Here is a 115,343-nt window from a genome sequence, read left to right on the forward strand (position 1 = left end):
TTGTCTGGAGACGGACTGGGAGGATAGGAAATTGCCGGTTTCATGGCGGCTTTGGTGAAGCGGTTAACACACTGGATTGTGGCTCCAGCATGCGTGGGTTCGATCCCCACAAGTCGCCCCATTTTTATATTAGGGGTATAGCTCAATTGGTAGAGCAACGGTCTCCAAAACCGTAGGTTGTGAGTTCAAGTCTTACTGCCCCTGCCATTTATGGAGTGGTACTCAAGAGGCTGAAGAGGACGGTTTGCTAAATCGTTAGGCTGGGTAACTGGTGCGGAGGTTCGAATCCTCTCCACTCCGCCACTTCAAAAAGATGCTCTGACATTTGTCAGAGCTTTTTTGTTGTCCTGTTATTCCTGTTCGTCCGGAGTGGATTGACAGTATCTTGTTTTTCTGATATCCTTAGTGCGTTATTTCTTGTATAAGCCCATGGATAAGGTGTGGGCGTTTCTACAGGCAACCGTAAATTGTCACAGGCTACAGGAATGAGGCGTGGAGTCTCCCTTTTGCTGTGCCCTGTCTTTTGCGGTGCTGTCAAAAGAGGAGGCTTTATTTTTATGCAAGCGCAAATGGGCAAGGGATCCTTCTTGGAACGGTTCTTCGGACTGCGTGAGAAGAATACGACCGTGCGGACAGAAATCCTGGCTGGCTTTACGACGTTCATCGCGTTGGCCTATATCATTTTTGTCAATCCGAATATCCTGTCTGAGGCGGGTATCCCGAAAGAAGCGGCCATTGCTTCGACCATCTGGATTGCGGCACTTTCAACCATGGTCATGGGTGTGGTGGCGAATTATCCGGTGGCCCTGGCTCCGGGTATGGGACTCAATGCCTTTTTTGCTTACTACGTTTGTGGTACGCTGGGGCTCCATTGGACCGTCGCTCTCGGTGCCGTCTTCTTCTCGGGTATCCTTTTTCTTCTGCTGACAATCAGCCATGTGCGTCAGGCCATCATCAACGCGGTGCCGCAGAATCTGCGCGTGGCCATTGGTGTTGGCATCGGACTCTTCATCGCGTTCGTCGGCCTCAAGGGAACAGGACTCATCATCCCCGACAAGGCGACCTTTATCGGGCTGGGTCATGTGACGCAGCCGACGACGCTGCTGTCGCTCTTCGGTCTTGTCCTCACGGGTGCACTAATGGCCCGCAAGGTGCAGGGGGCAATCCTCATCGGCATCATCAGTACGACGCTGCTCTCCATGATCCTTGGGTATTCTCCGGTCCCGCACGGTATTTCTGACATCATCAGCACGAGCCTGCCGCACATGGGCGAGACATTTGGCAAGCTTGACATCGTCGGTGCCTGGAATTACGGCATCGTCTCGATTATCTTCACCTTTACGGTCGTCGAGCTCTTCGATAACATGGGTACGCTGATCGGCCTGACCTCCAAGGCGAAGCTCGTCAAGCCGAATGGGGAGATTGAGAACCTTGACCGCGCGCTGACGACGGATGCCGTTGGCACAATCTGCTCGTCCATCTTCGGTACGTCCACGGTCACGAGCTATATCGAGAGTGCGGCAGGTATTGCAGCCGGCGGCAAGACGGGTCTCACGGCTGTCACGGTTTCCATCTGCTTCTTCATCGCACTGCTCTTCGCACCGCTCGTCGGACTTGTTCCGGGATTTGCCACGGCTCCGCCGCTCATCCTGGTCGGCGCGCTGATGATGAGCGAGGTCGGCAAGATCAACTTCCAGGATTTCTCGGATGGACTGCCGGCTTTTCTGACCATCATCATGATGCCGCTGACGGGCTCCATCGCCAATGGTTTTGCCTTCGGCTTTGTCAGCTATGCGTTCATGAAGACGGCCGTGGGCAAGTATAAGGAAGTCAGCTGGATCATGTGGCTGGTTTCCCTGGCCTTTGTCGTCAATCTCGTCATGCGTTCGTAATAATCTTTTTTCTTGACATCAGGTTGACGCTATGCTATGATTTTTAACTGTAGACGCTGAAAGTGCGTCTTTCCCCAACCGCACAGTGAGGTTCGTCAAAACGAGCAATCGTACCGTAACTGGCGAGTAATCTTTTAGGGAGGTGTTTTCATGTACGCAATTATCAAAACGGGCGGCAAGCAGTACAAGGTTGCTGAGGGCGATGTCATCACGATCGAGAAGCTGGCCGCCAATGAGGGCGAGGCTGTCGTATTCGACCAGGTCCTGACGGTTGTCAACGATGCAGACGTCAAGGTCGGCAAGCCCCTCGTTGAAGGTGCCAAGGTAACGGGCAAAGTCGAGGCTCAGGGCAAAGATAAGAAGATCCTTGTTTTCAAGTACAAGGCAAAATCCAATTATCGCAAACGTCAGGGTCATCGTCAGCCGTTCACGAAGGTTGTCATCGAGAAGATCGAAGCCTAATTTTTCATGATTAAGGTCAAGATCTTTTATCAGGACGATGGGAAAATCACCGGTTTCGATGTCGCTGGTCACAGCGGCACGGCAGTGGCAGGCGAGGATATTGTCTGCGCCGGTGTCTCATCGCTTACGGATTCGGCATTCCTTGGCATAACAGAGTATCTGCATCGAACAGTCAGCTACGAAGACTCGAGTGGAAAGCTCAAAATGCAGCTCAAGGATCGTCCTGATGACAGGACGGAAGCAATCCTGAACACAATGCTTTTGGGGCTTACGGCAATCGCCGAAGCGTATCCCAAGGCTGTACGGATTCTGAAATAGTGGAGGTGAATTCCATGTTTAAGTTTGAACTTCAGCGTTTCGCACATAAAAAGGGCGTCAGCTCCACGCGTAACGGCCGCGACAGTGAGTCCAAGCGCCTCGGCGTCAAGGAACATGCTGGCACGATCGTAACGGCTGGCAGCATCCTTGTTCGTCAGCGCGGCACGCATTTCCATCCGGGCCACAATGTTGGTATCGGCAAGGATGACACGTTGTTCGCAAAGGTTGCCGGCAAGGTCGCCATTGAGCGCAAAGGCCGCTACAACCGTCAGATCAGCGTATACACGGCTGAAGAAGCTATGTAATCAAAGGATACCTGCGCTTCTCCTTCGGGGAGCGCAGGTATTGTTATATGGAATATAAACGGCGTTAGGTTGCGTTGTGATGGATAAAAAGCCGGTATTGGGTATCACAATGCCGGCTTTTTATGCATTACAACTACGAATGCAGCGCAGAGACACGTTCTGGATATAACGTTGTGATGAATAACAGACTGACTATATTTTTTAAAGGAGGCTATCATGCAGTTTATTGACAGGACCCGCGTTATTGTCAAGGCGGGTGACGGCGGCCATGGCAAGTCCGCGTTCCGCCGTGAGAAATTCGTGCCGAATGGCGGCCCCTCAGGCGGTGACGGCGGCCGTGGCGGCGATATCATTTTCGTCGTCGATCAGAATATGAATACACTGCTGGACTTCCGCTATCACCGCAAATTCAAGGCGGAGAACGGTGAAAACGGCGATATCAAGAACCAGTACGGCCACAACGCACCGCCCTGCTACGTCAAGGTGCCGGCCGGTACGATCGTCAAGGACGAGGACACGGGTGCCGTGCTCGCAGACCTCACGGAAATCGGCCAGGAAGCCGTTATCTGCAAGGGCGGACGCGGTGGACGCGGCAATGCCAAATTTGCCAATGCTGCCAACCGTGCCCCGACGTTTGCCGAATTCGGCGAGCCGGGCGAGAGCCGCAATCTTATTCTCGAACTCAAACTGCTCGCGGATGTCGGCCTCGTCGGTTATCCGTCGGTCGGCAAATCGAGCCTGGTGGCCAGCGTCAGCGCCGCGCGGCCGGAGATTGCAGAGTACCATTTCACGACCATCACGCCTGTCCTCGGTGTCGTCAAGACGGACTATGAGAAGAGCTTTGTCATGGCGGATATCCCGGGGCTCATTGAAGGCGCAGCGGATGGTGTCGGACTGGGGCATGATTTCCTGCGTCATGTGGAACGCACGAAACTGATTCTGCACATCGTCGATGCTTCGGGGCTTGAGGGACGCGATCCGGTCGAGGATTATTACAAAATTAATGCAGAACTCAAGAAGTACAGCGAAAAGATTGCCCGCCGCACACAGATCCTCGTGGCCAACAAGATCGATCTGCCGAGCGCGCAGGAGAATCTGCCGCGTCTGCAGGCGCTGGCTGAAAAGGAGGGGCATAAGTTCTTCGCAATCTCGGCCGTCACGCGTCAGGGACTCAAGGAACTCATTTCCTATGTGGGCGAGTGGCTCGACAACTATGTCGAGGAACCCGAGAAAGAGGATGAGGTCAAGGTCTACGATGAGACGGCGGAGGATCCTGAGAAGGTGACAATCAGCCGCAACGATGCCGGTGATTTCATTGTCCACGGCAAGGCCATCGAGAAACTCGTCATCATGACGAATTTCAACAATGATGAAGCAGTGCGCCGTTTCCAGTACATCTGGCGCATCAAGGGCATCGATGAGAAGCTCCGGGAGCGCGGCATCAAGGACGGCCAGACCGTACGCATCGGCGAGATGGAATTTGAATACCGCGACTGAGTGGTTCGCGGCTACAGCATGGATTTTTTTAGGAGGAATACCGTTGATCCGTAATTCACTTACAGGCAAGCAGAAGAGCGTCCTGCGCTCCATGGGCATGAAGCTCGAGCCCGTCGTACAGATCGGCAAGGAGGGCGTGACGCCTGCTGTCGTACAGGCGGCCCGAGAGGCCATCAAGAAGCGTGAGCTCATCAAGGTGCGCGTGCTGCAGAACTGCATGGAGCTGCCGGCCGATGCCATCACGATGCTGGCAGAACGTGCCGATGCCAACCTCGTACAGCTCATCGGCCGCAACGGCCTGCTCTTCAAGCGCAATTTCGAGAAACCGAAAATCGAACTGCCATAACTCATCTGCATCTTTGGAGGGATTCCTATGTTAGCACGGGAACGTTTGCGGGAAGCGAAGCGCATCGTTGTCAAGGTCGGGACGAGCACGCTGGCTCACGACACGGGCAAGCTGGATCTGTATCGGATCGACCATCTGATCCGGGAACTGGCGGACCTCATGAATCAGGGAAGAGAGATCGTCCTGGTTTCTTCCGGCGCCATTGCCGCTGGCCTCAGCAAGCTGGGGCTGCCGGAGCGGCCCGCGTCCATTCCGGAAAAGCAGGCCGTGGCGGCCATCGGTCAGGGCGTGCTCATGCATATCTATGAGAAGTTCTTTGCGGAATACGGCAAGACCATCGGCCAGGTGCTGCTGACGAAGGAGAATGCCGTGCGCCATAACCAGTACCGCCATTCCCGTGATGCTCTGCTGGCCTTGCTGGATATGGGGGTCATTCCCGTCATCAATGAGAACGATGCCGTGGCCGTCGATGAAATCAAGATCGGCGACAACGACAATCTCTCGGCCATGGTGGCGACGCTGGTCGATGCCGATGCCCTGGTCATCCTTTCCGATATCGAGGGGCTTTATACGGCGAACCCGGCGACGCATCCCGATGCGCAGCTCATCCATGAGATTCCCGAGATTACGCCGGCTGTCATCGAGATGGCCGGCGGGGCCGGCTCGAAGCTCGGTACGGGCGGCATGGCCACGAAGCTCCAGGCCGCTCAGATCGCGATGAGCGCGGGGGTGACCATGGTCATCGCCGCGGGGCAGCAGGAGGGCATCCTGCGCCGCATCCTGTCAGGTGAGACCGTCGGTACCGTATTCCCGGCTCGCGAGTCCCATCTGAAGGTGCGCAAGAGCTGGCTGGCCTTCGGCAAGCGCCTGCAGGGAGAACTCACGGTCGACGCCGGCTGTGTCGAGGCCTTGGAGCATGGTTCCAGCCTGCTGGCGGCCGGCATCGTCGATGCCGATGGGGATTTTACTGCCGGCAGCACGGTGCGCGTGCTCGCAGAGGACAATCGCGAGATTGCCCGCGGCATTGTCAATTACAATGCGCAAGATCTTCGTCAGATCCTTGGTCATCGTACGGAGGATTTTGCAGACCTCGTTCATGGTCCCATCCATGAGGAGGTCATTCATCGGGATAATATGGTCCTGATGGTCTGAGTGTGAGGGAGGAATCCTGGATGGATATTCAAGCAGAAATGAAACAGAAGGCCGAAGCGGCGTGCGCTGCTTCCCGCAAGCTCGCGGTGCTGTCTACAGGGGTCAAGAATGCCGCGCTGATGGCCATGGCTGACGCGCTCGAGAAGCGCAGTGAGCTCATCCTGAAGGCCAACGAACTCGACCTCGAGGAAGCGCGTCAGAAGAAGGTCAGACGTTCTTATCTGGACCGTCTGATGCTCGATGAAGGGCGCATTGCTTCGATGGCGGAAGGCTTGCGCCAGACGGCTTTGCTGCAGGATCCCGTCGGTCAGGGGGATTATTCGACCGTGCGTCCGAACGGCCTTGAGATCCGCCGCGTGCGCGTGCCGCTCGGCGTCATCGGCATTATTTACGAGGCGCGCCCCAATGTGACGGCTGACGCAGCCGGCCTCTGCCTCAAATCGGGCAACGCCGTGATCCTGCGCGGCGGCTCGGAGGCCATCCGCTCGAATACGGCTATCAGCTCTCTTTTGGCCAAGGCGGCCTATGGTGCCGGCATCCCGGAAGGAGCACTGCAGTTCGTGGACTTTACGGACCGTGAGGCTGTGGATGTCATGATGCATTTGCGCGGCTCCATTGATGTCATCATCCCGCGCGGCGGCGCCGGGCTCATCCGTCATGTCACGGAAAACAGCAGTGTGCCGGTCATCGAGACTGGAACGGGCGTCTGCCATACCTACGTCGATGCTTCGGCGGACTTTGACATGGCCACGGAGATTGCCGTGAATGCCAAGGTCAGCCGTTGCTCGGTCTGCAATGCGATGGAGACGCTGCTTGTCGATGCAGCCATTGCGGAGGAGTTCCTGCCGCAGCTCGCGGCAGCCATGCGGGAGAAACACGTGGAGCTGCGTGGCTGCGAACGCGCCCGGGCCATTTGCCCGGATATGGTGCCGGCGACGGAAGAGGACTGGAGCACGGAATACGGCGATCTGATCTTGTCGGTCCGCGTCGTCGATGGCATTGATGCGGCCATTGCACATATCAACCGCTATAACACGGGCCATTCTGAGACGATCGTGACGAATGACCTCGCGCATGCGCACCGGTTCCAGCGTGAGGTGGACGCGGCAGCCGTTTACGTCAATGCGTCGACGCGCTTTACGGATGGCTTTGAATTCGGCTTCGGGGCTGAGATCGGCATCAGCACGCAGAAGCTCCATGCCCGCGGTCCCATGGGCCTCCATGCGCTCACGAGCATGAAGTATCTGATTTACGGCGAAGGGCAGATCCGGAAATGATCGGTTATCTGCGGACCCTGCGTCAGTATCTGAAGACACCGAAGGGGGCCTTCGATGCCAGGGATTATCTGCAGGCCGTGCTGCTCATGCTGCTTTCGATGGCAGCGGCTGCCTGCCTCATGAACTGGATTCTGGAGGGGTGATTTCTTGATGGAGCATCGGATCGGCATCATGGGCGGCACGTTTGATCCCATTCATCACGGCCATCTGCTGACGGCCGAGTATGTGCGGGATGCCTGCGGCCTCACGAAGATCCTGTTCATTCCGGCTGCCAACTCGCCGTTCAAGTTGGAAAAGAAGGTGGCACCGGCGTCCGACCGGCTGGCCATGACACGCCTGGCCATCGCAGACAATCCGTATTTTGAAGCTTCGGATATCGAGATGTGCCGTCAGGGCGTTTCCTATACATCGGATACGATTGACGAATTGCATTGTCTGCTCGGGCAGCAGGCGGAATTCTTCTTCATCACGGGTGCGGATGCCATCAATGATCTGCCATCGTGGCATGAAGCAGAGCATTTGCTCGCATCCTGTCACTTCATTGCCGCCACGCGTCAGGGCACGAAGCTCGACATGGTGCATCTGCGGAAGGCATTCGGTGCTCTTTGTGAGTGCCATATCCACCAGCTCACAACGCCGGAGCTTGAGATTTCTTCGACGGAAATCCGTGAGCGCATCCACTCGGGACGTTCCGTCCGCTATATGCTGCCGGCCGCTGTGGCAGATTATATCAAAAAAGAAGGGCTGTATCGATGAGTTTTGCAATGGATTATGAAACGATGAAACAGGCGCTCAAGGACCGCCTCAAAGCGACCCGGTTCCGCCATTCTCTCGGTGTGTCTGAGACAGCGGTCCGCCTGGCCAGGCGTTTCGGGGTTGATGAACAGCAGGCACGTGTCGCCGGGCTCCTGCACGACTGTGCCCGTGAGTTCCCCAATGAAGCGATGATTGCCGAGGCGGAGAAACGCCATCTCCCCATCGGGACGGTGGAGCGCTCCATGCCGCTCCTGCTGCATGGCCCCATCGGTTCGAGGCGCGTGCGGGAAATCTACGGTGTCGACGATCCGGCCGTGGAGCAGGCCATCGCCCGTCATACGGTGGGCGGAGAGCATATGACACCGCTCGACAAGATCATCTGGTTTGCCGACATGATCGAGCCGAACCGCGACTATCCGGGAGTTGAGAAATTGCGCAAGCTTGCGCGCGAGGCGACGCTCGACGAGATGCTGCTCGAGGGACTCAGCGATTCCATTGCCTTCGTCCTCGCCAAACGCCACCTGATCCACCCGGATACGGTCCTGGCGCGCAATGAGATCCTGTTGAAGATGAAGAAGGAAGCATGATGGGGAAACGGGAACCGGAGAATATTACCCGCCGCCATATCGAGCAGAAAAAGAAGGCGATGGCGCGGGCCAGGCGCAGGCGTTTCCTGCGCCGCATGCTGGCACTCATCATCTGTACATTCCTGCTCCTGCTGTCAGCCGGCGCCATTTACGGGCTCATGCGCGGCGCAAAGTATCTCACACAGGAGTACCATGCGCTCTACGACGGGTATACCCAGCGACAGCAGGAACGGCGCGGTACGGTGAATCCAAACTTTGACGGATATACGAATGTATTGGTCCTCGGGCTCGACGATGGTGCCGGCCCGACGAATACGGAGGGCAAAAAGGCGGATACGGTGCTCGTCCTGAGCATCGAGAATGAGACGGGCAGAATGCGCTTCATCACGATCCCGGGTGGTACATGGGTCAAGGTGCCGGAGCGCGCGCATTCGATGCGGCTGAGCTCGGTCTACACAGAGGGCGGTGCCCCCATGATGGTCCGCCAGGTCAATGCCCTGCTCGGCATATCCATCCACCAGTATGTCGTGGTCGATCTCAAGGCTTTTGCGGAGCTCATCGATGCCTTGGGCGGCATCGATCTTTACGTGGAAAACGATATGGATTATGAGGACCCGGAGTCCGGGCTCAGCATCCATCTCAAGAAGGGATATCAGCATCTGGATGGCAGCGAGTCCGAACAGTATCTGCGGTACCGCGGTACGGAGCTCGGGGACTTCGGGCGTGCCCAGCGCCAGCAGAAATTTGTCAAGGCGCTCTATCAGCAGGTCATGCGCCTTGAAACCATTCCGAAGCTGCCGTCCGTGGCGAGGATTTTCCAGCAGGATGTCGACACGAGTGCCGAATTCTTCGATTCGGCGCATCTCGCCAATGTCCTGCGCCACCTGAGCAGCGACGATCCGGCGAGCATGATTCTGCCGGGATCGCCTGCGCAGAATGACGATACAATCTGGCTGCCGGATTCCTCCGGCATCCAGAAGAAGATGGAAGAACTTTTCCCCGGGGACATGGGCGACCATACGGCACCGTGACCGGCGGGATGAGAACATAGAATGGATCTATCTACATAAAAGGAGTTATCATGACAGAAAAAGAAATCTGCACTGCCATCTGCAAGGCAGCCAGCGACAAGAAAGCCCGTGACATCGTGACGATGGATATGGAAGGCCTGATGATCTCGGCGGATTATTTCGTAATCTGCTCGGCCAATACGGCCACGCAGGTGCGGGCCATTGCCGACAATATTGAAGAGGAGCTGGCAAAGCTCGGCGTGGCGTTCAACCACAAGGAAGGCTACCGCGAGGGCGAGTGGGTGCTGCTCGACTTCGGCGATGTCGTTGCCCACGTCTTTATGCAGGAAGCCCGTGAGTACTATGCACTCGAGCAGCTCTGGGGCGATGCGAAACTGACTGCCTATGAAGATTGAAGATAGGGATGGTAGGATGATGGAGAGAACAGGAGATACGGGCAGGGAGGCAAAGAGAAAGTTCGGCCCCAGCACGGTGGCGCGCCTGCAGGTCGCACGCGTCAGTGAGATGGGCGCTTTCCTTGATGCGCAGACGGGTAATACCTCGGATGATATCCTGCTCCATAAGACCCAGCAGACCCACCCCGTGCAGGTGGGGGATTTCGTCGATGTGTTCCTGTATCTGGACCCGAAACGCCGCCTGACGGCCAGCATGCGAGTCCCAAAGATGAAGGAGGGGCAGATCGCAAGGCTGCGCGTCATCAACGTCAGTCGCGACGGCGCTTTCCTGGACGTCGGCGCAGAGCGCGGCATCTTCATGCCGTATGCCGGCATGCGTGGCCGCCCGCAGGTCGGCGAAGTGGTATGGGCCAAGCTCTACACCGATAAATCCGGACGCCTGGCCGTGACGATGGAAGTGGAGGACGAGATGCGGCGCGCCTCTGTGCCGGCCACGCATGTCAAGGTGGGCGATATGGTCACGGGCGCCATCTACAACTACACGGACAGTGGCGCCTTCCTGTTCAGCAAAGAACGTTACATCGTCTTCATCGCCAATAAGGAGATGAAGGAACGTCCGCGCGTCGGCGAGGTCGTGACGGCGCGCGTAACGTACGTGCGTCCTGATGGGCGTCTCAACGCCTCGCTGCGGGAGGCCAAGGAAAAGGCCCTGATGACGGACTCACAGCGCATCCTGGAACTCCTGGAGAGCCGCAAGGGGCGCATGCCGTACAGCGATGAGTCTTCACCGGAAGTGATCCGTGACAAGTTCCAGATCAGCAAAGCCGCCTTCAAGCGGGCGCTCGGTCATCTGCTCAAGGAGGGCAGGATCGAGGAGAAGGATGGCTGGACGTATCTGAAGTGAGTATGCCGTTTCGAGAAGGCAGCTGCCGGGAGCAGCTGCCTTTCTGCATTGGCGGCCAGTCTCGTGCACCGGTCTTGTGAAATCGTGTAAAGTCCGATATAATGAAGGGTAAACTAGTTGGTACTTTAAGATAGTGAGGTTAAGAACATGAGGCGGTATACGTCCTTACTGCTTACGGCGTTCGTCCTCTTCCTGATCGTGCTGGCCGGATCCGCGTATCTGGCTGGTGCGGATTACAGCGGCGAACATCGCAGCCGGCATGAGATCACAGTGCTCACGACACTGCCGGCAGAACATGCGGAAATCCTGTCACAGGCCTATGAGGAGACGTCTGGCGTGCACGTCAATTTCGTGACGCTTTCATCGGATGATGCGCTCAAGCGCATGCAGGACCAGGCCTCGTCATCCGGCAGCGGCGATGCCTCCCTGGTACTTGCTGACCGCCATACCCTGGAACAGGCAGCGGCCAAAGGGTATCTGGCACCGTATATCTCGGAGCGCAACGATATGGTCCCCAATTCCTTCCGCCAGCAGGATGGTTATTGGACCGGCGTCTGGTATGATCCGATTGTCTTCTGCGTCAATCGCGATTACCTGAAGACGCTGCGGGACGACATCCCCGATTCCTGGCAGACACTGGCTGGGCTGGATGCCCGCATCGGTGTGACGGATTTCATGGCGGCGGATGCTTCGGCGGATCTCCTGTACGCGATGACTGCGCAGTTTGGTGAGACGGCGACGATGGATATCTGGCGCCAGCTGCACCCGAAGGTCGTCCAGTACGCAAGGTATCTTTCCAATCCGGTGCGTCAGGCCGGCATGGGCGAGGTCGATCTCTCCATTGCCGTGGAGAGCGAGACGCTGCGCTACATCCACGATGGCTATCCACTGCAGATCATCTATCCATCGGATGGCACGACGGCGCGCGTGACGGGCACCGGCCTGCTCGTGCACGCCAGGAAGCAGGATGGCGTCATGGCGAAGGCGTTTGCCGACTGGCTGCTTTCTGATGAAGTCCAGATTGCGCTGCAGAGCCATAATTATTTCTTTATCCCGACGAATCCGGGCACGATTGCCTACAAGTCCTTTGCAGGCAAGAACCTCGTGCTGTTTACCCAGCCCGTCACGTTCACGGATGCGCAGAAGCATCATTTGCTCGACGAATGGGCCCGGGATATCCGTTTCAAATGAGCCGCGAGGATGCTGCCTGTGCAGCATCCTCTTTTCGGGAGCATTGCGACCATATGTTTAGTAGGAGGAGTTTTTCAGTGAAAGCAGGTTTCATCAGTCTTGGCTGTTCCAAGAATCTTGTCGATACAGAGGTCATGCTGGGTATCCTGAAGGAACACGGCATCGAGATCACGGCCAATCCCGCCGAAGCCGATATCCTGATTGTCAACACGTGCGCCTTCATCCAGTCGGCGAAGGAAGAGTCGATTACGACGGTGCTCAACATGGCGGAATACAAGGAAAGCGGACGCTGCCGGAGCCTGATTGTGGCCGGCTGCCTCGGCCAGCGCTATAAGCAGGAACTCCTGGACGAAATCCCGGAAGCCGATGCCATCATCGGCACGGGAGCCTGGGGACGCATCATGGAGGCGGTGGAGGAGACGCTCAAGGGGCACCGCCTCGTCATCGCCGGCAAGGATGAGGCCCTCTACGATGAGCACACGCCGCGCATCACGACGACGCCGGGGTATACGGCGTACGTCAAGATTGCAGAGGGCTGCAACAACCGCTGCGCCTTCTGCGCCATCCCGTATATCCGCGGCGATTACCGCAGCCGGCCCATCGAGGATATCTGTGATGAAGTGCGCAACCTCACGGAAAAGGGCGTGCGCGAAATCGTGCTGATCGCTCAGGATTCGACGGAATACGGCAGGGATCTCTACGGCGAGCCGAAACTTGCGGCGCTGCTCCGGGAAATCGTCAAGGTGCCGAAACTCCGGTGGGTGCGCACGCTCTACAGCTATCCGAAGTACTTCACGGATGAACTCATCGATACGATTGCGAGCGAGCCGAAGATCTGCAATTACGTTGACCTGCCGCTGCAGCACGCGCACGATGCCGTACTGCGCAGCATGCGCCGCCCGGATACGCAGGCGGATATGCGCAGGCTCATTGCGAAGCTCCGCGAACGCATTCCCGGCGTGACGATCCGCTCGACTTTCCTCGTCGGCTTCCCGGGGGAGACGGATGCCCAGTATCAGACGCTGCGCAACTTCATCGAGGAGATGCGTCTCGACAAGGTGGGGGTCTTCACGTATTCGCGCGAGGAAGGAACTCCGGCATACGACATGCCGAATCAGGTGCCGGAAGAGGTCATGCAGGAGCGTTATCACGACCTCATGAGCCTCCAGTGCAAGATTTCCGAAGAGATCAATCAGTCTCTCGAGGGCAAGGAACTCGACGTCCTCATCGAAGGACGCGACGAAGAGCAGCCGAACATTGCCGTCGGCCGCTCGTACCGTGAGGCGCCCGATGTCGATGGCCAGGTCTACGTCGAGAATGATACGGACAGCAAGCCCGGCGACATGGTGCACGTCAGGATCCTGCAGGGGTTCACGTATGATCTCGTCGGAGAACGCCTGAATGACAGGGCGGATGCGGAAGGATGAAATGAGGCGAATGCATGATGAAGATTGAGGAACAGGCCGGAAAACTGCTGCTCGCGCAGGGGATGACAATCGCTTGCGCGGAGTCCTGTACCGGCGGGCTGCTGACGAGCCGCTTGACGGATATCGCGGGCAGTTCGGCTTACGTCATGGGCTCTGTCGTTTCGTATACGAACCGCATCAAGGAGAAGCTCGTCGGTGTCCGCCATGAGACGCTGCTGGCACATGGTGCGGTATCGGAAGAAACGGCCCGTGAGATGGCGGAGGGCATCCGCCGCGCAATCGAGACGGACATGGGGGTCGGCATTACGGGCATTGCCGGCCCCGGGGGCGGAACGGCGACGAAGCCCGTCGGCCTCGTTTTCATTGCCGTTTCAGGTCCCGATGGTACGATAGTCAAAGAAAATCATTTCCGTGGTTCGCGTACGGAAGTCAAGCGTCAGAGCACCGAAACGGCACTGCAGATGCTTTGCTTCTACCTTTCCCGGCGGGATTCTTCGTCCAGCCCATTGAACGTGGATACACGGAAGATAAAGGAGTAATCACGATGAAATTTTATACCTGTCTTGCCGCTGCTGCCATGGGCGCATCCCTTTTGATGGCCCCGTCGGTGCCGGCCCTGGCTGCCGAACAGACTGCCGCCAAGGATCCTTCCGTCCATATCCAGCAGCCCATTGAAGCATCGCTGCCGTATACGTATACGAGCAAGCAGTACGGCTTCACGATAAAGTGCCCGCAGAAGCCGGTCGGCGTCATCCCTGCCAATCTGCTCTACGAGGATAAGCAGGGCGAAGTCCTCGTCTTCGACAATGAGGAATACAACATCAAATACGCCTGGGTCATCCTGACGGATGCCTTTGACGACAAGAAGGTGCCGGATCTCAACAAACTGAAGCCCGAGGAGGCCGAAAAGCTGCTCTCGGGCATCATGGGAAGCAATGGCTATGAGGGCATCATGCTCGTCAACCTCACGCCGACCAACAAGGCCATTTATGCCGTGACGGCCAAGGAGGTCGAGATCGATACGGATGGCGACGGCAAGGCCGACGAGGTGGCCAAGGCGGACACGCAGATGGCCGTGGCGTTCTTCCGCACGTCGTCCGGCAAGCGCTATGGCGTTGAGCTCATCGACAATCCGAACCTGCGCGCGTATTCGCTGGCTGCCTTCCAGAAAGGCATCGCGACCCTGACGGATTCGCAGGACAAGGCCGTGACGAACTCGTCGAGTGACAAGAAAAACAAGAAGAGCAAGAAATAAAAGCTGCCTGCTTGTCGGCAGCCTGCAGCATAAATCCCCGCAACACATGGCGTCTGCCGTGCGCTGCGGGGATTTTGTCTTATATCTGCAAACAAAAAAGCATCGCTTGCGCGATGCTCATTTTCATATGGCAGGGGTAGCTGGACTCGAACCAACGCATGCGGGATTCAGAGACCCGTGCCTTACCAACTTGGCGATACCCCTGTGTCTTTCGACATTTATATATTATATGGACGATGCAGCTATTTGTCAAGAAAAATTTTTCAGGCTGGTTGCGTTGAAGTGCCAAAAGATCAGGCTTGCATTTTTCTGCTGATTTGCTATAATCTAATTAACAAATGAACCGATGTTCATACGTTTAATGAGACAGGAGTGTGGAAGATGAACCCGAAGCAGAAAAAGAATCTGATCCGCATCGTGGCGGCGGCTCTCTTAATGATTGTGCTGGCTTTCCTGCCGCTCAGCGGCACGGCCCGCTTTGCCGCGTATCTGGTCCCGTACCTGATCGTGGGCTATGATGTCATATGGAAGGCCGGCAGGGGCCTCTGGAAGCGGCAGCCCTTTGACGAGAGCCTGCTGATGGCCGTCGCGACACTTGGTGCCATGGCACTGGCCATCTACGAGGATGGCGATTATACGGAAGCGATTGCCGTCATGCTGTTCTATCAGATCGGTGAATGGTTCCAGTCGTACGCTGTGGGACGCAGCCGCCGCAATATCAGCGACCTCATGGATATCCGTCCGGACTTTGCCAATATCGAGCAGCAGCCGGGACAGCTGACGCGCGTGGCGCCGGAAACGGTGGCCGTGGGCAGTACGGTCGTGGTCAAGCCCGGTGAGAAAGTGCCGCTCGATGGCGTGGTCACCGAAGGAAGTTCCACCCTCGATACGGTTGCTCTGACCGGTGAGAGCCTGCCGCGCCGTGTCGAACCTGGTGATGCGGTCGTCAGCGGCAGCATCAATCAGAGCGGCCTGCTCCATATCCGGACGACCAAGGTCTTTGCCGAATCCACGGCTTCTAAGATCCTGGTTCTCGTGGAGGATGCCGGTTCGCGCAAATCGAAGGCGGAGCATTTCATCGCGAAGTTTGCACGCGTCTACACGCCGATTGTCGTTTATGCCGCCGTGGCTCTGGCCCTGCTGCCGCCGCTCGTGAACATGGTGTTCCTCGGGCTGCCGCCGGTTTGGGAAACGTGGATTTACCGCGCGCTGATCTTCCTTGTCATCAGCTGCCCGTGCGCGCTCGTCATCAGCATCCCGCTGTCGTTCTTCGCCGGCATCGGCGGCATCAGCCGCCAGGGCGTGCTCGTCAAGGGTGCCAATTACCTTGAGACGCTCTCAAAGGTCGATACGGTGGTCTTCGATAAGACCGGCACGCTGACGAAGGGCGTCTTTGAGGTCACGGCCATCCATCCGGAAGTCATCAACCCGCAGGAGCTTTTGCATCTGGCCGCGCATGTGGAGCGTTTCTCCACGCATCCGATTGCCGTCTCGCTGCGCAATGCGTATCGCCAGGAAGCCGATGCCTGCACGGTGGAGGACGTGGAGGAGATTTCCGGCCATGGTGTCCGTGCCCGGGTCAATGGCTCTGTCGTCTGCGTCGGCAATGCGAAGATGATGGAAGCCATCGGCGCCAAATGGCATCCGTGTGAGCAGACCGGCACGATCGTGCATGTGGCCATCGACGGCACGTACGCCGGCCATATCGTCATCGCCGATGTCATCAAGGAGCATGCCGGCGCCGCTATCGAGGCCCTGCACAAGAACGGCGTGAAGCGCGCCATCATGCTGACGGGCGATGGCCGTGCGGCGGCGGATCACGTGGCTTCGGTCCTGGGGATCGATGCGGCCTACAGCGAGCTCTTGCCGCAGGACAAGGTCAGCAAGGTCGAATCCTTCCTGCAGGAGGAACAGGAGGGTGGCAGACTGGCATTCGTCGGTGACGGCATCAATGATGCGCCCGTGCTTTCGCGCGCCGATGTCGGCATCGCGATGGGCGCGATGGGCTCCGATGCCGCCATCGAGGCGGCGGATGTCGTGCTCATGGATGATGATCCGCTGAAGATCGCCCTGGCTCAGCGCACGGCCCGCAAGACGATGCGCATCGTCTATGAGAATATCGTGTTCTCCATCGGCGTCAAGGCTGTCGTTCTCGTGCTCGGCGCCCTGGGCCTGGCCAACATGTGGGCGGCTATCTTTGCCGATGTCGGCGTCATGATCCTGGCGGTCTGCAATGCGACGCGTGCGCTCTTCGTGCCGAAAGGGCTGCGCGGTTATGGCAGACCGCAGCGGCAGGATGAAGAGACGGTACAGCCGGGTCCTTCACAGCAGCAGTCCGTCATCAGCTCTGGCCCGCGTGCTTATAAGATCGAGGTGGACTGCCCCAACTGCGCCGGTCTCATGGAAGAGGCTGCCCGCAAAACAAAGGGCGTGCGCTCGGCAACCGTGAATTTTATGGCGCAGGAGATGAAAGTGGAGCTCGAGGACGGCGAGAATTGGGATCAGGTGATGACAGCCGTGCGCGACAACTGCAAGAAAGTAGAGGACGACTGCGAAGTTTATCTTTGAGCCTTCTCAACGCGCCCTACGGTGATGATACGAAAAAACGGCCAGCCTCCGCCAATCGTGCGGCAGGCTGGCCGTTTTTTCGCATACAGCTGTCTGACTGGCGCGGTTACGGCACCATCTCGAGCAGCGGCGTGCTCTCAAGATAGATCTCGAAGGTGCGCGGCCAGGGGTAACTCATATCGGCCTTGAGGTCTTTGATGCGGAGGTGACGAATCCCCTCGGGCGTCTGTACGGGGAAGGGGGCCTCGAGAGACGGCGTGTGCTTGTAGGCCTGGAGCTGGCGCATCATCAGGCTCTGGAGCATGCGGTTGGCCCAGCGGTAATTGTGCTCGAGGTCGAGATCTGCGGTATTGAAATAGCCGGCTTTCTTCAAGCTGCCGTTTATGAGGTCGATATCTTCCTTCAAGTAGAAGTAATCTTCGAGGATGCGGTTCTGCAGGAAGGTGACCTGGCTGGCGGCCCGTGCCAGGGCTTCCTCCGTGCTGAAGGCTTCCTTCTGGGCAGACTGGTACAGGCAGGCTTCGGCAAGTGCCGTGCCGACAGCGTTGCTCGTCGTGTTCCAGCCGGCGTAGGCGAGCAGGCAGTTCAGCGGGAAATCGCCGGCGATGAGCTGCGGCAGCACGGTTTCCGTGGCGGTGAAGTGTTTGCTGAGATCGACGAGCCCGATGGGATGACCGGATTCGAGCGAGTCTGTAAGGAACTGCACGGTTTCCTGGCGGCTGCTCATCGTATCCTTGTCGGCATCATTCGTCGAGATCAGCAAGGTGAAATCAGCCTCCTCCGGCGTCTCGGCGAGACTGCCGCCGAGGAGCTGGATCTTCTCCTCGGCACAGACACCGGTCGAAACAGCCATATAGGGCATGACGCGATCCCGCGCCTCAGGCGTGTTGTAGCGCAGGCAGATGCGGGGCTGGATGCCAGATTTCTCGTTCTGCCAGGCAGCGAGCAGCGTCAGGGCGATTTCATCGGCGCCGTGTGTCAGGAAGACCTGCCGTTTCGTAAGACCATAGTTGCCGATATAGTCCTGCAGGGCGTATTTCTCGATGTTCGGGATGCCGTATTCTTCGCCGTCATCCTGTCCGAGGACGAGGCGCGCGATGACGCCTTCACGCGTGAGATCGATGAGTTTTTCGTTGAGGACGGCATTTTCTTTGAAGTGGGACAGATAACGCGCGAGGCTGTCCGCCGGGATCCTGTCGTGCAGTTCCTGGAGCTTTGCTTCATCGATCGTGAGGCCTGCGGCCTTGCAGCCGGCCAGGCGGGAATACGCCATGATGTCACGCCGTTCCTCGTAGCCGTCAATCGTATCCTGGGGGGTCAGACGCGGCAGGATGCTGAAGGCGTAGATGGGGACGCCCGGATGCTTTTCGTGCAGGTTTCTGAGGAAGGAGAGCAGCGTTTCCATCTGGGCTTCATCGGCCTGGTGTTCGCGCGCTGCCAGCAGGCCGCCGTAGAGCAGCTGGTCAACGGACAGGATGATGGCGTCAGCCGGCTGCTCCGCCGTGACCTCTTGGAGCCAGGCCATCATGGCACGCGTATCGCCGGGCTGCGAATAATAGTCCTGGATCTCATGCGGCGGCGTCACGACCTCCGTGCCGCTGATGTGGCCCGCATCGATGACGAACTGGCGGCAGGGCGGGCGTCCGTCGAGCGGGATGAGGATGACGCGCTGGTGCATCGTCTGCTGCGGGTAGACGAGTGAGGCCTGCGGGTCCTGCGGATGGCGCAGGAACCAGACGGCCAGTGAAAGCAGCGGCAGGGCGAGCAGCACGACGAGCAGGCGTTTGTCAAGTTTTTGGAATAATGCATGCATATCCGATAAATTCTCCTGATTTTTCTATAATCTCCCCGCTATTATATCATAGGCAGGTTCACGAACGCGGGAAAATATGTTAGAATGAATTTGTTTATGATAAAATATCCGGGCACGAATGATTGAGGTGGAGTGGAAACGATGAGAATCATCACGGGATCGGCGCGCGGCTGCCGCCTGAAGACGCCAAAGGGGCAGGACACGCGTCCGACGGCTGACCGGGTCAAGGAGTCCCTGTTCAACATACTCGGCTCCCTGGTCGCAGGCCGCCATGTCCTCGACATCTTTGCCGGCACGGGCAACCTCGGGCTCGAGGCTCTGTCACGCGGCGCGTCAAAGGCCGTCTTTGTCGATCAGGCTACGGCGCCGCTCATCCGGGAGAACGCCATCCATACGAAGCTCCTGACTGCCTCAGAAATCCATGGCGGCGACGTCTTCGCGAGCCTTGCAAGGCTCGCGGCGGCGCATCGAAGCTTCGACCTCGTCTTCTGTGACCCGCCTTATCATAAAGGCCTGTGGCAGCGGGCCCTCCAGGTCTTTGATACCACGGAGCTGCTTGCACACGACGGCATCCTCGTCGTGGAGCATGGAGCCGATGAATCGGAACTGCCGCCGCTGTCGGGCCTTGTCTGCGTGGAGAACCGCCGCTACGGTCATACGACGCAGCTGAGCTTTTTTCAATGGCGTTCTTACGTAGAGGAGGATGACGCATGAGGCGTGCCGTATGCTCGGGCAGCTTTGACCCCGTGACGAATGGCCACATCGATATTTTTGAGCGGGCCAGCGCCATGTTCGATGAAGTCATCATCTGCGTATTCCACAATGTGAAAAAACAGGCGTTCTTCCCCGTAGAAGAGCGCGTGCGCTTCCTGCGGGAGGCGACAAGGCATCTTTCCAATGTGCGCGTCGCTTCGTTTTCCGGACTGATTACGGATTACATGAAGGAGGCCGATGCCCATATCATCGTGCGGGGCGTGCGCTCCGTCAAGGACCTGGAATACGAACAGAATGAAGCATACATGATCCGTCACCTGGAACCCCATATCGATACGATTTTCCTGCTGACCCGTCCGGAGTACTCCTTCGTGAGCTCTTCGGGCATCCGGGAGCTCATACGGTTTCATGGTGATGTGCATGGCTTGGTGCCGGCCTGTGTAGCGCAGGCGATAGAGAATCTGGAACAAGAAAGGAAGTAAGCGGCATGGGAGTACGCGATACCTTGGAAAAAATCGAAAGCATGGTGGCTGGTGCCAAGAATGTGCCTTTTACGGGACGCATCATGATCAACGACAATGATCTGGTGCATTACGTCGAGGAACTGCGCCGCGATCTGCCGAAGGAACTCGAAAAAGCAGAGGTCATCATGAAGCAGCGCGATGAGATCATTGCCGATGCGCAGCGCGAGGCGGAGAGGATCCGCAAGCGCGCACGCGAGTACGCCACCCAGATCACGGATGAGAATGAGATTGTCGTGCAAGCCAAGGAAAAGGCCAAGGTCATCCTGCAGCAGACGCAGCAGCGGGAGAATGAGATCATCGCGCGCACGCAGGCGAATGCCACGCAGCTGCAGGACGATGCGGATGCCTATGCCAATCAGGTATTCGATCAGCTCATCGCACATGTCAGCAGCACGTTCCAGGGCGTACAGCAGGCAGAGGGCGGTCTGCAGCAGGCGCTGTCGGTCCTGCAGCAGGCAAAGGCGCAGATGAGCCAGCAGCGGCCCAAGCAGGCGGCGCCGGCACAGCAGCCGGAGGGGCAGGCACCGGCAGAGCCGCAGGAGTAAGCCGGGCACCGGGATGATACCAAGGTCTATGATGCAGCTTGTGTCATGGGCCTTTTTTGTCTATCCTGCATCATCGTTGTAAAGGAAAGCGAGGGTCTTTTTTGACGGAACAGGAAATCGCCGCACTCCTGCGGCAGTACAAGGCAGGGCAGCTGTCGGAATCACAGGCCGTCGCCCGCGTGCGGCAGGCCGGCGTCGAGGATATGGGATTTGCCGAGGTCGATCAGGCCAGGGAGCGCCGTCAGGGTTTCCCCGAGGTCATCTATGCGGCAGGCAAGACAAAGGAGCAGGTGGCAGCCATCATGGCTTCGCTGCTGGCAGGCAGCCACAAGAGCGTCATGGCCACGCGGGCGGACCGAGAGATGTATGAATTTGTCAGGGAGAAGATCCCTGCGGCAGAGTATGAGGAAGCGGCCCGCATCATCTTTGTCAGGCGCCCGCGGCAGGATGTCGACCCCGATAAGAAGATCCTGATCCTGACGGCCGGGACCAGCGATATCCCCGTGGCCGAGGAGGCCCGCCTGACGGCGGAGCTCTGGGGCAATGTGGTCGTGACGCATTACGATTGCGGCGTGGCGGGTATCCATCGCTTGTTTGCCCACATGCGTGACATCGAGGAAGCGAGGGTCATCATCGTTGTCGCCGGCATGGAAGGGGCGCTCGCGAGCGTCGTGGGCGGGCTCACGGACAAGCCGGTCATCGCCGTGCCGACGAGCGTGGGCTACGGCGCTTCCTTCCACGGGCTGACGGCTCTTCTGGCCATGCTCAACAGCTGCGCTGCGGGCGTATCCGTCGTCAACATCGACAACGGCTTTGGCGCCGGCGTGCTGGCCAGCAAGATCAACCGGCTGAGCTGACGAATCCTTTGACCGCTGCGAGCAGACGAAGGCGGAGCGGCGGCATGTATGAGAGGAATACCATCATGAAAGCAATTTACCTGGACTGTTTTTCCGGCATCAGCGGCAACATGCTGCTCGGTGCTTTCCTGCAGGCGGGCGTGTCGCTTGCGTTCCTTGCTTCCGAGCTGCGGAAACTGCCCTGGGGCAGGGAATTTGAGATCGTGGCCGAGCCCGTGAAGAAACAGGGCATCGCCGCTTCCTATGTGCGCGTGCTGCCCGTGGAAGAGGCGCATGAACATCATGACCACCATGACGACCATGAACACGGTGCTCATCACCATGTGCACCGTACGATGGCGGATATTCGCCGTATGATTGACGCATCGTCGCTGTCATCCGCCGTGAAGGCGCGAAGCCTCTCAATCTTCGGCGTGCTGGCCGAGGCCGAGGGCAGGGTTCACGGCAAGCCGGCGGAGGAGGTGGCCTTCCATGAAGTCGGTGCCGTGGACTCCATTGTCGATATCGTGGGCACGGCCATCTGCCTCGATTATCTCGGTGTTGAGAAAGTCTTTGCGTCCCGCGTCAACACGGGCAGCGGCTTCGTGCACTGTGCGCACGGCGTCATGCCGGTGCCGGCGCCGGCTGTGGCGGAGCTCCTGCGCGCCTGGCCTTCGTATCATGCCGGCGCGGAAAAGGAGCTCACGACGCCGACGGGCGCAGCCGTCCTGCGCAGTCAGGCCGACTTTGCCGCGAGCCTGCCGGATTCGTTCACGGCTGACTGCATTGCCTACGGGGCCGGCACCTGGGATACCGAGCTCCCCAATGTCCTGCGCCTCTATCTCGGCGATTATGCAGAGCGTGAAGCCGCGCGGCCCGCTTCGGATATCCTGCTGCTCCAGACGAATATCGACGATATGGAGCCGCAGATCTTTGGATATCTCTATGAACGCCTCTTTTCAGCGGGCGCGCTAGATGTCTGGACGACGCCAATCGTCATGAAGAAGACGCGTCCGGCGCATGAGCTCTCAGTCCTTTGCCGGGCACAGGAGAAGGAGGTCTGCGCGGACATCATCCTGCGCGAGACGACGAGCATCGGCCTGCGCGTTTTCCGCGCGGAGGAACGCCTGGAGGCCGCTCGCAGGCTCGTCAAGGCACATACGCCGTATGGGGATGTGACCTGCAAGCTCTCGAGCTGGCGGGGGCAGGTCATCAGCTGCAAGCCCGAATACGAGGATTGCTGCCGCCTGGCGCGCGAGCATCATGTGCCGCTCAAACGGGTGGAGGAACTCGCGCGAAGAGGTTGTGGAAACGATTGCATATGATAGGGAAGAAAGGAAAATCGAAAAAAATGCTTTACATCACGGGAGGGTTCGTGTATAATACGTCTTGTTAAAACAGGAATATGTTGTAACGAGATCGCGTGTTACTGGTCATGCAGGCATCAGCGAAAAGCAATGGATTTCCCGTTTTCTGCAGAGAAAGCGGAAGGAGTCTGTCGTGCTTTTTGTTGATGCCTTTTTTGTGTGTCCTGTGACGCAGCAAGAGAAAGGACGGTCTTTATGAAAGACGAAATCTTCAGCGTATTGCAACGCGTCGGCCGCAGCTTCATGCTGCCGGTTGCAGTACTGCCGATCGCAGGTATCCTGCTCGGCATCGGTGCTTCGTTCACGAACCCGACGACCATCAAGACGTATGGTCTTGAGGCGATTTTCGGTGATGGCACCATCCTCGGCGGCCTGCTGACCATCATGGCCAGTGCGGGCAGCACCATCTTCGGCAACCTGCCGATCATCTTCGCTGTCGGCGTTGCCATCGGCATGGCCAAGGCGGAACGCGAGGTCGCAGCCCTCGCCGCTATGATTGCTTTCTTTGTCATGCACAGTGCCTGCAACGCCATGCTCAAGCTCAACGGGCAGATTCTGCCGGACGGCTCAATCGCACCGGGCGTGCTCGAGGGCACAATCGCGAGCTCCTGCGGCATCATGTCGTACCAGATGGGCGTTTTCGGCGGCATCATCGTCGGTATCGGCGTCGCGTATCTCCACAATAAGTTCCACAAGATTGTGCTGCCCAACGCGCTCTCTTTCTTCGGCGGTTCGCGCTTCATCCCGATCATCTCGACCGTCGTTTACCTCTTCGTCGGCATTGCGCTTTACTTCATCTGGCCGATTGCGCAGGACGGCATCTTCGCGCTCGGCAGCCTCGTCACGGGCACGGGCTACATTGGCACGCTGATCTTCGGTATCATCAAGCGCGCCCTCATTCCGTTCGGCCTGCATCACGTCTTCTACCTGCCGTTCTGGCAGACGGGTGTCGGCGGCTCGATGATGATCGACGGCCAGCTCGTACAGGGCGGCCAGAACATCTTCTTTGCGCAGCTCGCTTCGCCGAATGTCACGCACTTCAGTGCAGACGCAACGCGTTACTTCTCCGGTGAGTTCATCTTCATGATCTTCGGCCTGCCGGGCGCGGCACTCGCCATGTACCGCTGCGCGAAGCCGTCGAAGGAGACGGCGGCCAAGGGCCTGCTGCTTTCCGCAGCCCTGACCTCGATGCTCACGGGTATCACGGAGCCGATTGAGTTCTCCTTCCTCTTCGTGGCACCGGCTCTCTTCGGTGTCCAGGTCGTCCTCGCCGGTGCGGCCTACATGATCGCACATATGCTCAACATCGCCGTCGGCCTGACGTTCTCGGGCGGCCTGCTTGACCTCTTCATCTTCGGTATCCTGCAGGGTGAGGCCAAGACGAACTGGATGTACATCATCCCGGTCGGCATCATCTACTTCTTCCTCTACTACTTCATCTTTACGTGGATGATCAAGAAATTCGACTTCAAGACGCCGGGCCGTGAGGACGACGACGAGGAGACGAAGCTTTACACGAAAGCGGATTACCAGGCCAAGAAGGGCGCTGGCGCAAACGGCGGCTCGCAGCAGAGCGTCGAGGATGCCAAGAGCTCGATGATCGCGCGCGGCCTCGGCAGCAAGAAGAACATCACGTCGGTCGACTGCTGTGCGACGCGCCTGCGCTGCTCGGTGGCGGATTCCTCGCTCGTCAATGAGAAGATCCTCAAGGCCACAGGCGCAGTCGGCGTCATCGTCAAGGGCACGGGCGTCCAGGTCATCTACGGCCCGCAGGTCGCCGTCATCAAGGCCAACCTCGAGACGTATCTTGAGACGGCGCCGGAAGTCGAGCCGGAACTCGATGCCCCCGCAGCGGAGCCGGCCAAAGAGGAAACGGCTCCGGCAGCCCCTGCTGAAGCGGCTGCACCAAAAGCGGCCAGCCATGCGCTTTACGCGCCGGTAGCAGGCTCCGTCCATCCAATCACGGAAGCGCCGGATGAAGCATTCGCCGGCAAGATGATGGGCGACGGCTTCTTCGTCTACCCGTCGGAGGAAACGGTCTATGCACCGGAAGACGGCGAAGTTGTCTTCGTCTTCGATACGAAGCACGCCATCGGCATGAAGGCTGCTGACGGCACGGAATACCTGCTGCACATCGGCGTCGATACGGTTGCACTCGGCGGCAAGGGCTTTGAGGTCTTTGTCGAAGCGGGTCAAAAGGTCAAGAAGGGCGACAAGCTCATGCACTTTGATGATGCATACATCAAGGAGCATGCGAAGTCGGATGCCTGTCTCGTCATCTATACGGGTCTGCAGGAAGGCCAGTCCGTCACGATGGAAACGACGGGCGATGTCAAGGCTCTGGCTGAAGTTGCCAAGTTCTGATTACTTGTTCTCCAGGACTTGCACGGGAAATGGTCATAACCATTTGTTCCAGTAAAAAATAGTTTCTTTCACGAATAAAAAACTTCCTTGTATGGCGCATGACCTCCCAGATAGGTTATAATAGTAGCATCATATAAGGAGGTTTTTTATGTTTCGGGTCGTCAAGCCATTGAATAACAACGGCCTGCTGGCGTTGACCAGCGAAGGCCGCGAGGTCATCCTGCTCGGCAAGGGCATCGGCTTCGGCAGGAAGAACGGGGAGCGGGTCGAAAGATTTCCCGGGGCCAAGGTCTACACCCTTGTGCCCGATGGGAAGCGCAGCGCCCTGCAGGCCGTCAACGGCATCAATCCGCAGGCTGTGGAACTCGCCGCGCGCATCCTCGAAGAAGCGAAGACCGTCTTCCCGGACATCGCCGATGATATCCTTCTGCCGATGGCCGATCATATCGCCATGGCGCTCGAGCGCAAGCGCCGCGGCATTCGCCTGCCCAATCCGCTGCAGCATGACATCATGGCGATGTTCCCCGATGAATACCGCGTGGCAGAACGGGGCCTTGCGGCCATCTGCGAGGAGAGCGGTGCCGAGCTCCCGCCGGAAGAGGCCGGCTATCTTTCCCTGCACATCCATGCGGGCGTCAGCGAGCAGAATGCCGGCGACAGCCTGACGAATATCCGGCTGGCCTCTGACTGCATCGCCATGCTGGAGCGGGAGCTCGGCATCTCCTTCAGGCGCACGGAGCTCAAGTACACGCGGCTCATCAGCCATGTCTGCTACATGATCCTGCGCATCCGCGCGCATGAAGACGTGCCGATCCAGATGGATGACTACGTGCAGAATATGTACCCGGATGCCTGTGCGCTCGCGCGCAGGATCTGCCGCTTTCTTGAGGAGCGCCTGCAGCTGCCCGTTGCACCTGCCGAGATTACGCTGCTGGCCATCCATATCCAGCGCGTGCTCTGAGAGACAAGTACTTTTCCTTGACACTTGACAAAGGAATGGGCACATCGCTATAATGAATTGAGGTTGATGCTGATGAAAGTGAATATTGCTGAATCGAATGCGGATTTCACACAGGAAATCCCGTTTGCGTTCACGGTCCAGCCGTCGGATATCGGTGCCGTGGCCGATGATTACACCTTTGAGGGCCCTCTGGTCATCGAGGGAAAGGTCATCCACACGGGTTCGTGCTGGCGGGCGGAAGGCGTGATTCGCTGCGAGAAGTCCTTTGTCTGTGACCGCTGCCTGAAACCGTGCCGCGAAGCGCAGGAACATCATTTTTCCGAGGAGTTTCGCCGTACGGGTGATGAGATGGCCGATGAGGATACCAATCTTTTTGAGGGGGATCTCATCGATCTCACGGAACTCGTCCGTGATACCGTCCTGGCGGCTCAGCCGCTCAGCAAGCTCTGCAGGCCCGACTGCAAGGGACTCTGCCCCGTCTGCGGTGCAGATCTCAACGAAGGGGACTGCGGCTGCGACCGGTTTGTACCGGACCCGCGCATGGCCGCCCTGCAGGAACTATTAGCGAAAAAATAATCTGAGAAGATCCCGTTAAGGAGGTGTATCCGAACATGGCAGTACCAAAGCGCAAAACGTCCAAGGCACGTCGCGACCAGCGCCGCGCAAATTGGAAGCTCACTGCTCCTGGCTACGTAGCATGCCCGCAGTGCCACGAGCCGAAGATGCCTCATCATGTATGCCCGGAATGCGGCTATTATGATGGCAAAGAGGTTGTCAAGGCAGCTGAATAAGGAAGAAAGATCGTAAGCAGGACATCTGTCCTGCTTATTCTTTTTGGAGAAAGGTCCAAAGCAGGACACACAGGCTTGCTTTTTTGTCAGTCAGACCGTATAATAAAATGATATAAGGTTGTAATAGCAGGTACTAATTTTGGAGGGGAGATGAATGAATGGCACGAGTCAAGAAGAAGGTGCGCCAGGAGATGCTCTTGCAGCAGGTCAAGGAAAAGCCGTTTCTGACGGATGAAGAGCTGGCGCATAAATTATCGGTCAGCGTCCAGACCATCCGCCTGGACCGCCTGGAGCTCGGCATCCCCGAACTCCGCGGGCGCATCCGCAAGATGGCGGAGAGTGCTCAGAACAAGGTGAAATCCATCAAGAGCGGCGAGGTGGTCGGCGAGCTCATCGATCTTGAATTGGGCCACTCTGGCATTTCCCTCCTGCGCGTGACCGATGACATGGTCTTTGCCAAGACGAAGATCGCCAAGGGCTACTACATGTTCTCGCAGGCGAATTCCCTGGCTCTGGCCATCATCGATGCACCGATGGCCGTCACGGGCATTGCCAATGTCAAGTACAAGGTGCCCGTCCACGTCGGCGAGAAACTGATTGCAAAAGCAGAAATCGTCCGCGTCCGCGGCAATAAATACTTTGTCTGGGTCAAGACGCGCAATGATACACAAGAGGTCTTCCGTGCGAAATTCATCATGGTTTCGTGGGGAGAGGAGTGAGGGGGAAGTTAGCAATGAAGATTGCAGTTGATGCCATGGGAGGCGATTACGCGCCGCTTGAAGTTGTATTCGGAGCGGTGCGTGCTGCGCGCAAATATCACTGCGAGATCGTGCTCGTGGGGGATGAGCCGAAGATTCGCGAGATCCTGGCAAAAGAACCCGGCTGGGAGAAGCTCGGCATCACGATCCATCATACGACGCAGGTCATCGAGATGGGTGAGCATCCGGCCGATGCCGTGCGCACGAAGAAGGATTCTTCCATCGTCGTGGCGACACGTCTCGTCAAGGACGGCGAATGCGATGCCGTGCTCTCTGCCGGCAGCACGGGCGCAGCCGTCACGGCGGCACAGCTTATCCTGCGGCGCATCAAGGGTATCGGGCGTCCGACCATCGCGACGCCGATGCCGACGCCGAAGGGCGTGACGCTCCTGCTTGATTCCGGCGCGAACGTCGACAGCAAGCCGGAGCACCTCGTCCAGAGCGGCATCATGGGGTCCCTTTATGCGGAATACGTCTTCGGCGTCAAGAATCCGCGCGTCGGGCTCCTCAACATCGGTGAGGAGGAAACAAAGGGCAACGAGCAGGCAAAGGCGACGTATGCCCTGCTCAAGCAGATGCACACCATTAATTTCTGCGGCAACGCCGAAGGCCGCGATGTGCCGAAGGGCAACTTCGATGTCGTAATTTGTGATGGATTTGTAGGCAATGTTGTGCTAAAATTTGCAGAGGGACTTGCAAAGACCATTCTGAAACTGCTTAAGGAAGCGGTGCGCGAAGGCGGTATCCTCGCAAAACTCGGCGCTCTGCTGCTGATGCCGGCGATGAAGAAGCTGGGCAAACGCCTTGATGTCACGGAGTACGGCGGTGCGCCGCTCCTGGGCGTCAACGGCTGCTGCATCATCAGCCACGGGTCTTCCAACGCCAAGTCCATATGCAGCGCCATCGGTGTGGCGAACGATTATGTCCGGGGGGATGTCCTCGCTCACATCCGTGATACGCTGGCAAAGGAGGAGATACTGACGAATGACGCAGAAAAGAACTAGTGCAGGCATTCTGGGCACCGGCTGGTGCGTACCGGAAAAGACTGTAACGAATTCCGATCTTGAGAAAATGGTAGATACGAGCGATGCATGGATTGTCGAACGCACCGGCATCCATGAGCGCCATGTGGCAGCCGAGGGCCAGCCGGTATCGGACCTGGCAGAGCGCGCCGCACGCATGGCGCTTGAGGATGCCGGTGTCGCGGCCGAAGACCTCGACCTCATCATCGTGGCGACCCTGACCTCGGATCGCATCATTCCCTCTACGGCCTGCATTCTGCAGGACCGTCTCGGTGCCAAGAAGGCTGCTGCCTTTGATCTGTCCGCTGCCTGTTCCGGCTTTGCCTATGGGGCGGCCGTGGCCAGCCAGTTTATCGCGGGCGGCGTCTACCGCCACGTGCTCGTCATTGGCGCCGAAACGCTCTCGAAGGTTGTCGACTGGACAGACCGCAATACCTGCATCCTCTTCGGTGATGGAGCAGGCGCTGCTGTTTTTGGCCCGGTTGAGGACGGATATGGTCTTCTGGGGTTCGACCTCGGCAGCGACGGTTCGGGCGGCGACGTGCTGGATATCCCGGCAAGCGGCAGCCTGCATCCCGTGACGAAAGAGGCTCTTGAGGCTCATCAACAGTACATCCATATGGATGGCAAGGCCGTCTTCCGCTTCGCGGTCAAGATCATGGGGCATACCGTGGAAGAGGCCTTGAAGAAAAGCAATCATACGAAAGAAGAGCTCGATTGGCTCGTCCCGCATCAGGCGAATATCCGCATCATCGATTCGGCCGCTAAACGGCTTGAATTGCCGATGGAAAAAGTCATCATCAATATCGAGAAATACGGTAATATGTCAGCGGCGTCCATACCGGTTGCCCTGGCGGAAGCGGCACATGCACACCGCTTCAAGAAAGGCGATCTCATTGCCCTGGCTGGTTTCGGCGCCGGCCTTACGTGGGCATCCTGCATCGTGAAATGGGCTAAGGAGGACTAATCTGATGTTTGAAAACAATGCAATCTGTAAATTACTCAATATAAAGTATCCGATTTTCCAGGGAGGCATGGCCTGGATCGGCACGGCCGAGCTCGCTTCGGCCGTCTCAAATGCCGGCGGCCTCGGCATCATCGGTGCCGGCCACATGCCGCCTGAGGTTCTGCGCGCAGAGATCAAGAAGTGCAAGGGCTGGACGGACAAACCCTTTGGCGTAAACGTCATGCTCATGAGCCCGTACGTCAAGGAAGTCATGCAGGTCGTGCTCGAGGAACGCGTGCCTGTCGTGACGACAGGTGCCGGCAATCCGGGTGAATACGTGCCGGAACTCAAGGAAATCGGCACGAAGGTCATCCCGGTCGTCGCCTCGGTCGCACTGGCGAAACGCCTCGTGCGCAGCGGTGCCGATGCCGTCATCGCGGAAGGCACGGAGTCGGGCGGCCATATCGGTGAGATTACGACGATGGCACTCGTGCCGCAGGTCGTTGATGCCGTTGACGTGCCGGTCATCGGTGCGGGCGGCATTGCCGATTCCCGCGGCATGGCCGCAGCCTTTGCGCTTGGCGCACAGGCCGTGCAGATGGGCTCCCGCTTTGTCATGAGTGAGGAGTGCATCGCTCACCCGAATTACAAGAAAATGGTCCTCAAGGCCAAAGACCGCTCTACGGTGGTCACGGGCCGCACGCTCGGTCATCCGGCCCGCGTGCTCCACAACAAGCTCACGCGCAAATACGAGGAACTCGAGGCAGCCGGTGCTCCGGCCGAAGAGCTCGAGAAGCTCGGTGTGGGCTCCCTGCATCGTGCGACGCACGAAGGCGATGTGGAGAACGGTTCCGTCATGATCGGTGAGATTTCCGGCATGCTCAAGGATATCAAGCCAGTCAGGACGATCATCGAGGATATCGTGGCAGGTCTTCCGGGCGTCATCCAGACGATCCAGGACGACTGCAAATAAGATATAGATTCCAGTATCCGGGACCGGATGGTCCTGGCAGGAAACGAAACAGGAGGTAGTGCAACGTGAATAAGCTCGCATTTGTATTCCCGGGTCAGGGAGCCCAGACGGTAGGGATGGGCAAGGATTTCTTCGCCGAGTATGACGTAGCCAAGAAACTGTTCCAGGAGGCCGATGAGGCCCTTGGGTATTCCATCAAGGATATGTGCTTTGAAGGCCCGGCCGAAGACCTCAAGCTGACGGCCAATACGCAGCCGGCAATCCTGACGGTAAGCGTTATCGTCAACGAGATCCTCAAGGAGCATGGCATCCAGCCGGACATCGCCGGCGGCCACAGCCTCGGTGAGTACTCTGCACTCGTGGCAGCTGGTGTACTTTCCTTCCAGGATGCTGTCCTGCTCGTCCACAAGCGCGGCCAGTACATGCAGGAAGCCGTCCCGGTCGGCGAGGGCGGCATGGCAGCCATCATCGGCCTTGGCGACGAAGTCATCGCGGATGCCTGCGAGAAGGCAACGGCTTCTGCCGGCGAAGTGCAGCCGGTTAACTTCAACTGCCCGGGCCAGACGGTCATCGCCGGCACGACGAAAGGCGTTGAAGCAGCTGTTGAGACGCTCAAGGCTGCCGGTGCCAAGAAAGCCGTCATCCTGCCGGTTTCGGCACCGTTCCATTCTACGCTCATGAAGCCGGCTGCAGAGAAACTGGCTGCTGAGCTCGAGAAGGTCGAGATTCACGACGCAGCATTCCCGGTTGTCTCGAACTTCACGGGCAAACTGGAGACGAAGGCCGATGAGATCAAGGCCAACCTCGTCGCACAGGCCGATCATCCGGTCAAGTGGATTGCCTGCGTCAACACGATGAAGGAGTTTGGCGCCGATACGTTTGTCGAGGCCGGCCCGGGCAAGACGCTCTGCGGTTTCAACCGCCGCATCGACCGTGCGCTCAAGAGCGTGAACGTTGAAAATCTTGAAACTTTACAAAAAACGCTTGACTATTTCAAGGAGGTTCGCTAATATGCTTTTAGACGGAAAGGTTGCTCTCGTAACGGGAGCTTCGCGCGGTATCGGCCGTGCCATCGCCCTCCGCCTGGCCTCGGAAGGTGCCAAGGTTGCCATCAATTATGCGGGCAATCAGCAGGCAGCGGAAGAAGTCAAACATGAGATTGAGAGCGCCGGCGGCGAAGCCCTGCTCATCAAGGCCAATGTAGCCGATGCGCAGGCTGTTGAAGCGATGGTCGCGAGCGTCGTCGAGGCGTTTGGCACGATTGATATCCTCGTCAACAATGCCGGCATCACGCGCGACGGTCTGCTGATGCGCATGAAGGATGAGGATTTCGATGCCGTCATCGACACGAATCTCAAAGGCGTGTTCTACTGCACGAAGGCAGTGGCCAAGCTTATGATGAAGAAACGCACGGGACGCATCGTCAACATGAGCTCGGTTGTCGGGCTCATCGGCAACGCGGGCCAGACGAACTACGCTGCGGCAAAAGCCGGCGTGCTCGGCTTCTCGAAGTCAGCAGCCAAGGAGCTGGCCGCGCGCGGCATCACGGTCAACATGGTTGCGCCGGGCTTCATCGATACTGACATGACGTCAGTGCTTCCCGACAAGGTCAAGGACGCCATGGTACAGGAAATCCCGCTGAAGCGCATGGGCCGTCCGGAAGAGGTGGCAGGTGCCGTGCTCTTCCTCGTATCGGATTGTGCATCCTATATCACCGGCCAGGTCGTTCATGTAGACGGCGGCATGGTTATGTGATATAACTATATATGGATATTAATTTAAGGAGGTGAAACTTCATGTCGACTTTTGAAAAAGTAAGAGATATCGTTGTTGAGCAGCTTGGCGTTGAGCCGGACGAGGTCGCAATCGATTCTACTTTTATCGATGATCTGGGCGCTGATTCGCTGGACATCGTTGAGCTGATCATGGCTTTTGAAGAGGAATTCAACATTGAGATCCCGGACGAGGCTGCTGAGAAGATCAAGACGGTTCAGGATGTAGTTACCTACATTGACCAGCACAAATAAGATTGAGCGTCTTACCTTTTGAGAATCCCGTGAAGTTGCTTCGCGGGATTTTCTTAAGAGGTGAGATCGATTGGAGGAGTAACATTGAAACTTCCAGAGCTGAAGATTGGCAACAAGATTGCACGTGTACCGATCCAGCAGGGTGGTATGGCGATCCGCTTGTCAACGGCCCGTCTGGCGGCAGCTGTAGCGAACGAGGGCGGTATCGGCCTCATTGCCGCATCTGGTATGAGCCACGACGAACTGCGTTATGAAATCCGGCTCGCACGTTCGCTCACATCTGGTATCATCGGCATCAATATCATGGTAGCAGCCAGCGATTTTGCCGGCGTTGTCAAAACGGCAATCGATGAAGGCATCGATCTTGTCGTAGCAGGTGCAGGCTTCTCTCGTGATATGTTCGGACTCGGCAAGGAATCGGGAACGCCAATCGTTCCGATTGTTTCTTCCGTTAAATTAGCTAAAATCTCAGAGCGTCTTGGCGCCGCGGCTATCGTGCTTGAGGGCAAGGAAGCCGGCGGACACCTGGGGACGAATACGTCCGTGCGCGACCTCATTTCTTCGGTCAGCGCTGCGGTCAAGATTCCGGTCATCGCGGCCGGCGGCGTTCTCCATGGCCAGGACATCGTTGATATGATAAAGATGGGCGCTGCTGGCGTCCAGATGGGCTCGCGCTTTGCTGCTTCGGTCGAATCGAATGCGGCGCCGGCCCTCAAGGAATATTATCTGAAATCCAAACCGGAGGACATCGTCGTCATCCACAGCCCCGTGGGCCTGCCCGGCCGTGCCGTGCGCACGCCGTTCTCAGCCCGGGTCATGGAAGGCCCCGTACCTCCGAAGACTTGTGACGCATGCCTCAAGGCCTGCCGGCACAACTTCTGCATCATCCGCTCGCTCATCCGCGCACAGCAGGGTGATGTCGAGACGGGCCTTGTCTTTACCGGCGAATACATGCCGCGTATTGACAAGATCCTGTCCGTTCATGAGATTTTTGAACAGCTTTTGTCTGAGGCAGCAGCTGCGAAGTGACCGCTCTTGAAGAAAGTATCAGGAACGGATTTTGAGAGGAGTATTTGTTTTGAGTAATCGTGTAGTAATCACAGGCCTTGGCGCCATCACCCCAATCGGTACTGGTAAGGACGCATTCTGGCAGGGCCTCATGGAAGGCAAGAATGGTATCGGCAAGATCACCCGCTTCGATGCATCGGAATACCATGCTCAGATTGCCGGTGAAGTCAAGGATTTTGATCCTACCGCTTATATCGACAAAAAAGAAGCAAAGCGTATGGATCGTTATGCCCAGTTTGCTGTAGCTGCAGCAAAGCTCGCGATCGACGATGCCAAGCTCGACCTCGAGAATGAGAACCGTGATCGCATCGGCACGTACATCGGTGCCGGCATCGGCGGCATCGAGACGATGCATGCCCAGTACAAGAAGCTTTTCGACAAGGGACCGAGCCGCATCTCGCCGTTCTTCATCCCGATGATGATCGCGAATCTTGCCGCCGGCCAGGTTGCCATCACGTACAAGCTCCATGGTCCTTCCTCCTGCATCGTCACGGCCTGCGCAACGGGCACGAACTGCATCGGTGATGCCTTCCGCGTCATCCAGGAAGGCAAGGCGGACGTCATGGTCGCAGGCGGCACGGAAGCTGCCATCAGCGAGGCTGCTGTCGCCGGCTTTGCTGCCATGAAGGCACTCTGCATGGATCACAACGATGATCCGGAGCATGCATCGCGTCCGTTCGACAAGAACCGCAGCGGCTTCGTCATGGGCGAAGGTGCCGGCCTCGTCATCCTCGAGAGCCTCGAGCATGCCAAGGCACGCGGCGCGCATATCTATGCGGAGCTCGTCGGCTACGGCGCCAACTCCGATGCATACCATGTCACGAGCCCGGCTCCGGGCGGCGAGTACCAGGCAAAATGCATGCAGCTCGCACTCGATGATGCCGGCCTCAAGGCGGATGAAGTCGATTATATCAACGCACACGGCACGTCCACGCACCTCAACGATGAGGGCGAGACGATGGCCATCAAGTCGGTATGGGGCGAGGCCGCCAAGGATGTCTCCGTTTCCTCGATCAAGTCGATGACGGGTCATCTGCTTGGCGCTGCCGGTGGTGTCGAAGCTATTGCCACGGCTCTGGCCGTTGAGAACGACATGCTGCCGCCGACGATCAACTACGAGACGCCGGATGAGGGCCTCGACCTCGATTACGTCCCGAACAAGGCCAAGGCGAAGAAGGTACGCGCAGCCATCTCCAACAACTTCGGTTTTGGCGGCCACAATGCCTGCATCGTCATGAAGAAATACGCGGAGTAATTCGCCATGGGAACTGTTCGGAAGGAAAGCCGCCGCCAGGAACTCCTGACGCTCTCTGAGCGCCTCGGGGTCACGTTCCGTGACCTCGGGCTCCTGGATCAGGCACTGACGCATACCTCTTATGCGAATGAATCCAAACGGAACACCGCCCATAATGAACGCCTCGAGTTTCTCGGGGATGCTGTGCTGGAGCTTGCCTCCAGCACTTATCTTTATGAGCATTTCCCCGAGATGCCGGAAGGCGAGCTCACGCGCACGCGGGCGAGCATTGTCTGTTCGACGACGCTCGCCGGTCTGGCTGCGGGGCTGGGGCTCGGCGATTATCTGCTGCTGGGACACGGCGAGGAGATGGGGGGCGGCCGCACGCGCCAGACGAATCTCGAGGATGTCTTCGAGGCCGTCATCGGTGCGGTTTACCTTGACCAGGGCTGGGCTGCCGCCAAAGATTACGTCGTGCGCCAGCTCCGGGGGGAATTCCAGAAGGCGGAGCGGGGTGCCATCCTCAAGGACTACAAGACCATCCTGCAGGAGCGTGTCTTCCGCCGGGAAGGGCAGAGCATCGTCTACCGCCTCGTGCGCGAGACGGGCCCGGACCACGACAAGTCCTTCACCTTCGAGGTCGTCGTGACCGGCAAGGTCATGGGCGAGGGCACCGGCCGCAGCAAGAAGGAGGCCGAGCAGCATGCAGCGCGCATGGCGCTCGAGCGACTGGAAGCGAAGAAGTATACAAAATGAAATCCGGCAAGGTGCTGACAAGTGTCAGCACCTTGTTTTATAATAAAAAGAGTTAGCCAGAATGGAGGGCGATTTCATGCGAAAACTTACGATGCTCGGTACGGGCAATGCCATGGTGACGAAATGCTATAATACGTGCTTTTATCTGGAACTGGATAATGGCAGCTTGTTCCTGACGGACGCCGGCGGCGGCAACGGCATCCTGCGCCAGCTGGAACTGGCGGGCTTTGACTACCAGAAGTGTCATCACATGTTCGTGACGCATGGTCACACGGACCATGTGCTCGGCGTCATTTGGGTCATGCGCAAAGTGGCAGACCTCATGAACAAGGGCAAGTATCAGGGAGAATTCCACATCTACTGCCACGACGTCGTCATGGACATGCTGCTGACGATGACAAAGATGACGCTCAAGAAGAAGGATTTCGCGCGTGTCGGCACGAGCATCTTCCTGCATGAAGTCACGGATGGGGAGACGGTCACCTTCGAGGATGTGACGCTCACGGCCTTCGATATCCTTTCGACGAAAGCCAAGCAGTTCGGCTACGAGCTGCGCTTCAAGGACGGCATGCGCTTCACGTGCCTCGGCGACGAGCCGTATAACGAACACGACAGGCAGTATGCGGAGGGGGCAGACTGGCTGCTCGCCGAGGCATTCTGCAAGTACGGCGACCGCGACAAATTCAAGCCGTATGAGAAGAATCACAGCACGGTCAAGGAAGCCAGCGAGCTGGCAGAGGAACTCGGCGTCAAGAATCTCGTGCTCTATCATACGGAAGACAAGAGCATTGCGACGCGCAAGCAGGCTTACACGGCAGAGGCCAGGGAATACTATCACGGCAATGTCTTTGTGCCAGATGATCTCGATGTGATTCCGCTCGCCTGAGACATCAGAAAAGGGACTGCAAGGTAAAGCAGTCCCTTTTCTGATGAAAAGCCGCCACGAAGGGCGGCGCCGTCAGGAAAACATTTTTTCAACGGATTCATTGAGGATTTGCATGCTGGTATCGAGTGCGTCTACCTGCTGCGGAGACAGCCGCGCGAGACGCTGATCGAAGCGCTCGCGCACACAGTCGTCCTGTGACTCGAGCAGCTGCCGGCCGGACGTCGTGATGCTCAGCAGGCTGCGCCGGCGGTCGTCGGGGTCGCTGTGACGTTCGATATAGCCGATCGTCGTTAGCCTTTCAACGATTGTCGTCATCTGCTGCTTGGACAGATGCAGCGTGGAGCAGAGCTCGGAGATGCAGGCCGTATCGTGGCTCTGCAGCATGACGAGCACGCAGAACTGGTTGAGCGGTATGGGAATCTGTCCCTGCCGGTAAAAGTAATTGTGGATCAGGAGCACCATTTCCGTAAAACGCCTGGATAATAACGAATGGGGCTGCTTTTCTTTCTCTTCCATAGTAAATAACTCTCCCTCATGATCTGTTTCTTTTATCTCTTTTTTATCTTTATCATTTACCATAAAAAGGTCAGTGAAATACAGGATATCACTGGTCGAATATTGACTTTTGTTCAAATATAATATACTATAGATTCTATCGATAGTAAACATTTATTTACTATTCTGGAACAAGACAGATGGGAAATAACCGCAACGGAATGCAGGCGACGGGTGACCGGACCTCGTTCCAATATCAGAAAAGGAGGTCATCTGTTTGTTTTTTACGAAAAACAAAAAACTAAAGGCCCTGCTGCTGGCGGCGGCTCTCGCTACCTCGCCGGTGTTCATCGCCGGCTGCGGCAGCAGTCAGCAGGCCGCACAGTCCAAGGCCACCCAGGTCAAGGCCATGCAGGTCCTGCAGACCGATGCACCGATTTCCAGCGAGTATGCTGGCCAGGTCGTCGGCAAGGACGAGGTAAAGGTTCAGTCCAAGGTATCGGGCAAGATTGTCGAGAAGTATTTCCACGGCGGTGATCATGTCGATGCCGGACAGCCGCTCTATCGCCTCGATTCCCGCCAGTACGAGTCGGCCGTGCTCCAGGCTCAGGCCAATCTCGCGCAGTCGCAGGCAACGCTCTCGAATGCCGAGACCGATCTCTACCGCGATCAGTCCCTCCTGGCCGCTGATGCCATCTCGGAGCAGACGGTGACGACGCAGCAGGCGAACGTCAACGCCTATGCCGCAGCAGCCGCCGCCAATCAGGCACTCGTACAGAAGGCCCAGCAGGACCTCGATGATACGGTTGTCTATGCACCGATGTCCGGCCAGGTTTCCGTCGATGATGTCGCCGTCGGTACCTTTGCCACGGCCGGCAACACGAATCTCGTGACCATCGGTACGGTGGATCCCGTTTTCGTCCAGTTCAGCATTTCGGAAGCGGAGTATCTCAAATTCCGCAATATCCAGGCCATGCAGAGCGGTTCCGGCGACGCGATCAACGTCTCCGTCAAACTCTCGGATGGCACGACGTATCCGCTCGACGGACGCATCGTGCAGGCAGACCGTGCCCTCGCACAGAACACGGGTACACTGACCATCAAGGCCCTGTTCCCGAATCCGAACGGCCTGCTGCTGCCGGGAATGTTTGCCCGCGTCAAACTCACGGGCGAGACGATTCCGAATGCCATCCTCGTGCCGCAGCGCGCCGTGCAGCAGCTGCTCGACAAGACGTTTGTCATGGTCGTCGGCGAGGACGGCAAATCGGAGGCACGCAGCATCGAACTCGGCCAGCAGATCGGCAGCTATTATGTCGTCAAGAGCGGTTTGTCCGCCAGCGATAAGGTCGTGGTTGAAGGCCTCTCGAGCCTGACCGAGGGCAAGGATCTTGCCGTCACGATGGTAACGCCGGAGGAGATGGGCTTCTCCTTCGAGGAGGATACGACGCCGTACGATACGATGACGAACAGCGACAGCAGCAGTAATTAAGGAGGCGGCATCGTGTCTAAATTCTTTATTCACCGCCCGATATTCGCCATCGTCATCTCGCTGATCATCGTCATCGCCGGTTCCATTGCGGCGACGCAGCTGCCAATCGCGCAGTATCCGCAGATCTCGCCGCCGACGGTCAGCGTCAACACGACGTATACGGGCGCCAGTGCCTCGGTCGTCAACCAGACGGTCGCACAGATCGTCGAGGACCAGGTCAACGGCACGCAGGGCATGGATTACATGTCCTCGAGTTCCGATGATACGGGCCGCTACAGCCTGTCCGTGACGTTCAACGTCGGCACCGACGGCGATATGGACTCGGTCAAGGTCCAGAACAACGTGGCCACGGCCACGAGCCAGCTGCCTTCCGAGGTCCAGCAGGTTGGCCTGACGACGAAAAAATCTTCGAATGATATGGCCTACATGATGGCCTTCTATTCGCCGGACGGCATGTACGACCGTGCCTTCATGAAGAACTACGCAACGATTTATCTTCTCGATAAACTCAAGCGTATCGATGGCGTCGGTGAGGTCCAGGTCTTTGGTTCTGACTACGCGATGCGCGTCTGGCTCAACCCGGACCGTCTCGCGGAACTCGGCCTGACCGTGGCGGATGTCACGGCGGCCATCAAGGAACAGAATGTCCAGGCTCCGGCCGGTACGGTCGGAGCCATGCCGGTCAACAACGGGCAGGAAAAGCAGATGTCCGGCAAGATCGATGGCCGTCTGACGACGCCGGAGGAATTCGGCAACGTCATTATCAAATCGAATGGTGATGGCCAGTTTGTCCGCCTCAAGGATGTCTCGAGAATAGAGACCGGCTCGCAGTCAGAAGCCATTATTTCCAAATTCAAGGGCTATCCGGCTGTCGGTTTCGGCGTCAAGCTCACAAGTGATGCCAATGCCATGAAGACCATCGGCGAAGTCCGCAAGGTCTTCGAAGAAGCACAGGCTACGCTGCCGCCGGGCATGGAGATGTCGACGATCTTCGACTCCACGAGCTACATCAGCGCTTCCATCGAAGAAGTCATGATGACGTTCTTCGAGGCTCTGCTGCTCGTCGTCTTCGTTATCTTCATCTTCCTGCAGAACTGGCGCGCGACGATCATCCCGCTGCTCGCCGTCCCGGTCTCCCTGATCGGTACGCTCGGTGCGTTTATCATCCTTGACTTCACGATCAATACCCTGACACTCTTCGCCATGGTTCTCGCCATCGGCCTCGTCGTCGACGATGCCATCGTCGTCATCGAGAACGTCGAGAAGCATATGGAAGAGGGCCTGACGCCAGTCGATGCGACGGAACGCGCCATGGACGAGGTCCAGGGTCCGGTTGTCGCCATCGCCGTTGTCCTCTCGGCCGTATTCGTGCCGGTTGCGTTCCTCGGCGGCATGACGGGCGTCCTTTACAAGCAGTTTGCTTTGACCATCGCCGTGTCCGTCTGCCTTTCGGCCTTCGTGGCCTTGACGCTGACGCCGGCACTTTGTGCGATGATGCTCAAGAAGCATACGGAAAAAGACGATGAGGGCATCCTCGGACGCTTCTTCGTCAAGTTCAACAACTGGTTTGAGCGCACGAAACGCGGCTACGTTGGTGTCGTGGCCAAATTCATCCGCCACACGCGCCTGGCACTGATTTTCCTGCTCATCGTAGCGGGCTGTGCCGGCATCATTTTCCAGAAATTGCCTTCGACCTTTGTGCCAAACGAAGATCAGGGGTATTTGTTTGCTGCTGTTGAAATGCCGGATGGCACCTCGGCCAACCGTACGCAGGAGGTCATTGACCGCCTCAATACGGCGCTGATGGGCAGCGTCAAGGGTCTCGACAGCACGATGGCCATCACGGGCTTCTCGCCGCTTTCCGGCGGTTCTTCGTCGAGTGCCGGCATGATCGTCATCGGCATGAAGGACTGGTCGCAGCGCACGGATGCCGATGCTTCCGTCGATGCTGCCGTGCGCACGGCCTTTGGCATCGGCGCCAAGGTCGCGCCTGAAGCCACGGTCATCGCCATGAATCCGCCGGCTCTGCCGGGCCTCGGCATGACGGGCGGCTGGACGCTCCAGCTGCAGGATATGACGGGCCACAGCGAGACGGAACTCAACGATATCACGAAGAAAATCGTCGCTGAGGCCAACCAGCGCCCGGAGCTCGCCGGCGTGCGTTCGACGTATTCGGTTGGTTCTCCGGTTATCCAGTACGAGGTTGACCGCGAGAAGGTCAAGAACCTTGGCATCACGCTTTCCGACGTCTTCACGGCCATGCAGGTTAACTACGGCGGTTATCAGGTCAACGACTTCAACCGCTTCGGCCGCAGCTACAAGGTCATGCTGCAGGCAGACAACGATTACCGCAGCACGTCTGATGCCATGCGGTTCATCTTCGTCAAGTCGAGCTCGGGTACGATGGTCCCGCTCGATACGCTGCTGAGACCGAAACTCACGTCGGGTCCGTCGACGATTTCCCGCTTCAACGGCACGCGTTCCATCCAGATCACGGGCCAGACGGGCAATGGTTATTCCTCCGGACAGGCCATGAATGCCATCAAGGAAGTCGTCCAGCAGAATGCCGGCACGGGCTTCAACATCGAGTGGTCCGGCCAGAGCCGTGAGGAGGCCAAGGCCTCGAACTCAACGATGCAGGTTCTTGCATTGGCGCTCGTCTTCGTCTTCCTCTGCCTCGCAGCCCTCTATGAGAGCTGGAGCGTTCCGTTTGCCGTTCTGCTGACGGTGCCGACGGGTATCTTCGGTGCCCTAGTTTCGGAGTATGGTCTTTCCATTCTTGAAGCGATGTTCGGTCATCAGAACGCCGGCCTTCAGGACAGCGTTTACATGCAGATCGGTATCATCGCGATCATCGGTCTGGCTGCCAAGAACGCCATCCTGATCGTCGAGTTCGCGAAGGTCCGTGTCGACCGCGGCATGGAGCCTGTGAAGGCAGCACTTGAGGCTGCCGGACTCCGACTGCGTCCAATCCTCATGACCTCGTTCGCCTTCATCATCGGCTGTATCCCGCTGGCTGTTGCCACGGGCGCCGGTGCAGCCGCGCGTAACGGCATGGGTGTCGCCGTCGTCGGCGGCATGCTCTTTGCGACGGCCATGGGTATCTTCCTGATTCCCGTCTTCTTCGTCGCCATGGAGTGGATTGCCGCCAAGCTTGGCCTCGTCAAGCAGGAGCGCAAGAAATCCACGGCCGATTATATGTAAGAACCATCCCGTACATGCCGCTGGCATGACGGTCCTCTGGAACAGCCTTCCTTGTCAGGAAGGCTGTTCATTGTTATAATGGATATACTCAGCTGATTACAGTTCGTGAAAGGAGCGATACGATTGGCAGCAGATAAAACGGAAAAGAAAGATTTAAACAGCCGCCAGGAAGCCCTGGAGAATGCCTTGAAGAAAATCGAGAAGGATTTCGGCAAGGGCTCGATCATGCGTCTCGGCGATGCCAAGGCCAACATGGACATCGAGGTCATCCCGACGGGTATCCTGCCGCTCGATATTGCACTCGGCGTGGGCGGTGTGCCGCGCGGCCGCATCATCGAGGTCTATGGCCCGGAATCTTCCGGTAAGACGACGGTCACGCTGCACATGATTGCCGAAGCACAGAAGAATGGCGGCATCGCAGCCTTCATCGATGCCGAGCATGCACTCGACCCGGTCTATGCCGCCAAGCTCGGTGTCAATATTGACGATCTCCTGATCTCGCAGCCGGATACGGGCGAACAGGCGCTTGACATTGTCGATGCGCTCGTGCGCAGCGGTGCCATCGACATCATCGTCGTCGACTCGGTCGCTGCACTCGTGCCGAAGGCCGAGATCGAAGGTGATATGGGCGACAGCCACGTTGGCCTGCAGGCCCGCCTTATGAGCCAGGCCATGCGCAAACTCACGGGTATCATCGCCAAGTCCCGCACGGTCGCGATCTTCATCAACCAGATCCGCGAGAAGGTGGGCGTCATGTTCGGCAACCCTGAGACGACGACGGGCGGCCGCGCACTGAAATTCTATTCATCCGTGCGCCTCGATGTGCGCAAGATCGACACGATCAAACAGGGACAGGATGTCATCGGCAACCGCACGCGCATCAAAGTCGTCAAGAACAAGGTCGCGCCGCCGTTCCGCACGGCAGAGTTCGACATCATGTACGGTGAAGGCGTCTCGAAGCTTTCGAGCATCATCGATATGGGCGTTGACCTCGACATCGTCGACAAGAGCGGCGCCTGGTTCTCGTACGAGGGCACGCGTCTCGGTCAGGGCAAGGAGAACGCCAAGCAGTCGCTGCGTGAACAGCCGGAGGTATGTGCAGAAATCGAGGAGAAGATCCGCGCGAAGCTGCTTGACAATCCAGAAGCCGGCGACTCCCTGAAGCAGGTGGAAGCGGAAGTCCTGCAGGAACAGGAAGAGCATGCAGGCACGGATGACGAAGCATGATGTACCGCAGCTATCATGCGGGCTCGTCTTCCAGGCAGGAACCGGAGATGGGGAAAAGCCGGCGCACGCGGCGCTCGCGCCGCGCAGAGTCAGAGGACGGCAAGCGGTCAGGGCGCCCGCAGAAGACGGCGCTCGTAGCGGCCGTCGATATCCTCGCGCGCCAGGAGCAGAGTGAGCAAAAACTGCGCGAGAAGCTTTTGCGCAAGGGCTACGCAGAGGCAGATATCCAGGCTGCCATCGAGCGGCTCAAGGAACGCCACTACATCAACGATGCAGATGCCTGCGCACGCCAGTTCCAGTTCCTCTACGAGGAGAGCCGGAGCTCCGTGCGGCAGATCTGCCTGAAGCTCGTGCAGCGCGGCTTTGACCGGGAACTCGTGAAGAGCTGCGTGCCGCGCGATACGTATGCGCGCGAAAAGGCCGCGGCTCTGCGCGTGCTGGCACTGAAATCCCGCACCGAGGACCGGCAGAAGCTCATGGCCAGCCTGTTCCGCAAGGGCTTCGATGTCCGCGCCAGCCGCGCGGCGGTGGAGGCCTATCTGATGGATTCCCACGAAGATGCATGAATGAAAAGAGGGATTTGGTTTGAAAATCGCGAATAGTCACTTGGATGCGCAGGAGCTGCGCGAGAAATTCTTCAGCTGTGAGGGGCGGTTGAACCGCAAACCCTTCATCATGCGGCTCTTCGGGGTCATCATCGTCTCAACCGTCGTGGCGTTGCTCCTGTATTCCTTGTTTTTCAAGGGATTCGGCAGTCAGACGGCCGCCGAGGCCGTGACGACGATCGTTTCGATCATCGAGGTCATCTCCATCTACACGCTCGTTGCGCGCCGCCTGCACGACATCGGGTTTGGCAGGCCGCTGGCCGTCTTCTATCTCGTGGTCGGCATCCTGCAGCCGTTCTTCTTCCGTGCCATTGCGGGCCTGCCGCAGGACAGCATGGAAGCCGAGCTCGTGCAGGGCATCAATCTCTTCATGATGCTGCTCGTGGTCTGCCTGATGATGATCCGCGGCAACCGCGGACCCAATCCGTATGGCGAGGACCCGCTGGGACATTGAATGATATACACGATACATGGCGCTGCCGGGGTGTCCGGCGGCGCTTTTCTATGCCGTTCGTTGGAGCGGACGCGACGCTGACATGTGACGCGCGGCACAGGAGGCGTTTCTTTTTTTTCGCGGCTATGATATAATTTGGAAAAAGATAAGGTTTTTGATTGGGAGGAACAAAATTGAGCAAGCCTGCAAATGAAATGATTCTCGTGCTGGACTTCGGTGGCCAGTACAATCAGCTCATCGCGCGCCGCGTGCGTGAAAACCATGTTTACTGCGAAGTCCATCCGCAGTCGCTGTCCATCGAGAAAATCCGCGAGATGGCTCCAAAGGGCATCATCCTGACGGGCGGTCCGAACAGTGTTTACACGGAAGACGCCGTGACGTGCAGCCCGGAACTCTTCGAGCTCGGCATCCCGGTGCTCGGCATCTGCTACGGCTCGCAGCTCATGGCCCATCTTCTGGGCGGCAAGGTCGAGACGGCGCCGACGAGCGAGTACGGCAAGACGGAGGTCACGCTCAATGCGGCTGGCAAGAGCTCGAAGCTCTTCGCGGGTGTCCGGGAAAAGAGCATCTGCTGGATGAGCCATACGGACTACATCGCCGAGGCTCCTGAAGGGTTCACGGTCACGGCTTTCACGCCAGTCTGCCCGGTCGCTGCAATGGAGAATGAGGAACGCCGTCTCTATGCCACGCAGTTCCATCCGGAAGTCATGCACACGGAGCAGGGCAAGGAAATGCTCCACAACTTCGTCTACAGCGTCTGCGCCTGCAAGGGCGATTGGAAGATGGATTCGTTCGTCAAGACGACGATTGCAGAACTCAAGGCAAAGATCGGCACGGGCAAGGCACTCTGCGCCCTGTCCGGCGGTGTCGATTCCTCCGTGGCCGCTGTCCTGCTCTCGAAAGCCATCGGCAAGCAGCTGACGTGTGTCTTTGTCGACCACGGCCTGCTGCGCAAGGACGAGGGCGACCAGGTGGAGTCGGTCTTCGGCCCTGAGGGCCCGTATGACCTCAACTTCATCCGCGTCAATGCCAAGGACCGTTTCTACGAGAAGCTCAAGGGCGTGACGGAGCCGGAGAAGAAGCGCAAGATCATCGGCGAGGAGTTCATCCGCGTCTTTGAGGAAGAGGCCAAGAAGATCGGCGCCGTGGATTTCCTCGTACAGGGCACGATTTATCCGGATGTCATCGAGAGCGGCCTCGGCAAATCCGCGGTCATCAAGAGCCATCACAACGTCGGCGGCCTGCCGGACTTTGTCGACTTCAAGGAGATTGTCGAGCCGCTGCGCCTGCTCTTCAAGGATGAGGTGCGTGCAGCCGGCCGCGAACTCGGCCTGCCGGAGTACCTCGTGAACCGCCAGCCGTTCCCGGGCCCGGGCCTCGGCATCCGCATCATCGGTGAGGTCACAGCCGAGAAAGTCAAGATCGTGCAGGAAGCCGATGCCATTTACCGCGAGGAAGTCGCGAAAGCCGGCGTCGAGGGTCTTGGCCAGTACTTTGCCGCACTGACGAACATGCGCAGTGTCGGCGTCATGGGCGATGGCCGCACGTACGATTACGCCATTGCCCTGCGCGCAGTCATGACGAGCGATTTCATGACGGCAGAGAGCGCACAGCTGCCATGGGAGGTCCTGCAGAAGACGACGAGCCGCATCGTCAACGAAGTCAAGGGCGTCAACCGCGTGCTCTACGATTGCACGGGCAAACCGCCTGCAACCATCGAGTTTGAATAAAAATTACTTTTTTAAGTTTTTCGTGAAGCGTTACCTGCTTTCCTTATGGAAATGACAGGTAACGTTTTTTATGTTGTAGATGTAAATGTATCGCGCATATATTGGATCAATTGTTGCACGGCCTGAGAAAGATAGCGTTGCGGATTGGTCAGAACGTGGAACGTCCTCCTGCTATCCATGCCTGCTAGGCGATAAAAGCATAGAGAACTATGTAAGCCGGTAATAAGATGATCGCTTAAAAAGGTGGCCGCAAACCCTGCTTCTGCCAGGTGATAGGCTGTAGCCATCTGAGAGAGTTCCAATTTGACGATGGGTTCGATACCGGCTTGATGGAAGAAATCCATGACGCGTTGACGCAGATTATTCCCTTCATGCAGTACAATCAATGGCTCCCTGTAAAATCCGGCAAGAGGCACTTCTGGGCAATCTGAGGTAAGATGACGACATGCTGCAATATCTTCAGCCGTCAGAGCTTGTTCCCTGTATTGCCGGTTCACAGGAAATGATTGCGGAACAGCCAACAATATGGTATCGGCGAACAAGGGACAGCTGTCAAAGGCTTTGATGATAGTGCCATCACAACTGAAGGTTATATCGATTTCACGGTGTTTCAACTGTTTCGCCATGAGGTAGGAACTACCTTCTGACAGATGAAACTGGATGTTCGGAAATTGCTGCTGGAATCCGGTTAAAACAGGCGGAAGAATGTAAGCGTTGATATAGTGGCTGCTGCCAATCGTGACTTCGCCCGTATTTAGTTGACGGATGTCGTTTAAGCGCTGGTAAAGATCCTGTTCAAGATACCTTTCCTGTTCAATGGCATCCAGATAAATCCGTCCGGCAGGCGTCAAGCTAATGGGACGGGTGCTCCGGTCAAAGAGCGGCATGCCAATATCCGCTTCCAGCTTGGCAATGGCAATACTGAGTGCTGGTTGCGTCATAAACAAAGCTTCCGCTGCTTTGGAAAAACTTTTCTGTCGATAGATTTCATAAACATAGCGCATATTCTGTTGCATAAAATCACGTCCTTTTCCACTTTTTATATTATAATCTAAATTTTATAGATATGTAAAATATATAAATTTGAAATAATGAATATTTTTGCGTATGCTATAGATAAGCAAGGGGAATGAGGATGTTCCCCAGGAGTTCATGATGTGGATGGAGGAAATGAAGATGGGGCAAGAAAAAATCAATGCATTATTAATGGATCCAAAGGATAATGTAGTGACTTGTGTCAGTGAAATACCAGAAGGTACGCTGGTGACATATCAGGATGGAGCAGGATGCAAAAAACTTTCTGCTAGGGGAGATATTCCTTACTGTCATAAGATTGCCCTTCAGGACTTGCCGGCAGGTGCCGAGGTCATCAAATATGGAGAAAGTCTGGGAAAGCTTATCGCTCCGGTAAAGCAAGGACAATGGATTGCAGAACACAATTTGAAAAGCGTGCCACGTGATTACGATCATGAGTTGGCGGATGAGACGTTTGTCATGAATGCAACGCAGTCAGCAGGCGCTCCAGCTCTTGAGCCTTGGCAATTCTGGGGCTATCGGCGTGCAAAAGGCCGTCCCGGCATCCGCAACCATGTATTGATTTTGCCGGCTTGTGCTTGTGGCAGTGAATGCTGCCGCATCGTGGCCAGTCAGGTACGTGGTGCTGTCAATATTGTCTTTAATACGGGCTGTTCCGATGTAGAGGCCAATACTGCCATGAGCCAGAAAGTCTTGACAGGATTTGCCTGTAATCCCAATGTTTATGGTGTGGTCATCATCGGTTTAGGCTGTGAGACGGTTCCACATGCCAAGCTGCGTGCTAAGATTGAACAAATGACGAGCAAGCCTGTTGCTTCGTTTGGCATCCAGGAAGAAGGCGGCACGCTCAAAACGATTGAGAAAGCTGTTCGGGCAGCTCGCGATATGGCCCAGCAGGCTGCCATGCAGCAGAAAGAACTCTTCCCTGTGTCGGAATTCTTTCTTGGGATTGAATGTGGCGGCTCGGATGCAACTTCTGGGATAGCCAGCAATCCAGCTGTTGGGGAATTGAGTGATATCTTGGTTGATATGGGTGCGACATCCATGATGAGCGAATCCATTGAGTGGATTGGTGGCGAACATATCCTGGCAAAACGAGCGGCAACACCGGAGATCCAGCATAAAATCATCGAGGTTTGTCGCGCCTACGAAGCACATCTGGCCGCAGCTGGTCAGGATTGTCGCGCTGGTCAGCCGACGCCGGGCAATAAAGCAGGTGGCCTGTCAACATTGGATGAAAAGAGTCTGGGGTGTATCCGTAAAGGTGGCACGCGTCCAATTGTAGAAGTCTTAGAGCAAGCACAGCGTCCCACGCAAAAGGGAGCCATCGTCATGGACACGGCTGGATATGATATTTCATCTGTGACTTCCATGGTTGCTGCTGGTTGTCAAGCTGTTATCTTTACGACGGGGCGCGGCACACCAACCGGCAATGCCATTGTACCAGTCTTTAAGGTTACGGCGAATGAGCGAACGTATCAGCATATGGAAGACAATATGGATAAGGATTTAAGCCCCATTATCCGCGGAGAAAAGACGTACCAGCAGATGGGAAGGGAAATGGTCAGAGACATGGAGGCCATCGCTAACGGCCGCATGACCAAAGCCGAAGCGTTCGGCTTCTCCGATATTGCCGTCGATCATGTTTGCCGTTATGTTTAAGCAATAACAAGAACCATCAACAGCCACTCAATCACGTTGAATGAGTGGCTGTTTGTTTTCGGCTGCAATTGGTGGTTGGAATCAGCTATGATAAAATAGAGAATAGCATCAGTTGTGAACGGATTCATGAGGTGAGGGAAAGGCCGTATCTTGCAAAACGTTCCATCTTTCAGTCTGATGCAGGTCTTTTCAGATTGTGTGGAATTTTTAGTACATACAATGTGATTGTGTAAGCGGGAGGGAGCTTTATGGAGTTTTCAACGTTAGCGAAAAATCTTGAAAAGAGGGGGTATCGTGTTACGGTCTGTCGCACGAAGGAGGAAGCTGCCGCGTATCTTGATGCGACAATTCGCGGCAAGACCGTTGGTATGGGCGGCTCGGTGACACTCAATACGCTCGGCCTCTATGAGAAACTGCAGCTGCACAACAAGGTGTACTGGCACTGGCGTCAGAAGATGACGCCGGAAGCGGCCAAACTCGCTTCGTATCAAGCCGACGTGTATCTTTCGTCACTCAACGGCGTGGCCGAGACGGGCGAACTCGTCAACATCGATGGCAACTGCAACCGTGTGGCTGCGACGCTTGCGGCACATGAACGTGTCTGTTTCGTCGTCGGCAGGAACAAGGTGGCACCGACGCTGGAAGCTGCCATCCATCGCGCACGCAATATCGCCGCGCCGAAGAATGCCCAGCGCCTGGGCTGCAAGACGCCCTGCGCCGTCAAGGCCGATCATTGCTACGATTGCAAGAGTCCCGAGCGCATCTGCCGCACGCTCAATGTGCTCTGGGATAAACCGCTCTCGAAGACCGTCTATGAGGTCGTGCTGATTGATGAGGACCTCGGCTACTGAGACAGAAAATTTTGGCGGAGCGCCTGCCGCTGCGAACACCAGTCTTCTGGCAATAAATAAGAAGCTAAAAAGAGTCCCGCTGTGAAAGGAATCGTGGCCTTTCGCAGCGGAACTCTTTTTATGGCTCAGCGAATCCGGGCATGCGCGGCAAGATAATCTTCGAGGCGCTTTAAATGCGGATGCTGACGCAGTTCTTCGGGAACGTACGTGATGAGCATGCTGCCCGTCACGAGGTTCACACGGGCGTCGGTGACGCCGGCGAAGGATTTCACATAGGTGGTCAGCTGGCTGGCGAGCGCGTTGTTGCCGGCCAGTGCGAGGTTGTAGACGCGCACGCGGCCCGGTGCGAAGCTGCCGATGTCCGTACCGGCGAGCAGAGCGGCAAGCGTCGTCGTCTCGGCCTTGCCGGCTGTCTCCTTGGCCATCTGCATGGCTCCCTGCCGGAAGCGCATGAGATCGGCGCGCATTTTCTTGCGATGCTGGACGGCGTGCAGGATGGAGAGGATGCCCCAGACGGCACCGCAGGCGACGTGCAGCCGCTTGTTGGTGAACATTGTGGCGACCGTGGCGATGCCGCTGACGGTGAGCGGGATACCCAGTGGGAAATTCTTGACTTTCATGGTGATGACCTCCTTTTTTGATAATTATATTCAATTTTACTGACAGATTCAACGTCAGATTGGCGATTGTCCTGAAAAATATTCGCAAGACCTTTTCAGAGACAGGGATTTGTGAGAAAATAGGAAGGTATTGGAAGGAGGCAATCTATGATTGACGTAGAGCATCTCGTAAAATGCTTTCCACATAAAGATAAGAGCGGCCGGGAAACGGTAAAGACGGCCGTCCATGACCTGAGCTTTTCGGTGGACAAGGGCGAGATTTTCGGCCTTTTGGGACCGAACGGTGCAGGCAAGACCACGACCATCCGCATGATGACCATGCAGACGCGTCCGACTTCGGGGATTATCCGTTACGATGGCCTCGATACGGCGAAGGATCCGCAGGCCATCAAGTCGTATCTCGGCGTCGTACCCCAGCATATCAATTTCGATCAGGACCTGACAGTCGGGGAGAACCTGGAGCTGCATGCACGGCTCCACCATATGAGCCGCCGGGAGCGCCAGCAGCGCATTGCGGAGCTGCTCGATTACGTGGAGCTCAGCGACGTCGTGCACGATGGCGTGCGGCGCCTGTCGGGCGGCATGAAGCGCCGGCTGCTGATCGTCCGCGCGCTGATCCATCATCCGCGCATCCTCTTTCTCGATGAGCCGACGGTCGCACTTGACCCGCAGGTAAGGCGGCGCATCTGGGAGCTCGTGCGCGGCATGGCGGCGCACGGCGTCACCATTTTCCTCACGACGCATTACATCGAGGAGGCCGAAGCACTCTGTGACCGCGTGGCCATCCTGAACAAGGGTGAGCTCATCGATCTCGACAGCCCGGCACATCTGCGCGAAAAGACGAATCTGCCGAATCTGGAGGAAGTATTCCTGGCCATGACGGACAAGGACGAGGGGAGGAGACGCCGGTGAAGTACCATTATTTCGAGGATGTCTGGACGGTCTTCTGGCGCGACTGGGTCGTGCTCAAACGCCGCATGACGAAATTCATCCTGTCGCGCATGGTCGCGCCAATGCTCTACCTCGTCGCGTTCGGCTGGGGACTTGGCCGCAGCATCCAGGTGGATTCCGGCACGTATCTCGATTTCATCGTGCCGGGCATTCTCGCACTCAATTCCATGAACATCAGCTTCAACAGCATCACGCCGGTACACGCGGAACGCATCTACCACAAGAGCCTCGAGGAGTACATCATCGCGCCCATCTGGCCTGATGCCTTCGTCATCGGCAAGGTGGCGGCGGCCGTGCTGCGCGCGCTGATATCCTCGGCGATCATCGTCATCCTCGCGCTTCTCTTCGGCGCGCATTTCACGATGACGCCGCTCTTCTTCTGCGTGCTGGTGCTCAACTGCATCATCTTTGCCGAGATTGGCTTCCTCGCAGCGATGAAGATCAATACGTACGAGGAGATGGCGCAGGTCAACACGTACATCCTGCTGCCGATGTCGTTTCTCTGCGGCACGTTCTTTTCGACGCAGGCGCTGCCTTCCCTGGTGCGCCTGGTCATCGAGGTGCTGCCGCTCACGCATACGAGCTATCTCTTGCGCGGGCTCGGCAGCGGGGCGGAGGTATCGTATCTTTCGCTGCTCGTCCTGTTGATCTACGCTTTCATCGGCCTTGTATGGGGCAGCCGTTCGTTCCGCGAACTCACAGAATGACGCTATTTTTGCATACATGCGGCAGCATGTTTTCCGGACTGCCAGAAAGGATAAAGGATATACATTTTGTTCAAGACGATTTTACATCATCATGCGACTTCCTGCACGGACTGCAAGAAGCTCTGCTGTACGAAAATCGAGAATTTCGGCGTGAAGATCGGGCGTCTGACCATCTTCGAGGATGTGAACATCCACATCCACTGCGGCCAGCTCACGGCCCTCATCGGCCCGAACGGCGCGGGCAAGAGCACGCTTCTCAAGGCCATTCTCGGCGAGATCCCGCATACGGGCACGCTGCATTACGTCGATGCCAAGGGCAAGCATACGGGCCATCCGCTCATCGGCTACGTGCCGCAGTACCTGCGCTTCGATGTCAGCGCGCCGACTAGCGTCATGGATATCTTCATGGCCTGCCTGACGAATCGCCCCGTCTGGCTCTGCTCGGCCAGATCCCTGCGGCCGCGTGTCTTGAAGAGCCTCGCGCGCGTCAAGGCGGAGCATCTCATTGACCGGCGGCTCGGTGCGCTCTCAGGCGGTGAGCTTCAGCGCGTGCTGCTGGCACTGGCCCTCGATCCGATGCCGGATCTCCTGCTGCTCGATGAGCCCGTTTCGGGTGTCGACCAGAACGGACTCGAGCTCTTCTACGAGATCGTGGCGGATCTGCGCGAGAAGGAAGATATGGCCATCATCCTCATCTCGCATGACCTCAACATGGTGGCCCGCCATGCCGACCAGGTCGTGCTGATGAACAAGGGCGTCGTCATGAGCGGTACACCGGAGGAAGTGTTTGCCGATGCGCGCACGAAGAAGATCTTCGGCATGCTCGCCGGTGAGACAGCCGCAGAGGCGGCCGCGGAGAGGGGGAACGCCTGATGGAAACCGTTTATTCCCTGCTCGACCTGCTGCCGTTTGCCTTTCTCGGCAGCGATTTCATGAAGAATGCCTTCCTGGCCATCGTGCTCGTGACGCCTCTTTTCGGCCTGCTCAGCACGATGGTCGTGTCAAACCGCATGGCCTTCTTCTCCGATTCGCTTGGACACGGAGCCTTCACGGGCATTGCCATCGGCGTGCTCCTGGGCTCTGTATCGCCGCTTTTGTCGCTCGTCATCTTCTCCGTACTCTTCGCACTTTTCATCACCTGGATCAAGAACAAGAGCACGGCCTCGACCGATACGATCATCGGCGTGTTCTCATCGACGGCCATCGCACTGGGCCTCATGATCATGAGCCATGGCGGCGGCTTCAACAAATTCTCCTCGTATCTCATCGGTGACATCCTGAGCATCTCGCCCGACGATCTTATGGCACTGGCCGTGGTCTTCGTGCTCGTCGTGGCCGCATGGTGCCTGATCTTCAACCGTTTGCTGATTCTTTCCATTAATCCGTCGTTCGCGCGGAGCCGCGGCATCCATTCGCTGCTGGTGGAGAGCCTGTTCGCCTCGCTGCTGGCCATCGTGGTATCCATCAGTATCCAGTGGGTCGGCATCCTCATCATCAATGCTCTGCTGGTCCTGCCGGCTGCGGCGGCACGCAACGTCACGAACAACGTGAAGCAGTACCACGTCGTTTCCGTCCTCGTCGCGATGTTCTCGGGCTTTGCGGGCCTTGTCATCGCCTATTACTGCAACATGGCTGCCGGTGCGACCATCGTCGTCATCGCCGCCATTCTCTTCTTCATCACACTGTTCCTCAAACCGTTCTTTGCACGCTGAGCGGCCTTGGCAGAAATATCGCCTGGCTGGCCGGACAAGATTCCTCTTGTCCGGCTTTTCTGGTTTCCGGGGTGATTTTACCAGCTGTTCAAGGGAGAGACGAAAAGGATTTCGCCTTGTTTTCGCGAATACTCCTTATATAAGGAAGGTGATTGATATGGAATACAAGAAACTCGATGAAACGCGCTGGCTGCTACGCCTTGATCCCGATGATGAAATCATCGCTTCGCTGGGAACGCTGGCAGTGGAAGAAGGCATCCGTCTCGCGATGGTGCAGGGCCTTGGTGCGGTCAAGAAAGTCGTCATGGGTGTTTACAATGTGCCGAAGCAGGCATACAAAGCCAATACGCTCACAGGGGCTTACGAGATGCTCTCGCTTACGGGTACGCTTGACACGATGCAGGGCAAGCCTTACAGCCATCTGCACATCGCGGTCGGGGATGAGGAAGGCCATGCGCACGGCGGCCATCTCAATGAAGCCGTCATCAGCGCGACGGCTGAAATCATCGTGACGGCTCTGCCGGGTGAGATCGACCGGGTGCGCAGTGAGCAGACGGGCCTCAACATCTGGAAATTCTGAGGGAAGCGGGGATGGTCATGACCCAGCAGAATCAGCCGGCTGCCGCCAGCCTTGAGAAGCGGTATGTGGAACTCGGGGAGTTCCTGGAGATCTTTCAGCCCATCTATGCCCGGCGGCTCAAGAAGACGCGGCTGGATACCATGCGCTTTGCCTACTATACGAGCGCCGGCACGGGAATCAATATCCTCAAGGGGCATCAGCTCTGGATGCGGGCAGCAGCCTGCATGAATGACTATCGGGAAATCGATTACGGCATCCAGCTGCTCAACAAGACGATCTATGGCTCCGATTACCGCCGCGAACGCATCCAGAAACTCGCGGCGCGTCTCGACTGGGGCGATAATGTGCTCGATTCCATGATGAGCGATCTCAACCGCAATGAGCAGCGCTACATCACGCATACATACCTGGCCTGCGTGGCCGAGCAGCGCCCGCGCGAGAAGGGCAAGGGGCGCCTCTCAATGTGGCGTGCCTATGGCAGGAAGACTGGCGTGGCTTTCGTGCTGAAGCCCAAGGCCATTTTTCGCCCGCTCGCCCCGCTGCCGCTGGTGCTGACACCCGTGGAATATCTGAGCCAGTCTCAGTTTACCGAAGGCTTTGACTGGATGCTCGACAATATCGAAGCACATCTCGATGCCCTGCAACGCTATGAGCCGGCCAAGGTCCTCGAGTACTTCGTCAACATGCTGATGATGTCGCTCTTTTCCATCAAGAATCCGGGCTTCGTGGAGGAACGCGAGTGGCGTTTTGTCTATCATGAGACGGCTAGCAGCCGCCTGCATCACGATATCGTGGTCGTCGACGGCATCCCGCAGATCATTTACAAGCTGCCGTTCTGCGGTCCGGGAGATAAGGAGCCTGGCGTGCCCCTTGAGGAAGCGCTGGAAGAAATCATCATCGGCCCGAGCCAGTACGCCGATGTCATCCAGGCGGCCTTCGTGCGGATGCTCGAGGAGATCGGCATCGGCAATGCCAGCGAACGTGTCAGCAAAAGCAACATCCCCCTGCGCTGAAGGCAGGGGGATGGAAGGTGCATGTTCAGGTTGAAGGTGCATCGGGCGGGATGCCCGGATGGCTCTGCCAGCACTGGAGCTTCCGTACATCGATGCAGCTGACGCGCCCGTCAGGCAGGAAAGAACCCGTGTCGCAGTCGAGGATGTGATTTCTGAAGAGCAGCGGCGCAGTGTGTTCGGAAGAGAAGTACTGCACGGGCGTATGGCCGATGATGACGCGCGGCTCACTGGCGTAGTCTTCATAGAATTCCGTGCGCAGCCAGAGCATGTCATCGACCTGCTCTTCATAAGATTGCTCGGGGTAAAAGCCGGCGTGCGTGAAGATGAAGTCCGTGCCGGCGGCTGCGAGGTGGTTGAGGGAGAGCAGGAATTCTAGTACAGCGTGGTAGCGGCCGCAGTCCGCTTCGTAAAGGCGGCGCAGTCCCCTGAAGGTGGGCTGCCCGCCGCTGCGAAGCCAGCCGTGTGAGAGGTCCATGGGCTCGCGGATGCTGTGATTCTGGAAATAGTGGAGCATCATGGCCTCATGGTTGCCGGTCAGCGCGATGATATGCGGGTGTTTCTCGGTGAGCTCCATGACGAGCTGCAGGACTTCGGCACCGTGTGTGCCGCGGTCGATATAGTCGCCGAGGAAGACGAGCAGATCGTCTTCCTGATACTGTATCTGGGGCCAGAGCGAGAGCAGACGGTGCCAGTTGCCATGGATGTCGCCGATGGCCAGCAGACGGCGGAACCGTTCCGGTGCTGGTATGAGGACGAGTCCGTCATCGTTTTGAATACGGCCGTCTTGTATGTGCTCCTGCTTTTGCCGGATTTCTTCTAAGATATTCATATGCACCAATACCTCATTCAGATCTTGTTACATGCGTAATGATACATGATTTCAAATCATATTATAGCAAAAACTGGCAGAATCATCTATCAAAGCAGAGGAAAGGAACGAAAATACGGATATGTATTTTAAGCCAGAAAAAGCTCCGTGACCGCCGCGGCATCTTTTCAGGAAGATGCCGCAGAAGTCATGGAGCTGTCCCGGTAAAACTTGCGGCTGCAGCGATGGCGAAATTCCTCGGCATCAGCCGCCGTGCGCTTTTATGTGAGCCTGGTCAGGGTGGGGATGAAGGAATCCTGCGCATCGAGGGCAGCAGATACGGTCTTGCTTTCGCTCAGCCCTGATTCGGATTTGCTGCTGCTATTTCTGTAACGTTGGCTACACAATCAGATTTCCTGAGACAAAACGGGATGAATGCTTGAAAAAAACACATATTTAGAGGATAATATTTTACAGCAGTTTAGGGTTCTTTCAGGATAAGGATTGTGATACGATGGGAAACGAGATTGAGATCCGGGTCGCGACGCCGGATGATGCCGAGGCCTTGCTGGCCGTTTATGCACCGTATGTCACGGATACGGCCATCAGCTTTGAGTGTGAGGTGCCGGCGGTTGAGGAATTCCGGCGCCGGATTGCCCATACGCTCCAGCGCTATCCGTATCTCGTCGCCCTGCGCGACGGAGCGATTGCCGGCTATGCCTATGCCGGTCCGTTCGTCGGGCGCGCGGCTTATGACTGGTCGGTCGAGACTTCCATCTATGTGGCGAGCCATGCCCGCCGCGCAGGCCTCGGACGCGCCCTCTACACGGCGCTTGAGAACATCCTGCGCGAGATGGGGGTCCGCAATCTCAATGCCTGCATCGGCTATCCGAAAAAGGAAGATGAATATCTGACGACAAACAGCGTGGACTACCATCGTCATCTCGGCTATGCCTGGGTGGGCCGTTTCCACGACAGCGGCTGCAAGTTTGGCCGCTGGTACGACATGGTTTGGATGGAGAAGATCATCGGCAATCATCCCGAGAATCCGGAACCAATTCGCCCGTTCCCGGAAGTGCGCGCCATCATCCGCGAATGTTATGGTATCGCGTGAAGCCCGTGTGTATGAAGTCAGGGACATGGAACAAGGAGTGAGAGGATTTATGAGGATAAGAGCGGAAAAAATCCTGCTGGCTTTTTTTCTGCTGGCGTTTTGCTGGCAGCTGTCTTCGGCGGATGCTTCGCCGGAAATCACGGATGAACGGGCGACACCTGCCTACTGGGTGAGCCGTCATCCGGAAGGAGAACGCGTCCTGCTCGACGAGGCCGGGGTCAAGAACGTCAATGCCGCGCTACGCCAGCACAACGAGACGCTCGTTGATCTTGCCGCCATGCCGGAGACCATCACCGGCAATGAAATCGAGCGGCGCATCGAGGCCGTACAGGCTCTTGGCGATTTTGACACGGCCAGCGTGCCTGGTCTCTACAAGAATGGTGCGGCACTCACGGCTTACAGCTATGGATTTGCGCGCAAGAACTGCAATCTTGCCTCCCTGCCGCAGGAGGAGTACCTGCGTTACGGCATCGTGACCGAGCGCGCCAACCTGCGCCTGCTGCCGGAGGCTGCCGGCTGGTTCGAATCGGCCGGTGACACGCATTACGACACGCTGCAGGCCACGGCACTCGACCCGGCGGAGCCTGTCGCCATCCTGGCGGACAGTTACGACGGCAAGTTTTTCTTTGTCGCCTCGCGCTATTACGATGGCTGGCTGGCGAAATCTTCACTGGGCCTCACGGACCGCGATACCTGGCTCGGCTATGTTCAGCCGGCTGACTTTGCTGTGGTGACGGCGAACAAGAAGCGGATTGCAGCGCCGGGCGGCCGCAGCCTGATCTTCCAGATGGGCGCGAAGATTCCCGTCAGGAGTGCAGAAAGCGGCCGCCTGCAGCTGCGCCTGCCCGGCGCAGAGGCGGGGAAATTACGCGAAGAGCTTGTCACGCTGCCGGCGGACGATACCCTGCATCATGGTTTCCTGCCCTGCACGGAGAACAATTTCATCCGCCAGGGTTTCCGCTTCCTCGGTGATGTCTACGGCTGGGGCGGACTTGATGACAGCGTCGACTGCTCGGCTTTTGTGGCCGATGTTTACCGCAGCATGGGCGTGGAGATTCCGCGCGATGCCGATCAGCAGGCCAAATCCATGCCGGATGTCACGGATCTTTCCGGCATGAGCGAAGAAGAACGCCTCGCAGCGCTTTCACGCTGCAGGCCCGGCACGCTGCTGGCGAACAACACGCACGTCATGATGTATCTCGGTGAGGATGCGGATGGCACGCCAATCGTCCTGCAGTCCATGAGCAGCTGGTTCAGCTTCGGCAGCGATTACGGCAAGCATTATCTGCGCAAGGTCATCGCGTCGACAGCGACGTTCCTGAATGCAAGTGGCAATCCGTACATCGACGGTGTGCATTATCTCGGGTCCCTGTGACCCGTCAAAAGATGGGAGTAACGAAAGTTCATGAAAAGTCCTTTGCGCTATCAGTTTTCGGAGTATGACTGCGGTCCGACGACGATGCTCAATGCAGTCAGCTACCTGTTCGAGCGCGAAGAGATTCCGCCCGAGATCATTCGCAATGTCATGCTCTACAGCCTCGACTGCTACAGCAACAAGGGGGAACCGGGCCGCGCCGGCACGAGCCGCATGGCGATGATGTTCCTCTCGAATTGGCTGGACGGGTTCGGCAGGGCGACGAACCTGCCGCTCTCGAGTCAATATCTTTCGGGCAAGGCCGTATACATCGGACAGGAGAGCCTCGTCAACGACGCCCTGCACCGCGGCGGCGCCGTCGTCGTGCGCCTTTTTTACGAAGTGGAGCATTACGCTTTGCTGACCGGCGTACAGGCTGACGGCATTCGCATGTTCGACCCCTGGTATGTGCCGGAGGAAAGCAGGGAATTCGAAGGCACGGGCATCCGCCTGACGCTGGCTGCCCCGAAATCCTACAACCGCATCGTGCCGTTTTCCTGCTTCAACCGCGAGAGCAATGAGCCCTACGCCCTGGGCCCCGTGGACGACCGCGAGGCCGTGCTGCTCTTCAACAAGCGCACGGAAAAGACGGCTCAGGATACCATCGAGTATTTTATCTGACTTGTTTTTTTGCCGTTTCTCCTTTACAAGGATGCGAAAATACGGTATAATATAATACGTTGTCGGGACGTAGCGCAGTTTGGTAGCGCGCTTCCTTGGGGTGGAAGAGGTCGTGGGTTCAAATCCCGTCGTTCCGACCATTTTTTGAGCATGAAGCTCTCTGTGAAGACAGAGGGCTTTTTTGTTGTCTTTGAGTTGTGGAGGAGAGTAGATTTTTTTGTTTTAGGCGTATATAATGGAGGTACGTATCGCTAATGGATAATGTTTTTTGATTATGGAGGGAACGTCATGGGCATGGTGCCGAAACTCAATACGATGCATTTTGATAAAGAAACGCCATTTGAGGTGGTGGCACCGTTTGAACCGATGGGCGATCAGCCCGAAGCGATTGCTGAGCTGGCGGCCGGTGTGGAAGCGGGGCAGAAGGCGCAGGTCCTGCTCGGTGCAACGGGCACGGGCAAGACGTACACGATTGCCAAGGTCATCGAGAAGGTGCAGAAGCCGACGCTCGTCATCGCGCACAACAAGACGCTGGCCGCGCAGCTCGCGAGCGAGTTCAAGGCATTCTTCCCTCATAATTATGTAGGCTATTTCGTCAGCTACTACGATTTCTATCAGCCTGAGGCCTACATCGCTTCGACGGACACGTACATCGAGAAGGACGCCTCCATCAATGACGAGATCGATGAGCTGCGTCACAGTGCGACGTGTTCGCTCTTTGAGCGCCGCGACGTCATCATCGTCGCGTCGGTTTCGTGCATCTATGGTCTGGGTTCACCGGAAAGCTACCACGAAATGGTGCTGTCGCTGCACAAGGGACAGGAGGTCGAGCGCGATGCCATTCTGCGCAAGCTCATTTCCATCCGCTATGAGCGCAATGACGTGGCGTTTGAGCGCGGCCAGTTCCGCGTGCGCGGCGACGTCATCGAGGTCTTTCCAGCCGGCTATAACAACCGTGCCGTGCGTATCGAGCTCTTTGGCGATGAAGTCGACCGCATCCTCGAGTTCGATGTTGTGACGGGAGAGGTCTATGGCGAGCGCACGCATTCGATGATCTTCCCGGCTTCGCACTACGTCACGGAAGACGAGGACCTCAAGATTGCCATGAAGGACATCGAGGCGGAGATGGAGGAACAGGTCCGGAAATTCAAGGCCGATGGCAAGCTCCTCGAAGCGCAGCGCATTGAGGAACGCACGCGCTACGATCTCGAGATGATGCAGGAGGTCGGCTACTGCTCGGGCATCGAGAACTATTCGCGTCATCTGACGCACCGCAAGGCCGGGGATGCGCCGTATACGCTGCTCGACTACTTCCCGGAAGATTTTCTGATTGTCATGGACGAGTCCCATGTGACGCTGCCGCAGCTCCATGCGATGTATGCCGGCGACCGCAGCCGCAAGGTGTCGCTTGTAGAGAACGGCTTCCGCCTGCCCTCGGCCTTTGACAACCGCCCGCTGACCTTTGAGGAGTTTGCCGCCCGCATCAATCAGATCATCTACGTGTCGGCAACGCCCGGCAAGTATGAGCTCAGCCAGGCGCAGCAGGTGGCACAGCAGATCATCCGCCCGACGGGCCTGCTGGACCCTGAGATCGAGGTGCGGCCGCTCGAAGGGCAGATTGACGATCTGCTGGCGGAAATCAGGCTACGCATCGAACGGCAGGAGCGCGTGCTCGTCACGACGCTGACGAAGAAGATGGCCGAGAACCTCACGGATTACTTCAAGGAAGTCGGTGTCAAGGTTCGTTACCTGCATTCGGATATCGCGACCATCGAGCGCGCGGAGATCATCCACGACCTGCGGGCAGGCGAATTCGATGTGCTCGTCGGCATCAACCTCCTGCGTGAGGGCCTCGACATGCCGGAGGTATCGCTGATCGCCATTCTCGATGCCGACAAGGAAGGCTTCCTGCGTTCCGATACGTCGCTCATCCAGATCATCGGCCGTGCTGCCCGCAATGCACATGGCCATGTCATCATGTACGCGGACCGCATTACGGATTCGATGCAGCGGGCCATCGACGAGACAGCCCGCCGCCGCGAGATCCAGGATGCGTACAACAAGGCCCACGGCATCACGCCGAAGACCATCGTCAAGCCCATCAAACCGCTCATTGAGACGACGCTCGTCGCCGAGACGGGGGGCAGGTACGAGGTCAAGAAGGGCAGGAAGAAGCTGACAAAGAAGGATAAGGAAAAGCTCATCAAGACGCTGACGCGCGAGATGCAGCAGGCTTCGCGGGCCCTTGAATTTGAGCGGGCGGCGGAACTCCGCGATATGATCCTGGAGCTCGACGGCAGCCTGCCCGGCGCGAAACCGAAACAATCATGACGCGTATCAGGAAACAGGTTACGATTTGGGAAAGGAAGATTCTTTTGCAATTGAGTCCAAGGCAGAAGTTGTTTTTGACGGTGTTTCTCGGCATCATGACGGCGATGGCACCGCTCTCGACGGATATGTATTTGCCGGCTTTGCCGGAACTCGGCGGGGATTTCGGGATATCGGCCTCGCTGACACAGCTGACCTTGACCATGACGATGCTCGGCATGGCCTTCGGGCAGATTTTCATGGGGCCGCTTTCCGACCGCTTTGGACGCAAGCTGCCCCTGCTGCTGGGCATGCTGGTCTTTACGGCCGCAAGTGCCGGCGCCTGCCTGTCCGAACACATCACGGCCTTCCTTGTATTCCGTTTCCTGCAGGGCTTCAGCGGCGCGAGCGGCATCGTCATCGCCCGGGCCATCGCGCGCGATGTGGCGGAAGGGCCGGAGCTCACGCGGTTCTTTGCCATCCTGATGCTCGTCAACGGACTGGCACCGATTGCAGCGCCGGTCGTCGGCGGCCAGATCCTGCGCTTCACGAGCTGGCGCGGCATCTTTGCCATCCTCGTGCTCGTTGGCATCGCCCAGTTCGTTTCCACGGCGCTCTACCGCGAGACGCTCAAGCCGGCCGAACGGCTGCACAGCATTGGCCAGTCGTTTGCCAAATTCCCGCAGCTCCTGCGCGACCGTTATTTCCTCGGTCACTGCCTGCTGCAGCTCTTTTTCTTCGGCTCATTCTTTTCGTATATCGGCGGCAGTTCGTTCGTCTTCCAGAACGTTTACCACGTTTCGGCTCAGGCCTACAGCCTGATCTTTGGCGGCATCGGCGCGGGCTTGCTCGTGGCCGGCACCGTTCCCGCGCGTTTTGCCGGACGCGTGCCCGATGAAAAGCTTTTGGAAATCTCGCTGCGGATTCCGCTGATTGGCGCGGTTTTCCTGCTTGTGGGCTTCCTGTTCGGCGCGCCCATCTGGTATACGCTGCCCGTCCTGTTCGTGACGATCGTGCCGCTTTCCATCATGGGGACGGCCAGCTTTTCGCTCGCACTTTCGCGCCAGGGCAGGAATGCTGGCTCGGCCAGTGCGCTGCTGGGCTTCAGCCAGATGATCCTGGGCGGCGTGATGATGCCGCTGACCGGCATTGCCGGCGACAGCAATCCGCTGCCGATGGCTATTTTGATGCTCGCCGGCTACCTGTTGAGCGAGCTTGTTTACCATTTGATGATCCGCCGCCATGCTGAGGCCTGAGGGCGGACATGCAGATACATGAAGGAATATGATTATGGAAAACAGCATCAGAATCAAGGGCGCGCGCGCCCATAATCTCAAGAATATCAGCCTCGAGATCCCGCGTGACAAGCTCGTTGTCATCACGGGGCTTTCGGGTTCCGGCAAGTCTTCGCTGGCCTTCGATACGATTTATGCCGAAGGACAGCGCCGCTATGTCGAATCGCTTTCGTCGTATGCGAGACAGTTCCTCGGTCAGATGGACAAGCCTGACGTTGATCAGATCGATGGCCTTTCGCCGGCCATCTCCATCGACCAGAAGACGACGAGCCACAATCCGCGTTCCACGGTCGGCACGGTCACGGAAATCTACGATTATCTGCGCCTCTTGTTCGCAAGGGCCGGCCGCCCGCACTGCCCCAAATGCGGCAAGCCCATCACGCAGCAGACGATCGATCAGATGATTGATCAGATTAAGGAACTGCCGGAACGCACGAAGCTGCTCATCATGGCGCAGGTCGTGCGTGGCAAGAAGGGCGAGCACAAGAAGATCCTGGCGCATATCCGCCATGAAGGCTATGTGCGCGTGCGCATCGATGGCGAAGTCATGGACGTCGGCGAGGATATCCAGCTCGAAAAGAACAAGAAGCACACGATTGAAGTCGTCATCGACCGTCTCGTCGTGCGCGAGGGCATGGAAACGCGCCTCGCTGATTCGCTGGAGACGGCGCTGAAGCTTGGCGATGGCGTGGCCTATGTGCAGATCGTCGATGGCGAACTCCTGATGTTCAGCGAGAATTTTGCCTGTGTCGACTGCGGCATCAGCCTGCCCGAGATCACGCCGCGCATGTTCTCCTTCAACAATCCGTACGGCGCCTGCCCGGTCTGCATGGGACTCGGCAGCCATATGGAATTTGACGAGGAGCTCGTCCTGCCGGATCCGGAGCTCAGCGTGGGCGGCGGCGTCTTTGCACCGCTCTCGAAGAACCTGCATTCCTATGCGATGTGCGTGATGAAGGCGCTGCTCGAGTCACGCGGCTACACGCTGGAGACACCCTGGAACGAGATTGACAAGAAGACGCAGGAGGTCCTGCTGCATGGCTCTGGCGATGAACGCTACAAATTCCATTACGTGAATATGTTTGGGGAGAACAAGGAGTATTTCGTCCCGTTTGAAGGCGTCATGCCCCTGCTCTCGCGCCGCTATCAGGAGACGGACTCCGATGAGATGCGCGAGTCCTACGAAAACTACATGACGGAGATCCCCTGCAAGGCCTGCCACGGTGCGCGCCTCAAGCCGGAGACGCTTTCCGTCACGGTGGGCGGCAGGAACATCTATGAAGTCACGACCATGACCATTCGTCAGGCCGATGCCTTCTTTGATAACCTGGAACTCACGGCACGCGAACAGAAAATCGCCAGTCAGATCCTCAAGGAAATCCATGCGCGCCTGAGCTTCCTGCTGAATGTCGGCCTCGACTACCTGACGCTCTCGCGCTCGGCTGGCACGCTCTCGGGCGGCGAGGCCCAGCGCATCCGTCTGGCCACGCAGATTGGCTCGGGCCTGCAGGGCGTTCTCTATGTCCTCGATGAGCCGAGCATCGGTCTTCATCAGCGCGACAACAACCGGCTGCTCGCGACGCTCAAGCATCTGCGCGATCTCGGCAATACGCTGATCGTCGTCGAGCACGATGAGGATACGATGTACGCGGCAGACCACATCGTCGACATCGGTCCGGGTGCCGGTGCGCACGGCGGCCAAGTCGTGGCACAGGGCACCGTCGAGGATATCATGAAGGTGCCCGAGTCCATTACGGGGCAGTATCTCTCGCGCCGGAAATTCATTCCCGTACCGGCCAAGCGCCGCCCGGGCAATGGAAAGTTCATCGAGGTCGTCGGCGCGGCGGAGAACAACCTCAAGAACTTGACGGTGAAATTCCCGCTCGGCACACTGACCCTCGTGACCGGCGTATCGGGCTCGGGCAAGTCGACGCTCGTCAACGAGATCCTCTACAAGGGCATAGCCTCGCGCCTCTACCACGCGAAGGGCAAGCCAGGCAAACACAAGAAAATCAAGGGCCTCGAGAACATCGACAAGATCATCGACATCGATCAGCAGCCCATCGGCCGCACGCCGCGCTCGAATCCGGCGACGTACACGGGCGTCTTCGATGCCATCCGTGAGCTTTTCAGCCAGACGAGCGAGGCGCGCATGCGCGGCTACAAGGCCGGACGCTTCAGCTTCAACGTCAAGGGCGGCCGCTGCGAAGCCTGCAAGGGCGACGGCATCCTGAAAATCGAGATGCACTTCCTGCCCGATGTCTACGTCCCCTGCGAGGTCTGCAAGGGCGCGCGCTACAACCGCGAGACGCTCGAAGTGCGCTATAAAGGAAAGAATATCTCGGAAGTGCTCGATATGACCATCGACGAGGCTGTGGACTTCTTTGCCAATGTGCCGCGCATTGCGCGCAAGCTCAAGATTATCCAGGATGTCGGCCTCGGCTACATCAAGCTCGGTCAGCCGGCCACGACGCTCTCGGGCGGCGAAGCCCAGCGCGTCAAGCTGGCGACGGAGCTCTCGCGCCGCTCGACGGGCAAGACGCTCTACATCCTCGATGAGCCGACGACGGGACTCCATACGGCGGATATCCACAAACTCCTCGACATCCTGCAGCGCCTCGTCGACGGCGGCGATACGGTCGTCGTCATCGAGCACAACCTCGACGTCATCAAGACGGCGGACTACATCATTGACCTCGGCCCCGAGGGCGGTGACCAGGGCGGCACCATCGTGGCGACGGGACGCCCCGAGGACATCGTCAAGGTTCCTGCGTCGTATACCGGGAAGTTCCTGCAGCCGCTTCTTCAGGAACGGAATGGCTGAATGGCGCCGGCACGAATCGCCTGCTGGACGGTACTTGACAAAGGCAAATAATCGTTCATAATAAAAGAAAAACAAGAGTTTTGGAGGTGTGTATGATGGATCTTTTGAAATCGCTTTTGGCGGCCTTTGCTGCCATCGGTGTGGCGGTGGGGGGCTCGCTCTTCATGCTGGCCATCGCTGTCATCGTCATCTGTCTGATCCTGACCGGTTTTGGCGCGATGCTGGGACTTTCTGTCGCGATCCTCTGGTTCATCATTCAGCTGGGACTGGCTTATATCGTGGGCAGTATCATTCATTTCGTTGCCGAAAAGATACTGGCCTGGCTCTACGATACGACGCAGGTCAGCTTCCTGGCATATCCGTATCAGCGCCATCGCGTGTCACTGGCCGTAGCCGTCATCGGTGTTCTCTGGATCTGGTTTGGCTGAACACAGGCAGGGCAGGATGCCATCGTGGGAAGATTGTATCATCCCACGATGGCATTTTTTTCATCTCAATCCTGTATCATGATCATGCAGAAAAGGCATGAGCGATTTTCCGTTTCGTAATTGACTATTCCCTGTCGTTGACCTAATATATGATATATATTTTCATTTCCCCTGTGTCTCGAGACGCCAGAGGAAGAATCTCTGGAATGAGGTGTGTGTTTTCATGGAAGTCTCGTTCATACAAATTGCCATCATCTGTGCAACGATTGCCGTGGTCCTCGGCTTCGGCATCCGCGCCGCGCGCTCCGTCCATTCGACGAAGGGCTTCAGCGTCGGCGGACGTTCGGCCGGCGTGCCGCTCGTCGCGGGCGGCATCGCAGGTACCTGTGTCGGCGGTGGCGCCACCGTCGGCACGGCACAGCTGGCCGCGACGACCGGCCTTTCGGCCTGGTGGTTCACGATCGGTTCGGGCGTCGGCCTCATCATCATGGGGCTCTTCTATGCCAAGCCCCTGCGGCGCACGGCATTGGAAACGATTCCGCAGTTCCTGGCTCAGAATTTCGGCCTGACCTGCGGCGTGTTCTCGAGCATCGTCTCGTCCATCGGCATCCTGTTCAGTGCTGTGGCCAGCTGCCTGCCGGCCATCTACATCATTTCGGTCCTGTTCGGCATTTCCTTTGTGCCGGCGACCATTCTGCTCGTACTGGCCGTCGCGGCCTATGCGTTTTTCGGCGGCATGAAGAGTGCCGGCGTCGGCGGTATCCTCAAGATGATCGTCATCTGGGTCACGATGGCCATTGCCGGTTTCATGGCCGGCCATGCAGTGCTGACGGATCCTGCCGTCTCGTCTGCCCTGCCTGCCGGCACGTTCAATCTGTTCCACGGGGACATCAGCCATATCCTGGCCAACTTTGCCTCGGTCGTCATCGGCATGCTCTGTACGCAGTCGTATATCCAGGCAATCTTTTCGGCCTCGAACCCGCGCACGGCTTCGGTGGCCGCGTTCACGGCGGCGCTCATCAGCCTGCCGGTCGGCCTGCCCTGCGCGATGGTCGGCATCTACATGGGCGCCGTTCACCCGGAGGTCACGCCAATCCTTTCGCTGCCCGTATACCTCCTGATGGAACAGCCGACGCTGCTCGGCGGCATTGCGATGGGCGGCATCATGCTCTCGCTGATCGGCTCGATCGCCGGCCTTTCGCTGGGCATCGGCACGATGCTCTCACGCGATATCTTCCACCGTGCCCGCGTCACGCTGCGCGCCCGCAAAATCCATAAACTGGCCGAGAATCCCGAGCAGCAGGAGATCGACATCACGGAGATTCCCACGGTCAATCATCCGTACCATCTCTCAGAGCTTGCGGTCACGCGGCTCATCGTGCTGCTGACGATCGCACTGGCGGCGTTCATCGCCCTGCTCAACGAGGGCTCGCAGGTCCTGTTCTGGAATTACCTCTCGATGGCGCTTCGGAGCGGCGGCATCTTCCTGCCGCTGAGTTTTGCGATTTTCGCCTCGGGCACGATCACGAATCTCAGCGCCACGCTCTCGATGGCGTGTTCCACCGCCGCCGCACTGCTCGTCGTTTTCCTCGGTGCCGCCGGCAATCCGCTGTTTTTCGGCCTGGCCGTCAGCGCGCTGTTCCTTGTGCCGTGCTATCTGCGCCACCGGTAAGAGCATATGTTTGTTTTGTGCATTACCGGGGTGACCATACAGCAGGATTTTTCCTTCGGGCGTGGAATATTAAAATAGAATAAAGACGTTTGGCATCCCTGCTGTCTTTGGCGGCAGGGATGTTTGATACTTGGCATAGGGGGCAGCTTCATGGAATCCAATTTTTTATTTCTGCTCGAACGGTTTCCCGTGCTGGCGCGCTTCGGGCAGCAGGCTGAGCGTTACTGGCAGTCGGACGCCAACGCGTGTCTCATGAAGCTGGGCATGATCGGGGAAACCATCGTCCAGCTCATCTACGACATCGATGTCATCGAGCATCCGGTGCCGGATGACGCCGTACACCGCATCCGCCGTCTTGAGCGCGAGGGCTACATCGCGCCGGATATTGCCGCCATTCTTCACACGCTGCGCAAGAAGCGCAACCTTGCCGTTCACGAAAGCTATGAATCGATCGAGGACTGCAGGCTCCTGCTGCCGCTTGCCTATACGCTTACCGAATGGTTTTACGAGACGTATGGCGATTACCGCTATGAGCATCGCGACTTCGTGTCGCCGGAGGTCATGGAAGCGCGCGAATCCGCTGCCGAGCGCCGGAGGGAAGCGGCCCATGATGAAGAAGTGGCGGTAAAGGCCATTGAGACGGCAAAGGCCGAACGCCTGACGCGCGCCAAACGCCAGCAGCGTGCCGGCCTCGCCGCCCTGCACCGTCACAAGAGCGAAGCGGAGACGCGTATGGCCATCGATGAACAGCTGCGCCGCGTGGGCTGGGAGGCCGACACGCAAAAGCTGCGCCACAGCAGGGGCACGCGCCCGCAGAAGGGCAGGAACATGGCCATTGCGGAGTGGCCGACCAGCACGGGACCCGTTGACTACGCCCTGTTCTGCGGGGAGAAGATGGTTGCCGTCGTCGAGGCCAAGGCGGCGTACAAGGACGTCGCTTCTGTGCTCGACGGGCAGGGCAGGCGCTACGCCGTTGTCGCAGAAGAGCAGGCTCCTTACGCCGCCGGCCGGTGGGGGGACTATCAGGTCCCCTTCACCTTCGCGACGAACGGCCGCCCCTACATCGAACAGTACAAGGAGAAATCTGGCATCTGGTTCCAGGATCTGCGCGACCCGATGAACATCCCGCACGCCCTGCGCGGCTGGATGTCGCCCGACGGCATCCTGGCACTCCTGCAGCAGGACAAGGCAGCGGGGGAGAAGCGTCTCGCCGCCGAGCCCTACGATGAGCTGCGTGACCCGCAGGGCTTGAGCCTCAGGGACTATCAGGTCAGAGCCGTCGAAGCCGTTGAGCAGGCCCTCTCTGACGGCCAGAACTCGATGCTGCTCGCGATGGCGACCGGTACGGGCAAGACGCGCCTGATTCTCGCGCTTATCTACCGCTTCCTCAAGACCGGCCGTTTCCGCCGCATCCTCTTCCTCGTCGACCGCAATGTCCTCGGCGCGCAGGCAGAGGATACCTTCCGCGAAGTCAAGCTCGCCGAGCTCCAGACGCTCACGCAGATCTACAATGTCCAGGGCATTGCCGACGATGCCGTCGTCGAACGCGAGACGAGCGTGCAGGTCGCGACGGTTCAGAGCCTCGTGCGCCGCATCCTCTATCACGAGGGCGAGGCGATGCCGGCCGTCACGGACTTCGACCTCGTGATTATCGATGAAGCGCACCGCGGCTACATCCTCGACCGCGACATGAGCGAGGACGAGGTGCTCTATCGCGACCAGCGCGACTATCTGAGCAAATACCGCAATGTCGTCGAGTACTTCGATGCCGTGAAGATCGCGCTGACGGCGACGCCCGCGCTGCATACGACGCAGATTTTCGGCACGCCGGTTTTCACGTATTCCTACCGTGAGGCCGTCGTCGACGGCTACCTCGTCGACCACAATGCACCCATCCACATCGAGACGGAGCTTTCCACCAGGGGCATCCACTACGAGCAGGGCGAGCAGGTCGTGATGCTCGACCCCGAGACGGGCGAACTCCTCAATGGCGCGCAGCTGGCGGACGAGCTCGACTTCGATGTCGACGACTTCAACCGTACGGTCATCACGGAGAATTTCAACCGCGCCGTGCTGAAGGAGATTGCCGACCGTTTCGACCCGGCCGAACGCTCACAGGGGAAAATGCTCATTTTCGCCGCCAACGACCAGCACGCCGACCTCATCGTGCGCCTGCTGCGTGAAATCTATGAGGGCATCGTGCCCGCGTGTGCCATCAGCAAGATCACGGGCACCATCGAGAACGGGAATCAGAAAAAGATACGCGAAGCCGTGCTGCACTTCAAGAATGAGCAGTATCCGAGCATCGTCGTGACGGTAGACCTGCTCTCGACGGGCATCGATGTCCCGGAGATCACGACGCTCGTCTTCCTGCGCCGCGTGAAGTCCCGCATCCTCTTTGAGCAGATGCTCGGCCGTGCGACGCGCCTGTGTCCGGCCATCCACAAGGAGGCCTTTGATATCTACGACCCGGTCGGCACGTATGCTGCTCTCGAAACAGTCAGCAATATGAAGCCCGTCGCCGCCAACCCGAAGGAGACGTTTGCCAAGATGCTCGACGGGCTCGAGCAGGAAGCGCTGGCAGCTGACGGGGACGATGACCGGGCGAGACAGAAACGGCTCAGTGCCCGTCTTGACCGCTTCACGAGCCGCCTGCGCCGCAAGAGCAAATTGCTCGACAAGGCACAGGACAAAGAAGCGGCGGCCTCGCTGACCATTGCGGGAAAAGTGCCGGCCTCGCTGACGGATTTCATCAACCAGGTGCACGCACTGCCCAGTGAGCAGGCGCGTACCGTCCTGCTCGCGAACCGCGAGTCCGTTACGAATCTGGAAGCCATTTACCGCACGCGCAGGGGCATTGTCATCGACAGCCACGAAGACCGTGTCATCAGCGTCCGCTCCGGCTACGGCGAAGGGGAGACGCGGCCGGAGGACTACATCGAATCCTTCACCGCATGGGTCCGCGAGAACCGCGACAAGGTCGAGGCGCTCAGGATCATCTGCACGCGGCCGCAGGACCTCACGATGCAGGAACTCAAGAGCCTGCGCAAGCAGCTCAGCGAGCTGCATTTCACCGAGCGCCAGCTGTCGGAGGCTATGGCGGGCGGTGATGGGGCAGCCGTCACGGCCGATATCATCAGCCTCATACGACGCGCGACCATCGGCACGCCGCTCAAGAGCCACGCGGAGCGCATTCACGATGCCGTCAGCCGGCTGATCGATGAACTGCGCCGGCAGAATCAACTCACCAAGCCGCAGGAAAATGTTCTGCGCAAGATCGAGAAATACTTCCTGGCCGATGAGAATTACGTCATCGGCATGCAGATGTTCAGCGAAGACCGCCGCTTCAAGATGGAGGGCGGTCTGCCGCGCCACGATAAAATCTTCCATGGTCATCTGGCGGAAGTCATCGACAAACTCAACAATTATCTCTATGACGATGGAGGAAAATCGGCATGACCACACAAGAAATCGTAGCGAAACTCTGGAACCTCTGCAACGTCCTGCGCGATGACGGCATCACTTATCATCAGTACGTGACCGAGCTGACCTATATCCTCTTCCTCAAGATGGCAAAGGAGACGGGCGCCGAGGACACGATACCCGAAGACTGCCGCTGGGATGCCCTCCGGGTCCTGAAGGGGCTCGAACTCAAGAACCGTTACAAGACCGTACTCGACAAGCTCGGTACGGAAACGCAGGGCCGCGTGCGCGAAATCTACGCCGGAGCCGCGACGAACATCGACGAGCCGAAGAACCTCGAGAAGATCATCGCGAGCATCGACGAACTTGACTGGTTCTCCGCGAAGGAAGAAGGGCTCGGCAGCCTCTACGAGGGCCTGCTCGAGAAGAATGCCAACGAGAAGAAATCCGGCGCGGGCCAGTACTTCACGCCGCGCGTGCTCATCGATGTCATGACGCAGCTCGTGAAGCCGCAGCCTGGCGAGCTTTGCAACGACCCCGCCTGTGGCACGTTCGGCTTCATGATCGCCGCCGCGCAGTACGTCAAGTCTCAGACGGATGACTACGCCGACCTCACGGCAGATATGGCGGACTTTGAGATAAAGGAGGCCTTCTCCGGCTGTGAGCTCGTTCACGACACGCACCGCCTCGCGCTCATGAATGCCATGCTGCACGGCATCGAAGGACCAATCTTCCTTGGCGACACGCTTTCCAACTTCGGCAAGCGGTTCAAGGATTACGATGTCGTGCTGACGAATCCGCCGTTTGGCACGAAGAAGGGCGGCGAGCGCGCGACGCGCGACGATTTCACCTATACGACGAGCAACAAGCAGCTCAACTTCCTCCAGCACATCTATCGCAGCCTCAAGCCCGACGGCAAGGCGCGCGCCGCCGTCGTCCTGCCCGACAATGTGCTGTTCGCGGACGGCGATGGCCAGGCGATCCGCCGCGACCTCATGGAGAAATGCGACCTGTACACCATCCTGCGCCTGCCGACGGGCATCTTCTACGCCCAGGGAGTCAAGACGAACGTGCTCTTCTTCACGCGCGGCGCAGCCGACCAGGGCAATACCAAAGAAGTCTGGTTCTACGATCTGCGCACGAACATGCCGTCCTTCGGCAAGACGCACCCGCTGCGCAAAGAGGACTTCGCCGACTTCGTCAAGGCGTATGAGGCGGACGACCGCCGCAGCATCGCCGACGAGCGCTGGCACTGTTATACGCGCGAGGAGATTGCCGCGAAGGACGACAGCCTCGACCTCGGCCTCATCAAGGACGACTCCATCATCGACTACGAAGATCTGCCCGATCCCGTCGAGGGCGCCGAGAGTGCCATCGCGAGTCTCAAGGACGCCGTGCAGCTCCTGCAGGAAGTCGCTGATGAACTGCGCGCGGCAAAGGAGAAGTGAGCATGGCCAAGAAAAAACAGGAAATGACACCAGAAGAACGCCTTGCCGCTGCCCTCGTACCCGGAGAGGAACAGCCGTATCAGCTGCCAGAGGGATGGAAGTGGGTGTATCTGGGAAAAATCACTACGATTGTTGGCGGTGGAACACCATCATCCAGTCATCCAGAATATTACGATGGAGGAGAGGTCCCTTGGATTACTCCGGCAGATTTATCAAATTACCATGAAGTATATATTTCACGAGGTAAGAAAAATATTACGGAACAGGGACTGGCAAAGTCTTCGACGAAGTTAATGCCACCCAATACAGTGCTTCTGTCGTCCAGAGCGCCGATTGGCTATGTCGCGATTGCTGAAAATGACATTTGTACAAATCAGGGATTCAAGAGTTTTCTTCCGTCCGTGCACTTTGAGCCTCGGTATTTATATTGGTTTTTTAAGGGGAATCAAACACTTCTGACCCAGTATGCAAGTGGAACGACTTTTTTGGAATTATCGGCAAGACGCGCAGGAGAAATAAAGTTTCCTATTGCTCCGATTTCCGAGCAGCAACGCCTTGTCGCGCGCATCGAGTCCCTGTTTGCCAAGCTCGATGCTGCCAAGGAAAAGGTACAGTCCGTCTTCGATGCCCACGAAATGCGCAAAGCCGCCCTGCTGCATGATGCTTTTGCAGGAAAACTGACAGCGAAGTGGAGGACGGAACAAGGGATATCATTTGATGTATGGCGCGTAGAAAAGCTGGAAAATCTTTGTGAAAAAATCACTTGCGGAAAGACACCTAAAAATGATATATCATCGCAAGGAGAGATTCCTTACCTGAAAGTGTACAACATTGTGAACGATGAAATAGATTTTTTATCTAAGCCGCAATATATACCAAGATATGTTCACGACACGAAGTTAAAATCATCCATACTTAAGCCGAACGATGTGATTATGAACATTGTCGGCCCGCCACTGCGAAAAATTGCAATAATTCCCGATACATATCGCGAATGGAATATGAATCAAGCGATTGTAAGATTCCGTCCCAAAGATGGTTTAAATTATCGTTTTTTGTATTATGCCTTGTTGAATCCAGAGACGCTGGATGATGTTATTCAAAAGACAAAAGGTGTTGTGGGTCAAGCAAACATTTCCATAACACAATCAAGAAACCTAAAGATAAAACTCCCGTCTCTTTCTGAGCAGCAAGAGATTGTTCGTATCCTTGATCGGCTGCTTGGCCGCGAGGAGCAGGTTCGACAGTCGGCGGAGTCGGTGCTGGAAACGATTGATCGCATGAAACAGTCCATACTCGCGCGGGCATTCCGCGGCGAGCTTTAAGGGGCTGAGCTGGATCTTGCGTGATGATTACTGATAGGATGAATACGATGGAAAAAGATTGGATACCAGATATCTACAGCGATGTCCCGGTGGCGTATGTAGTCTATAAGCTGATCTTCGCCGAGGATGGCAAGACCGTGCAGGACGCGCAGTACGTCTTTGTCAACAAGATTTACTGCGAGATGGCGGGGCTGACAAAAGAAGAGCTTTTGGGGAAGCGCTTCTTGGAGGCCTACGAGAATGCGGACCTCGTCTGGATGACGTATTGTACGAGGGCGTATCAGGCGGGCAGGGCCATCCGTGACTGCATATATGCGCCGGAGATCGATCATTGGCTGGATTTCACGATCATGCCGCTCGAGCAGCCGGGCTATGTCGCTTACACATTCATGAATGTCGATCTCGACCGTGCGCGGCAGCTGCAGATGAAGCGCGAGTACACGACGAACGACATCATCCTGCGCATCTCGAAGATTCTCAACGGCGAGGACGATTACGAGACGGCGATGAACCACGCGCTGCGGGAGCTCAGCCATGTGCTGCACCCGGACCGTCTCTACATCCTCGAGACGGATGGCGAGACCGTCTCGAATACCTTTGAGTGGTGTGCGCCGGGCGTTCAGCCGGAGATGGATACGCTGCAGCATCTCGACTATCAGACGTACATCGGCGGCTGGGAGAAGTTCCTCGAGAAGGCGTCGAGCGTTATCATCGAGGATATCGAGATTTTGAGGGACGACGATCCCGTCGACTACTGGAACCTCAAGCGTCAGGGCATTGAGCGCATCATCGACGCGCCGTTCTATCACGCGGGCGAGCTCATCGGTTACCTCGGCGTCGACAACTATGAGAAGAGTGAACTTGTCAATACGGTCACGGTGCTCGAGACGGTGTCGTACTTCATCGCCTCGAAGATCACGAACCATCGCCTCATGGTGGAGCTCGAGCGTGCGAGCCGCTACGATGCGCTGACAGGGCTGCACAACCGCAACGCCTGCATCGAGAAGATTGACTTCCTGATGCAGCATTCGAGCTATGCGGGCATCGTCTACGCGGACGTCAACGGCCTCAAGGAGATTAACGACATGCACGGCCATCAGGCAGGCGATGAAGCGCTGAAGCGGGTGGCCCGGCTGCTCGCGAAGTGCTACGGCCTCGAGAACACCTACCGCATGGGCGGCGATGAATTCCTCGTGCTGATGCCGCTCGTCACAGCACTCGATTTCAAGAACAGCTTCCGCCGCCTGCGCGAGCTGGTCGGCCGTGAACAGGACTTGTCCATTGCCCTCGGCAGCAACTGGGTACCCGACACCGCGCACCTGAACGAAGCCATCTGCCGCACCGACCAGCGCATGTACAGCGACAAAGTCGAGTACTACAACCGCCACGGCAAAAAAATCCACGACCGCCACATCCCGCCCGAGATTCGGCAATCCACCGAAACAGAATCGCCTGTTTCTGTCTGACGACATGAAAAATCCCCATAAGAGCCTTGGAACGCTCATTTTCCAGGGCTTCTATGTTTTTTAGTGGCAAAGTTTCTTTTATGAGATCAGGTCTTTTCCTGAGATAAGTCGGATATACTTTTACCGAAGACATGCTGGTTGCAATTTTTTTTTGCATGTGATAAGATGATTTCCATATAAAGCAAAGACGATGAGGAAGAAGAGTACGCGCCTGGCCTGGTGCAGAGAGGGGACGGCTGGTGAGAGTCCCGGCAGGAGGGTGCGGAAGGTAGCTTCGGAGTTTTCCGGCTGAACGTCAGTAGGCGGGGACGTGGGCGGCGTTAACGCGAGAGTCATGCGGCCGTGGCTGCATGAGAAGATTGGTGGTACCACGAAGGCAGGCGCTTTCGTCCTTTTGGACGGAGGCGCTTTATTTTTTTGAGGAGGATTCGTATGCCAGAGAAAGAAGAGCTCGGGAACAACATCCCGAAGGTTTATGACCCGCAGTCGTTTGAGAAGAAATGGTATGAGTTCTGGGAGAAGAACAAGTTCTTCCATGCTGAGGTCGACAAGAGCAAGAAGCCGTACAGCATGGTCATCCCGCCGCCAAATGTCACGGGCCAGCTGCACATGGGTCATGCGCTTGACAATACCCTGCAGGACATCCTGATCCGCTACCACCGCATGCAGGGCTACAACACGGTCTGGATCCCGGGCTGTGATCACGCCGGCATAGCGACGCAGGCCAAGGTTGAGGCCGCTCTGCGCAAAGAAGGCACGAACCGCTATGAACTCGGCCGCGAGAAATTCCTCGAGCGCGTCTGGGACTGGAAGGAGAAGTTCGGCAGCCGCATCATGTTCCAGCTGCGTTCGCTCGGCTCTTCGCTTGACTGGGACCGCGAGCGCTTCACGATGGACGAGGGCTGCAGCCGCGCCGTCCGCGAGGTCTTCGTCAGCCTCTACGAAAAAGGACTTATCTATCAGGGCACGCGCATCACGAACTGGTGCCCGTCGTGCAACACGGCCATCTCGGACATCGAGGTCGAGCACGAGACGGAGCAGGGCCACCTCTGGCATCTGCGCTATGAGGTAGAGGGAGAGACGGGCAAGTATGTCGAGATCGCGACGACGCGTCCGGAGACGATGTTCGGCGATACGGGCGTCGCCGTCCATCCGGATGACGAGCGCTACAAAGATCTCGTCGGCAAGACGCTGATCCTGCCGGTCGTCGGCCGCCGCATCCCGCTGTTCGCCGATGAATACGTCGACAAGAACTTCGGCACGGGCGCCGTCAAGGTTACGCCGGCGCACGATCCGAACGACTTCGAGATGGGCCAGCGCCATCACCTCGAGGAAATCAAGGTCATTGGCAACACGGGCAAGATGCTCGAGGGTGCCGGCAAGTATGCGGGCATGGACCGCTATGAATGCCGCAAGGCTCTCGTCAAGGAGCTCGAGGAGACGGGCGTGCTCGTCTCGGTCGAGGATCATGAGCATTCCGTCGGCCATTGCTCGCGCTGCCATTCGACGATTGAGCCGCTCGTCTCGAAGCAGTGGTTCGTCAAGATGGAGGGCCTCGCAAAACCGGCCATCGAGGCGGTAAAGGACGGACGCATCCAGTTCGTGCCGGAACGCTTCACGAAGACGTACATCAACTGGCTCGAGAACATCCGCGACTGGTGCATCTCGCGTCAGCTCTGGTGGGGCCACCGCATCCCGGCGTGGTACTGCGATGACTGCGGCGAGACGAGCGTTTCGCGTACGGATCTCACGGAGTGCCCGCACTGTCATAGCAAGCATATCCATCAGGATGAGGACGTGCTCGACACGTGGTTCAGCTCGGGGCTCTGGCCGTTCGAGACGTTCGGCTGGCCGGACAAGACGCCGGAGCTCGAGCAGTTCTACCCGACGGCGACGCTCGTCACGGGCTATGACATCATCTTCTTCTGGGTCGCACGCATGGTCATGATGGGCCTGGAGTTCGGCAAGGACATCCCGTTCCATCACGTCTTCATTCACGGCCTCGTGCGCGACAGCCAGGGCCGCAAGATGAGCAAGTCGCTCGGCAACGGCATCGACCCGGTCGAGGTCGTCGAGAAGTACGGCGCCGATACGCTGCGCTTCATGCTCATTACGGGCAACACGCCGGGCAACGATATGCGCTTCTACTGGGAGCGCGTCGAGAGTGCGCGCAACTTCGCCAACAAGATCTGGAATGCGTCGCGCTACATGCTCATGAACCTCGAGGGCTTCGATAAGAGCTTCAAGCCGGAGGAGAACGACTTCACGCTTGCCGACAAGTGGATCCTTTCGCGCTATGCCAAGACGGCGGAAGGCGTCACGAAGAGTCTCGATAACTTCGAGCTCGGCGAGGCCGGCCGCATGATCTACGAGTTCATCTGGAACGAGTTCTGCGACTGGTACATCGAGCTCACGAAGGCCCGTCTCTACGACAAGGAAAATGTGCGCGCCAAGAATACGGCGCTCTATGTCCTTTCCTATGTCCTCGAGCATACGCTGCGCCTGCTGCATCCGTTCATGCCGTTCCTCACGGAGGAGATCTGGCAGAAGGTGCCGCATGACGAGACGTTCAAGAGCATCATGATCGCGGACTGGCCGACGGAGAGCGATGCGCTCGTCAACGATGCAGCCGAAGCACAGATGACGGCCATCATGGAGACGATCAAGACGGTGCGCAATCTGCGTGCCGAGGTCGGTGCGGCTCCGGGCCACAAGAGCGAGGTCATGCTCCACTTCACGGAAAGCGGCCTGCGTGAGGTCTTCGCCGAGAACGAGGGCTACCTCAAGGCGCTCGCTGCGGCTGAGCCGGTCACGCTGCTCGCGGACGATGCCGAGAAGCCGGAGAACGCCATGGCCGGTGTTGTCGATGGTGTCGAGATCTACCTGCCGCTCAAGGGCCTCATCGATGTCGAGAAGGAAACGGCCCGCCTGCAGAAGGAACTAGACAAGCTCGAGAAGGAGATCAAGCGCCTCACGGGCAAGCTCAGCAACGAGGGCTTCCTCAAGAAGGCCCCGGAGGCTGTCGTCGCCAAGGAGCGCGAGAAGCTCGCCGGCTATGAGGAGAAGAAGCAGGCTGTCGAGGGACGTATCCAGGATCTTGCCAAGCTTTGAGAAATGGAGCGACGTGATATGAATTATCAGGAAGCCATTTCCTATCTGGAAGGGCTGAAGATTTTTGGCATCCGGCTCGGACTCAGCCGCATCACCAGGCTGCTGGAGCTCCTGGGGGAGCCGCAGGATCGTTACCGCACAATCCATGTGACGGGGACGAATGGCAAGGGCTCTGTCTCGGCCATGCTCGAAGGCATCCTGCGCCGCAGCGGCATCCATACGGGCTTTTACAGCTCGCCGCATCTCGTTTCCTATACGGAGCGCATCCGCGTGGACGGTCAGGCCATCAGCGAGCAGGAGTTTGCTGACGGCGTGGCGCTCATCCGTAAGAAGGCGGAGCAGATGGCGGCGGAAGGCGACGAGTATCCGACGCAGTTCGAGGTCCTGACGGCCCTGGGCTTTTACTATTTCGCCAAGTGCCAGGTCGAATACGCTGTCATCGAGGTGGGTCTCGGCGGCACGCTCGATTCGACGAATGTCATCACGCCGGAGGTATCGGTCATCACGAATGTCACGTTTGAGCACGCGGATAAGCTGGGCGGTACGCTTGCAAGCATCGCGGAGAACAAGGCGGGCATTATCAAGGAGGGCGTGCCGGTGGTCACGGCGGCCACGGGCGAGCCGCTCGCTATCATCCGCAGCCGGGCTGAGGAAAAGAATGCCGATATCTTCGTGGCCGGTGAGGATTTCTCCTCGCGTTTCCTGTCCTGTGACGGGCGCACGCAGAAGCTGGAATTTACCTCCGAGCTGCTGGGGGTCGACAGGGAGCCGTATGAACTCCATCTGCTGGGCCGCCATCAGGTGGAGAACAGTTCGCTCGCTGTCATGACCTGCACGCTCCTGCACAACATCGATGAACGCATCACGATCACGCATGTCCGCGAGGCCCTGCGCATCGTGAGCTGGCCGGCCCGCTTTGAGCTCATCGAGCTTTCCGGGCAGAAGGTTCTCATTGACGGTGCTCATAATCCGGCTGGCATGCGCGTGCTGCGCCAGAGCCTCGATGATATTTTCCCCGCTGAGCAGCGCGTGCTGCTGCTCGGCATCCTGAAGGACAAGGACATCGACACAATGCTCGATATCCTTTTGCGTCCGACGGATACCGTCGTCGTGACCATGCCGCAGTCAGAACGCGCGGACAGCGCGGACGATCTGCTGCGCCGCGTGGCACCGGCCGTCCAGCATGTCGAGTCTTTCGCGGATAACCGCGAGGCTCTGCGGCGTGCCCTGGAACTGGCGAATAAGGAGCGCCTCCTCGTCATTGCGGGGTCTCTGTACCTCGTTGGCGGGGTGCGCCAGATGCTGCTCGCACGAAAGGATTGAGGTCATGGAGGATAATCAGACATCGGTACATATCCGTCAGAAACGCCGGGTCATCATGCGCGAGCGGCGCCGCCGCCGCATCCGGGCGATTGCCTGGTATGGCCTGCTCGCTGAGGTATTCCTGCTGCCGCTTTCGCCGGGCGCGGCGACCGCAGCTCTCCTGATCGCGAGCATCGCGACGGGGCTCCGTCTCTGGAAGGATGAGGAATTCCATTTCCGTCATCTGCCCTTTGACGTGCCGGCTATGCTCTTCGTGGTCATCAGCGCCCTGTCGGTGCTGGCTTCGCCAAACCGGGCGTTCAGTTTCTACAATTACTACAATCTTGTCGGCGTATACGTGCTGACGTATCTTTTAATCGGGCAGAATGTCCGGCAGCCGCAGCAGATGAAAATCATGCTGCGCGTGGCTGGCGTTTCTGCCGTACTGGTCATCCTTTACGGATATTACCAGTTCCTGTTCGGCATCGATATCAGTTCGATGAAATGGGTCGATGGCGACGCCTTCCCGGAACTCCGGAAGCGCGTGTTCTCGACCTGGGAGAACCCCAACATCCTGGCGGGGTATCTCGATATCGTCATCTGTTTGGCCTTCGGCCTCTTCATGCATGCCGGGGAGCGGAAGATGCGCACGATATTTGGCGTCTTCATGCTGGCGGCTGCGGCCTGCCTGGCCATGACGTATGCGCGCGGTGCCTGCCTGGTCATCGCGGTGATTCTCGCTGGCTACGGCGCTTTGAAGGACCGCCGCGTGCTGCTCGCCTGCGTGGTTGTCGGCGCACTGCTGCTCGCCGCTGATCCGGTGCTCTACGAGCGGCTGACCTCCGTGTTCACGAAGGTCGATACGTCGACGGAGATGCGCCTGGCCTTCTGGGAGAGCACGGTGGCCATGATCCAGGACCATCCCTTCCTCGGCATTGGCTGGGGAGCCTACTGGATGGTTTATCCGGAATACGATTTCTATCTGCAGGGCGCGGATATCCTCATTGTCCATGCGCATAACATCTACCTGAATTACATGGCGGAGATCGGCATTCCCGGTGCAGTGGCGTTCTTCTGGTTCTTCTTCGGCACGATGTTCCTGGCCCTGCACCAGCCGTTCGGCGGCAGGGAGAAGGAGGGGGAGCAGCGCCTGCTGCGCGGTCTGTCCCTCGGTCTGGGGCTTGCCGTCTTGTCGGTGGCGCTCAATGGCCTGACGGATGACCTGCTCTTCAACATCCCGTCGTCGATGGTGCTCTGGATGATGGCCGCTCTGACCGGTGCGCTCTCCTTCCTGAGTCGGCCGGCTGCCGATGAGGAGAAGCAGGCCCTGCCGTTCGGCCTGGATGAGGAGAAGCTGCGTGCCATCGGTACGCGTGTATCCTCTCTGTGGCAGGCGCATGGGCCGTCCATGGAAGAATCTGTGGCGGAAAAAGATGCAAATTCAGAAAATACAACGGCACCTGAAACAAAAACCGAGGCTGTTTCGGAGAAAACCGAGGCACCGCAGGAACAAGCTGGCAAAAAGCCGGCTGACGATGGCCATGTGACCATCTCGGCCGAAGACATTGCCGCCATCATCGAGGAGGCTTCGGTAAAGAAGTCTGACGCGCAGGAAACGGCTGATGCGCAGGACCCGGCTGCGCCGCAGCCCAGCGAAACGGCTGACGGCGATGCGGCTGCGCAGGCAGAGGAACAGGCTGCCGAGGACAAAACCGACACAGCCGATAAAGCCGACAAAGCAGCCAAAGACGGTGCAGATGATGCAGATGCTGTGGCTGATGCGGCCGATGCCGAAGAGACAGCCAGTTCACCGGATGCAGAAGAAGCATCAGATGAGCAGGCAGATGCGCCTGAAACGCAAGAGAAGGAGGATGCGCATGAAGGAACAGACAAGCATATCCAAGGCGACCATTGACCGCCTGCCGTTATATTTCCGCACCCTGCGGCTCGTGCAGGACGAGGGGCGGGATATCATTTCTTCCGAGGATCTCGGACGCCGTCTCGGCATCACGCCGGAGCAGATCCGCAAGGATCTCGCTTCCTTCGGCCAGTTCGGCAAGAAGGGCGTCGGGTACTACGTCAATGAGCTCAAGCGCAATGTGGGCGAGATACTGGGCCTCAACAACCATTGGAATATCGCGGTTGTCGGCATCGGTCATCTCGGCGCGGCGCTCGCCAACTACCAGAATTTCGTAACGCTGGGCTTCAATCTCGTGGCCCTTTTCGATCAGGACCCGAATGTCATCGGCACGATCGTCAACCACGTCAAGGTGGAGGATATCCGCAATCTCAAGAGGGTTGTCAAGGAACGCAATATCCAGATTGGCATTATCGCCGTTCCGGCTGCTTTTGCACAGGGCGTGGCCGACCAGCTTGTCGATGCCGGTGTCAAGGGCATCTGGAATTTTGCCCCCATCAAGATGAAGGTCCCCGAAACGATGCATATCGTCAATGAAGATCTGTCCATCGGGCTCAGCAGCCTTTCGTACCACATTACGAGAAAGTGAATATCGTCACGTACTCACGGACGTGCCGTCAATCAGACTGTATTGACGGCACGTCTTTTTCGTGGTATTCTTAGGCATGAGGCATAATTGATACATAACAATACGATAACCTATGATTATAGACTATCGTTATGATAACCTTGTGTTATAATTTTCTCAAACTCTCGTTTGTGAAGCACGGGGGCGAAGACCATTGTTGTATCGTATCCATGCTTTTACTGTTTTTTTACGAAGGGGAATCCCGATATCGATGGGGGAGGTTTTCTGATGATTGATATTCTCGATCGCGTGCGTAACAAGTCCCTGCAGGAGAAGATTGTGACTGCCGAAGAAGCTGCCGCATTCATCAAACCTGGCATGAATGTTGCGACGAGCGGATTCACAGCTTCTGCTTATCCAAAAGCTGTGCCGATTGCTCTGGCAGAGCGCATGAAGAAAGAACCGTTTACGATTAATCTGTGGACGGGTGCATCGACGGGCCCGGAGCTCGATGATGTCCTGGCTTCCGTACACGGCATCAAGAAACGTCTGCCGTATCAGACGGACAAGGTGCTTCGCAGTGAGATCAACGATGGCTCGGTCGATTATCTCGACCTGCATCTTTCGGAATCGGCTCAGCTGAGCCGCTGCGGCTATCTCGGCAAGATCGATGTAGCCATCGTCGAGGCATGTGCCATCACGGAAGAGGGCAACATCATCCCGACGACGTCTCTCGGCAACGCCGCTTCCTACGTGCAGTCGGCCGATACCGTCATCGTTGAGGTCAACGTATCTCAGCCGCTCGAGCTCGAGGGCATGCACGATGTCTACATCCCGCTCGACCCGCCAAACCGTCTGCCAATCCCAATCGTCAAGGCAGATGACCGCGTCGGCACGCCGTACATCCCGTGCACGCCGGAGAAGATCAAGTACATCGTTCCCTGCGATATCAAGGATCACACGCGTTCCCTGTCGGCCATCGACGAGAACTCCAAGAAGATGTCGGCCTTTACGCTCGACTTCCTGCAGAAGGAGATCGATGCGGGCCGCATGCCGAAGAACCTGCTGCCGCTGCAGTCGGGTGTCGGCAATGTCGCCAATGCCGTCATCGCAGGTTTCGTCGATTCGGACCTCAAGGATCTGACTGTTTACACCGAAGTCATCCAGGACGGCATGCTCGACCTCATCGATGCGGGCAAGCTGAATTTCGCTTCCGGCACGGCCTTCTCGCCGTCGCCTGAGGGCCTGGCACGCTTCTACAAAGATGTGGCAAAGTACAAGAAATATCTGCTGCTGCGCCCGGAGGAAATCTCCAACAGTCCGGAAGTCGTCCATCGTCTCGGCGTCATCGCCATGAATACGGCCATCGAAGTCGATATCTACGGCAACGTCAACTCGACCCATATCACGGGCACGAAGATGATGAACGGCATCGGCGGCAGCGGCGATTTCGCACGCAATGCTTACCTGACCATCTTCTACACGCCGTCGGTAGCCAAGGATGGCAAGATCTCCTCAGTTGTCCCGTTCTGCTCGCACATCGACCACACGGAACACGATGTCGATATCATCATCACGGAGCAGGGCATTGCCGACCTGCGCGGCAAGGCTCCGCGCGAGCGTGCGCTTGAGATCATCAACAACTGTGCTCATCCGGATTACCGTCCACAGCTGCTCGATTACTTCCAGCGTGCAGATGCTGCCACGAAGCACAATCATACGCCGCATATCCTCGAGGAAGCATTCTCGTTCCACGAGAAGTTCCTGAAGGACGGCACGATGAAATAAGCCATCAATCTCAAGATACATTTACATAGAGAATGACTGGAATGAAGTCAGGAGGATTTCCACTATGAGCAATGAAAAAATCCAGGCTGAGCTTGAAAAATACAAAGCCAGCGTCGAAAAAGCAATCGCCCGCTTCCCGGAGCGTCCGCATCTTCCGGAGCAGCGCCTCTATACGCCGCTCGACATCAAGGATGAGGACTATGCAGAGGAACTCAGCTTCCCAGGCGTTTATCCGTATACGCGCGGCGTACAGCCGACGATGTACCGCGGCCGCTTCTGGACGATGCGCATGTACGCAGGTTTCTCGACGGCTGAGGAATCCAACAAGCGCTACCGCATGCTGATTGAGAATGGCGCCACGGGCCTTTCCTGCGCCTTCGACCTGCCGACGCAGATCGGTTACGATTCCACGGACCCGATTGCAGAGGGCGAGGTCGGCAAGGTCGGTGTTGCCATCGATTCGCTGGCTGATATGGAGACGCTGTTCGACAAGATCGATCTGGGCAAGGTTTCCACGTCCATGACGATCAATGCACCGGCTTCGGTCCTGCTCGCCATGTACATCGCTGTTGCTGAGAAGCAGGGTGTTCCGGCTGACCAGCTGCGCGGTACGATCCAGAACGATATCCTCAAGGAGTATTCGGCCCGCGGCACGTACATCTTCCCGCCGCGTCCGTCGATGCGTCTGATCACGAATATCTTTGAATATTGCTCGAAATACGTACCGAAATGGAATACGATCTCCATTTCCGGCTACCATATCCGTGAGGCTGGTTCGACGGCTGCACAGGAAATCGCCTTCACGATTGCCGATGGTATCGCTTACTGCGAGGCAGCTCTCAAGGCTGGCCTGCACATCGACGATTTCGCCGGCCGTCTGTCCTTCTTCTGGAATGCACACAACAATGTGCTGGAAGAAGTTGCGAAGTTCCGTGCGTCCCGCCGTATCTGGGCCAAGGTCATGAAAGAGCGCTTCCATGCTCAGAAGGACAAGTCCATGAAGCTGCGCTTCCATACGCAGACGGCTGGTTCCATGCTGACGGCTCAGCAGCCGAACAACAACATCGTCCGCGTTGCTCTGCAGACGGCCGCTGCTGTCATGGGCGGTACGCAGTCCCTGCACACGAACTCCCGCGATGAAGCACTTGCTCTGCCGACGCAGGAATCCGTCACGATCGCTCTGCGCACGCAGCAGATCGTCGCTTACGAAAGCGGCCTGGCCGATGTCATCGATCCGCTGGCCGGCTCCTACTACGTCGAGGCCATGACGAACAAGATCGAGGCTGAGGCTTGGGACTACATCAAGAAGATTGACGAGATGGGCGGCGCCGTTGCTGCCATCGAGAAGGGCTACATCCAGAAGGAAATCCAGGACAGCGCTTACAAGTGGCAGATGGACGTTGAGTCCGGTGCCCGCACGATTGTCGGCGTCAACAAGTTCCAGATGGAAAACGAAGAACCTCCAAAAGACCTGCTGAAGGTTGATGAAGCTGTCGGCGAGCGCCAGAAGGCTAAAGTCGAGGCCATGAAGGCAAAACGCGACAACGAAGCAGTCAAGGCTGCACTGGCTGACCTCAAGGCTGCCTGCGAGGATGAGCATGAAAACCTCATGCCGCATATCCTGGCTGCTGTCAAGACGTATGCAACCCTCGGCGAGATCTGCAACGTCATGCGTGAAGTATTCGGTGAATACGAGGCACATGTCAGCCTTTAAGCTGTCATCTGCCGCAGGAATCTTGCGTACACGTATCGCCTTGTGCGATAGTTTGGAGGAATCGAAATGGAAAAGAAAATCAGAGTATTAGTTGCAAAACCGGGCCTTGACGGCCATGACCGCGGTGCAAAGGTCGTTGCCCGCGCGCTGCGTGATGCTGGCTTCGAGGTCATCTATACGGGCCTGCGCCAGACGCCGGAACAGATTGCCGAAGCTGCCCTGCAGGAAGATGTCAACGTCATTGCGATGAGCATCCTCTCCGGTGCACACGGCCATCTCTTCCCGAAAGTCGTCGACCTCGTCCGCAAGGAAGGCATGAACGATGTCCTGATCATCGGCGGCGGCGTCATCCCTGAGGCTGATATCCCGGCCCTCAAGGAAGCCGGCATTGCCGAGGTCTTCACGCCGGGCACGCCGACGGGCGACGTTGTCAACTTCATCAAAGAACATGTAAAAGCGTAAGCATAAGTGTTGGGAGCCTGGGGCCGATGGGAATCTTGGCCCCTTGCTGCCAGCACTATTTTATTGCAGCCATCTGTAAACGGCAGGCGTTTGGATGGTTGACGATTGAATCATGAGAAAGGTGGTGAGGTCTTGGATATAGCAAAGGAGCTTTTGGCGGGCAACCGTCTGGCGCTTTCCCGTGCCATCACGGCCATCGAGAATGAATACGAGGAAGCGACGGATATCATGAAGGAGATTTATCCGCACACAGGCCATGCTTATGTCCTGGGCATTACCGGCCCTCCTGGTGCCGGCAAGAGCACGCTGACTGATAAGATTGCCAGAGCGTACCGCTCACAGGGTAAGACGGTGGGTATCATCGCCGTGGATCCGACGAGCCCGTTCACGGGCGGTGCCATTCTCGGCGACCGCATCCGCATGAACGGCCTGACGCTCGATGAAGGCGTATTCATCCGCAGCATGGGCACGCGCGGCAGCCTCGGCGGACTGTCCCATAAGACGGCCGATGCCGTCAAGGCTATGGATGCCTTCGGCAAGGATATCATCATCGTCGAGACGGTCGGTGTCGGCCAGTCCGAGGTCGATATCGTCAAGGCCGCTGATACGACGGTAGTCGTGCTGATCCCCGGCATGGGCGATGACATCCAGGCCATCAAGGCCGGTATCCTCGAGATCGGTGACGTGTTCTGCGTCAACAAGGCCGATCACGACGGAGCCGACAAGCTCGTGCGTGAGCTCAACATGATGCTCGATCTCGATGCGAATACCATGATGACTTCGGATGAGACGAAGAAGGCCCTGCAGGATCAGTTCCATCATCTGTCGGCCGCCATCATGGCGCCGACGACGGGCTGGCGTCCGTCCATCGACAAAGTAGTCGCCAATCAGAATGAGGGCATTGATGTGCTGCTTGAAAGCATCCACAAGCATCGCGTCCATATCGAAGGCGACGGCGAGCTTTCCTGGCGCCGCACGAAGCGCACGCGCGATGAAATGCTCGATATCCTCGAGAGCAGCATCGGACGCTACGTCAAGAACAAGATTGTCGCGACGGGCAGGCTTGATGGCTACGTCAAGCAGATTAAGCATCATGAGACAGACCCGTACTCCGTAGTCGGGGAGCTGCTTCAGGAAATGCTGAAATAACGAGAGTTTAATGATTTTGGAGGAGGAAACCATTATGTTCAAGGTTTTAGGTGTCGACCATATCGGTATTGCTGTCACGGATCTCAAGGAAGTCGGTGCATTCTGGACGGAAGCACTTGGCCTGCCGGCCAACGGCGAAGAGACGGTTGCGGAGCAGAAGGTCACGACGGGCTTCTTCCCGACGCCGAATGGCAGCGAGATTGAGCTGCTGGCTGCTACGGATGAGGAATCCCCGATCGCGAAATTCATCGAGAAGAACAAGGGCCGCGGCGGCATCCAGCACATCGCTCTGCGCGTCGATGACCTCGAGGCTGCTCTGGCAGACCTCAAGGAGAAGGGCGTGCGCCTCATCGATGAGAAGCCGCGCAAGGGTGCAGGCGGTGCCAAGATTGCATTTGTTCATCCGAAAGCTTCCCACGGCGTCCTCCTCGAGCTCTGCCAGCGCGACTAAGTTTTATCACTTGGTGATAAATCCTTGCATTTTTCACGTAAATCGTGCAAAATAGAACTTGCAAGAACAAAGCGATATGCTTTACATTAGGAGGTATATAATGGCTACTGTTCAGGAAAAAATTGACCTGATGAATGCGAAAAAAGCACACATCAGATTGGGTGGCGGTCAGGCTCGCATTGACAAGCAGCATCAAAAGGGCAAGCTGACGGCTCGTGAACGCATCAACATGCTGTTCGATGAGGGCACATTTGTCGAGCTTGATATGTTCATGAAGCATCGCTGCACGAACTTCGGCATGGAGAAAAAGGAAATGCCTGGTGAAGGTGTTGTCACGGGCTACGGCACGATCGACGGACGCCTCGTCTATGCTTATGCACAGGACTTCACGGTTTCGGGCGGTTCGCTCGGCGAGAAGCACGCACATAAGATCTGGAAAGTCCAGGATCTGGCTCTCAAGATGGGCGCACCCTGTATCGGCATCAACGATTCCGGCGGTGCCCGCATCCAGGAAGCAGTCGATGCCCTCTCGGGATTTGGCGGCATTTTCTACCGCAATACGGCTTCTTCGGGTGTCATCCCGCAGATCTCCGTCATCATGGGACCGTGCGCCGGCGGTGCTGTTTACAGCCCGGCCATCACGGATTTCATCTACATGGTCAAGAACACGAGCCAGATGTTCATCACGGGCCCGGCCGTCATCAAATCCGTTACGGCTGAGGAAGTCACGGCAGAGCAGCTCGGCGGTGCGATGACGCACAACACGAGAAGCGGTGTCGCTCACTTCGCGGCAGAGAACGAAGAGGACTGCATCAAGCAGATCCGTTACCTGCTGTCCTTCCTGCCGAGCAACAACATGGAAGATGCACCGGTCGTCGAGACGGGTGATGATCCGGACCGCCAGGATGAGAGCCTCAACACCATCATCCCGGACAATCCGAACATGCCGTACGATATGAAGGATGTCATCCGTTCGCTCGTCGATAACGGTGAATTCTACGAAGTGCATGAGCATTTCGCCACGAACATCATCTGCTGCTTCGCACGTTTCGACGGCCGCAGCGTTGGTATCATCGCCAACCAGCCGAACGTCATGGCCGGCTGCCTCGATGTCGATGCATCCGATAAGGCGGCACGCTTCATCCGCTTCTGCGATGCCTTCAACATCCCGCTCGTCAACCTCGTCGATGTACCGGGCTTCCTGCCGGGTGTCGATCAGGAGCACAACGGCATCATCCGCCACGGCGCCAAGATGCTCTACGCGTACAGCGAGGCGACGGTGCCGAAGGTCACGGTCATCACGCGCAAGGCATACGGCGGCTCCTACATCGCCATGTGCTGCCGCGAGCTCGGTGCCGATCAGGTCATGGCATGGCCGACGGCTGAGATCGCTGTCATGGGTCCGGCTGGTGCAGCCAACATCATCTTCCGCAAGGATCCGGACAAGGAAGCAAAGACGAAGGAATACGTCGAGAACTTTGCTACGCCGTACGTTGCGGCTGAGCGCGGCTACGTCGATATGGTCATCGAGCCGAAGGAGACGCGCCCCTGCATCATCACGGCCCTCAATGCCCTTGCCAGCAAGCGCGAGGTCGGCCCTGCCAAGAAGCACGGCAATATTCCGCTTTGATTGAGGGGTGAGCAACTTGAAAATTGATGCAAAAGAGGTCAGCCCGGAAGTCGTTGCTGCGATTTCGGCTGCTGTCCAGATGATGACCGGCAATCGTGTCATCGCCGTCCGCATCAAGCGCACGAGCAACGCCTGGGCCCTGGCTGCCCGCGGCGGCCGCCGCTGAAGCTGATGCGTCATCCATGATGGATTACAGATAACTTGGAGGAAAGTTCAATGAAAAAGTTCAATATCACGGTCAATGGCACGTCCTATGAAGTAGAAGTAGAAGAAGTAAAGGCTGCTCCGGCTGCTGCTCCGAAAGCAGCTGCACCGAAGGCCGCTCCGGCTCCGAAAGCTCCGGCTGCCCCGGCTGCTCCGGCCAAGGCCGCTGTCGCTGCCGGCGCTGGTGAGCATTCCATCGATGCTCCGATGCCGGGCAAGATCGTCAAGCTCGTCGCTCAGGAAGGCCAGGCTGTCAAGGCCGGCGATGTCCTGCTGATCCTCGAGGCCATGAAGATGCAGAATGAGATCACGGCTGATGCAGACGGCACGGTCAAGACGTTCAACGTCACGGCTGGTCAGAGCGTTAAGGTTCACGATTCTCTCGTCATCCTCGGCTGATCGCTATAGCATGGGGCTGCCGCATCGGGCAATTACCGGGTGCCGGCAGCCCTTTTTCGTATCCATTCATTCATATAAGGAGGCTTATCATGGCGACACGTTTGACTGAACTTCTGGGGATCCGCTATCCCATCATTCAGGGCGGCATGGCCTGGATCTCGGACGCAGGCCTGGCTGCGGCCGTATCGAATGCGGGCGGTGCCGGCATCATCTCAACGGGCGGGCGGACGACGGAATATACGGAGCAGGAGATTCGCCGCTGCCGGACGCTCACCGACAAGCCGTTTGGCGTCAATGTCATGCTCATGGCTCCGAACAAAGAAGAGATCGTCGAGGTCATCTGCCGGGAGAAGCCGGCCTTCGTGACCCTCGGTGCCGGCAACCCCGTGCCGTATTTTGATAAACTGCACGAAGCGGGCATCAAGGTCATTCCCGTGGTACCGAATCTGCGCCTGGCAAAGCGCGTCGAGGCGAAGGGGGCTGATGCAATCGTCGTCGAGGGCATGGAGGCCGGCGGCCACATCGGCACGCTCTGCACGCTGCCGCTCATGACGCAGGTCATCCCCGAGGTGCACATCCCCGTCATCATGGCGGGCGGCTTTGCTGATGGACGCGGTCTGGCTGCGGCGCTTTTGATGGGCGCGGCCGGCGTGCAGATGGGCACGCGCTTCCTCGTGGCGCAGGAATGCCCCGCGCATCCGAATATGAAGCAGAAACTGCTCGAGGCGACGGATACCGACAGCATCGTGACGGGCCTGACCATCGGCGGCGCCGTGCGCGGCTTGCGCAATCCGTTTGCGGAGCATTTCGTCGAGCTGGAGCTCGCCGGAGAAACGGATAAGGATACGCTCCTCAAGATGGCTACGGGTACGAACCGGCTGGCAGCGGTCGACGGCGATGTGGAGCACGGCATGATGCAGGCTGGTCAGAGCCTGACACCACTCACCGCCATTGAGCCGGCAGCCGTGATTATTGAGCGGATCGTCCGGCAGGCACGCGAAACGCTTGACAAAGCTGCTACAATAAAAATATAATTGAGATGGAATTTCAAGAGCGCAGGCAAGAGCATTGCCGGCGCTCCTCTTTTACAAAAGAAGGGAGAATTTTTTTGAAACGAATCATGAGCCTGGTCCTCTGCCTGTTGCTCGTCGTCCTCGTGGCGGGCTGCGGCAGCACGAAGCAGGGGGGCAGTGACAAGAAGGCGTTCCGCATTGTCACGTCGTTCTATCCGATGTATATCGATGTCATCAACATCACGAAGGACGTGGATGGCGTCGAGGTCGTCAACATGACGAAGCCGCAGACGGGCTGCCTGCACGATTACCAGCTGACGACGGAAGACATGAAGACGCTTGAGAAGGCCGATGCTTTCGTCGTCAATGGCGCCGGCATGGAGAGCTTCCTCGACAAGGTCGTCAAGCAGCAGAAGAATCTCAAGATCATCGATGCCTCGAAGTCAGATGAGATCAATCTGCTCAAGGATGGCGATGAGGAGAATCCGCATGTCTGGCTCAGCGTGACGTACAGCATTGAGCAGGTCAAGGCCATCACGAGTCAGCTCTGCGAGGCGGATCCGGCACATGCCGACGCTTACCGCAAGAATGCGCTCGATTACGTGACGAAGCTCGACAAGCTGCGCACGCAGATGCATGAGGAGCTCGACAACCTGCCGCACAAGGACATCGTGACGTTCCACGAGGCTTTCCCGTACCTGGCCAAGGAATTCAAGCTCAACGTGGTCAGCGTGATTGAGCGCGAGCCGGGGACGGAGCCGACGCCGCAGGAACTCGAGGAGACCATTCGCCAGGTGAATGCGCTGCCGGTCAAGGTGCTTTTCACGGAGCCGCAGTATTCGCCGTCAGCCGCGAAGACGATTGCCGCTGAGACGGGCGCGAAAATCTACCAGCTTGATCCCGTGGTGACGGGAGAGGCGAACGAGCAGGCGATGGATGCCTATATCGACGCGATGAAGAAGAATATGGAAGTCCTCAAAGAGGCACTTCAGTAAGGATTTCAGCCGCATGAGCACGGAGTTGTTCATGCGGCTTTTTTTGCGCATGCATTTTCTACTTGCAGAAAGTCAAAAAATCAAATATAATATAGGAAACTAATAGTCAAATAGTCAATTGCAAGTGAAGGTGATTATCGTGAGTAATATTGCAGATTTGATTGAAGCGTATATCTTGCGTCAGCTTGCGACGAAGCAGGACGGCAAGGTGGAGCTGCGGCGCACGGATATCGCAGACGAGATTTCCTGTGCTCCGTCCCAGATCAGTTATGTGCTGTCCACGCGCTTCACGCCGGCAAAGGGCTTTGTCGTAGAGTCACGCCGCGGCCTCGGCGGCTATATCCGCATTGTGCAGGTGCCGCTGAAGAATCTCGTCTATCAGGATATGATGGAGAAGATCAAGGAGGATACGGATTACCAGACGGTGCAGTCGATGGTCCGGTATCTCCTGCAGCACGAGATGATCACGAACCGCGAGGCAGCGCTGATGATGCAGGTCGTGACGTCTGTGTATCAGTCGGAGGGCATGTCTGCCAAGGAGCGCGTTCATCTGCTCAAGGCCATGCTGATGACGGTGGAGAATTTTTCGTAGATCGCGATTTCCCGGAGGATATCGTAGCAGAGAGCATACCTGGTAAAGGGGGAACGCATGATGTTATGCGATGATTGCGGCCGCAACCGGGCCGTTGTCCATATTACGCAGATCGGCCCGAATGGCCGTGTCGAGAAGAATCTTTGTGAGGAATGCGCGGCGAATTACAGCGAATTCCTCGTGGAACCGCAGCGCAGGAAAAACGTATCGATGAATGATTTCCTCAAGGGTGTCTTCAGTGCGGATACGGGTGCCGCGGAGCGCACAAAGGAACAGGTGACGGAACTGGTCTGCCCGAACTGCGGCATGAGTTACCGTGATTTCCAGCAGACGGGCAAGATCGGCTGCAGCGTCTGTTACAGTACGTTCCGCCGTCAGCTGGAGCCGCTGCTGCGCCGCATCCACGGTTCAAGCACGCACAGCGGCAAGATCCCGCACCGCAGCGGCGGCCGCCTCGAGAAGAAACATGAGATCGAGACGCTGCGCCGGGCGCTCAAGGAGTGCGTCGCGCAGGAAGAGTATGAGAAAGCCGCAGAGCTGCGCGACCGCGTGCGGCTGCTCGAGAAGGAGCTGGAGGAGAAGGAAGGGGGCCGTGCCGATGTCCGTTAATACGCTTTTGCGCGACAGCAGCCTTTCCTGGCTGGCCGCTGAGGGCAGGGAGAGCGATGTCGTGCTCGCAAGCCGGATCCGCCTGGCCCGCAACTTCCGTCAGGTGCCGTTCCCGAACCGGGCGGATTTCAACCAGCTCGCCGAGGTGCGCCTGCAGGTCGAGAAAATCCTGCCGGGCATTGCCGCGGATCTGCAGCAGGATTTTGATTTGCTCGACATGGAGCGCCTGAGTCCGCTGCAGCGCGATGTGCTCGTGGAGAAGCAGCTCATCAGCAACAACTTCATCCAGAATCCGCAGCATCGCGTGGCGTTCATCACCGAAGACTGCCGCACGAGCATCATGATCAATGAGGAGGATCACCTGCGCATCCAGTGCATGGCGCCGGGGCTCGACCTCGATACGCCGTTTGCCAAGGCCTCGCATATCGATGATATGATTGAAGACAAGCTCGATATTGCCTTTGATGAGAAGATGGGCTATTTGACCTCGTGCCCGACGAACCTCGGCACGGGTCTGCGCGCGTCAGTGCTGCTGCATCTGCCGGGACTCGTCTTCACGCACAATATCGAGAGTATCGTCAACATCTCGCCGCAGCTTGGCCTGGCCATCCGCAGCGTGTATGGTGACGAGAAAGAACGTTTCGGCAATCTGTTCCAGATTTCCAATCAGCTGACGCTGGGCTTCTCGGAGAATGAGATCATCGAGAACCTCAAGACGGCTGTCATGGAGATCGTTTCCCATGAACGCCAGGCGCGCAAGGCCCTGGCCCTCTACATGAAGGAACGCCTCGAAGATGAGGTATGGCGTGCCTATGGCACGCTGCGCTACGCGCGCCTGCTGTCGGAACAGGAGGTCTTGGAACTCTTATCGAAGGTGCGCCTTGGCATCGATCTCAAGCTCATCAACGAGGTCGCGGCCGATTGCTTCGCCGAGATCCTCATCAGCAGCCGCACGAGCTACCTGCAGAATGTTGCAGAGAATGAGAATTTATCCAAACATGAAATAGACAGGCTGCGGGCCAATCATGTGCGCCAGGCACTTCTGGCACATGCCCGCGGCCAGGAGGCTCCAAAATGAATTATCGCAATCATTTTACCAGCCGTGCCATCAAGGCCATCGAATTCGCGCAGTACGTGTCGCGCAATCTCGAACAGGACTACATCGGCACGGAGCATATCCTGCTGGGCCTCCTGCATGAGGAGGGCAGCGTGGCCTATGAGGCGCTGTCAGCAGTCGGACTGAACTTCGACACCGTCATGCAGAAGGTCGAGGCAATGGTGTCCGGCGAGACGGATTATCCGTCGGACAATCCCTACTATACGCCGCGGGCCAAGCGCGTCATGGAAGGGGCCGTCGAGGAGGCGCAGAGCCTTCGCCATAATTACATCGGCACGGAACACATCCTGCTGGCCCTGCTCGAGGAAACGGAGGGAGCGGCGACGGAACTCCTCATCAGCCTGGGCGTGGATTTCGACGCCCTGCAGGATGAGGTGCTGGCGCGCATCGACAGCCCGCATCCTGAAGGCGACGGCGAGGCCTCAGCTGGCCGCGGTGAGGCGCGCGGCCGCACGCATCAGCCGATGATGGTGGAGCGTTTCGGCCGCAACCTCAACGATGTGGCCAAGGAGGGCCATATGGACCCCGTCATCGGCCGCGACAAGGAAATCCAGCGCGTCGTCCAGATTCTTTCGCGCCGCACGAAGAACAATCCCATCCTCATCGGCGAGCCGGGCGTCGGCAAGACGGCCATTGCCGAGGGGCTGGCCCAGCGCATCGTGGAAGGCACCGTCCCGTACATGCTGCGCGACAAGAAGGTCATCTCGCTCTCGATGGCTTCGCTCGTAGCCGGTGCCAAGTACCGCGGCGAGTTCGAGGAACGTCTCAAGGGGCTCATCGACGAGATCCGCAAGGATGGCAGCATCATCCTGTTCATCGATGAGATGCACACGCTCATCGGCGCCGGTGCGGCGGAGGGCGCACTCGATGCGGCCAATATCCTGAAGCCGGCGCTCTCGCGCGGCGAGATTCAGATCATCGGTGCGACGACGCTTGACGAATACAAGAAGCATCTGGAAAAGGATGCAGCCCTTTCCAGAAGGTTCCAGACCATCATGGTCGAGGAGCCTGATGAGGAAGATGCCAAGAAGATCCTGTACGGGCTGCGCCCCAAGTATGAGGATTTCCACCGCGCGCATATCGAAGACGAGGCCATTGATGCGGCCGTGCGCCTTTCGCAGCGGTACATCACGGACCGTTTCCTGCCGGATAAGGCCATCGACCTCATGGATGAAGCCGCTTCCAAGGTTCGCATGAAGCAGGTGGCCCAGCCGGATCACCTGAAAGAGTTGCGGGCCAGACTCGACAAGCTGCAGAGTGATAAAGAGGCAGCCATTGCCGCGCAGGATTACGAGCGCGCGGCAAAGATCCGCGACAAGGCACAGCTCGTGAAGGAGGAGCTTGATGAAGCCAAGCGCAAGCTCGAGAAGCGCGGCACGAGCCGCATCGTTGTGCGCGCTGACGATATTGCCGATGTCGTGGCGCAGTGGACGGGCGTGCCCGTCAGGCAGATCGCGGCCAAGGAATCCGACCGCCTGCTGCATATGGAGAAGATCCTTGCACGCCGCGTCGTCGGCCAGCAGGAAGCGGTGGAAGCCGTATCCAAGGCGGTGCGCCGCGCGCGGGCGGGGCTCAAAGACCCGAAGCGTCCCATCGGCTCGTTCCTGTTCCTCGGACCGACGGGCGTCGGCAAGACGGAGCTTGCCAAGGCACTGTCGGAAGCCTTGTTCGGCACGGAAGATGCCATCATTCGCTTCGATATGTCCGAGTACATGGAAAAGTATGCGGTTTCCCGCATGGTCGGTGCGCCTCCAGGCTACGTGGGCTATGAGGAAGGCGGTCAGCTCACGGATGCCGTGCGCCGCAAGCCGTATTCCATCATTCTGCTCGACGAGATCGAGAAGGCGCATCCCGATGTCTTCAACATCCTGCTGCAGGTCCTCGACGATGGCCGCCTGACGGATGGCAAGGGCAGGACCGTGGATTTCCGCAATACGGTCATCATCATGACGAGCAACGCGGGAGCCGATCTCCTGCGCCGCACGGGCGGTTCACTGGGCTTTGCCGTAGGCGGCGACGATGGGGACAACGGGGAAGAAGCCGGGAGAAAACGCGTGCTGCAGTCCATCCGCCACGTGTTCAAACCGGAATTCCTCAACCGCATCGATGAGCTCATCGTCTTCCATCCGCTCGGCCGCGCCGAGCTCGAGCGCATCGTGGATATTCTGCTGCGGGATGTCCGCAAGCGCCTGCAGGAACGCGATATCCGCCTCGACATCAGTCCGGCGGCCAAGAACAAGCTCGTGGAACAGGGCACGGATTTCAAATACGGTGCCCGTCCCCTGAAGCGGGCCATCCAGAAGCTTGTCGAAGACCGCATTGCCGAGCGGCTGCTCGCACGCGAGTTCCGTTCCGGCGATACCATCCTCGTGCGCAAGAGCGGCGATGAGCTGACGTTTGCGCGCAAGGAGGACAGGGGTGAAACGGACGAAAAAGCGGCTCAGCCAGCAGGAGGCGTCCATGCCAAGGAATAAGCTGCTGCCGGAAGGATATGGGGCAAGGTTCTGGAACTTCTGCCAGAATATCATCTGGGCGGTTGTCTGGCTCGGCCGCTGGACCATCCGCCTCGTGCGGAAGCTGCTGACAAGAGAAAAGTGAGGTGTCGCGATTGCCCAAGAAAAAGAAGACCGTCTATGTCTGTCAGGAATGCGGGTACGATACGCCGAAGTGGCTCGGCCGCTGTCCGGGCTGTGGTGCCTGGAATACCATGGTCGAGGAGACAGTGACGCCGGAGCCGGCGTCGGGAGGTCTGCGCCTCGGGCTCTCCGATGCGCGCAAGCCGCAGCCGATTGCCGAGGTTCGCATCGAGGATCTGCCGCGCTTTGCGACGGGCTCGGGCGAACTTGACCGCGTGCTCGGCGGCGGCGTCATTCCGGGCTCCATGGTGCTCATCGTCGGCGATCCCGGCGTCGGCAAATCGAGCCTGACGCTGCGCGTCTGTGCCGAGGTGGCGCGAGCCGGCCGCAAGGTGCTTTACGTGACCGGTGAGGAGAGCACGCGGCAGGTGCGCATGCGGGCCGACCGCCTGCACGCGCTGGCGGATTCCCTGCTCGTCGTCAGCGAGACGAATCTCGAGACGATCGAGCAGCACATCCTTGCCGAAAAGCCGGAGCTTCTGGTCATCGATTCCATCCAGACCATATTCAAGCCTGATGTGCAGAGTGCGCCGGGCTCCGTCTCCCAGGTGCGCGAATGCTCCGTCGATTTATTGCGCATTGCCAAGACGAATGGCATCGCGGCCTTCATCATCGGTCATGTCACGAAGGACGGCACGCTTGCGGGACCGCGCGTCCTCGAGCATATCGTCGATACGGTGCTCTACTTCGAGGGGGAGCGCAATGCGGAATACCGCGTGCTGCGCGCGGTCAAGAACCGCTTTGGCAGCACGAATGAGCTCGGTCTGTTCGAGATGCGCGATGTGGGGCTTGTCGATGTACCCGATGCCTCGAAACTCTTTTTGTCGGATCGCGAGCAGGACTCCGGCACGGTCATCGTGCCGACCGTCGAGGGCACACGGCCGCTGCTCGTGGAGCTGCAGGCCCTCGTGGCGCCCACGCCGTATGTGCCGCCGCGCCGCACGGCGGATTCCGTCGACGTCAAGAGGATCCAGCTTCTGCTGGCCGTGCTCGAGAAGCGCGTCCATCTTTCAATCGGCGCCTGCGATGTTTACGTCAAGGTGGCCGGCGGCATCCGCATCGATGAGCCGGCGGCTGATCTCGGCCTCTGCGTGGCCATGGCTTCGAGCTTTGCCAACCGGCTGCTGCGGCCCAAGACCATCGTCTTCGGCGAGGTCGGGCTCTCCGGCGAAGTCCGGGCTGTCAGTCAGGCGGACCTGCGCATCCATGAAGCCAAACGCCTGGGCTTCCAGCACGTCGTCCTGCCTATGAAGAATTACCGCCAGCTCAAGGATACGATTGAAGGGATTTCGCTCTATGGGGCGGAAACCATCGGCGATGCGCTGCGCCTGGCTATGCCAAAGGCATAGACAGGACGCCGTGACGTGTTATAATAGAATCATCCGCAGAAAACCTTCCTCGGCTGGGGAAGGTTTTTCTTGTGAAGAAAAAAACGACTTCTGGGAGGGTATGATATGCCTCGATTATGTGATAGGGCAGGCTGTGTCAGGCGGGCCGGCCTGCTCGTCTTTTTTCTGTTGTTCCTGCTGCTGCCGGCATCTCTGGCGCAGGCGGAAGAGCCTGAGGTTACGGCGGATGCGGCCATTCTCATCGATGCGCAGACGGGCCGCGTGCTCTGGTCGAAGCATGGTGAGGAGCGCCATTATCCGGCCAGCATGACGAAGATGATGACCTGCCTTCTGGGGATGAACAGTCTGACGCCCGACAGTCTCGTGAAGATTTCGCCGCTCGCGGCGCAGACCGAGGATACGCCGCTGCAAATCGCAGCGGGCGATACGATGCGCTTTGAGGAAATCCTGCGCGGCATGATGATGGCATCGGACAACGGGGCGGCGGTGGCCATTGCGGAAGCAGCGGACGGCAGCGTCCCCGACTTTGTCGCGCGCATGAATGAAAAAGCGGCGGAGCTCGGCATGACCGGCACGCATTTCGCGAATCCGAACGGGCTGACGGATGAAGACCACTATTCGACGCCTCACGATATGGCACGGCTGGCACAGTATGCCATGCGGAATCCCGTGTTCCGCGATATCGTGCGCCAGCAGCAGCGCACGATCCGCTGGGAAGAGCCTGCGGGCAAGCAGCTGCTTGTGGAGAACACGAATGAGCTCCTGGGCCGCTATGAGGGCATCACGGGCATCAAGACGGGCTGGACGAAGGCGGCCGGCGGCTGCCTGGCCGCTTCGGCGGAACGCGGCGATGTCAGGCTCATCGCCGTGGTCATGCATGCGGCGAGCGAAGAGGACCGCTTCAAGGATATGCGGCGCATCCTGGATTACGGCTTTGCTGAGACGACCATGGCTGCCGGGCCGACGGCCTCTGCATGCAAGCGTCACGTCTGGGTTAAGGGCGGCGTTCATTCGCGGACCAAGGTGGTTCCGGCGGGGGATATCTATTATCCGCTGCTGCCGGGAGAATCTGCCGAGCATTATACGATTTCGTATGACCTGCCGAAGGTCATTGCCGCGCCCATCGAGCCCGGCGAAGCCGTCGGCAAACTCATCCTGTCATACGACGGGCAGCCGGTCGGCAGCGTCGACCTCATCGCCAATCCGGTGGAGCCGGGATTCTCGCTCGGTTCCTGGCTCGTGGGCGTCTTCGAGGGCGTGCTGACGTGGCTTTGATGCCTGTTTCCTGTTCCTGGCGTGCGGTTGACAGTGGCAAGACGGTTATATTATAATGTCCCTATGCGGATGTGGCGGAATTGGCAGACGCGCTGGATTTAGGATCCAGTGCCGCAAGGCGTATGGGTTCAAGCCCCTTCATCCGCACCAGAGCAAAGTTCGGGGTTGTCACACGGAGGAAACTCGGTGGGGCAGCCCCGTTTTTATTATGAAAGGATTTCCATTACCATGAATATCTTGCACGGCCTGCGTCGGCTCTCGTCCTTCCAGCTCATCGTGCTGAGCTTCCTGCTGCTCATTGCCATGGGCACCATGCTGCTCATGACGCCGCTGGCGACGAGCGACGGGCGCGGTGCTAGCTTCCTGTCGGCCTCCTTCACTGCCGTTTCGGCTTCGTGCGTGACGGGACTGACCGTGGAGGATACGGCTTCCTACTGGTCGTTCTTCGGCCAGCTCGTCATCCTCATCCTCATACAGATTGGCGGCCTTGGCGTCGTGACCATGGCCGTGGCCGTCACGATGGCCTCGGGGCAGCGCGTGGGACTCATGCAGCGCCATACGATGCAGGAGGCGCTCTCCGCGCAGCAGCTCGGCGGCATCGTCCGGCTCCTGCGCTTCATCCTCAAATTCACGATTGGGGTGGAGTTTCTCGGAGCCTGCCTGCTCGCGCCGGTCTTTGTCCGCGATTACGGCTGGCAGCACGGTATCTGGATGGCGTTCTTTCACGCCATCTCGGCCTTCTGCAACGCGGGCTTTGATCTTCTGGGGAGCCGCGGCGGCGGTTCCCTGATGGCCTATGCCGCTGATCCTCTGGTCAATCTGACGATCATGGGGCTCATCGTGGCCGGCGGCCTGGGCTTCCTGACCTGGGCCGATGTCATCACGCACCGCCATCACGTCAGTCGCTGGACGTTCCAGACGCGCATCATCATGATCATGACGGCTGTGCTCATTTTCCTGCCGGCTCTCTTCTTCTTCACGCAGGAGCTGGCGGGCACGGATGCCTTCACGCGGTTCTGGCAGGCGCTGTTTCAATCCGTCACGACGCGCACGGCCGGCTTCAATACGATGAACATCGAGGATCTGAGCGAGGCCGGGCGCTGCCTGATGGTGCTCCTGATGCTGACGGGCGGCGCCCCGGGGTCGACCGCAGGCGGCATCAAGGTCACGACGGCCTTCACGCTCCTCATGGCCATGATTTCGGCCCTGAAGATGAAGCGCGATGTCGAATGCCTGTCGAGACGCATGCCGATGGAGGCGCTGCAGCACGCGCTGGCCATCTTCATGATGTACTTGTTCCTGTTCATGGGCATCAGCATCTTCATCAGTGTCTTTGACCATGCGGCCATGATCGACTGTATGCTGGAAACGTCATCGGCCATCGGCACGGTCGGCCTTTCCATCGGCCTGACGGAGAAATTGTCGCCGCTGTCTCAGGGGCTCCTGATGTTCCTGATGTATTTCGGACGCGTCGGCGCCCTGACCATGATTTACGCCCTGCATAGCAGGAAGAGCGCGGCGCGGCGCCGCCTGCCCGAGGGCAAGATTACCATCGGCTGACGATGGCAGTGAGGTGTAAAAATGAAATCCATATTACTGATCGGGCTTGGCCGCTATGGCCGCCACGTGGCCCGCAAGCTGCATGCCATGCATCACGAGATTTTGGCCATCGACAAGAACGAGGACCTCGTCAATCAGGTGCTGGCTTATACGAACAATGCCCTGATTGCCGACACGACCGACAGGCATTTCCTTGAGTCGCTCGGCGTCAGCAATTTTGATACGTGCATCGTGGCGATCGGCGACGATTTCCAGAGTTCTCTGGAGACGACACTGCAGTTGCGGGAGCTCGGTGCGCGCTATATCGTAGCCCGCGCGTCAAGCAGCATCCATGAGCGCTTCCTGCGCCGCAACGGTGCCGATGAGGTCGTCTATCCGGAGAAGCAGCTGGCTCTCTGGACGGCCATCCGCTACGGCTCCAACCACTTGCTCGATTACTTCGAGCTTAGTCCCGGCTATGCGGTCTACGAGATCTCGATGCCGGTCGTTTGGGCGGGACACACCATCGGGGAGCTCGATATCCGCCGCAATTACCATGTCAATGTGCTCGGCATCAAGGTTGGGGGCAGCCTGACGGTGGAGATCACGCCTCAGACGATGCTGCGGGCGGAGGATTCCATCCTGGTCCTCGGCAAGCAGGAGGACATGGAGCGTTTCGTGAAATTCTGAGCATCGCGCAAAGACGCTGTATCCGGTGCTGCCGGCAGGAAAATCGGCCCGCCTGTTGAATACCTGTAGAAAAGGAGTGTTGCAGTTTGAAGACCAAAAAATTATTTGAAGAGAATGTCATGCTGCAGTCCTGTGAGGCAACGGTGCAGGCTTGTGAGCCAGCCAAAGACGGCTACCGGATTGTCTTGGATCAGACGGTCTTTTTCCCGGAGGGCGGCGGACAGCTCAGCGACCGCGGCGTGCTCAGGAACGGCAGGGATGCCATCGAGGTCCTGCATGCTTCGGAACGGGACGGCATCATTTATCATGAGACGAAGCAGCCGCTTGCTGCAGGCACGCTCGTGACCTGTCAGCTCAATTGGCAGGAACGCTTTGATCACATGCAGCAGCACTGCGGGGAACACATGCTGTCCTATGCGTTCTGGAAGCTCTACGGGGCGGATAATGTGGGCTTCCACATGCACCCTGACATGGTTTCCATCGATATCAGCCGCGAGGTGGATTATGAGGAGGCCATGGCAGCTGAAGCCATGACGAATCGGGCCATCGAGGAAGACCGGCCCATCCATGTGGAGCTCGTGCCTGCAGAACATGCGGCCAAGCGGCCGCTGCGCAAATTCAACGACAAGCTCAAGGGAATCCTGCGCATCGTTTCCGTCGAGGGCAACGATTCCTGCACCTGCTGCGGTACGCATCCGCCGACGACCGGCATGGTGGGGCTCGTCAAGGTCCTCAAGGTGGAGCGCCATAAGGGCGGTTCGCGCATCAGTTTCCTCTGTGGCCGCGAGGCCCTGCAGAAGATGGATGTCTGGATGCGGGCGGCACAGGACGTTTCCAACCGTCTCTCGGTCAAGGAAGAAGAGATCGCTGCGGGTGTCGAGCGCCTCGAGGAAGAAAAGAAGGCGCTCGGCGTGCAGGTCACAGCCCTTACGGACCGGCTGCTCGACTACGAGCTGCGCGAGATGGACGCCAAGCCGGTATTTGATCAGGCGGGCCATCGCAAACTCGTCTTTATCCGCGAGGATCTGACGCCGTCACAGGCCAAGGCCCTTGCCAGGAAAGCACTCGAACGGGAGCATGCCGTGGTGGCCGTCTTCTACCGGAACGGCGCGCGCATCAATTACATCCTGTCTGCCGCGTCAGATGATGTGAACTGTCAGCAGAAGCTCAAGGAAGTCAACGACCGCTTCAAGGGACGCGGCGGCGGACGGCCGGATGCCTGCCAGGGCAGCGCCGCCTGTGTTGAGGGCTGGCAGCAGATGGCAGCGGATCTTGCCGCCGCCTGGTAAGAACTGTTTTGGAATACTGTCGGAAAAGAGGAAGATTTTCATGAAGTTGTTGCTGGATTGTGCCGATATGGCAGAAATCAAAGAGGCATACGGGATATTCCCGCTCGATGGTGTGACGACGAATCCGAGTATCCTCGCGCGCACGGGCAGGCCGCCGTATGAGGTGCTCGGCGAGATCCGGGATTTCATCGGTTCGGAAGCAGAGCTGCACGTGCAGGTCGTGTCCGAAGATGCCGCCGGCATGATTGAGGAAGCTGACCGCATCGGCGATGAACTCGGTTCCTCGACGTACGTCAAGATTCCAGTGACGTCCGAGGGGCTGTGCGCGATGAAGAAGCTCCACAAGGACGGCGTGCGCATCACGGGCACGGCCGTCTACACGGCGATGCAGGCCTTTCTCGCGGCGAAGGCCGGTGCTTCCTATGTGGCGCCGTATGTCAACCGCATCGATAATCTGGGCTCCGATGGCATCGTGACCGCCCGGAATATCCAGACCATCCTCACGCAGAACGACTGCCATGCCGAAATCCTGGCGGCTAGTTTCAAGAATGCCCAGCAGGTGCTCGCACTCTGCACCTGCGGCATCGGCGCGGCTACGCTCGCGCCCTCCGTGCTCAAAAGCCTCGTGCAGCTCGATGCCGTCACGATGGCAGTCAAGACCTTCCGCACGGATTTTGAGACGCTCTGCGGCCAGGGCAGGGATATGAGCAATATCTGATTTTGCCAGATATGCAAAAATACGTTGTGTCCGTACAGGATGGGACAGGGGGAATCATCATGGCAGTACAGTATCGCTGGGCCACGCTTGGTTGCGGCGTCATCGGGCATCAGCTGGCCGAGGCCATGCAGAAGCTTGGCGGCAATCTCTACAGCGTGGGGAATCGGACGTATGAGAAGGGGCTGTCCTTTGCGGCAGAATACGGCATCCCGAACGTCTATCATACGCCGGAGGAAATCTTTGCCGACGATGATGTCGACATTGTCTACATCTCGACGCCGCACAACACGCATATCAAATACCTGCGCCAGGCTCTGGCCGCCGGCAAGCATGTGCTCTGCGAAAAATCCATCACGCTCAATGCGGCGGAGCTTGCGGAGGCTGTACAGCTGGCAAGAGAACACCATGTGGTGCTGGCGGAAGCGCAGACCATCTACCATATGCCCCTCTACCGTGTGCTCAAGGAGCGCATGGAAAAGGGCGAGTTCGGCCCCTTGCGCCTGCTGCAGATGAATTTCGGCAGCTACAAGGAATACAACATGAAGAACCGTTTCTTCAACCGCAGTCTGGCGGGCGGCGCCATGCTGGATATCGGCGTCTACGCGCTGTCGTTCGTGCGCTGGTTCATGAGCTCGTGTCCGCATGAGATCCTCTCTCAGGTCAAGTATGCGCCGACGGGCGTCGATGAACAGGCGAGCATTCTCTTGAAGAATGAACAGGAGGAGATGGCGACGGTTATCCTGTCCCTGCACGCCAAGCAGCCAAAGCGCGGCACAATCTCCTTTGACAAGGCCTATATCGAGCTTTACGAGTATCCGCGCGGCGACAAGGCCGTCATCACCTGGACGGAGGACGGCCGTAAGGAAGAAGTGACAGCGGGTGATACGGCCGATGCCCTGACTTATGAAGTGCGAGATATGGAGCAGGCCGTAAGCGGGACTGCGAATACCATGCACCTTGATTATACGGTCGATGTCATGGATATCATGACGAAGATTCGTCAGGACTGGGGCATGAAGTATCCCAAAGAAGAATAAACACGATATAGAGACAAAAAAGTCCTCGCAGACGGCAATCTGCGAGGACTTTTTATCAGGAATGAGAAAATTTTTGACAGACTTCTTCATAATCGGGGATGGAGGATTGCGCACCGGGACGCGTTACGGCAATGGAGGCTGCTTTGGCGCCAAAATCGATGGCCGGTGCGAAATCCCTGCCATCAAACTGACTGATGAATGAAGCGAGGAAACAGTCTCCGGCGGCCGTCGTATCGACCGCTTTTACCGGATAAGCCGGGAATTCCTGCATGCCGCTCTCCTGAAGGAGAAGCGTGCCTTGCCCCCCAAGGGTCACCATGACATTCCGGACGCCCAGCGCATGGAGCTTCTGCGCCGCCCGTACAATTTCCTCCCGGCTGTCCGTGGGCATGCCGGTCAGGACAGACAGTTCGGTTTCATTTGGTTTGGCGATATCGACGAGCGGAAAGAAATCGGCCGGTATGTCCCGCATGGCTGGCGCCGGGTCCAGGATGAAGAGCTTTCCCTTCTGACGGCAGAGCTTTGCGGCCTGCAGGACAATGGGGAAGGGAATCTCCAGCTGCATGACGACGGCATCGGCCTGCTCAAAGAGATCGATGTGGTCGAGCAGCAGGGATTCATCGAGATCGTGATTGGCACCGGCGATCACCGTGATGTAATTCTGTCCCTGCCCGTCAATCTCGATGAAGGCTTTGCCGGTTTCCCGGTCAGACAGGCGGATGCCGCTCGTGTCCACGCCGGCTGTTTTGAGATTTTGCACGAGCATCCTGCCGAACGGATCATCGCCAACGGCGCCGATCATGGACGTCTTTACCTTCATTCGGGCCAGTGCGTAGGCCTGATTGGCGCCTTTGCCGCCAGGGACCATTTTCATGCTTTGTCCCATGACGGTTTCACCAGGGGCCGGACGGCGGCTGGTATAAACGTCAAAATCCATGTTGAGGCTGCCGATGACCAGTACATTATTCATGATGGATTCCTCCTTTTTCCATAAAGCGAATCTGGATTTCTTCGCGGTATGATTCCAGCAGATTTCGCTGAGGCAGTGAGGGCTGAACGCCGGGACCCGCGATGCAGAGACCGGCACTGTAAGTGCCGAAGCCAATGGCCGTTTCTATGGGCATGCCCTCGCTGAGACAGACGGCCAGTGCGCTGATAAAGGCATCGGCACCGCCTGTCGTGTCGACTGGCTGGATATCCATGGCAGGGAAGTATTGATGTCCCCCCTGGTGGCAGAACAGGCAGCCATCGGCTCCCAGTGTGATGATGACATGTTTCACACCGGCCTGCAGGAAGTACTGTGCTTTTTCCTCCAGCGAGGACGGTCCCGGTCTCAGCATCTCGATTTCCCGACGGCTGGGGAGAAGATACGTGATGGCGGGCAGCAGGGCGGCGGGAAGACTGCGGATATTTGCCGGCTTGACGAGGACCGGGATGCCTTTGCGCCGGCAGATCTGCAGGGTTTCTTCGATGGCTGACATGGGGATTTCCGTGGACAGCAGGCAATAATGCGCACCGTCAAAAAGCGTTTCCTGTGCCGCGATGCGTTCCCGGGTCAGCAGGCTGTTGGCCCCGGGGTAGATGACAATGCTGCTTTCGCCCTTGGCCGTGACGTTGATATAAGCCGTGCCGGTATCGAGTGCGGCATCGAAGGAAACACCCGTACAGCAGACGTGATTTTTCTGCAGCTCGTTGAAAATCATCTGGGAGGCGGCATCCTTTCCCATCATGCCGATGAGACAGGTTTCCGCCCCGAGCCTTGCGGCCCCGACTGCCTGATTGGCCCCCTTGCCGCCAGGAGCCTGCACGACTTTTGATGCCATCAGGTTTTCTCCAGCGGCAGGAAGATGCGGAAGGAAGATGTTGCGGTCCATGTTGATGCTGCCGACGACGATGAGCTTCTTGCCAAGGCCTTTCTGAGGCGGTGCGGCAGTACTGCCGCATGGCAGGATCTGTATCATTTGTTTATCATCTGCGGGTGCATCTTCAGCACGGACACCCAGCTGCTCCAGAAGATTGCGACTTATCTTTGCCGCATAAGCCGTCCAGTCCATCCAGGCCATGGTGATCCTGGCGGCTTCCTTGTCAGCTTTTTCCACGCCGCTGAGGCAGGCCAGCGAGATATCCTGCGGCACGCGCAGCCCGTGGCTGCGCAGCTCTTCTCGCACCAAGACGGCCGTTTCAAGGTCGGAGCAGAGAACAGCCGTACACTCCTTGGGCAGCCAGAACGTCAGGGTGTTTTTGAGGACCTCGGAGGTGAGGACTGTTCCTGCCTGCTGATGTGCTTCCCGGAAGGCCTGCTCATAACCTTTTTGCCAGAGACTGGTGCCGTCCCGGGCAAGGCCGATAATGTGATGATGCCCGAGTGCGAGCAGGTATTTGGTCATGCGGTAAGCTGCCTGCTCCTTGACTGATGGCAGCGAAATCATCGCGGGATTTTTTTCACTTGCCAGCCAGAAAACGGGAAGTCCGGATTCGGCGAGCGGCTTGAGCAGCAGCGGAGGGGCCTTGGTCAGTGCGAGGACTGCTTCGGCATGCTGACTTTTTATGCTGTCCGTGAGAAGCGTTTGATAATCCGGATGATAGGGAAATACCATCAGGGAGTAGCCGGTCTGCATGAAGGCCTTTGTCAGGGCCGACAGGAAACGCATGGTGTCCGTGCTGCTGATATCGGTTGCGACGCCGATGATCCTGCTTTGGCGTTCATGTTCCTGGAGAATCTTTTTATAGGGCTGATACTGATATTTTTCAATGACGGCCAGAACGTTCTGCCGGGTGATGTCGCGTATGCCGCTGTCTTTGTGATGGATGACCTTGGATACTGTGGCTGGTGATACGCCAGCCAGTTCCGCAATATCCTTGATGTTCAAACTCGCACGCTCCTTTCTTTTTATTTTTAGAAATAGTTTTCGTAAAACTATTTCTAAAGCGATGATACTATTATATAACTGCAGGTGTATTCTGTCAATTTTTTGCTATTGATTGTATTTATTCTTTATCATGCAAACGAAAAACCCCCATGAACCGGCTGGCTCATGAGGGCTTGTTCAAACGTATGGGAGATCACGCGTAATACATGCTGGCGCTGATGGAGTTGGCAAGTTCTTCCTTGCTCATATCCTTGAGATTTTTCTTTTCCTGCTCGTAGGAGCGGATGCGGTTCTTGATGAACTGCGTATCGATGTTGCCCGTACGGAAATAGATATCCTTGAGGATCTTCTTGTGCAGGGACACCGTCGTCTTGACGCCGTCGATGCGGAATTCGTTGAGGGCTCGCTGCATGATCTTGATGGCGTCGCCGCGCGTGCGGCCGTGTACGATGATCTTGGCGATCATGGAATCGTAATACGGCTCGATGGCAAGACCGGCCGTCACGCCGCTGTCGAAACGGACGCGTGGGCCGCTCGGCTCATGCATGAAGTTGATCTGGCCCGGCGACGGCATGAAGTTGTTGTCCGGGTCTTCGGCGTTGATGCGGCATTCGATGGCATGACCGCTGAAATGCACATCGCGCTGGACGAAGTCGAGCGGCTCGCCGGCGGCGATGCGGATCTGCGTGCGCACGAGATCGACGCCCGTGACGGCTTCCGTGATGCCATGCTCTACCTGGATGCGCGGATTGATCTCCATGAAGTAGAATTCGTTGTTCGAGAGGTCGAGTAGGAATTCCACCGTTCCGATGTTGGAGTAATGGACGCTCTTGGCGGCTTTGACCGCGAGGCTGCCGACGCGCTCGCGCATATCCTGCGTCAGGGCGATGGACGGCGATTCCTCAAGGAGCTTCTGATTGCGGCGCTGGATGGAACATTCGCGTTCGCCGAGATGCAGCACTTCGCCGTAATTGTCGGCGACGATCTGCACTTCGATGTGGCGGGAACGTTCGATGTAATGTTCGAAGTAGTACTTCGTCTTCGTGACATCGACGAGATAATCGAGGATGTTGCGCAAATCTTTTTCGTCGTGGGCGACACACATGCCCTTGCCGCCACCGCCGGCTACCGGCTTCAGAATGACGGGGTAGCCGACCTCGGCTGCTGCCTCGATGGCCTCCTCCTTGCTTGTGAGCGGGTCGCTGCCCTTGGCCATCGGGATGCCCGAAGGCGCGATGGAGGCGCGTGCCACGTCCTTGTCACCGACGAGACGGATGGTTTCCGGCATCGGGCCAATCCAGGTCAGGCCGATGCTCGTGACCTGCTCGGCAAAATCGGCATCTTCCGACAGGAAGCCGTAGCCCGGATGGATGGCGTCAGCATCCATATCGATGGCGGCGCGCAGGATGGCGGTTTTGTTGAGGTAGCTGTCCGCGGCGTCCGCACCGCCGACACAAACCTTGTGGTCGGCCAGCTGCACGTGCAGGGCGTTTGCATCCGCTTCCGAGTAAATGGCGATGGTTTCGATGTCGAGTTCCTGGCAGGCGCGAATAATGCGAACGGCAATTTCTCCGCGGTTCGCAATAAGAATGCGTTTGAACATGGAATGACCTCCCTTGGTTTACAATATATCATCATTTCGTCATATTTCATCGTTATTCGTTAAATATCAGATGTTATAACCTGCTGCTAATTTACGAACATGAATAGATTCTAGCATATGTGTCTGAGAATTGCAATGATAACTTTTGTGTATTGGTGTAATGCCATAAAAGAATAATTAATACATGTATACAAAGCGCAGATGGCAGGTACAAAGCATTCAATGGTATAATGAAAGCAGCATTTCTTTTTGAACACGGAGGAAGATCATGACCGATATCGTAGCGGAAAAGCTCAAGCTGCTGCCGGACAGTCCCGGCGTTTACATCATGAAGGACGATCACGGGCGCATCATCTATGTGGGCAAAGCAATCGTGCTCAAGAACCGCGTGCGGCAGTATTTCCAGAATAACCGCAGTCATACGCCGAAGGTCCGGGCCATGGTTTCCCATGTTGCGGATTTTGAGATCATCATGACGCATTCCGAGGTCGAGGCCCTGATCCTCGAGTGCAATCTCATCAAGAAGCACCGTCCGCGCTATAATATCAGCCTCAAGGACGACAAGAGCTATCCGTATGTCAAGGTCACGGTGAACGAGGAATATCCGCGCGTCTTTCTGACGCACCGTGTGCAGAAGGACGGGGCCCGTTACTTTGGACCGTATACGAACGTCACGGCCGTGCACGAGAGCCTGAAGCTGCTGCGCCGCCTGTTCCCGCTGCGCACCTGCCGCCATCTGCAGGAGCGGCCGTGCCTGGAGTACCATATCCGCCGCTGCCTGGCGCCGTGTGCGGGCAAGGTCACGAAGGGAGAATACGCGGCGATGATCCGCGCCGTGCTGCTCTTCCTGGAGGGACGCACGGAGGATGTGGAACGCGAGCTCTCGCAGCGCATGGGCAAGGCGGCGGAGGCGTATCACTTCGAAGTGGCCGCGCGCCTGCGCGACCAGCTGCAGGCCGTGCGCAAGATCGCGGAAAAACAGAATATCGTCACGGGTTCGGGCAATCAGGATGCCGTCGGCATGGCCCGTTCGGAGGTCGGCGTCTGCGTGCAGATCTTTTTCATCCGTGCCGGCAAGATGATCGGGCGCGAGCATTTCCTGCTGCAGGGCAGTGAGGAGGAGAGCGACGAGGATATCCTCACTGCCTTTTTGCAGCAGTATTACCATCGCGCGACGTTCATCCCGCAGGAAGTCCTGCTGCCGCTTGAGCTGCCGGCAGCGGAACGCGAGCTGCTCGAAGCCTTCCTGCAGGAAAAGAAGCGGCAGGGCAGGGTCAGCCTGCTCTGCCCGAAGCGCGGCACGAAGCACGACATCGTGGCGATGGCCGCCGGCAACGCCGAAAAATATCTGTCGGATGAGGCCGCACGCATCAAGCGGGCCAATGAACAGACTCTGGGGGCCGTGGAGGAGCTCGGGCGCTACCTCGGGCTCAAGACGCCGCCCAATCGCATGGAATGCTTCGATATCTCACACATCCAGGGATCGGAGACCGTGGCCTCGATGGTCGTCTTTGAGGGCGGGCTGCCGAAGAAATCGGATTACCGCCGGTTCAAGATTCGCAGCACCGAAGGCAAGCCGGATGATTTCCTGTCGATGCGCGAGGTGACGACGCGCCGGTATGTCGGTCTGCCCGAGGATGAGCTGCCGGATCTCATCGTCATCGATGGCGGCAAGGGACAGCTTTCGTCGGCGCTCGAGATCATCCGCGGCGCCGGTCACAAGGATGTGCCGGTCGTGGGCCTTGCCAAGCAGTTTGAGCTCGTCTTTACCGAGGGCAATCCCGAGCCCGTTGTCCTGCCTCGCCACAGCCAGGCACTCTATCTCATCCAGCGCATCCGCGATGAGGCGCATCGCTTTGCCATCACGTATCACCGCAAGCTGCGCGGCAAGCGCAATCTCGTCTCGGTCCTCGACCATATCGTCGGCATCGGTCCGAAGCGGCGGCAGGCCCTGCGCGCACATTTCGGCTCGCTCGCGCGCATCAAGGAAGCCGGTGTGGAGGAACTGGCTGCGGTAGAGGGCATGAATAAACCGGCTGCCGAAGCCGTCTATCAGTTCTTCCAGACACAGAAGGAATGGCGCGGCGGCCATGTGACGTTATAATCTGCCAAAATGTGGAGGTGTGCATGATATGATCGATGAACATGAATGGCGCAGCGTCCTGCAGGTCGTGGAAGACGGGACGTTTTCCGCAGCAGCCCGCCATCTCTTTATTTCACAGCCCTCGCTTTCACAGTGCATCAAGAAGATTGAGGGCGAGCTGGGACAGCCCATCTTTGACCGCAGCCAGACGCCGCTCGCGCTGACCGAAGCCGGGCGCATCTACGTGCGGGAGGCCCGCCGCCTGGCTGCCGTGGCGCGGGACATGAAGAAGGCCGTGGAAGATTTGTCGGCCCTGCAGACGGGACGGCTGGTCATCGGCAGTTCGCATACGCGGTCTTTCTGTTATCTCGCGCCGCATCTCGTGGCTTTTCACCGCATGTTTCCGGGCATCGACCTGGAGGTGCTGGAAGGCAGCGTGGTGCAGCTCAAGGAATACGTGCGGCAGGGCAAGGTGGACTTTGCCCTGCTCTATGCGCCTTTGCCGGAACGGGAATTCTCCTTTCTGCCGCTGCTCGATGAGCACGTGTGCCTGGCGATTCCCCCAAATCATCCTTTGGCAACGCCTTACCACGGGAAACAGCCGCTGACGCGTCCGGTGATATCGTTTTCCGCACTTCAGGGCCTGCCATTCATTCCGCTGAAGCCGCATCGTCAGATGGCATCTGTTTACGAGCAGCTCTGCAGGCAGACGGGGACGCAGCCTCAGGAGGTCTTTGTGGCCGATACGATCATCGGTGCCATGCGGCTGGCCTCACTCGGCATGGGTGCGACACTCGTCACCGATATGATGATGGAGAGGCAGGAGGATCATGAGCATCTTTTGTATGTTTCTCTGGCGGAATACGTGGAGCCGCGTCATCTGCTGGCCGGCTATGGCAGCCGTCAGCCGCTTTCGCAGGCGGCACGCGAATTCATACGGCGGCTGCAGGAATCCTGAAGGATTTGTCTGATTTTTCCTATTGATAGCTCGTGTTTTTGCAATTGTATACGGCCATTTACAAGGGGTATTGGAAATTCCAATACCCCTTATAAGCATGTTGTATTTTTCGATAGTTTTTCTTAATGGTAAAATATCCTATAGCAAACAGGGATTCATCGGAACGCGCTGTGTTTGTTTTGCGATGAGAAGCTTAGGAGGAAGAGGCATGTCAAAAGAGATTTCAAGACGTACCTTCATCAAGGGGGCTGCGGCAGCCGGTGTCGTGCTCGCGGCCGGCAGCTATTTCACCTGGAATGGCCGCAATATCCCCGAGAAGGTACAGCAGGGCAATGTGACGTATGATGTATTGATCATCGGCAGCGGCGGTGCCGGGATGCGCGCTGCCTTGGCCGCGGCAGAGGACAAGAACCTGAAGGTGGCGGTGATGACAAAGCTCATCCCGACGCGTTCAGCTTCGACCATGGCGCAGGGCGGCATGAACGGCGTCACGGGGGTCACGGATCCGGCTGATTCCGTGGAATCGCATGTATTTGACACGGTCAAGGGCGGTGATTATCTCAGCGACCAGGATGCCGTGGAATACTTTGCCGAGCGGGCCGGTGCCAATATCTACGAGATGGATTACATGGGGTATCCCTACAACCGTCAGGCAGACGGTTCGTTCCATCAGCGCAAGATGGGCGGCTCATCGCATGCGCGTGCGGCGTATTTCGAGGACCGGGCCGGCCATGCGATGGTGCACACCTTGTTCGAGCAGTGCCTGGCGCACGATATTGATTTCATCTCGGAATGCCAGATGCTGGAGATCTCGATGGGCGGCGAAGACAGGAAACAGCTCAATGGCGTCATCGCCATGGATATGCGGACCGGCAACATCATGGGCATTCCCGCCAAGACCGTTTTGATCGCGACTGGTGGCTATGGCCGTGCCTATTGGATCCGCACGTCCAATCCATACAGTTCCACGGGCGATGGCATCGTGGCCGGCATGAAAGTGGGCATTCCCTTCAAGGATCCTGAGATGGTGCAGTTCCACCCGACCGGCCTGGCCGCCAATGGCGTGCTGCTGTCGGAGTCCAGCCGCGCCGAGGGCGCGCTGCTCATCAACAAGGATGGAGAACGCTTCATGAAGAAGTATGCGCCGGAGCGCATGGAACTCGCCACGCGCGATATCGTCGCCCGCGGCATCGCGACAGAGATTGAGGAGGGACGCGGCATCGGCGAGGGCATTCATGCCGGCGTTTATCTCGATTTCACGAAAATCCCGCCTGAACGCATCCATGAACGCCTCGGCCAGGTCTATGATCTCGCGCGCCGCTTTGCCGGTGTAGACATCACGAAGGAACCGGTGCTCATCAGTCCGACCTGCCATTATTCGATGGGCGGCCTTGAGATGGCGGATTTCCATACGGGAGAGTCACGCGTGCCGGGCATCTATGTGGCTGGTGAATGCAGCTGCGTTTCCATCCATGGCGCCAACCGCCTCGGTGCCAACTCGCTCTCGGAGGTGCTGGTCTTTGGTCATACGGCTGGCGATGGCGCAGCGGCTTATGCGAGGGAGCATGCGTACGCGGGTTCTCAGCAGGATCTGCAGGCAGATTGCCAGAAATGGCTCAATCACTTCGACGAAGTCACGCACCGCGCTCATCTCGGCAATTACACCGTGCCGGAGCTGCGCGATGCCATGGTCAATACCATGTGGTTCAAGGTCGGCGTGTTCCGGGATGAGCAGCATCTGCAGGAAGCGGCCCGGGAGCTGGAAGCGCTGGAGCAGGCATATCAGTCCGTGTATGTGGGGGACACGTCGCATGTCTACAATACGGCGTTTGAACAGTATGTGGAACTCGGCAATCTGCTTCAGGTCTCTCATGCCATCGTGCAGGGTGCCATCGCCCGCAAGGAAAGCCGCGGCGGTCATTCGCGCCGTGACTATCCGCAGCGCAACGACAAGGATTTCTTCAAGCATACCCTGATCTTCAAGGACGAAAATGGCTGGCGCACGGAATACAAGGACGTAGTCATTACGAAGTATCCGCCGAAAGAAAGGAAGTACTGATATGGACGCCAAACTCAGAATCCATCGTTTTGTCGAGGGGCGCAAATGGGTCCAGGATTATACGGTCACGGTCCGGACGGGCATGACCATCCTGGAAGCCCTGACGGAAATCAAGGAACATCAGGACCCAACGCTTTCCTTTACGTGCTCCTGCCGCTCGAGCATCTGCGGGGCCTGCGCCGTACGCGTCAACGGCAATGCGGAGCTTTCCTGCGAGATCCTTGTGGAGAAGCTTTTGGAACGCTATGAGACGGATACGCTGACTGTGGAACCTTTGGGGAATTTCCGCGTCATCCGCGACCTCATCGTCGACTGGGATCCCAAGTACGCCCGTTTGAAGAAGGTCCATCCGACGCTGCAGCCCAAGCCTGAATTCACGGCGGAGACGGGATGCAAACAGTCGCCGGCTGATTTTGACAAATACAAGAAATATGCCGGCTGCATCCTCTGTGGTTCCTGCGTATCGGAATGCAACAAGAATGCCTTGAACCAGAAGGATTTTCTGGATCCATTTGCCTTTGTCAAGGCGGAGAAACTCGTGGCGGACAGCCGGGAACGCAGCCCCGAGGAGCATCTGAAAGCCGTCATCGATGCCGGACTCTGGCGCTGCTTCAACTGCCAGGAATGCACGGCCAAATGCCCGAAGGGATTGGATCCTGCCGGTGCCATCGAGAAACTCAAGGCGGAAACGTTCCGCCATGGCCTGGCGGATAACGTGGGAGCCAAACATGCCAAGGCGATTTACGATGACATCCAGGAATCGGGCACGCTCGATGAGTCGAAGCTC

The 115,343-nt window shown here is 57.8% G+C and carries 102 protein-coding genes, 6 tRNA genes, 1 pseudogene, 1 riboswitch and 1 other annotated feature (1 of these 111 running past the window's edge); of the genes and pseudogenes, 100 read left to right on the forward strand and 9 right to left on the reverse strand.

The window, feature by feature from the left end; translation table 11 throughout:
* The first annotated feature begins 45 nt into the window (after positions 1 to 45).
* From DWZ54_RS07375 to DWZ54_RS07470, 21 genes are all read left to right on the forward strand, one after another.
* Positions 46 to 121, forward strand: a tRNA-His gene (locus tag DWZ54_RS07375).
* A 10-nt stretch (positions 122 to 131) separates the two neighbouring features.
* Positions 132 to 207: transfer RNA gene (locus DWZ54_RS07380), tRNA-Trp, on the forward strand.
* 5 nt (positions 208 to 212) lie between these two features.
* Positions 213 to 303 (forward strand) — tRNA-Ser (locus DWZ54_RS07385).
* A 94-nt stretch (positions 304 to 397) separates the two neighbouring features.
* Positions 398 to 500: riboswitch (purine riboswitch) on the forward strand.
* Positions 501 to 557: 57 nt separating this feature from the next.
* Complete coding sequence (locus DWZ54_RS07390; protein ID WP_118475212.1) at positions 558 to 1,892, forward strand: NCS2 family permease; 1,335 nt, start codon at positions 558 to 560, stop codon at positions 1,890 to 1,892.
* Between the two features lie 150 nt (positions 1,893 to 2,042).
* Complete coding sequence (gene rplU, locus DWZ54_RS07395; RefSeq protein WP_118013684.1) at positions 2,043 to 2,354, forward strand: 50S ribosomal protein L21; 312 nt, start codon at positions 2,043 to 2,045, stop codon at positions 2,352 to 2,354.
* A gap of 6 nt (positions 2,355 to 2,360) precedes the next feature.
* The gene (locus DWZ54_RS07400; RefSeq protein ID WP_118013686.1) at positions 2,361 to 2,672 is read left to right on the forward strand and encodes a ribosomal-processing cysteine protease Prp; all 312 of its coding nucleotides are present in this window, start codon (positions 2,361 to 2,363) and stop codon (positions 2,670 to 2,672) included.
* Positions 2,673 to 2,686: 14 nt separating this feature from the next.
* Positions 2,687 to 2,977 (forward strand): 50S ribosomal protein L27, encoded by a 291-nt coding sequence (rpmA, locus tag DWZ54_RS07405; protein WP_036375921.1) that lies wholly within the window; start codon positions 2,687 to 2,689, stop codon positions 2,975 to 2,977.
* 216 nt (positions 2,978 to 3,193) lie between these two features.
* A complete protein-coding gene (obgE, locus tag DWZ54_RS07410; RefSeq protein WP_118475214.1) occupies positions 3,194 to 4,474 on the forward strand; it encodes a GTPase ObgE in 1,281 nt (426 codons plus the stop codon).
* A 43-nt stretch (positions 4,475 to 4,517) separates the two neighbouring features.
* Complete coding sequence (yhbY, locus tag DWZ54_RS07415; RefSeq protein ID WP_118013690.1) at positions 4,518 to 4,820, forward strand: ribosome assembly RNA-binding protein YhbY; 303 nt, start codon at positions 4,518 to 4,520, stop codon at positions 4,818 to 4,820.
* Between the two features lie 27 nt (positions 4,821 to 4,847).
* Positions 4,848 to 5,972, forward strand: a complete 1,125-nt coding sequence (gene proB, locus DWZ54_RS07420; RefSeq protein ID WP_118475216.1) for a glutamate 5-kinase — start codon at positions 4,848 to 4,850, stop codon at positions 5,970 to 5,972.
* Between the two features lie 20 nt (positions 5,973 to 5,992).
* The gene (locus DWZ54_RS07425) at positions 5,993 to 7,249 is read left to right on the forward strand and encodes a glutamate-5-semialdehyde dehydrogenase (RefSeq protein WP_118475218.1); all 1,257 of its coding nucleotides are present in this window, start codon (positions 5,993 to 5,995) and stop codon (positions 7,247 to 7,249) included.
* Entirely contained in the window at positions 7,246 to 7,392 is a 147-nt protein-coding gene (locus DWZ54_RS11925) for a hypothetical protein (protein ID WP_199663296.1), read from the forward strand. Before DWZ54_RS07425 ends, DWZ54_RS11925 begins: the two co-directional genes overlap by 4 nt.
* A 7-nt stretch (positions 7,393 to 7,399) precedes the next feature.
* Positions 7,400 to 8,005 carry a nicotinate-nucleotide adenylyltransferase gene (nadD, locus tag DWZ54_RS07430; RefSeq protein WP_118475220.1) on the forward strand — a complete coding sequence of 202 codons (606 nt, stop codon included), beginning with the start codon at positions 7,400 to 7,402 and terminating at the stop codon, positions 8,003 to 8,005.
* Entirely contained in the window at positions 8,002 to 8,592 is a 591-nt protein-coding gene (gene yqeK, locus DWZ54_RS07435) for a bis(5'-nucleosyl)-tetraphosphatase (symmetrical) YqeK (RefSeq protein ID WP_233541652.1), read from the forward strand. The genes nadD and yqeK overlap by 4 nt, the downstream gene beginning before the upstream one ends.
* Positions 8,592 to 9,623 carry an LCP family protein gene (locus DWZ54_RS07440; protein WP_118475222.1) on the forward strand — a complete coding sequence of 344 codons (1,032 nt, stop codon included), beginning with the start codon at positions 8,592 to 8,594 and terminating at the stop codon, positions 9,621 to 9,623. Before yqeK ends, DWZ54_RS07440 begins: the two co-directional genes overlap by 1 nt.
* Before the next feature lie 50 nt (positions 9,624 to 9,673).
* Positions 9,674 to 10,018 (forward strand): ribosome silencing factor, encoded by a 345-nt coding sequence (gene rsfS / locus DWZ54_RS07445; RefSeq protein WP_118475224.1) that lies wholly within the window; start codon positions 9,674 to 9,676, stop codon positions 10,016 to 10,018.
* 16 nt (positions 10,019 to 10,034) lie between these two features.
* Complete coding sequence (locus DWZ54_RS07450; protein ID WP_118013703.1) at positions 10,035 to 10,922, forward strand: S1 RNA-binding domain-containing protein; 888 nt, start codon at positions 10,035 to 10,037, stop codon at positions 10,920 to 10,922.
* A gap of 147 nt (positions 10,923 to 11,069) precedes the next feature.
* Positions 11,070 to 12,113 (forward strand): ABC transporter substrate-binding protein, encoded by a 1,044-nt coding sequence (locus tag DWZ54_RS07455; RefSeq protein WP_118475226.1) that lies wholly within the window; start codon positions 11,070 to 11,072, stop codon positions 12,111 to 12,113.
* Between the two features lie 77 nt (positions 12,114 to 12,190).
* On the forward strand, positions 12,191 to 13,540 hold the full coding sequence (gene rimO / locus DWZ54_RS07460) for a 30S ribosomal protein S12 methylthiotransferase RimO (RefSeq protein ID WP_118475228.1): 1,350 nt from the start codon (positions 12,191 to 12,193) through the stop codon (positions 13,538 to 13,540).
* Positions 13,541 to 13,554: 14 nt separating this feature from the next.
* Positions 13,555 to 14,079, forward strand: coding sequence for a CinA family protein (locus DWZ54_RS07465; RefSeq protein ID WP_118475230.1), 525 nt, complete (start codon positions 13,555 to 13,557; stop codon positions 14,077 to 14,079).
* Between the two features lie 5 nt (positions 14,080 to 14,084).
* The gene (locus DWZ54_RS07470; protein WP_118475232.1) at positions 14,085 to 14,795 is read left to right on the forward strand and encodes a hypothetical protein; all 711 of its coding nucleotides are present in this window, start codon (positions 14,085 to 14,087) and stop codon (positions 14,793 to 14,795) included.
* A gap of 128 nt (positions 14,796 to 14,923) precedes the next feature.
* On the opposite strand, the gene DWZ54_RS07475 is transcribed toward DWZ54_RS07470, so the two are convergent.
* A tRNA-Gln gene (locus tag DWZ54_RS07475) sits at positions 14,924 to 14,999 on the reverse strand.
* 177 nt (positions 15,000 to 15,176) lie between these two features.
* Between DWZ54_RS07475 and DWZ54_RS07480 the strand changes: the two genes are divergently transcribed.
* On the forward strand, positions 15,177 to 17,363 hold the full coding sequence (locus DWZ54_RS07480) for a heavy metal translocating P-type ATPase (RefSeq protein WP_118475234.1): 2,187 nt from the start codon (positions 15,177 to 15,179) through the stop codon (positions 17,361 to 17,363).
* 106 nt (positions 17,364 to 17,469) lie between these two features.
* Here the strand turns inward: DWZ54_RS07480 and DWZ54_RS07485 are convergent, their stop codons facing one another.
* Positions 17,470 to 19,176 (reverse strand): DUF4127 family protein, encoded by a 1,707-nt coding sequence (locus tag DWZ54_RS07485; protein ID WP_118475236.1) that lies wholly within the window; start codon positions 19,174 to 19,176, stop codon positions 17,470 to 17,472.
* Positions 19,177 to 19,317: 141 nt separating this feature from the next.
* Between DWZ54_RS07485 and rsmD the strand changes: the two genes are divergently transcribed.
* The 20 genes from rsmD (at position 19,318) to DWZ54_RS07585 (ending at position 36,948) form a co-directional block, all read left to right on the forward strand.
* Entirely contained in the window at positions 19,318 to 19,890 is a 573-nt protein-coding gene (rsmD, locus tag DWZ54_RS07490) for a 16S rRNA (guanine(966)-N(2))-methyltransferase RsmD (RefSeq protein ID WP_118475238.1), read from the forward strand.
* Positions 19,887 to 20,372 carry a pantetheine-phosphate adenylyltransferase gene (gene coaD / locus DWZ54_RS07495; protein ID WP_118475240.1) on the forward strand — a complete coding sequence of 162 codons (486 nt, stop codon included), beginning with the start codon at positions 19,887 to 19,889 and terminating at the stop codon, positions 20,370 to 20,372. Before rsmD ends, coaD begins: the two co-directional genes overlap by 4 nt.
* Before the next feature lie 5 nt (positions 20,373 to 20,377).
* Positions 20,378 to 20,959 carry an ATPase gene (locus DWZ54_RS07500; protein WP_118475242.1) on the forward strand — a complete coding sequence of 194 codons (582 nt, stop codon included), beginning with the start codon at positions 20,378 to 20,380 and terminating at the stop codon, positions 20,957 to 20,959.
* A 101-nt stretch (positions 20,960 to 21,060) separates the two neighbouring features.
* Positions 21,061 to 21,816: a nickel pincer cofactor biosynthesis protein LarB gene (gene larB, locus DWZ54_RS07505; RefSeq protein ID WP_118475244.1), complete on the forward strand. Its 756-nt coding sequence runs from the start codon at positions 21,061 to 21,063 to the stop codon at positions 21,814 to 21,816.
* A gap of 65 nt (positions 21,817 to 21,881) precedes the next feature.
* Positions 21,882 to 23,120 (forward strand): nickel pincer cofactor biosynthesis protein LarC, encoded by a 1,239-nt coding sequence (gene larC, locus DWZ54_RS07510; RefSeq protein WP_118475350.1) that lies wholly within the window; start codon positions 21,882 to 21,884, stop codon positions 23,118 to 23,120.
* 237 nt (positions 23,121 to 23,357) lie between these two features.
* Positions 23,358 to 25,526, forward strand: coding sequence for a PTS transporter subunit IIABC (locus tag DWZ54_RS07515; protein WP_118475246.1), 2,169 nt, complete (start codon positions 23,358 to 23,360; stop codon positions 25,524 to 25,526).
* 148 nt (positions 25,527 to 25,674) lie between these two features.
* Positions 25,675 to 26,487 carry a PRD domain-containing protein gene (locus DWZ54_RS07520; RefSeq protein ID WP_118475248.1) on the forward strand — a complete coding sequence of 271 codons (813 nt, stop codon included), beginning with the start codon at positions 25,675 to 25,677 and terminating at the stop codon, positions 26,485 to 26,487.
* A gap of 72 nt (positions 26,488 to 26,559) precedes the next feature.
* Positions 26,560 to 27,063: a DUF177 domain-containing protein gene (locus DWZ54_RS07525; RefSeq protein WP_118475351.1), complete on the forward strand. Its 504-nt coding sequence runs from the start codon at positions 26,560 to 26,562 to the stop codon at positions 27,061 to 27,063.
* Between the two features lie 35 nt (positions 27,064 to 27,098).
* On the forward strand, positions 27,099 to 27,278 hold the full coding sequence (gene rpmF / locus DWZ54_RS07530) for a 50S ribosomal protein L32 (protein ID WP_036374320.1): 180 nt from the start codon (positions 27,099 to 27,101) through the stop codon (positions 27,276 to 27,278).
* 158 nt (positions 27,279 to 27,436) lie between these two features.
* Positions 27,437 to 27,997, forward strand: a complete 561-nt coding sequence (gene fapR / locus DWZ54_RS07535) for a transcription factor FapR (RefSeq protein ID WP_118013729.1) — start codon at positions 27,437 to 27,439, stop codon at positions 27,995 to 27,997.
* 14 nt (positions 27,998 to 28,011) lie between these two features.
* Complete coding sequence (gene plsX, locus DWZ54_RS07540) at positions 28,012 to 29,040, forward strand: phosphate acyltransferase PlsX (RefSeq protein ID WP_118013731.1); 1,029 nt, start codon at positions 28,012 to 28,014, stop codon at positions 29,038 to 29,040.
* Positions 29,021 to 30,025: a beta-ketoacyl-ACP synthase III gene (locus tag DWZ54_RS07545; protein ID WP_118475250.1), complete on the forward strand. Its 1,005-nt coding sequence runs from the start codon at positions 29,021 to 29,023 to the stop codon at positions 30,023 to 30,025. The genes plsX and DWZ54_RS07545 overlap by 20 nt, the downstream gene beginning before the upstream one ends.
* Before the next feature lie 4 nt (positions 30,026 to 30,029).
* The gene (gene fabK, locus DWZ54_RS07550; protein ID WP_118013735.1) at positions 30,030 to 30,977 is read left to right on the forward strand and encodes an enoyl-[acyl-carrier-protein] reductase FabK; all 948 of its coding nucleotides are present in this window, start codon (positions 30,030 to 30,032) and stop codon (positions 30,975 to 30,977) included.
* 65 nt (positions 30,978 to 31,042) lie between these two features.
* Positions 31,043 to 31,987 (forward strand): ACP S-malonyltransferase, encoded by a 945-nt coding sequence (gene fabD, locus DWZ54_RS07555; RefSeq protein ID WP_118013737.1) that lies wholly within the window; start codon positions 31,043 to 31,045, stop codon positions 31,985 to 31,987.
* Between the two features lies 1 nt (position 31,988).
* Positions 31,989 to 32,732, forward strand: a complete 744-nt coding sequence (gene fabG / locus DWZ54_RS07560; protein WP_118475252.1) for a 3-oxoacyl-[acyl-carrier-protein] reductase — start codon at positions 31,989 to 31,991, stop codon at positions 32,730 to 32,732.
* A gap of 41 nt (positions 32,733 to 32,773) precedes the next feature.
* Positions 32,774 to 33,004: an acyl carrier protein gene (locus DWZ54_RS07565; RefSeq protein ID WP_118013741.1), complete on the forward strand. Its 231-nt coding sequence runs from the start codon at positions 32,774 to 32,776 to the stop codon at positions 33,002 to 33,004.
* Between the two features lie 84 nt (positions 33,005 to 33,088).
* The gene (locus tag DWZ54_RS07570; protein WP_118475254.1) at positions 33,089 to 34,033 is read left to right on the forward strand and encodes a nitronate monooxygenase family protein; all 945 of its coding nucleotides are present in this window, start codon (positions 33,089 to 33,091) and stop codon (positions 34,031 to 34,033) included.
* 49 nt (positions 34,034 to 34,082) lie between these two features.
* A complete protein-coding gene (fabF, locus tag DWZ54_RS07575) occupies positions 34,083 to 35,327 on the forward strand; it encodes a beta-ketoacyl-ACP synthase II (RefSeq protein WP_118013745.1) in 1,245 nt (414 codons plus the stop codon).
* Between the two features lie 6 nt (positions 35,328 to 35,333).
* Positions 35,334 to 36,062 (forward strand): ribonuclease III, encoded by a 729-nt coding sequence (gene rnc, locus DWZ54_RS07580; RefSeq protein WP_118475256.1) that lies wholly within the window; start codon positions 35,334 to 35,336, stop codon positions 36,060 to 36,062.
* Between the two features lie 76 nt (positions 36,063 to 36,138).
* The gene (locus DWZ54_RS07585) at positions 36,139 to 36,948 is read left to right on the forward strand and encodes an MBL fold metallo-hydrolase (protein WP_118475352.1); all 810 of its coding nucleotides are present in this window, start codon (positions 36,139 to 36,141) and stop codon (positions 36,946 to 36,948) included.
* Positions 36,949 to 37,020: 72 nt separating this feature from the next.
* On the opposite strand, the gene DWZ54_RS07590 is transcribed toward DWZ54_RS07585, so the two are convergent.
* Positions 37,021 to 37,464: a MarR family winged helix-turn-helix transcriptional regulator gene (locus tag DWZ54_RS07590; protein ID WP_158573637.1), complete on the reverse strand. Its 444-nt coding sequence runs from the start codon at positions 37,462 to 37,464 to the stop codon at positions 37,021 to 37,023.
* 256 nt (positions 37,465 to 37,720) lie between these two features.
* On the opposite strand from DWZ54_RS07590, the gene DWZ54_RS07595 reads away from it, so the two are divergent.
* The 6 genes from DWZ54_RS07595 to guaA all read left to right on the forward strand — a co-directional run bounded on the left by DWZ54_RS07595 (position 37,721) and on the right by guaA (position 46,152).
* Complete coding sequence (locus tag DWZ54_RS07595; RefSeq protein WP_118475260.1) at positions 37,721 to 38,932, forward strand: efflux RND transporter periplasmic adaptor subunit; 1,212 nt, start codon at positions 37,721 to 37,723, stop codon at positions 38,930 to 38,932.
* Positions 38,933 to 38,944: 12 nt separating this feature from the next.
* Positions 38,945 to 42,136 (forward strand): efflux RND transporter permease subunit, encoded by a 3,192-nt coding sequence (locus DWZ54_RS07600; protein ID WP_118475262.1) that lies wholly within the window; start codon positions 38,945 to 38,947, stop codon positions 42,134 to 42,136.
* A gap of 123 nt (positions 42,137 to 42,259) precedes the next feature.
* Entirely contained in the window at positions 42,260 to 43,363 is a 1,104-nt protein-coding gene (recA, locus tag DWZ54_RS07605; RefSeq protein ID WP_118475264.1) for a recombinase RecA, read from the forward strand.
* A 47-nt stretch (positions 43,364 to 43,410) separates the two neighbouring features.
* Positions 43,411 to 43,929: a regulatory protein RecX gene (locus tag DWZ54_RS07610; RefSeq protein WP_369974322.1), complete on the forward strand. Its 519-nt coding sequence runs from the start codon at positions 43,411 to 43,413 to the stop codon at positions 43,927 to 43,929.
* 19 nt (positions 43,930 to 43,948) lie between these two features.
* A complete protein-coding gene (locus DWZ54_RS07615) occupies positions 43,949 to 44,422 on the forward strand; it encodes a DUF805 domain-containing protein (RefSeq protein ID WP_147369910.1) in 474 nt (157 codons plus the stop codon).
* A gap of 194 nt (positions 44,423 to 44,616) precedes the next feature.
* Positions 44,617 to 46,152 carry a glutamine-hydrolyzing GMP synthase gene (gene guaA / locus DWZ54_RS07620; RefSeq protein ID WP_118475354.1) on the forward strand — a complete coding sequence of 512 codons (1,536 nt, stop codon included), beginning with the start codon at positions 44,617 to 44,619 and terminating at the stop codon, positions 46,150 to 46,152.
* A gap of 68 nt (positions 46,153 to 46,220) precedes the next feature.
* Here guaA and DWZ54_RS07625 read toward each other — a convergent pair whose 3' ends face one another.
* Complete coding sequence (locus tag DWZ54_RS07625; RefSeq protein ID WP_118475268.1) at positions 46,221 to 47,168, reverse strand: LysR family transcriptional regulator; 948 nt, start codon at positions 47,166 to 47,168, stop codon at positions 46,221 to 46,223.
* 145 nt (positions 47,169 to 47,313) lie between these two features.
* On the opposite strand from DWZ54_RS07625, the gene DWZ54_RS07630 reads away from it, so the two are divergent.
* On the forward strand, positions 47,314 to 48,849 hold the full coding sequence (locus DWZ54_RS07630) for a UxaA family hydrolase (protein WP_199663298.1): 1,536 nt from the start codon (positions 47,314 to 47,316) through the stop codon (positions 48,847 to 48,849).
* Positions 48,850 to 49,097: 248 nt separating this feature from the next.
* The gene (locus DWZ54_RS07635; RefSeq protein ID WP_118475270.1) at positions 49,098 to 49,700 is read left to right on the forward strand and encodes a lactate utilization protein; all 603 of its coding nucleotides are present in this window, start codon (positions 49,098 to 49,100) and stop codon (positions 49,698 to 49,700) included.
* A gap of 125 nt (positions 49,701 to 49,825) precedes the next feature.
* On the opposite strand, the gene DWZ54_RS07640 is transcribed toward DWZ54_RS07635, so the two are convergent.
* Positions 49,826 to 50,320 (reverse strand): HMA2 domain-containing protein, encoded by a 495-nt coding sequence (locus DWZ54_RS07640; protein WP_118475272.1) that lies wholly within the window; start codon positions 50,318 to 50,320, stop codon positions 49,826 to 49,828.
* A gap of 147 nt (positions 50,321 to 50,467) precedes the next feature.
* On the opposite strand from DWZ54_RS07640, the gene DWZ54_RS07645 reads away from it, so the two are divergent.
* The 6 genes from DWZ54_RS07645 to DWZ54_RS07670 all read left to right on the forward strand — a co-directional run bounded on the left by DWZ54_RS07645 (position 50,468) and on the right by DWZ54_RS07670 (position 55,283).
* Positions 50,468 to 51,232 (forward strand): ABC transporter ATP-binding protein, encoded by a 765-nt coding sequence (locus DWZ54_RS07645; protein ID WP_118475274.1) that lies wholly within the window; start codon positions 50,468 to 50,470, stop codon positions 51,230 to 51,232.
* Positions 51,229 to 51,978, forward strand: coding sequence for an ABC transporter permease (locus DWZ54_RS07650; RefSeq protein WP_255418119.1), 750 nt, complete (start codon positions 51,229 to 51,231; stop codon positions 51,976 to 51,978). The genes DWZ54_RS07645 and DWZ54_RS07650 overlap by 4 nt, the downstream gene beginning before the upstream one ends.
* 66 nt (positions 51,979 to 52,044) lie before the next feature.
* Positions 52,045 to 52,851, forward strand: a complete 807-nt coding sequence (locus DWZ54_RS07655) for a metal ABC transporter ATP-binding protein (RefSeq protein WP_118013793.1) — start codon at positions 52,045 to 52,047, stop codon at positions 52,849 to 52,851.
* Positions 52,851 to 53,690, forward strand: coding sequence for a metal ABC transporter permease (locus DWZ54_RS07660; RefSeq protein WP_118475276.1), 840 nt, complete (start codon positions 52,851 to 52,853; stop codon positions 53,688 to 53,690). Before DWZ54_RS07655 ends, DWZ54_RS07660 begins: the two co-directional genes overlap by 1 nt.
* A 157-nt stretch (positions 53,691 to 53,847) precedes the next feature.
* Positions 53,848 to 54,270 (forward strand): PPC domain-containing DNA-binding protein, encoded by a 423-nt coding sequence (locus DWZ54_RS07665; RefSeq protein WP_118475277.1) that lies wholly within the window; start codon positions 53,848 to 53,850, stop codon positions 54,268 to 54,270.
* Between the two features lie 17 nt (positions 54,271 to 54,287).
* Positions 54,288 to 55,283 carry a DUF2971 domain-containing protein gene (locus DWZ54_RS07670; protein ID WP_158573638.1) on the forward strand — a complete coding sequence of 332 codons (996 nt, stop codon included), beginning with the start codon at positions 54,288 to 54,290 and terminating at the stop codon, positions 55,281 to 55,283.
* A 25-nt stretch (positions 55,284 to 55,308) separates the two neighbouring features.
* Here the strand turns inward: DWZ54_RS07670 and DWZ54_RS07675 are convergent, their stop codons facing one another.
* Entirely contained in the window at positions 55,309 to 56,112 is an 804-nt protein-coding gene (locus tag DWZ54_RS07675; protein ID WP_118475281.1) for a metallophosphoesterase family protein, read from the reverse strand.
* A 493-nt stretch (positions 56,113 to 56,605) separates the two neighbouring features.
* Between DWZ54_RS07675 and DWZ54_RS07680 the strand changes: the two genes are divergently transcribed.
* From DWZ54_RS07680 to DWZ54_RS07870, 40 genes and pseudogenes are all read left to right on the forward strand, one after another.
* Positions 56,606 to 57,205 carry a GNAT family N-acetyltransferase gene (locus DWZ54_RS07680; RefSeq protein WP_118475283.1) on the forward strand — a complete coding sequence of 200 codons (600 nt, stop codon included), beginning with the start codon at positions 56,606 to 56,608 and terminating at the stop codon, positions 57,203 to 57,205.
* Between the two features lie 49 nt (positions 57,206 to 57,254).
* Positions 57,255 to 58,580: an NlpC/P60 family protein gene (locus DWZ54_RS07685; protein WP_118475285.1), complete on the forward strand. Its 1,326-nt coding sequence runs from the start codon at positions 57,255 to 57,257 to the stop codon at positions 58,578 to 58,580.
* Positions 58,581 to 58,610: 30 nt separating this feature from the next.
* Positions 58,611 to 59,240 carry a peptidase C39 gene (locus tag DWZ54_RS07690; protein ID WP_118475287.1) on the forward strand — a complete coding sequence of 210 codons (630 nt, stop codon included), beginning with the start codon at positions 58,611 to 58,613 and terminating at the stop codon, positions 59,238 to 59,240.
* Positions 59,241 to 59,303: 63 nt separating this feature from the next.
* Positions 59,304 to 59,380, forward strand: a tRNA-Pro gene (locus tag DWZ54_RS07695).
* A 148-nt stretch (positions 59,381 to 59,528) separates the two neighbouring features.
* Entirely contained in the window at positions 59,529 to 61,571 is a 2,043-nt protein-coding gene (gene uvrB, locus DWZ54_RS07700; protein ID WP_118475288.1) for an excinuclease ABC subunit UvrB, read from the forward strand.
* A gap of 44 nt (positions 61,572 to 61,615) precedes the next feature.
* A complete protein-coding gene (locus DWZ54_RS07705; RefSeq protein ID WP_199663300.1) occupies positions 61,616 to 62,803 on the forward strand; it encodes a multidrug effflux MFS transporter in 1,188 nt (395 codons plus the stop codon).
* Positions 62,804 to 62,837: 34 nt separating this feature from the next.
* A complete protein-coding gene (gene uvrA, locus DWZ54_RS07710) occupies positions 62,838 to 65,666 on the forward strand; it encodes an excinuclease ABC subunit UvrA (protein WP_118475292.1) in 2,829 nt (942 codons plus the stop codon).
* A gap of 92 nt (positions 65,667 to 65,758) precedes the next feature.
* Positions 65,759 to 66,094 (forward strand): hypothetical protein, encoded by a 336-nt coding sequence (locus DWZ54_RS07715; protein WP_147369911.1) that lies wholly within the window; start codon positions 65,759 to 65,761, stop codon positions 66,092 to 66,094.
* A gap of 223 nt (positions 66,095 to 66,317) precedes the next feature.
* Positions 66,318 to 67,766: a sodium:solute symporter gene (locus DWZ54_RS07720; RefSeq protein WP_118475296.1), complete on the forward strand. Its 1,449-nt coding sequence runs from the start codon at positions 66,318 to 66,320 to the stop codon at positions 67,764 to 67,766.
* Positions 67,767 to 67,916: 150 nt separating this feature from the next.
* A complete protein-coding gene (gene hsdR / locus DWZ54_RS07725) occupies positions 67,917 to 71,225 on the forward strand; it encodes a type I restriction-modification system endonuclease (protein ID WP_118475298.1) in 3,309 nt (1,102 codons plus the stop codon).
* A complete protein-coding gene (locus DWZ54_RS07730; protein ID WP_118475300.1) occupies positions 71,222 to 72,637 on the forward strand; it encodes an N-6 DNA methylase in 1,416 nt (471 codons plus the stop codon). Before hsdR ends, DWZ54_RS07730 begins: the two co-directional genes overlap by 4 nt.
* 2 nt (positions 72,638 to 72,639) lie before the next feature.
* Positions 72,640 to 73,962, forward strand: a complete 1,323-nt coding sequence (locus DWZ54_RS07735; RefSeq protein WP_118475302.1) for a restriction endonuclease subunit S — start codon at positions 72,640 to 72,642, stop codon at positions 73,960 to 73,962.
* 47 nt (positions 73,963 to 74,009) lie between these two features.
* Complete coding sequence (locus DWZ54_RS07740; RefSeq protein WP_233541653.1) at positions 74,010 to 75,428, forward strand: sensor domain-containing diguanylate cyclase; 1,419 nt, start codon at positions 74,010 to 74,012, stop codon at positions 75,426 to 75,428.
* A 181-nt stretch (positions 75,429 to 75,609) separates the two neighbouring features.
* Positions 75,610 to 75,825: a binding site (T-box leader), on the forward strand.
* Positions 75,826 to 75,860: 35 nt separating this feature from the next.
* Entirely contained in the window at positions 75,861 to 78,539 is a 2,679-nt protein-coding gene (locus tag DWZ54_RS07745; protein WP_118475306.1) for a valine--tRNA ligase, read from the forward strand.
* 18 nt (positions 78,540 to 78,557) lie between these two features.
* Complete coding sequence (locus tag DWZ54_RS07750) at positions 78,558 to 79,862, forward strand: folylpolyglutamate synthase/dihydrofolate synthase family protein (protein ID WP_118475308.1); 1,305 nt, start codon at positions 78,558 to 78,560, stop codon at positions 79,860 to 79,862.
* A gap of 55 nt (positions 79,863 to 79,917) precedes the next feature.
* A pseudogene (locus DWZ54_RS12030) lies at positions 79,918 to 81,168 on the forward strand (O-antigen ligase family protein); the annotation flags it as partial.
* Positions 81,169 to 81,718: 550 nt separating this feature from the next.
* A complete protein-coding gene (locus tag DWZ54_RS07760) occupies positions 81,719 to 82,348 on the forward strand; it encodes a redox-sensing transcriptional repressor Rex (RefSeq protein ID WP_233541654.1) in 630 nt (209 codons plus the stop codon).
* Between the two features lie 267 nt (positions 82,349 to 82,615).
* Positions 82,616 to 84,115 carry an acetyl-CoA hydrolase/transferase family protein gene (locus DWZ54_RS07765; RefSeq protein WP_118475312.1) on the forward strand — a complete coding sequence of 500 codons (1,500 nt, stop codon included), beginning with the start codon at positions 82,616 to 82,618 and terminating at the stop codon, positions 84,113 to 84,115.
* A 64-nt stretch (positions 84,116 to 84,179) separates the two neighbouring features.
* The gene (locus tag DWZ54_RS07770) at positions 84,180 to 85,829 is read left to right on the forward strand and encodes a methylmalonyl-CoA mutase (RefSeq protein ID WP_118013835.1); all 1,650 of its coding nucleotides are present in this window, start codon (positions 84,180 to 84,182) and stop codon (positions 85,827 to 85,829) included.
* A gap of 66 nt (positions 85,830 to 85,895) precedes the next feature.
* Positions 85,896 to 86,291, forward strand: coding sequence for a cobalamin B12-binding domain-containing protein (locus tag DWZ54_RS07775; RefSeq protein WP_118013837.1), 396 nt, complete (start codon positions 85,896 to 85,898; stop codon positions 86,289 to 86,291).
* Positions 86,292 to 86,423: 132 nt separating this feature from the next.
* Complete coding sequence (meaB, locus tag DWZ54_RS07780; protein WP_118475314.1) at positions 86,424 to 87,440, forward strand: methylmalonyl Co-A mutase-associated GTPase MeaB; 1,017 nt, start codon at positions 86,424 to 86,426, stop codon at positions 87,438 to 87,440.
* Between the two features lie 34 nt (positions 87,441 to 87,474).
* On the forward strand, positions 87,475 to 87,891 hold the full coding sequence (gene mce, locus DWZ54_RS07785) for a methylmalonyl-CoA epimerase (RefSeq protein ID WP_118013841.1): 417 nt from the start codon (positions 87,475 to 87,477) through the stop codon (positions 87,889 to 87,891).
* Positions 87,892 to 87,991: 100 nt separating this feature from the next.
* Positions 87,992 to 89,521 (forward strand): acyl-CoA carboxylase subunit beta, encoded by a 1,530-nt coding sequence (locus tag DWZ54_RS07790; RefSeq protein WP_118013843.1) that lies wholly within the window; start codon positions 87,992 to 87,994, stop codon positions 89,519 to 89,521.
* Positions 89,522 to 89,537: 16 nt separating this feature from the next.
* Complete coding sequence (locus DWZ54_RS07795) at positions 89,538 to 89,687, forward strand: methylmalonyl-CoA carboxyltransferase (protein ID WP_199497476.1); 150 nt, start codon at positions 89,538 to 89,540, stop codon at positions 89,685 to 89,687.
* 50 nt (positions 89,688 to 89,737) lie between these two features.
* Entirely contained in the window at positions 89,738 to 90,124 is a 387-nt protein-coding gene (locus DWZ54_RS07800) for a biotin/lipoyl-containing protein (protein ID WP_118475316.1), read from the forward strand.
* 89 nt (positions 90,125 to 90,213) lie between these two features.
* On the forward strand, positions 90,214 to 91,158 hold the full coding sequence (locus DWZ54_RS07805; protein ID WP_118475318.1) for a nitronate monooxygenase: 945 nt from the start codon (positions 90,214 to 90,216) through the stop codon (positions 91,156 to 91,158).
* Between the two features lie 86 nt (positions 91,159 to 91,244).
* Positions 91,245 to 92,132: a metal ABC transporter substrate-binding protein gene (locus DWZ54_RS07810; protein WP_118475320.1), complete on the forward strand. Its 888-nt coding sequence runs from the start codon at positions 91,245 to 91,247 to the stop codon at positions 92,130 to 92,132.
* 139 nt (positions 92,133 to 92,271) lie between these two features.
* Positions 92,272 to 92,724: a CtsR family transcriptional regulator gene (locus DWZ54_RS07815; RefSeq protein ID WP_118475362.1), complete on the forward strand. Its 453-nt coding sequence runs from the start codon at positions 92,272 to 92,274 to the stop codon at positions 92,722 to 92,724.
* Positions 92,725 to 92,784: 60 nt separating this feature from the next.
* Positions 92,785 to 93,333, forward strand: a complete 549-nt coding sequence (locus tag DWZ54_RS07820) for a UvrB/UvrC motif-containing protein (protein ID WP_118013852.1) — start codon at positions 92,785 to 92,787, stop codon at positions 93,331 to 93,333.
* Positions 93,323 to 94,411, forward strand: a complete 1,089-nt coding sequence (locus DWZ54_RS07825; protein ID WP_118013854.1) for a protein arginine kinase — start codon at positions 93,323 to 93,325, stop codon at positions 94,409 to 94,411. Before DWZ54_RS07820 ends, DWZ54_RS07825 begins: the two co-directional genes overlap by 11 nt.
* Positions 94,408 to 96,924, forward strand: coding sequence for an ATP-dependent Clp protease ATP-binding subunit (locus tag DWZ54_RS07830; protein WP_118475322.1), 2,517 nt, complete (start codon positions 94,408 to 94,410; stop codon positions 96,922 to 96,924). Before DWZ54_RS07825 ends, DWZ54_RS07830 begins: the two co-directional genes overlap by 4 nt.
* Complete coding sequence (locus DWZ54_RS11860) at positions 96,911 to 97,048, forward strand: hypothetical protein (protein ID WP_158573639.1); 138 nt, start codon at positions 96,911 to 96,913, stop codon at positions 97,046 to 97,048. Before DWZ54_RS07830 ends, DWZ54_RS11860 begins: the two co-directional genes overlap by 14 nt.
* Positions 97,049 to 97,058: 10 nt before the next feature.
* A complete protein-coding gene (radA, locus tag DWZ54_RS07835) occupies positions 97,059 to 98,435 on the forward strand; it encodes a DNA repair protein RadA (protein ID WP_118475324.1) in 1,377 nt (458 codons plus the stop codon).
* 105 nt (positions 98,436 to 98,540) lie between these two features.
* On the forward strand, positions 98,541 to 99,710 hold the full coding sequence (locus DWZ54_RS07840) for a D-alanyl-D-alanine carboxypeptidase family protein (protein ID WP_118475326.1): 1,170 nt from the start codon (positions 98,541 to 98,543) through the stop codon (positions 99,708 to 99,710).
* A 65-nt stretch (positions 99,711 to 99,775) separates the two neighbouring features.
* Positions 99,776 to 99,860, forward strand: a tRNA-Leu gene (locus DWZ54_RS07845).
* 78 nt (positions 99,861 to 99,938) lie between these two features.
* Positions 99,939 to 101,270: a TrkH family potassium uptake protein gene (locus tag DWZ54_RS07850; protein ID WP_118475328.1), complete on the forward strand. Its 1,332-nt coding sequence runs from the start codon at positions 99,939 to 99,941 to the stop codon at positions 101,268 to 101,270.
* Positions 101,271 to 101,291: 21 nt separating this feature from the next.
* Positions 101,292 to 101,939 (forward strand): TrkA family potassium uptake protein, encoded by a 648-nt coding sequence (locus DWZ54_RS07855; protein ID WP_118475330.1) that lies wholly within the window; start codon positions 101,292 to 101,294, stop codon positions 101,937 to 101,939.
* A gap of 86 nt (positions 101,940 to 102,025) precedes the next feature.
* Positions 102,026 to 103,228 (forward strand): alanyl-tRNA editing protein, encoded by a 1,203-nt coding sequence (locus DWZ54_RS07860; RefSeq protein ID WP_233541655.1) that lies wholly within the window; start codon positions 102,026 to 102,028, stop codon positions 103,226 to 103,228.
* 40 nt (positions 103,229 to 103,268) lie between these two features.
* Positions 103,269 to 103,946 (forward strand): transaldolase family protein, encoded by a 678-nt coding sequence (locus DWZ54_RS07865; protein WP_118475332.1) that lies wholly within the window; start codon positions 103,269 to 103,271, stop codon positions 103,944 to 103,946.
* Between the two features lie 59 nt (positions 103,947 to 104,005).
* Positions 104,006 to 104,983 (forward strand): Gfo/Idh/MocA family protein, encoded by a 978-nt coding sequence (locus DWZ54_RS07870; RefSeq protein WP_118475333.1) that lies wholly within the window; start codon positions 104,006 to 104,008, stop codon positions 104,981 to 104,983.
* A 55-nt stretch (positions 104,984 to 105,038) separates the two neighbouring features.
* On the opposite strand, the gene rbsK is transcribed toward DWZ54_RS07870, so the two are convergent.
* The 3 genes from rbsK to DWZ54_RS07885 all read right to left on the reverse strand — a co-directional run bounded on the left by rbsK (position 105,039) and on the right by DWZ54_RS07885 (position 109,456).
* Positions 105,039 to 105,953: a ribokinase gene (gene rbsK, locus DWZ54_RS07875; RefSeq protein ID WP_118475335.1), complete on the reverse strand. Its 915-nt coding sequence runs from the start codon at positions 105,951 to 105,953 to the stop codon at positions 105,039 to 105,041.
* Positions 105,946 to 107,853, reverse strand: a complete 1,908-nt coding sequence (locus DWZ54_RS07880) for a PfkB family carbohydrate kinase (protein ID WP_118475337.1) — start codon at positions 107,851 to 107,853, stop codon at positions 105,946 to 105,948. Before DWZ54_RS07880 ends, rbsK begins: the two co-directional genes overlap by 8 nt.
* A 193-nt stretch (positions 107,854 to 108,046) precedes the next feature.
* Positions 108,047 to 109,456 carry an acetyl/propionyl/methylcrotonyl-CoA carboxylase subunit alpha gene (locus tag DWZ54_RS07885; RefSeq protein ID WP_118013876.1) on the reverse strand — a complete coding sequence of 470 codons (1,410 nt, stop codon included), beginning with the start codon at positions 109,454 to 109,456 and terminating at the stop codon, positions 108,047 to 108,049.
* 268 nt (positions 109,457 to 109,724) lie between these two features.
* On the opposite strand from DWZ54_RS07885, the gene uvrC reads away from it, so the two are divergent.
* From uvrC to DWZ54_RS07905, 4 genes are all read left to right on the forward strand, one after another.
* Positions 109,725 to 111,560 (forward strand): excinuclease ABC subunit UvrC, encoded by a 1,836-nt coding sequence (uvrC, locus tag DWZ54_RS07890; protein ID WP_118475339.1) that lies wholly within the window; start codon positions 109,725 to 109,727, stop codon positions 111,558 to 111,560.
* Positions 111,561 to 111,588: 28 nt separating this feature from the next.
* The gene (locus DWZ54_RS07895) at positions 111,589 to 112,497 is read left to right on the forward strand and encodes a LysR family transcriptional regulator (protein WP_118475341.1); all 909 of its coding nucleotides are present in this window, start codon (positions 111,589 to 111,591) and stop codon (positions 112,495 to 112,497) included.
* Positions 112,498 to 112,705: 208 nt separating this feature from the next.
* Positions 112,706 to 114,556, forward strand: a complete 1,851-nt coding sequence (locus DWZ54_RS07900) for an FAD-binding protein (protein WP_118475343.1) — start codon at positions 112,706 to 112,708, stop codon at positions 114,554 to 114,556.
* Position 114,557: 1 nt separating this feature from the next.
* On the forward strand, positions 114,558 to 115,343 hold the 5' portion of the coding sequence (locus DWZ54_RS07905) for a succinate dehydrogenase/fumarate reductase iron-sulfur subunit (RefSeq protein WP_118475345.1). The gene runs 168 nt beyond the window's last position; the window shows 786 of its 954 coding nt (coding positions 1-786); it begins with the start codon at positions 114,558 to 114,560; its stop codon lies beyond the right edge, outside the window.

The sequence above is a fragment of the Mitsuokella sp. AF33-22 genome, assembly GCF_003475755.1.
GTDB lineage: Bacteria > Bacillota > Negativicutes > Selenomonadales > Selenomonadaceae > Mitsuokella.

Coding starts and splice junctions, on each gene's coding strand:
- DWZ54_RS07390 (WP_118475212.1), top strand. CDS start 558: ATGCAAGCGCAAATGGGCAAGGGATCCTTCTTGGAACGGTTCTTCGGA.
- rplU (WP_118013684.1), top strand. CDS start 2,043: ATGTACGCAATTATCAAAACGGGCGGCAAGCAGTACAAGGTTGCTGAG.
- DWZ54_RS07400 (WP_118013686.1), top strand. CDS start 2,361: ATGATTAAGGTCAAGATCTTTTATCAGGACGATGGGAAAATCACCGGT.
- rpmA (WP_036375921.1), top strand. CDS start 2,687: ATGTTTAAGTTTGAACTTCAGCGTTTCGCACATAAAAAGGGCGTCAGC.
- obgE (WP_118475214.1), top strand. CDS start 3,194: ATGCAGTTTATTGACAGGACCCGCGTTATTGTCAAGGCGGGTGACGGC.
- proB (WP_118475216.1), top strand. CDS start 4,848: ATGTTAGCACGGGAACGTTTGCGGGAAGCGAAGCGCATCGTTGTCAAG.
- DWZ54_RS07425 (WP_118475218.1), top strand. CDS start 5,993: ATGGATATTCAAGCAGAAATGAAACAGAAGGCCGAAGCGGCGTGCGCT.
- DWZ54_RS11925 (WP_199663296.1), top strand. CDS start 7,246: ATGATCGGTTATCTGCGGACCCTGCGTCAGTATCTGAAGACACCGAAG.
- nadD (WP_118475220.1), top strand. CDS start 7,400: ATGGAGCATCGGATCGGCATCATGGGCGGCACGTTTGATCCCATTCAT.
- yqeK (WP_233541652.1), top strand. CDS start 8,002: ATGAGTTTTGCAATGGATTATGAAACGATGAAACAGGCGCTCAAGGAC.
- DWZ54_RS07440 (WP_118475222.1), top strand. CDS start 8,592: ATGGGGAAACGGGAACCGGAGAATATTACCCGCCGCCATATCGAGCAG.
- rsfS (WP_118475224.1), top strand. CDS start 9,674: ATGACAGAAAAAGAAATCTGCACTGCCATCTGCAAGGCAGCCAGCGAC.
- DWZ54_RS07450 (WP_118013703.1), top strand. CDS start 10,035: ATGATGGAGAGAACAGGAGATACGGGCAGGGAGGCAAAGAGAAAGTTC.
- DWZ54_RS07455 (WP_118475226.1), top strand. CDS start 11,070: ATGAGGCGGTATACGTCCTTACTGCTTACGGCGTTCGTCCTCTTCCTG.
- DWZ54_RS07465 (WP_118475230.1), top strand. CDS start 13,555: ATGATGAAGATTGAGGAACAGGCCGGAAAACTGCTGCTCGCGCAGGGG.
- DWZ54_RS07470 (WP_118475232.1), top strand. CDS start 14,085: ATGAAATTTTATACCTGTCTTGCCGCTGCTGCCATGGGCGCATCCCTT.
- DWZ54_RS07480 (WP_118475234.1), top strand. CDS start 15,177: ATGAACCCGAAGCAGAAAAAGAATCTGATCCGCATCGTGGCGGCGGCT.
- DWZ54_RS07485 (WP_118475236.1), bottom strand. CDS start 19,176: ATGCATGCATTATTCCAAAAACTTGACAAACGCCTGCTCGTCGTGCTG.
- rsmD (WP_118475238.1), top strand. CDS start 19,318: ATGAGAATCATCACGGGATCGGCGCGCGGCTGCCGCCTGAAGACGCCA.
- coaD (WP_118475240.1), top strand. CDS start 19,887: ATGAGGCGTGCCGTATGCTCGGGCAGCTTTGACCCCGTGACGAATGGC.
- DWZ54_RS07500 (WP_118475242.1), top strand. CDS start 20,378: ATGGGAGTACGCGATACCTTGGAAAAAATCGAAAGCATGGTGGCTGGT.
- larC (WP_118475350.1), top strand. CDS start 21,882: ATGAAAGCAATTTACCTGGACTGTTTTTCCGGCATCAGCGGCAACATG.
- DWZ54_RS07515 (WP_118475246.1), top strand. CDS start 23,358: ATGAAAGACGAAATCTTCAGCGTATTGCAACGCGTCGGCCGCAGCTTC.
- DWZ54_RS07520 (WP_118475248.1), top strand. CDS start 25,675: ATGTTTCGGGTCGTCAAGCCATTGAATAACAACGGCCTGCTGGCGTTG.
- DWZ54_RS07525 (WP_118475351.1), top strand. CDS start 26,560: ATGAAAGTGAATATTGCTGAATCGAATGCGGATTTCACACAGGAAATC.
- rpmF (WP_036374320.1), top strand. CDS start 27,099: ATGGCAGTACCAAAGCGCAAAACGTCCAAGGCACGTCGCGACCAGCGC.
- fapR (WP_118013729.1), top strand. CDS start 27,437: ATGGCACGAGTCAAGAAGAAGGTGCGCCAGGAGATGCTCTTGCAGCAG.
- plsX (WP_118013731.1), top strand. CDS start 28,012: ATGAAGATTGCAGTTGATGCCATGGGAGGCGATTACGCGCCGCTTGAA.
- DWZ54_RS07545 (WP_118475250.1), top strand. CDS start 29,021: ATGACGCAGAAAAGAACTAGTGCAGGCATTCTGGGCACCGGCTGGTGC.
- fabK (WP_118013735.1), top strand. CDS start 30,030: ATGTTTGAAAACAATGCAATCTGTAAATTACTCAATATAAAGTATCCG.
- fabG (WP_118475252.1), top strand. CDS start 31,989: ATGCTTTTAGACGGAAAGGTTGCTCTCGTAACGGGAGCTTCGCGCGGT.
- DWZ54_RS07565 (WP_118013741.1), top strand. CDS start 32,774: ATGTCGACTTTTGAAAAAGTAAGAGATATCGTTGTTGAGCAGCTTGGC.
- rnc (WP_118475256.1), top strand. CDS start 35,334: ATGGGAACTGTTCGGAAGGAAAGCCGCCGCCAGGAACTCCTGACGCTC.
- DWZ54_RS07585 (WP_118475352.1), top strand. CDS start 36,139: ATGCGAAAACTTACGATGCTCGGTACGGGCAATGCCATGGTGACGAAA.
- DWZ54_RS07590 (WP_158573637.1), bottom strand. CDS start 37,464: ATGGAAGAGAAAGAAAAGCAGCCCCATTCGTTATTATCCAGGCGTTTT.
- DWZ54_RS07610 (WP_369974322.1), top strand. CDS start 43,411: ATGGGGAAAAGCCGGCGCACGCGGCGCTCGCGCCGCGCAGAGTCAGAG.
- guaA (WP_118475354.1), top strand. CDS start 44,617: ATGATTCTCGTGCTGGACTTCGGTGGCCAGTACAATCAGCTCATCGCG.
- DWZ54_RS07625 (WP_118475268.1), bottom strand. CDS start 47,168: ATGCAACAGAATATGCGCTATGTTTATGAAATCTATCGACAGAAAAGT.
- DWZ54_RS07630 (WP_199663298.1), top strand. CDS start 47,314: ATGGAGGAAATGAAGATGGGGCAAGAAAAAATCAATGCATTATTAATG.
- DWZ54_RS07635 (WP_118475270.1), top strand. CDS start 49,098: ATGGAGTTTTCAACGTTAGCGAAAAATCTTGAAAAGAGGGGGTATCGT.
- DWZ54_RS07640 (WP_118475272.1), bottom strand. CDS start 50,320: ATGAAAGTCAAGAATTTCCCACTGGGTATCCCGCTCACCGTCAGCGGC.
- DWZ54_RS07645 (WP_118475274.1), top strand. CDS start 50,468: ATGATTGACGTAGAGCATCTCGTAAAATGCTTTCCACATAAAGATAAG.
- DWZ54_RS07660 (WP_118475276.1), top strand. CDS start 52,851: ATGGAAACCGTTTATTCCCTGCTCGACCTGCTGCCGTTTGCCTTTCTC.
- DWZ54_RS07665 (WP_118475277.1), top strand. CDS start 53,848: ATGGAATACAAGAAACTCGATGAAACGCGCTGGCTGCTACGCCTTGAT.
- DWZ54_RS07670 (WP_158573638.1), top strand. CDS start 54,288: ATGACCCAGCAGAATCAGCCGGCTGCCGCCAGCCTTGAGAAGCGGTAT.
- DWZ54_RS07675 (WP_118475281.1), bottom strand. CDS start 56,112: ATGAATATCTTAGAAGAAATCCGGCAAAAGCAGGAGCACATACAAGAC.
- DWZ54_RS07680 (WP_118475283.1), top strand. CDS start 56,606: ATGGGAAACGAGATTGAGATCCGGGTCGCGACGCCGGATGATGCCGAG.
- DWZ54_RS07685 (WP_118475285.1), top strand. CDS start 57,255: ATGAGGATAAGAGCGGAAAAAATCCTGCTGGCTTTTTTTCTGCTGGCG.
- DWZ54_RS07690 (WP_118475287.1), top strand. CDS start 58,611: ATGAAAAGTCCTTTGCGCTATCAGTTTTCGGAGTATGACTGCGGTCCG.
- uvrB (WP_118475288.1), top strand. CDS start 59,529: ATGGGCATGGTGCCGAAACTCAATACGATGCATTTTGATAAAGAAACG.
- uvrA (WP_118475292.1), top strand. CDS start 62,838: ATGGAAAACAGCATCAGAATCAAGGGCGCGCGCGCCCATAATCTCAAG.
- DWZ54_RS07715 (WP_147369911.1), top strand. CDS start 65,759: ATGATGGATCTTTTGAAATCGCTTTTGGCGGCCTTTGCTGCCATCGGT.
- DWZ54_RS07720 (WP_118475296.1), top strand. CDS start 66,318: ATGGAAGTCTCGTTCATACAAATTGCCATCATCTGTGCAACGATTGCC.
- hsdR (WP_118475298.1), top strand. CDS start 67,917: ATGGAATCCAATTTTTTATTTCTGCTCGAACGGTTTCCCGTGCTGGCG.
- DWZ54_RS07730 (WP_118475300.1), top strand. CDS start 71,222: ATGACCACACAAGAAATCGTAGCGAAACTCTGGAACCTCTGCAACGTC.
- DWZ54_RS07735 (WP_118475302.1), top strand. CDS start 72,640: ATGGCCAAGAAAAAACAGGAAATGACACCAGAAGAACGCCTTGCCGCT.
- DWZ54_RS07740 (WP_233541653.1), top strand. CDS start 74,010: ATGGAAAAAGATTGGATACCAGATATCTACAGCGATGTCCCGGTGGCG.
- DWZ54_RS07745 (WP_118475306.1), top strand. CDS start 75,861: ATGCCAGAGAAAGAAGAGCTCGGGAACAACATCCCGAAGGTTTATGAC.
- DWZ54_RS07750 (WP_118475308.1), top strand. CDS start 78,558: ATGAATTATCAGGAAGCCATTTCCTATCTGGAAGGGCTGAAGATTTTT.
- DWZ54_RS07760 (WP_233541654.1), top strand. CDS start 81,719: ATGAAGGAACAGACAAGCATATCCAAGGCGACCATTGACCGCCTGCCG.
- DWZ54_RS07765 (WP_118475312.1), top strand. CDS start 82,616: ATGATTGATATTCTCGATCGCGTGCGTAACAAGTCCCTGCAGGAGAAG.
- DWZ54_RS07770 (WP_118013835.1), top strand. CDS start 84,180: ATGAGCAATGAAAAAATCCAGGCTGAGCTTGAAAAATACAAAGCCAGC.
- DWZ54_RS07775 (WP_118013837.1), top strand. CDS start 85,896: ATGGAAAAGAAAATCAGAGTATTAGTTGCAAAACCGGGCCTTGACGGC.
- mce (WP_118013841.1), top strand. CDS start 87,475: ATGTTCAAGGTTTTAGGTGTCGACCATATCGGTATTGCTGTCACGGAT.
- DWZ54_RS07790 (WP_118013843.1), top strand. CDS start 87,992: ATGGCTACTGTTCAGGAAAAAATTGACCTGATGAATGCGAAAAAAGCA.
- DWZ54_RS07800 (WP_118475316.1), top strand. CDS start 89,738: ATGAAAAAGTTCAATATCACGGTCAATGGCACGTCCTATGAAGTAGAA.
- DWZ54_RS07805 (WP_118475318.1), top strand. CDS start 90,214: ATGGCGACACGTTTGACTGAACTTCTGGGGATCCGCTATCCCATCATT.
- DWZ54_RS07810 (WP_118475320.1), top strand. CDS start 91,245: ATGAGCCTGGTCCTCTGCCTGTTGCTCGTCGTCCTCGTGGCGGGCTGC.
- DWZ54_RS07820 (WP_118013852.1), top strand. CDS start 92,785: ATGTTATGCGATGATTGCGGCCGCAACCGGGCCGTTGTCCATATTACG.
- DWZ54_RS07825 (WP_118013854.1), top strand. CDS start 93,323: ATGTCCGTTAATACGCTTTTGCGCGACAGCAGCCTTTCCTGGCTGGCC.
- DWZ54_RS07830 (WP_118475322.1), top strand. CDS start 94,408: ATGAATTATCGCAATCATTTTACCAGCCGTGCCATCAAGGCCATCGAA.
- DWZ54_RS11860 (WP_158573639.1), top strand. CDS start 96,911: ATGCCAAGGAATAAGCTGCTGCCGGAAGGATATGGGGCAAGGTTCTGG.
- DWZ54_RS07840 (WP_118475326.1), top strand. CDS start 98,541: ATGCCTCGATTATGTGATAGGGCAGGCTGTGTCAGGCGGGCCGGCCTG.
- DWZ54_RS07850 (WP_118475328.1), top strand. CDS start 99,939: ATGAATATCTTGCACGGCCTGCGTCGGCTCTCGTCCTTCCAGCTCATC.
- DWZ54_RS07855 (WP_118475330.1), top strand. CDS start 101,292: ATGAAATCCATATTACTGATCGGGCTTGGCCGCTATGGCCGCCACGTG.
- DWZ54_RS07865 (WP_118475332.1), top strand. CDS start 103,269: ATGAAGTTGTTGCTGGATTGTGCCGATATGGCAGAAATCAAAGAGGCA.
- DWZ54_RS07870 (WP_118475333.1), top strand. CDS start 104,006: ATGGCAGTACAGTATCGCTGGGCCACGCTTGGTTGCGGCGTCATCGGG.
- rbsK (WP_118475335.1), bottom strand. CDS start 105,953: ATGAATAATGTACTGGTCATCGGCAGCCTCAACATGGATTTTGACGTT.
- DWZ54_RS07885 (WP_118013876.1), bottom strand. CDS start 109,456: ATGTTCAAACGCATTCTTATTGCGAACCGCGGAGAAATTGCCGTTCGC.
- uvrC (WP_118475339.1), top strand. CDS start 109,725: ATGACCGATATCGTAGCGGAAAAGCTCAAGCTGCTGCCGGACAGTCCC.
- DWZ54_RS07895 (WP_118475341.1), top strand. CDS start 111,589: ATGATCGATGAACATGAATGGCGCAGCGTCCTGCAGGTCGTGGAAGAC.
- DWZ54_RS07900 (WP_118475343.1), top strand. CDS start 112,706: ATGTCAAAAGAGATTTCAAGACGTACCTTCATCAAGGGGGCTGCGGCA.